Raw genomic sequence first — 115343 nt, forward strand, 5'->3', positions numbered from 1 at the left:
GGCAGCTGGACGCCGAGCCCGGCCGACGAGCTGATCGACCGGATGGTCGACGACTTCGGCCGCCCGGGACGCTCCGGCGGGGCGGGCTTCTACGAGTACACGGACGGCAAGCGCACCGGGTTGTGGCCCGGACTCAAAGAGCATTTCGGCAAAAATGGAGAAACAAATTTCGCCGACATGCAGGAGCGGATGCTGTTCGCCGAGGCGCTCGAGTCGGTCAAGTGCCTCGACGAGGACGTGCTGACCTCGGTCGCCGACGCCAACGTCGGGTCGATCCTCGGCATCGGGTTCCCGGCCTGGACGGGCGGGGTGCTGCAGTACGTCAACCAGTACGACGGCGGCCTGCCCGGCTTCATCGCGCGGGCGAACGAGCTGGCCGAGCGGTACGGCGAGCGCTTCACCCCGCCGCCGCTCCTGCTGCGCAAGGCCGAGGAAGGCTCAACCTTCAACTAGCGAGCGGATCGCGGCTTCCAGGCCGGCGGCGTCGAGGGGATCCCCGGTGACGACGGCCTGGAGCATCGCCCCGTCGATGAGCGCGCTGACGGCCCGCGCGGCACGGTCCCCGGCCCGCGGGGCCAGGACCTGGTGCAGGCCGTCGAGCCACGCCCGGGCGAGGGGCCGCAGCTCGGGGACGCGGGCGGCGGCGAGGTACAGCTCGTACTCGAGCAGCGCCTTCGGCTTGTCCGCCAGATAGTCCGCGACGAGCCGGCTCAGCACCGCCGGGAAGTCGTCGGCCGCGTCGATCGCCGCCCGCCACTCGTCCAGGTCGCCGGCGGTCGAGTCGCTGACCAGCGCCAGGCCCGCCGCGATCAGGTCGGCCAGGGTGGGGAAGTAGTAGGTCGTGGCGCCGAGCGGCACGCCGGCCCGGGCCGCGACCATCCGGTGCGTGACCCGCCCGACGCCCACCTCGGCGACGACGGCGACCACGGCCTCGGCCAGCGCGCGCTTGCGGCCTTCAGGGTCTTTGCTGGTACCCACGTCAGTGCGCGCCGCCGAGATTCAGCACCACGACACCGGCGATGACCAGGCTCACCCCCACCACTTTAAGGACACTGAGCGGCTCGCCGAGGAACACCGCGCCGATCGCGACGATGGCGGCGGTGCCGAGGCCGGACCACATCGCGTACGCGACACCGACCGGCACCTCCTTCACCGACTGGGCCATGAACACGAACGCCAGGGTGTAGGCGGCCAGCACGCCGACCGTCGGCCACAGCTTCGTGAACCCGTCGGTGGCCTTGAGCAGGCTGGTGCCGACCACCTCCACGGCGATCGCGAGTCCGAGCATGATGTACGCCACGACGACCTCCTCAGACGCGGCAACTAGTACGATCGTACAAGTTGCTGGTCGTGATCGGCATACTGGTGCGTGTGACGTTGCACATCGACACCGCCCAGCGGCGGGCCCGGCTGGCGGTGCGGCACGGCCTGGCTGGTCCAGTACACCCGCGGAAAACGGCGGAAGAGGTCGCCTCGGATCTCGTCGCCCTGCACGCCACCGACCCGGCGACCGTCCACCTGTCCGTCGCCGCGCGGCTGCACCGGCCCCTCGTCGCGGATCTCGAGGAGGCGCTGTACGAGCGGCGCTCGCTGCTGCGGATGCTCGGCATGCGCCGCACGATGTTCGTGGTCCCGTCCGGCTTCGCCGCCGTCGTGCAGGCCGGCGCGACCCGGGCCGTCGCCGCCGAGCAGCGCCGCCTGCTGCTCAAACACCTGGCCGAGTGCGGGGTCGGCGACGCCGCGTGGCTGGAGGACGTCTCCGAGTCGGCGTACGAGGCGCTGCGCCGGCGGGGGAGCGCCACCGCCGCGCAACTGGCCGCCGACGAGCCGCGGCTGCGCAGCCAGCTGGTGTTTCCGCAGGGTACGCAGTACGTCACCAGCCGGATCCTGTTCCTGCTCGCGGCCGACGGGCGGATCGTGCGCGGCCGGCCCGTGGGGACGTGGATCAGCAGCCAGTACGCGTGGTCGTGCCTGCCCGACTGGCTTCCCGAGCCGATGCCCGAGCTCGACCCCGCCGCGGCCCGCACCGAGCTGGCGCGGGCGTGGCTGGCGCGCTTTGGCCCCGGTACAACCGCGGACCTGAAATGGTGGACGGGCTGGACCATGACGCACACCAAGGCGGCGCTGCGGGACCTGGCCGCCGTGGAAGTGTCCCTGGACGGCGGCGAGACCGGCTGGGTGCTGCCCGACGACACCGCCCCGGTCGACGACCCCGGGCCGTGGGTGGCCCTGCTGCCGGGCCTCGACCCGACGGTCATGGGGTTTCAGAGCCGGCTCTGGTACCTCGGGCAGCACGCACCCGCGCTGTTCGACCGCACCGGAAACGCCGGGCCGACCATCTGGTCCGGCGGGCGCATCGTCGGCGGCTGGGGCCAGCAGGCCTCGGGCCGGGTCGCGACCGAGTTCACCGAGGACGTCACGCCGGCCGTGCGCAAGGCCGTCGCCCGCGCCGCGGATGAACTGCAGGGCTGGCTGGGCGGCGCACGGGTGACTCCCAGGTTCCGGGCCCCGCTTGAGCGAAAACTGTCAGACCTCGCCGGTACGGTCGTGCCATGACGGTGGTTGCACGCGTCGGCTCGGTCACCCTCGACTGTGCCGATCCACGGGGGTTGGCGGACTTCTACCAGGCGGTGACCGGGGCGACCCGGGAGTACGACGGCGACGACTACGCCACCCTGGGCCCGGTGTCGCCGGGCGGGATCAACCTGTCGTTCCAGCGGGTGCCCGGCCATCGCCCGCCGACCTGGCCCGATTCGGGCGTGCCGCAGCAGTTCCACCTCGACCTCTACGCCGCCGACCCGGTCAAGGCGGAGGAACGCCTCCTCGAGCTCGGCGCGACGCGGGCCGGCCACCAGCCGGGCGAGGGCCGCTGGACCGTCTTCCTCGACCCGGCCGGCCATCCGTTCTGCCTCGCGCGGGATCCGGAGCCGGCGGCGTGACCGCGGTGTGCTGGGCGGCGGCCGTGCTCGCCGCCGTCTTCACGGTCGTGCGTGTGCTCGGGGCCGAGCGCGGGACGCCGCTGGTGCAGCTCGTCTCGTACACCCCGTACGCGGCGCCGGCCGCGCTCGTCGCCGGTGCGGCGGTCACGTTCCTCGCGGTGCTGCCGGGACTGGTCCTGCTCGCCTGCGGCGTGGTCCTCGCGGCGCTGGTCGTGCCGCGGCTGGTCCCGTCGCCGGTGCCGCGCGACGGGGTGCGGCTGCGGGTGATGTGCGCGAACCTGCTCTTCGGGCGCAACGCCACCCTCGCGTTCGTCGACCAGCTGAAGATCGACGACGTGGACGTGCTGGCGGTGCAGGAGCTCACCGACGAGGGGCTGGCCGCGCTCGACGACGCCGGCATCGACGCGCTCCTGCCGCACCGGGTCGTGTCGACCGCGCCCGGCGGGGGCGGGTCCGGGCTGTTCAGCCGGCACCCGATCGAGGACCCGGCCGCGCGCAGCCTCGGCGGGATCCCGATGCAGCAGACGTCGGCGACGGTGCACGTACCCGGCGCCGGGCCGGTGCTCATCGAGTCCGCGCACCCCTATCCGCCGCGGCAGGGGCGGGTGCGGATCTGGCAGCAGCAGATCGCGACGCAGGCGGTGCCGTCCGCGCTCGGGCCGCCGCGGATCCTGCTCGGGGACTTCAATGCCACCCTCGATCATGCGGTACTGCGGAAGCTCCTGCGGGCCGGCTACCGCGACGCGGCGGCGGAGCGCGGGCGGGGGTTGGCGGCGACGTGGCCGTACAAGACGGAGACCTTGCCCTTCTGGACGCCGCCGATCACGCTCGACCACGTGCTGATCGACGCCCGGATCGGGGTGCGCGAATACGGGACGCGGCCGGCGGGTGAGAGTGACCACCGGCCCGTCGTGGCCGAGCTGGTGCTGCCCGCGGGCTTCTATGCTGGGTGACATGGCCGCCCCGCTGACGCCGGACCTGTCGTTCCTGCTCGACCACACCAGCCACGTGCTGCGTACGCGGATGACGGCGGCGCTCGCGGAGATCGGCCTGACGCCGCGGATGCACTGCGTGCTCGTGCATGCGCTCGGCGAGGAGCGGACGCAGATCCAGCTCGCGGAGATCGGCGGGATGGACAAGACCACGATGGTGGTGACCGTCGACGCCCTGGAGAAGGCCGGCTACGCGCAGCGGCGGGCGTCGAGCACCGACCGCCGCGCGCGGATCATCGCCGTGACGCCCTCGGGGGCGGAGATGGCGGCGCGGAGTCAGGAGATCGCCGATTCCGTGCACGCGGCGGTACTGGATGCGCTGCCCGACGATGAGCGCTCGGTGCTGGTGCGGGCGTTGACGCGGCTGGCGCAGGGGCATCTGGCCGCGCCGGTCGAGGCGCAGGGGGTTCGGCGGGCCCGGCAGTAGGGCTTCTCCGTTCTTGGGTTTGCCGCTTTTGGGCTATTCGCCGCGCTTCCCGCCGGCCAGTTCCGCGGCGATGTCGATGTGGCCCACGTGACGGGCGTACTCCTGCACCAGGTGGAACAGCACGCGCTCGAGGGTCGGCGGTTCCGCTCCTTCCCAGCGCTCGCCCGGCGCACCCTTCGTGTCGAGGTCGTGACGCAGGATGACGGCCCGGGTGGCCTCGCCCTGCTGCCGGAGTTCGTCGCTGAGCGTCTCGCGGGTGTCGCTTTCGGTGACGAGCCAGGTGCCGTTGGGGCCGTCGTCGCCCCACGGGTTGGCGATCTCGCGGCCCTCGAAGCCCCACTCGAGCCAGCGCAGCTCGACGTACCGCAGGTGCTTGAGCAGCCCGAGCGGGGTCCAGCCGGACGGCAGCGCGCTGGTGTTCAGGGCCGGTTCGGGCATCGAGGCGACCCGCTCGATGAGGGTCTCGCGGAAGAAGTCGAGGTAGCGCAGGAACACCTCGGCGCGGTCGGCGGCCGGCTCGGTGGGTTCGGGGAAGTTCGTCACAGTCAGTTCATCCCGTCAGAGATAGTTCTGTAGCAGACGATCTGCTACGGTCGGGCTTATGGGACAGAATCGTTGGCTCGCCCTCGCCGTGCTCGCGACCGGCATGCTCATGGTGATCCTCGACGGCAGCATCGTCACCGTCGCCATGCCGGTCATGCAGCGTGACCTGCACTTCACACCCGAGGCCTTGACGTGGGTGATCAATGCCTATCTGATCGCGTTCGGGAGCCTGCTGCTGCTCGCGGGGCGCCTCGGCGATCTGCTCGGGCGCAAGCGGGTGCTGATCGCGGGTACCGCGGTGTTCGTCGCCGCCTCCGTGCTCGCCGGGCTCGCGACCGGGCCGTCGATGCTGCTGGCGGCCCGGTTCCTGCAGGGGGTCGGCGGGGCGATGTTCAGCGCGGTCAGCCTCGGGATCCTGGTCACGCTGTTCCCGGCGCAGCGCGAGCGGGCCCGGGCGATCGGCGTGTTCTCGTTCACCGGTGCGGCCGGCGCGTCGCTGGGCCAGGTGCTCGGCGGGGTGCTGACGGACGCGCTGAGCTGGCACTGGATCTTCCTGATCAACGTGCCGATCGGTCTGGCGACGCTGGCTTTGGCCGTGCCGTACCTGCCGGCCGACCGCGGGCTGGGGCTGCGCGCCGGAGCGGATGTGCTCGGTGCACTCCTGGTGACGGCCGGGCTGATGACCGGGATCTATGCCGTGGTGCAGACGAGGGGTAACCGGCTCGTCACTGCTGGTGTGGCGGCGGTGCTGCTCGGGCTGTTCGTGCTGCGGCAGGCCCGGGCGCGCAACCCGCTGATGCCGTTGCGGGTGCTGCGGTCGCGGCAGGTCGCGGGGGCCAACGTGCTGCAGGTGCTGATGATCGGGGCGATGTTCTCGTTCCAGATCCTCATCGCGTTGTACATGCAGCGGGTCCTGCACTACACGGCGCTGCAGACCGGGCTGGCGATGCTGCCAGCGGCGCTGAGCATCGCGGCCGTGTCTCTCGGGGTGTCGGCGCGGCTGATCCAGCGGTTCGGGGAGCGGGCCGTGCTGATCGCGGGGCTGGTGCTGCTGACGGCGGCGCTCGGGTGGCTGACGCGGCTGCCGTCCGACGCGCGGTACGTCACCGATCTGCTGCCGGTCATGGTGCTCATCGCGGGTGGTGGACTGGTATTGCCGGCTATCACGGGGCTCGGGATGTCGGGGGCGCGTGCGGACGATGCGGGGCTGGCGTCGGGGCTGTTCAACACGACGCAGCAGCTGGGCATGGCGATCGGGGTGGCCGCGCTGTCCACTGTGGCCGCCGCTCGCACGGCCGCGCATGTGCGGTCGGGCGTCTCGGAGGCGGTGGCGCTCACGGACGGCTACCGGCTGGCGTTCACGATCGGCGCGGTCCTGCTGGCGGTGTCGATCGTCGGGGCGGCGGTGCTGCTGCGGTCGCCTTCGCGTGCTGGATCTGTCACCGTTTCGTCACGCTCTGATGGTTCGGCGGTGGCGCCGGTGGGGCGGGTCGAGGCGCACTGCGAGTGATGGTGCGGCTACCCTCGATTCGCTGCAACGTATGGTCGCCCGGATCCGTCTTTGTCACGGATTGATGCCGTCGCCCGGGGGGTGGCGGCCCGGGTGGTGCATGATCGGATTCGGGGCGGGCTGTGGCCGGTTTCTCAGCGGTGTCTGCAACACTGTCGCGCATGCGGCAGCGGGTCGGGGGCGCGTTCGGGGCGTCGGTGGTGTTGGTGGCGGTACTGGCAATTCCATCAATGGCGTCCGGAGCACCCAGCCCGACGCCGAGCGCGTCGGGTGCCGTGAACCCGAACCTCGGCCCGGCCGTCAGCGGTAGCGCCGTGTGCACGATGAGTGACCCGCAGCTGACCGAGATCTCCGGGCTCGTCGCGACCGCGGACGGGTACGCCGTCATCAACGACAGCAACGTCGAGCGCAACCGCGAGAAGATCTTCCTGCTGGACAGCGAGTGCCGGGTGACCCGCAGCGTGAGCTACCCGAGCAGCGCCTTCGACCCGGAGGACCTCGCGGTCACCAAGGACGGCACGCTGTGGGTCGCCGACATCGGGGACAACACCACGCTGACCGGCGGCTCGGGCAACCGCCGCCCGTCGATCGCCCTGTGGAGTCTCGCCCCGGGCGCGAACGCTCCGGTGCTGCACCGCCTGGCGTACCCGGACGGCAAGGCGCGCGACGCCGAGGCACTGCTCATCGACGCCCAGGGCCACCCGGTGATCGTCACCAAGGACCCGGTCGGCGAGGTGTACACCACGAAGGAGCCGCTGCCGTCCAACAACGCGAACCCGGCCTCCCTGACCCGCGCCGGCACCTTCAAACCGCTGGCGACGGGGACTGCCAACCCGTACGGCATCCTCGGCACCGGCGTCGTGACCGGCGCCGCGATGAGCCCGGACGGCAAGCGCGCCGTGGTCCGCACCATGTCCGACGCCTACGAGTTCGACGTCCCCGACGGCGACCTGGTCGAGGCCATCACGGGCGGCGCGACGCCCCGGATCACCCCGCTGCCGAGCGAGCCGCAGGGCGAGGCGATCGCCTACAGCCGGGACGGCACCGAGTTCCTGACCACCTCGGACCAGCCGAAGCCGACCACGATTCTGCGGTACACCCCGTACGCGCCCCCGGCCCCCGCCGCCCCCTCCCCGGCGGCGCAGGCCCAGGCGCCGAAGACCGTCGACCGCTCGTTCCTGGACAGCCTCTCCCTGCAGGACATCACCCGCATCGTGACCGGCATCGGCGTGGTGGGCCTGCTGATGATCGCGGTCGGGGTGTTCGCGGTGATCCGCTCCCGCCGCAAGCGCCGCGCCCTGCTCCTGGCCGGCGCCCCCGCGGCGGCCGTCACCGATGCTCAGAACCCCGGCGACACCTCACCGGCGGACGACGACACCGACAGGTCGATCGACGGCAGCGACGGCGACTCGGAACGGCGCGGATCTGCGGAGACCGCCGACCCGGGCCTGAAATCCACAAGCGGCAGCACGGCATCGGTGAAGCCGGCGAGTGACAGCGATACGGCGTCGACCGGGTCCGCGAACGGCGGCGTGGCGGACCTCGACGGCACGCTGGAACCCGGTGGCGCCGACTCTGGTCGTGTGAGGTCGGCAGCTGAGCCGGAGCCGGCTTCGAGTGCGTCGGCGGTTGCTGACTCGGTGGCGCCGGCTCAGGCGAAGCCCGCGGATGACAGCGCGTCACCGGCCACCGAAGCCTCGTCGGCGTCCGCGGCACCCGCGTCGCAAACGGCGGCTTCCGCTTCCCAGGGGTCGGCTTCCGCTTCGCAGGCGTCGGCCGGAGCTCCGCCGCAGTCCAGGGGGCCGCAGGGTTCCGGGCGGCCGGCCAAGGCAACGAAGGCGACCAAGTCCACGAAGCGGCCTCGGTCGGGTGGCACAGGACCTTCAGGGTCCTGAGGTCGACGCTCTGTGACCGACCCCGAATTACCGGTATTGCGATTACCGGTAATTCAATAATCGGTAATTCGGCTCGGTGCGAGGCGCGGGCTTACTAGTCGGTAACCTGGCTGGCATGACGCGATTCGTGCAGGCCGGGCCGTCGTTGCGTGACCCGTACACCGCTGACCCTCAGCTGCGCGGCTGGCTTGATCGGCTGCTGGGCGAGGACGGGCATGCCGCGGCCAAGGAGCGGTTGTCGGACCTGTCCGCCGAGGTGCTGGGGCCGCTGCGGGTTGCGCATCACGACGCCGAGACGCATCCGCCGGTGTTGACGCGGTTCGACGCCTGGGGGGAGCGGGTCGAGCGGGTTGACACGTCCGCCGGGTGGCAGGCTCAGCGGGCGGCGGCGGCTCGGCATGCCGTCGTGGCGTTGCCGTATCTTCCCGAGGCTCGGGGTACCTGGGGGGCCGGGGCTCGGGTTGTGCAGCAGGCGCTGCTCCACCTGTGGGGGCCTGAGTCGGCTACCTTCTCGTGTCCCGTCGCCATGGCTGACGGGGCCGCCGCGCTGTTGACGCAGACCGGGGCGCAGGGCGAGTGGCTCGCCCGGCTCGTGTCGACCGATCCGGCGGTCGCGGTCACCTCGGGGCAGTGGATGACCGAGTCGCAGGGTGGGTCCGACATTGCGCGGTCGACCACCACGGCGCGTGCGGACGGGGCCGGGGGGTGGGTGCTGACCGGGGACAAGTGGTTCTGCTCGGCTGTCGACTCCGCGATGGCCGTCGCGCTGGCCCGGCCTGAAGGTGCTGGGGCCGGCAGCCGGAACCTGGTGCCGTTCCTCGTGCCCCGGTACGCGGGCGGCGGGGTGTTGCCGGCTCAAGGGGTACAAGTGCTGCGGTTGAAGGACAAGCTCGGAACACGGGCGGTGCCGACGGGTGAGGTGCGGCTCGACGGGGCTCGGGCGTTTCCGCTGACCGATCCCGGCCGGCCGGGGCTCGGCGCGATGATGACGCTCGTGGTCGTGACCCGGCTGCACAACGCGGCCGCGGCGGCCGGGGGGATGCGGCGCGGGCTGGAGTATGCGCTCGCGTACGCGGCGGAGCGGACCATCGCCGGTGGGGTGCTGGCCGACAATCCCCTGCACCGGGCCACGCTCGGCGGGCTCGCTGTGGATGCGGCCGGGGCGTTCGCGCTTGCGGCGCACTCGTTTGCGCTGCTGGGCCGGGCCGAGCACGGGGACGCCGACGCGGCGGCCGAACTGCGGCTGGCGGCGCCGTTGGCGAAGCTCACGACCGGGCGGCTGGCGGTGGCCTCGGCGAGCGAGTACCTGGAGTGCTTCGGCGGCGCGGGCTATGTCGAGGACACCGGCATTCCGCGGCTGCTGCGGGACGCGCAGGTGCTGCCGATCTGGGAGGGCACCACGAACGTGCTCTCGATCGACGTACTGCGGGCCCTGTCCGCGGACGGCGGGCGGCCGCTGCTGCACCGGCTGACCGCGGCCGCCGATGCCGCCACCCACCGCTTGCCGGGCGTGGCCGAGGCGCTGGCCGCGGCGACGACCCGCCTGGCCGGGGACGTGGCCACCGCGGCCGGCGACCCGCGCGACGCTCGAGTCGTGGCGGGGGCGCGGGAGCTGGCGCTGCGGCTCGGGCACGCGTACACGGCCGGGCTACTGCTCGAGCACGCCGCTTGGGCCGCCGAGCGGGGGGACGAGCGGCCGGCGCTGCTGGCGTCGCTGTGGATCCTTCGGCGGCTTGGGCATGCCGACATTTCGGCTGACCTGCACGCCGGGTTCGATCAGCTGGTGACCGCGCCGTAAACGCACGCGGGTTGGCCGGGGCCGTTCAGTGCGGCGAAGACACGCGGTCCGGGCAGGCCGATGTCCTGACCGCGCGCGTCTGGGCAGGTCGGCGTCGTCACCGCACCGGCTCGGGCCTGCGGGCGTCCTGACCGCGCGCGTATGGGCAGATCGGCGTCGTCACCGCACCGGCTCGGGCCTGCGGGCGTCCTGACCGCGCGCGTCTGGGCAGATCGGCGTCGTCACCGCACCGGCTCGGGCCTGCGGGCGTCCTGACCGCGCGCGTCTGGGCAGGTCGGCGTCGTCACCGCACCGGCTCGGCCCGGCGGGGTGAGCTCACCGGACGAGGCCTGGGCTTGCTTGAGCGTCCTCACCGCACGGGTTCGGCCCGGCGGGACGTCGTCACCGCACGGGCCGGTATGCAACGTGGCAAGGCACGTGGCTCCAGCCACCCGGTGTCGTCAGCGAACCAGGCCGGGCGGATTGGCATTACCAGTCGGCCGGCCAGGGCAACCAGCGTCACCCAGCCTGTCGCCGGGGAAATGCAACGTGGCAAATGTCTGCGGCGCCGGGCGGATCGGCGTCCAGTGCTCCAACGCGGTCCGTTGGCGTTGGCAACGCAGGTGCCCAGGAACGCGTTGCCGCGGTGAGGCGGCGGCAGCACGGCCCCGGCCGCCAGGAAGGAGGTGGCGAGGAGCAGCGCCGCCGAGGTAGCGAGGAGCAGCGCCGCCGAGGTGGCGAGGAGCGAGAAGTCGCCGCTGCCGACTTGTGCCAAGGGTGCACGGTGCCGGCGTGACTGGCGTGGCCGAGAAAGGGCGTGACTGGCGTGGTCTGAATGCGGCACAGGCGGTACAAGAGCGGCGTTTTCAGGCTCTTCCCCGCCGTGCCCGGGCGGCGGCCAGCGTGTAGGCCGGGTCGCGGTCCAGGTTGTGCCGGTCCCGGTCATAGCGCCTGGTCGTGCGCGGGTCCGCATGCCCCATCGCGTCCTGGACGTCCTCCAGCGGCACGCCCTCGTCTCGGGCCGCCGTCGCGAACGCGTGGCGCAGTGAGTGCGGGCTCAACCGGTCCCACGCCGGCACCGCCGCGTCGCGGGCCAGGCGGCGCACGAGCCGGAACACCGCGTGCCTGTCCACTCGACCGCCCGTAGCCGTCGCGAACAGCGGGCCCGGCGCATTCCCCCGTAACGGTAGGTAGTCGTCCAGCGCCCGCAACACGCCAGGGGTCAGGGCGCGGCGGCGGGCCTTGCCGCCCTTGCCGGTGAAACGCACCGTGCGGTGGCCGCGCTCCGAGCCCAGGTCGTCCACGTCCAGGGCGACCACCTCGCCCACCCGCAGCCCCAGGTCCGCCAGCAGCGCCAGGATCGCGCGGTCCCGGGCCGCGGTCGGGCCGTCCAGGCGGGCGGCCGCGGCCAGCATCGCGTCGACCTCCGCCGCGGCCAGGCCCACCGTGCCCGAGACGTCGCGGTCGACGCGGGGGCGGTCCGCGCCGCCGACCGGGTTGGCCGGCACCGCCTCCAGGCGCAGGAGGAACTGGTACCAGCTCGACAGCGCCGAGAGCTTCCGGGCCACGCTCGCCGGGGCGAGGGGTTTGCCGGTTCGGGAATCGACCGTGGACTCCAGGTCCCGGGCGTAGGCGTTGACGTGCAGGAACGACGTGCGCAGCGGGTCCAGGTCGCGGGCGGCGCACCAGGCCAGGAACTGCTGGACGTCCCGCCGGTACGCGGCGCGGGTGTGGGCCGAGAGCCTGCGGTTGGCCAGCCACGCCTCGGTGAAGTCCGCGGCACCCTCCGTGATGGCGGGCAGAGCGGGCGGGGGGAGGCGCTCGGGGCTGCTCATGGTTACGGGTTGACCGCCCACACGGTGGTGCGCTTGATCGGGGTGTCTTCCAGCGTCTGCGGTACCGGCACGTCGTACTCCGCCAGCAGCGTCAGATGCTCCCGGGGCAGGTACGCCCGGCCCGGGTCGCCCACGAGCACCGTCGCGCCGTTGCGGGCGGCGCGGCGCAGGTAGTCGAGCATGCGGCGGGTCATCTCGCGGCTGTAGAAGACGTCTCCCGCCAGTACAACCGCTGCGTCTGGCTCTTGCTCGAGGACGTCGGCCAGCAGCGGGGTGACGGCCACGCCGTTCGCCTCGGCGTTGATGGCGATCGCGGCCACCGCGAGCTCGTCGATCTCGACGGCGGTCACGTGCGCGGCGCCGGCCTTCATCGCCGCGATCGCGACCAGGCCCGAACCGGCGGCGAGGTCCAGGACGGTGCGGCCGGCGAGCAGGCCGGGGTGGTCGAGGACGTACCGCGCGAGGGCCTGTCCACCGGCCCAGGCGAACGCCCAGAACGGCGGCGGCATCTGCCCGCCCTGGTCGGACTCGGTGCGTTCCCACAGCTCAATCGCCTCGTCGGCGAGCCGGAGCCGGACCTCAGGTGCGAGCGGCACGGGCGCCAGGCTGGTGTTGTCGAGGACGAACTGTGCGGTCATCGGAGCGGACCGTACCAGGCGGGCTGTCACTCCTGCGTGCGACGCCCCGTGCACGTGCACTTCGGTACCGTCGCAAACATGGGCGGAGATGCCGTATTCGTCTGGATCATCCTCGGTATCGCGGTGGTCGCGCTGCTGCTGATATTGCTGTACGTCGATTCGTGGCGGCGCAAGGACGACGCCTGAGAAGCTTGGGTCATGAGCAGCAGCACCACGGTCTACCTCGTGCGCCACGCCGAGCAGGCGACCGGCGGCGACGGGCTCTCCGCGCTCGGCGCCACCCAGGCCGCGCTCGTCGGCCGGCGGCTGGCCGGCACGCCGTTCACCGGCTTCCACCACAGTCCCGCGCCGCGGGCGGCCGAGACCGCCGCGATCATCGCCGGGACGCTGACCAGCGGCGTGCAGCCGCACCCGTGTGACCTCGCGGCGGACCGTACGCCGGTGCCCTCACCCGGCCGCCGCTCGCGCTATCCCGCGCACTACCTGCCGTGGCTGGACGCGGTCCCGGCCGAGGAGCGCGACGAGGACGCCGCCGCGCTCACCGACGCCGTGGACCGGCTCAGCCGGGTCGGCGACGGCGAACGGCACGAGCTCGTCGTCACGCACCGTTTCGTCGCCGCGTGGTTCGTGCGGCACGTCCTCGGCGCGCCGGAGTGGCGCTGGCTCGCCGTGGACGTGGCCAACACGGGGCTGAGCGTGGTGCGCTACCAGCCGGAACGCCCGCCCGTGCTGGTCTGCAGCAATGACACGGGACACCTCTGACAAGTCCCCGAACGGGGGTTGCTAGAGTCACCCTCGGTTCGGTGAGCGTGCTGGAGTCCGACCCATCACGCTCCCGCCTTACCCTTCCCGGGTCACATGCCGATGACCGCGTGCAGCGAGTCCGGCAGTGAGCCCGGATGCAGAATGCCGAGCCGCTGCGTGGCCCGGGTCAGCGCGACATACAGATCGTTGGCGCCGCGCGGCGACTCCTCGACGATCAGCTCCGGGTCCACGACCACGACCCCGTCGAACTCGAGGCCCTTGGCCTGCTTCACGGTCAGCACGACGACCCGGGTGGTCAGGTCCGGTTCCTCGCCGAGCGCGCAGTCGGGGGCGACCTTGCGCACGTGCGGCACCAGATCCTCGAAGATCCCCGCCGGCAGGATCACGCCGAGGCGACCCTCGCCGGCCGCCTCCGCCTCCTGCTCGACCGCCTCCGCGAGGGCGTCGCCGAGCCGGGACGGGGCCACGCCGCGCACCCACGGCTCCACGCCCGCCTGGCGCACCGAGCGCGGCGGCTGGATGTCCGGGTCGATGCCGGCCAGGACCAGCGCCGCGACCGACATGATCTCGGCCGGCGTGCGGTAGTTGACGGACAGCTCGCGCAGCCGCCAGCGCGCGCCGACGTACGGGGTCAGCGCCTCGCCCCACGACGACGCCCCGCCGAGGTCACCCGTCTGGGCGACATCGCCGACGACGGTCATCGACCGGCTCGGGCAGCGGCGCATCAGCAGCCGCCACGCCATCGCCGAGAGCTCCTGCGCCTCGTCGACGATCACGTGCCCGAACGCCCACTTGCGGTCGGCGGCGGCCCGCTCGGCCGGGGTCAGCGCCTCGCCCTCGTCCTGCCGCTCGGCGAGCCGGTCGGCTTCGAGCAGGTCGGTGACCGACAGCAGTTCCGGGTCGTCCTCGTCCTCGACGTCGATCGACCGGGAGCCGAACGCGATCTCCAGAGCCCCTTCGGCGTACGCGACCTGCTGCCTGCGCCGCCGCTCGGCCAGGATCTCCAGGACGGTCTCGTCCTCCCCGAGCAGTTCCGCGGCCTCGTCCAGCAGTGGCACGTCCGCCGGCGTCCACCCCTCGCGCGGGGCCCGCTTCAGCCGCGGGTCGGCCCCGGCCGCGGCGAGCCGCTTGTCGGAGGCGAACAGCGCGGCCAGCAGCTGCTGCGGGGTGAGGATCGGCCACAGCCAGTCCAGGGCGCCGAGCACCTCCGCCTCGCCGCGCAGCTCCCGCCGGATCTCGGCCAGGTCGGCCTCCTCCAGCAGCTGCGCGTCGCCGGGCGCGTCGTCGCCGCCGAGCGGGTCGTCGGCGTACGGGTCGATCCCGATCGAGTCCGCCACCACCAGCGACAACGCGTGGATGATCTCGGTGTCGAAGGTCGGGCGGGCCAGGTTGTGCAGTTTGCCACCGCGGCGGGCGCGTTCCCGGGCGTCCTCGATGACGGCCGGCTCGAGCACGACCTCGGCGCCGTCGAGCAGGTCCAGGCGCAGGCGCAGCGGCTCGGACGGTACCCGCTGCCGGTCCCGCACCGCCTCGGCGAGGACGTCGGCCATCTCGGCCCGGCCCTTGATCGCCGCGATCTCGGCCGGCTCCTCGCGGTCGGCGACGACGCCGGGGAACAGGTCGCCCATGGTGCCCAGCAGCACGCCGGTCTCCGCCAGGGACGGCAGGACCTGCGAGATGTAGCGCAGGAAGGTGGCGTTGGGCCCGACGATCAGCACGACGCGCGAGGACAGCATCTGCCGGTGGGTGTACAGCAGGTACGCCGCCCGGTGCAGCGCCACCGCCGTCTTGCCGGTGCCCGGCCCGCCCTGCACGACGAGGACGCCGTTGAGGTCGGCGCGGATGACGTGGTCCTGCTCGGCCTGGATCGTCTCGACGATGTCGCGCATCCGGCCGGTACGGGAGGCGGTCAACGCCGACAGCAGCGCCGCCTCGCCGGTCACCCCGTCGTGCGCGCCGCGGCCGGTGGCGTGCGCCTCGCTCAGGTCGAGGACCTCGTCGTCCAGGCCGGTGACCGTGCGCCGCTCGGTGCGGATGTGCCGGCGGCGCCGTACCCCGTCGGGGGCAGCGGCGGTGGCCAGGTAGAACGGACGGCTCGCCGGGGCCCGCCAGTCGATCAGCAGCGGCTCGTAGTCGTTCTCCTCGTCGAAGATCCCGATCCGGCCGATGTAACGCACCTCGTCCCCGGATTTCGCCGTGAGGTCGAGCCGGCCGAAGCACAGCCCGTTCTCGACCGCGCTGTACTGCGCGATGCGGTCGGAGTACAACGCCGTCTGCGAGTCGCGGTGCGACCGGTCCGCGGGTGTCCCGCCGCCCTGCAACAGGGTCGAGGTGAGTTGCTGCGACGCCTCCTCCCGCAGGCGATCGAGGTGCTCATAGAGCTCGTCGAGGTGCGCCTGCTCCTCGACGATGTCGGCTGTGTCGGATGGGTTTGACAATCCGCTCTCCAGTCGGCTAACATTCAGCATGTCGACGCCCTGGTGGCGTCTTTTTTGTTGCCCGAACGCTCTACTCTAGCTGTTGGGCGGCCCGCCGTGCGAATCGATGTCGCGAACCACGCCGCCCGTCTCGGCCTAATCTACGAGGGCCCGTGCACCGGCGGCGAGATCGGCGCCGGTTTCGTCCGCTGGCCCGACGGCCGCGAGGGCGTTCTCGGTTCCGGCAATCCCGCATCGGTACCGCTCCTGCGCCTCGCCCGCGCCGCCGGCATCCCCGCCCCGAGCTACGACCTCGTCGACGGCCCGGTCATCGTGCAGTCCCGCCTCCCGGGCTCACCCCCGGCCGCCTTCGACACCCGCCTGACCGACGAGATGCTGGCGGCGAGCGCGCGCTGCGAGGGCCTGCTGCGGGGCACAAGCTTCCAACCGCTGCGTCTGTACCTCCACGAGCCCGGCCCCGGCTTCTGCCACCACGACGCGCTGGCTGCGGCATCACCTCGCACCGCCGCACTGCTGGCGTCGATCCGGGCCGTGCCGCTGACCGAGCTGCCCGGCGACGACCTGGTCCACTTCGACTTCCACCCCGGCAACGTCCTCGTCTCGCCGACCGGGGCCCTGACCGGCGTCGTCGACTGGGACGGCGCGGGCCGCGGCACCCGCGCGTTGGACGTGGTGACGATGCTGTTCTACGCCACCCGCCGGGCTCCGGCTCTGGTACCGCGGCTGCGGGCCCTCGCGTTCGATCTGGCGCCCCGGCCGGTGGTGGAGGCGTGCTGGGCGCACATCAGCCTGCGGCAGGTCGACTGGTCGCTGCGCTTCCACGCGCCGGAGGAGGCGTCAGCCTGGGTCGCGGTCGCGGAGCAGGGCCTGTAGCAGCGTCAGTTCTCCCACTTCGCGACAATCTCGGCCGCCCGGGCGATCGCGGCCGGCGTCGGCAGGGCGGCGGGGAGCTCGCCGCCGTAGGGCCGCACCATGAACCCGCCCACCGCCGGGTGGAACGCCAGCCCCCGGCTGACCTGGCTGGGCCGGTCGCGGCGGTCGTACAGGTTGAGGGTGCCGTGACTGATCCACGGCCACGCCCGGCGGAGCACCGGGTGCGCCGCGGCAGCGCGGGCGGGCGGCACGTCGGTGTCGTCGTCGTTGTGTTCGGCGAGGATGTGCCAGAGCGCTTCGATCCCGGCCGCCGGGCCGATGACGGCGAGGTACGGGTGGCGCTCGGCGAGCTCCTCGGCGGTACGCCCGTCGTGCAGGTCGAGCACGGTGCCGGTGATCTCGTCCAGGTCGCCCGTCCGGCCCGCCGCGGCCGGGTCGCCGAGGTAGCTCCACACCATCACCTCGTAGCCACCGCCGCAGCCGGCGCGGACGCTGATGTGGTGCGCGCTGGACGTGAACAGCTGGGCCGCGACCGGGCCGAAGCGGTCGGAGCCGCCGCGCAGCCGCTCGAGACCGGTCCGCCGATGCAGTTCGCCGGCCAGGCCACCCCGTTCGAGCGCGCCCTTGGGCGCGGCCTCGGGCGTGGCGTCGAGCCCGACGTTGGGCGCGGCGTCGGGCGCGCCGTCGAGCGCGGCGCCGGGCGTGGCGTCGAGCGTGGTCAGGAAGCGGAAGAGGTGCGGGTCGAAGCGGCCTGGATCGGCCGCCGCCAGCTCGTCGCGGGTCCACCACCGCACGGCGCGGAACTCGCCGGCGTCCGGGCGGAGTTCCTCGTCGCCGGCGCAGTCCAGGACGTACCAGAGGCTCACGTCGGTGTGGCCGTGGTCGTGCCCGACCGTACGCGTGATGGTCAGGAAGATCGGCGACCGCGACAGACCCGCGTCGCCCAGACCGAGCTCCTCGCGGATCTCCCGCCGCGCGGTCAGCGAAGGGTCCTCGTCGACCTCGACATGCCCACCCGGCGGAAGCCACAGCCCGGCGTTGAGGTGATCGACGAGCAGGATCCGCCCGTCCGCGGCGACCGGCACCACGTAGGCCACCAGATGCTGCGGCGGGGAGGCCGGCTTGACCCGGCGGAACACGTCGTCCGTACGCGCCAGCCAGCCCAGCGCCGCCGCGCGATGCTCGGCACCGAGCCTGTCGACCGGTGAGAGCCGGGACACCAGGCCATGAACGACCGCGACGGACACACGCACCCGGAGATGCTGTCACGCGCGCCGCACCACCGCAGTCCCGGCGCGCCCGGGCGGATCGACCTGCATCACCGCAGGAGCTGCACCACAGTGCCGATGCCGCCGGCGGCGAGCAGCACGGCGGCCGTCCTGGGCAGCCAGCGCACGGCCCCGGGCTCCCGGCCGGCCACGTACCGGCCGAGGGCGGCGGCCGCCCCGACGAACGCGACCACAGCGGGCAACCCGGCCAGCGCGAGCCCGAGCGTGACCCGGACGGTGAAGTCCGACCCGTGCGCGGCACCGAACCCGGCCAGCGCGAGGCTGAGCCCGCCGAGATCGGCCACGCCGAAGGCGGTGCGGATTCGGTGACGCTCCGTACGTCTCGCGAACGCCATCGCCGCGCCGGTCAGCACCGTCACGCCGAGTACCGACAGCACCGCCACGGATCCCCACCGCGACGAGATCTCGCCGACGCCGAGGTACCCGACGAGACATCCGGCCAGCAGCGCCCCGACATGACAGGCCAGCCGCCGGAGCACCCGGGGTCCGGCCGCGGCGAACAGGTAGGCCAGCCACATCGCGTACCCCGGGTACAGCAGCGCGTCGCCGAGCCAGAACTCCCACTCCGGCACCCGGTCGCGCGCCGGCCCTGTCATCACCACCAGCCCGGCGAGCAACGACACGGCCACGAACAGTGACCGCCCACCCCGGCTCGCGCCCAGATCATCCCGCTCACGGAAAGCCACGACCCCATCACCCGCCGCGACGCCGTTCCCGACGACACGTCCGGCCGCGCCCGCTGCACGCCCGTCCGCAGCCAATGGGGCATCGCGGGGCGGGACGCCGGCGGCAACGGCGCCGGCCTCCGTCGAATCAGCACCGGCTGCGGCAACTCCGTTCGCGGCCGACCCGGCGTCGTCCGGCAGGCCGTCTGCCGTGGCAGCTCCGGGCGCGGCCAATGCTGCGTCCCGGGGCTGAGCGTCGGCGATGCCCGCGGCGGCCGAAGCGGCACGGGCGGCAGTAGCTCCGTGTAGAGCCGATGCAGCGCCAAGAGCAGCTCCGCCCGCGACCGGCGCGACATCGCGAGGCGCGGCGGCGGTGCCGGCCTCGGCCGAAGTGGCGCGGCCGGCGGCAGCTCCGTGGAAGGCCGGCGCGACATTCCGTGGCGAGGCGGCGGCGTCGGGAGTAGTTCCGCCCGCGGCCGGGGCGTCGGTGGGGCTGGCCGCGGCCGCAGCTCCGGCCCGTGCCGGCGCGGCAGCGGGTGAGCTCGCCTCGATGGCGGGCGACTCCAGAGCGGCAGGCCACGCCTCGGGTTCGGCCGCGACCGGCCCTGCCAAGGGCGTGGGTGCGGCAGACCTGACCGGGGGCGCGGGAGCGGCAGACCACGCCTCGGGTTCGGCCGCGACCGGCCCGGCCAAGCGTGCAGGTGCGGCAGGCCCGTTCGATGCAGGTGCGGCAGGCCCGTTCTCCGCCTCCGGTGCCGATGGCGTTCCCGATGGCGCTTCCGGCTGTCGAGGCGGCGGTGGACCCGGCAGGGGGCGGGCCACGATCGCGGCCGTTTCCTCCGAGACCGCGGGCGCGCCGAGGACCGCCGCCCATGAACGGATCTCGGCGCGCGGGCGGACGATCCGTGACGGTGCCGTCACCGCGGCGACACTGCCCTGGGCCACCGCCAGTTCCGGCTGTTCCATGACGGTGGGTGCGGTTCCGGTCACGCGGTGCAGCAAGGTGGCGACCAGTGGCATCCGGCTCGAGCCGCCCACCAGGAACAGGCCGGCCAGGCGGCCCGGCGGTACGGCGGCGGCGATCACCGAGCGGGTCAGCGCCACGGTCCGGCCGACGACCGGTGCGGCCAGGCGTTCGATCTGCTCGCGGCCCAGCGGCGCGTCGACCTCCAGGATGGGCAGGTGCACGTACGTCGAGGCCGAGCGGGACAGGATCTCCTTCGCGGTCCGCACGTCCTCCCACAGGTTGCGCCGGGCGCGGCGGTCCGCGGCGGAGGCGGGCTGGTCGAGACGGCGGATCTCGGCGGGGTGACCCTCCGCATACACCGCGCCCAGATACGCGACGATCGCCGCGTCCACATCCAGGCCGCCGGCATCGGGCAGACCGTCGCTGGCGGTGACGTCCCAGCCACTTTCGGTACGCCGGACGATGGACGCGTCGAAGGTGCCCGCACCGAAGTCGTACACCGCGACGCACGATCCGACCGGCACGTCGGCCCCGGTGCTCTGGGTGAAGCAGGTGGCGGCCGCGATCGGTTCCGGCACCAGGTCCGGAGGGCCGGCCAAAAACGCCGCAGCGCCGCCCGAAGACCCAAAAGCGCCGCCCGCGGGCCCAAAAGCGCCCGCCGGGGACCCAAAAGCGCCGCCCGAGGGCGCGGTCGGGCCGGAGAGGGAGGCCCGCGCGGCCGCCTCCAGCAGCACCGCCCGGCGCGGCGCGGCCCACGCCGCCGGGTACGTCAGCGCCACACCCGCCGGCGGCCCGCCCATGGTCCGGATCGCCTCCGCACGGACCTGGGCCAGCACCGCGGCGATCAACTGCGACACCGGGTACTCGCGGTCGCCCAGCAGCACCGTCCCGTCGTCGATGCGCCGCTTCGGGTGCGGTTCGAAGCACTCCGGGCGCACCCTCGCCGCGTGCACCGCCTCGCGGCCGACGAGCAGGCCATCGAGTGGGCCATCGAGCGGGCCATCGAGCGGGCCATCGCCGCCGGCGCACACGGAGGAGCCGGCGCACACGGAGGACGGCAGCTGCGGGAAGCCGTCGAACAGCAGGGGCCGGGTCCGGCCGCCGGGCTCCTGGATCACGGCCGCCGTGTTGGAGGTGCCGTAGTCGATCCCGAGGCGGTACCCGACAGTGATCACGAGCGCACCCTACGACGCGGTACCCGCCGTGGTCATTGACCGGAACGAGGGAGTCACCACCCGCGGGTGACACCGCGGACCTCGCGGTCGACGGCCCAGGCGTCCGCGACCGGGCCGACGTGGCCGAGCTTGTCGGGGTTGAGCACGATGCGGATGGTCTGCACCTGCCCGTCGAGGATGTCCAGGGCCAGGCTGTGCAGCACCCGCCCGGTCCGGTCGTACGCGATCGCCCCCGGCTGCCCGTTGACGTCCCGGCGCCGCAGCGTCACCGACGCCTGGGCCATCCGCGGGAAGACCGTGCCGATCAGCCGGGCCACGTGCGCGGCGCCGAAGACCGGGTGGGCCAGCTGCGGCGTCTTGCCGCCCCCGTCGCCGGCGACCGTGACGTCCGCCGCGAGGAGGTCCTGCAGCGCGGCCACGTCGCCGTCGCGCAGGGCGTCGAAGAAGCGGTCGGCCAGGGCGTCGCGGGCGTGACGGTCGGCCTCGAAGCGCGGGCGGCCCTCCGCCATGTGCCGGCGGGCCCGCACGACGAGCTGCCGGCACGCCGCCTCGGACCGGCCGACGGCCGCGGCGACGTCGGGGAAGTCGAAGCCGAACACCTCCCGCAGCACGAACACCGCCCGTTCCAGGGGGCTGAGCCGTTCCAGGAGCAGCAGCGCCGCCATCGACACCGAGTCGGCGAGCTCGGCCGACCGCGCCGGGTCCTCGTACGGGTCGGTGAGCAGCGGCTCGGGGAACCACGGGCCGACGTACGTCTCGCGGCGGATCCGGGCCGAGCGCAGCACGTCGATCGCGATCCGGGTCACCGTGGTGGACAGGAACGACCGTACGGCGTGCGGTTCGACGCTCGAGCGGGCGAAGCGCAGCCACGCCTCCTGGACCGCGTCCTCGGCCTCGGTGACGCTGCCCAGGATGCGGTACGCGATGGAGAACAGCAGCGGCCGCAGCGCCTCGAACTCGGTGGCCGGGTCCACGTCAGGCCACCCGGCCGGCGAGGACGAACGCGGCCAGCAGCAGGTACGCGACGTTGAGCGCCACCAGTCCAGTCTCGCCCCGCCGGCCGTGGGTGACCATCGCGCCCACCATGAGCAGCACCCAGCAGGCGGCGGTGACCGGCACGAGCACCGGCGCGATCCCGGTCAGGCGCGGCAGGATCAGCCCGGCCGCGGCCAGCAGTTCGAGCACGCCGAGCGTCTTGACGAACCCGGCGCTCACCCCGGCGGTCCACCCGCCACCGTGCACGGCGGCGAGCTTCTCCCGCGGTACGAACGTCTTCGTGATGCCGCCGACGAGGGCGACGAGGGCCAGGGCGCCGGTGGCGATCCACAGTGCGATGTCCATGCCGCTACGACGAGACAGCGCCGAACCCGGTGACATCAGACGAGGCGCAGCTGTCCCTCGGCGCGCGCGGCCGGGCCGAGGTTGCCGGCGCGGTGGTGGCGGCGGCACAGCACCTGGTAGTGCACGTCGGCCGGGGACGGGGAGGTGATGTCGTCCGCGGCGGTGTCGCCGATCACGACCTGGTCGCCCTCGCGGGCGATGAGGCCGTCGACGATCCGGGCGTTCAGCGTGCCGGTCCGGCCGCACCAGCACAGGACCTCGACCTGGACGCGGGTCACCTCGTCGGCGAGTTCGAACAGGCGCTGCGCGGCCGGGAACAGGCAGGTGCGGAAGTCGGTGGCGAGGCCGAACGCGTACACGTCGACGTCGGAGTTGTCGACGAGGTCGGCGAGCTGCTCGATCTGCTCGACGGTGTAGAAGCTGGCCTCGTCGCAGATGAGGTAGTCCACGCGGATGCCGCGGGCCCAGCGGTCGCGGACCAGGGAACGCAGATCGAGACCGGCGACGTCGACGGCGTCCTTGCCCAGGCCGATGCGGGTCGACAGGCGGCCGGGGCCGGCCCGGTCGATCGTCGTGAGGACCAGGCCGTGGCGGCCCTGCCGCGCGTGGTTGTAGTCCATCTGCAGGGCCAGGGTGGATTTGCCGCAGTCCATCGGGCCGTAGAAGAACTTCAGCCGGCCGCCGCGGCGGGTGCGGGAGTCCCCGGCGGCCACGCAGGCGGATGGGTCGTCGTCGGTTGGCGTCACGGCGAGGAAGCCTACTGGTCGGCGGCGCGCAGAAGCGCTTCGACCTCGGCGAGTTCGGTGACGCCCATGGCCCGGTACAGGTCCGCCGCCGCCTGCAGCCGCTGCCGCGACAGCCGCGGGTCGTCGGTGGACAGGCCGAGGCCGTGGTAGGCGCGGGCCTGCTCGTAGCGGTACCCGGCCCGCATCGCCCGCTCCAGGGCCCGCGCGTACTCGGCCTTGGCCTCATCCAGCCGCCCGGCCGCCCGCAGGCCCGCGCCGTGGTTGCTGGCGGCCAGGCAGGCGATGTGCGGTTCGAGGTGCTCGGAGTCGCGGGCGGCCGCCTCGACCAGCGCCAGGCCCTCGTCGAGGCGGTCCAGGGCGATCAGGCTCACCCCGAGGTAGCTGCGGGCCTCGCAGATCGTCGCGGTGCCGGCCTCGGGCGGGATCCGCTCGACGGTCCAGCGCAGCAGCAGCTCGGCGAGGGTGTGCTGGCCGAGGAGCTGGCGGATGACGGCGAGCTCGATCGCCCCGTTGATGGCCAGCTGGGTGCCGGCGGCCCGGCTGACCCGGCCCGCGGCGAGGGTGCGGCGGGCGGCGACGGTGGCCTCGTCGATGCGGCCCCGCAGCCGCAGGATCATCGTGAGGGTCGGCCACTGCCCGGCGTACACCGTGTCCTCGGCGGGATAGATCGGCAGCAGCGACTGCTCGAGGAGGTCGAGGGCCTCGCTGAAGCGGCCGGAGAAGTGGTAGACGGCGGCGAGGTTGGACCGGGCCCGGGCGCCCCATTTCGGGTGCTCGCCGATGAGGTTCAGGTGGTGCGCGGCGTTCTCCTGGTCGCCCTCGCGGGCGTAGGCGGAGGCGAGGTAGTTGCGGGTCATCGCCACGAGGTCGTCGTCGGCGAGGGCCTCGGCGGCGGCCAGGGCGCGGTGGTGCAGGTCGATGGAGACGTCGTTCATCGACTGCCGGAACAGGTACCCCCACACCGCCCGCGGCAGCAGCACGGTGTGCCGGTGCCGGCCGAGCCGGTCGGCGAGCTGGGTGACGGCGATCAGGTTGCCGATCTCGGCGTCGAGCCAGCGGCGGGTGTCGGCGAGGTCGGCGAAGCGCGGCACCCACGCCTGCACGTCGCCGACGTCGATGGCGCCGCGGGCCCGGCCGTGCTCCCAGGGGCGGGTCGCGGCCGCCGCGGCCTGCAGGTAGAAGTCGAGCATCCGGTCGGTCGCGGCGTCGTGTTCGGGGTCGTCGGCGGCGAGCTGCGCGGCGTACTCGCGCAGCAGGTCGTGCAGCCGGAACCGGCCGGCGACGGGCTCCATGAGCAGGTGGGCGTCGACGAGCCGGCCGAGCAGCTCGTCGGCGTCACGAAACGGCAGGTCCGCCAGGGCGGCGGCGACCGGTACCGCGAACTCGCCGGAGGGGTGCAGGCCGGTGAGCCGGAACAGCCGGCGGGCGTTGTCGTCGAGGGCACGGTACGACAGGGCGAATGCGGCGTGCGGGGACCGTCCGTCGACGGTGAGGTCGATCGGGGCCGGGTTGGCCTGCCGGAGCCGGTCGGCGAGGTCGGCGACGCTCCACGAGGGGCGGTGGGCGAGGCGGGCCGCGGCCAGGCGCAGCGCGAGGGGGAGCCCGCCGCAGAGGCGGACGACGTCGGCGACGGCCCGCGGGTCGGCCTCGGCGCGTTCGCCGATGACGGTGGTGACGAACCGGACCGCCTCGGCGTCGTCGAGGACGTCGAGGGACACGGAGTGGGCGCCGTCGAGCCCGCCGAGGCGGCGGCGGCTGGTGATGAGCACGAGGCTCGCCGACGCCCCCGGTAACAGCGGGGTGACCTGGGCCGGGTCGGCGGCGTTGTCGAGCACGACGAGCATCCGGCGCTGGGCGAGCTCGCTGCGCCAGCGGGCGACGCGCTCGTCGGGGTCGGCGGGGATGCGTTCGGGGTCGAGGCCGAGGTGGCGCAGCAGCAGCCCGACGGCGTCGTGGGCGGCGAGGGGCGGGCGTTCGCCGTGGGCGCGCAGGTCGACGAAGAGCCGCCCGTCGGGGTAGCCGTCGGCGACGAGGTGCGCCACGTGTACCGCCAGGCTGGTCTTCCCCACGCCCGCCATGCCGTCGACGGTGAGCACGACGGGGACGTCGCCGCGGCCGGGCCGGGCGGCGGCGACGAGCCGGGCGACGAGGTCGTCGCGGCCGGAGAAGTCGGCGATGTCGCGGGGGAGCGTCCACGGGGTCGGGACCGGCATGGCCCGGGTGGCGGGGGCGGCGCCGAGCAGGGCCGGCGGGCCGGGCCGGCTGTCCTGGGCGGGCGGGGCCGGTTGCAGGAGCCCGCGGTACAACTCCTGGAGGGCGGCACTCGGGGCGAGGCCGAGCTGCTCGTCGAGGACCTCGGCGAGGCGCAGGTAGACGGCGATGGCGTCGGCGGTCCGCCCGACCCGGGCCAGGGCGGTCATCAGCTGGCCGTGCAGGCGTTCCCGCAGCGGGTGCTGCTCGGCGAGGCCGGTCAGCTGGCTGATCAGCTCGGCCTGCAGCCCGAGCTGCAGCTCGACGTCGAGGCAGTCCTCCAGGGCGCTGCTGTGCCGCTCCTCGAGGGCGACGGCGGCGGCCTGGACACTGGGGGAGTCGACACCGGCGAGGGCCGGGCCGCGCCACAGGTCGAGGGCGTCGCGCAGGTGCTTGCGGGCGGTGTGCAGCTCCCCGGCGGCCATCGCGGCCCGCCCGTCGGCGACGAGCTGGCCGAAGACGAGGGTGTCGAGCTCGTCGGGGGCGACGACGGCGCGGTACCCGGCGGTGTCCGTCTGGATCGCGCCCGGCAGCTGCCGGCGCAGCCGCGACACGCACGTGTGCAGCTGGGCGCGGGCGGTGACCGGGGCGGCGTCGCCCCAGACGGCATCGACGAGCCTGGGCAGCGTCACCACCCGGTTCGGCTGCAGCAGCAGCATGACCAGCAGGACCCGGTCGCGGGTCGCGGAGATCTCCAGCCGCCGGCCGGCGACATCGACCTCCAGCGGACCGAGCAGCCGGTAATGCACGAACCGAACAGTAACGCAGGGTGTCACGTACACGACACCCACCAGTCAGCGAGACGTCAGAGCTTGGCGGGGGGCGTATTGCCGGCCTGCTCGATGGCCCGGCGCATCGGCACGAACAGCAGCAGCACGAACCCGGCGACGAAGAACGCGACGAGGGCGATGATCGCGACCCGGTAGCTGTCGGTCAGGTCGAGGGCGAGGCCGAACGCGAGCGGCCCGAGCCAGCTGGTGCCCTTGTCGGAGATCTCGTACAGCCCGAAGTACTCGCCCTCCTTGCCCTTGGGGATCAGCTGCGAGAACAGCGAGCGGGACAGGGCCTGGCTGCCGCCGAGGACGAGGCCGATGCCGCCGCCGAGGATCACGAACAGCACCGCCTGCTTGGCCGGCATGAAGAACGCCACGATGATGACGACCGTCCACAGCACCAGGCTGACCAGGACGGTCTTCCAGGCGCCGATGGCCTTGGCGAGCCGGCCCAGCAGCAGCGCCCCGGCGAAGGCCAGGAACTGCACCATGAGGATGGTCGGCACCAGCACGTCGTCGGACAGTTGCAGTTCCTCGGTGCCGTAGACGCTGGCGAGGCTGATGACGGTCTGGATGCCGTCGTTGTAGATGAGGTACGCGACGAGGAAGAACAGCGTCAGCGGCAGCGCCCGCAGGCCCTTGAGGGTGCCCCACAGCTGCCGGAAGCCGTCGCTGAGCACGTTGCCGCGGGCGGCGCCGAGGTGCTCGTCGGCGATGGGCCGGTTGCGCAGCGTCAGCAGCGGGATGGTGGTGAACCCGGCCCACCACACGCCGGCGGAGACGATGCTGTACCGCGCGACCTCCCCGGTGCTCATCCCGAGGCTGTCCTTCATGAGCACCGCGGCCACGTTGAGCAGCAGCAGCGTGCCGCCGCCGAGGTAGCCCCAGGCCCAGCCGAAACTCGAGACCTTGTCGCGGTCCTGCTCGTCGGCGATCTGCGGCAGGAACGAGTTGTAGACGACGACGGACGCGCCGTAGCTGATGTTCGCGAGCAGGAACAGCCCGGCGCCGAGCAGGTACCGCTCGCCGGTCAGGAACAGCATCGCGATCGTGGCGGCGGCGCCGAGGAAGGCGAAGAACGCCATCAGTTCCTTCTTGCGCGGCGACCGGTCGGCGATCGCGCCCACCACCGGCAGCACGAACACCGTCAGGAACACCGACAGCGACACCGAGTACGGGAACAGGGCGGCGGGCGCGATCGCGATGCCGAGCGGGTGGATGGCGGCGCCGTCGGGGCAGCCCGAGTCGGGGCAGTGCGCGGCCGCCTTGGCGATCGAGGTCAGGTAGGGGCCGAGGAAGACCGTCACGACCGTGGTCGGGAACGCCGAGTTCGCCCAGTCGTAGAAGTACCAGCCGACCCGCTCACGGCGGGAGCTGTACTCCACTGTGGAGACTTCCTGAACGCCCGTCACGGCCAGATGCCCCTCTTGATGTAGACGTCGCGCAGCACCTCGATGTGATCGGTCATGATGCCATCAACACCGAGGTCGAGGAATAGGCCGATCTGGTCCGGGTCGTCGATCGTCCACAGGTGCACCTGCAGCCCGCACCGGTGGGCGTAGTCGACGAACTTGGCGGTGGCCAGCGCGATCCGGCCGTACCGGGGCGGGATCTGCACCGCCACCACGGTTTCGGCGGGCGTGTAGCGGCGTCCGACCTGGTAGGCGGCGAACAGCCCGGCGACCTCGCGCATGCCCATGGAGGTCGCCACGGTGGGCCCCGCCAGGGTGCGCAGGCGCCGCAGCCGGGCGGAGGAGAACGACGCGAGCAGCACCCGGTCGTGGGCGTTGAGCCGCTGCACGACCTCGACGGTGGGCGCCACTGCGTGCTCGGTCTTGGCGTCGATGTTGAACCGGATGTCCGGATGCGCGGCGAGGACCTCGTCGAGGCGGGGGACCGCGGCGGCCCCGCCGATCCGCTCCGTCGCGAGATCGGACCACCGTAAGTCGATCATCCGACCCGGGCGCCCCAGGAGGCGTTCCAGCGTGTCATCGTGGAACACGACCGCGACCCCGTCGGCGGTGGCGTGCGTGTCGGTCTCGATGTAGCGGTAACCGAGGCCGGCGGCACGGGCGAACGCCGCTGTCGTGTTCTCGTCACCGGCGGCCGCCCCGCCACGGTGGGCGAAGCCCAGCGGTCCTGGGGCGTCGAGGTAGGGCACCTGCTTCACGCGGCCAGTATGCAGCGATCATGGGTCAACTTCGCGCAACGGCGGGTTACGGCAGGCTTGACGGCCGACGCAGAGCGCGGAACGGCAAAGGTATGGTGACGCACATGCGCGTGCTCGGCATTGACTTCGGCACGTCGAACACGGTCGCGATGGTCCGCACCCAGGACACGCGGATGCGACCGCTGCTGTTCGACGGTTCCCCCTTGCTGCCCTCTGCCCTGTACTTCAACACCGACGGGAAGGTCCTCGTCGGCCGGGACGCCGAGCGCAACGCGCGGCTCGACCCGGCCCGCTTCGAGCCCAACCCGAAGCGGCGCATCGACGACGGCGAGGTGTTCATCGGCGACCACTCGATGCCGGTCCCGCGCCTGTTCGCGCACGTGTTGTCACAGGTCAACGCCGAGGCCCGGCGCCAGCTCGGCGGGGCCCCGGAGGAGGTCCGGCTGACCCACCCGGCCCGGTGGGGCGAGCGGCGCCGGTCGCTGCTCATGGAGGCCTGCCGCATCTCCGGCCTGGGCACGCCCCGCCTCATCGCCGAGCCGGTCGGCGCCGCGTCGTACTTCACCGCCGTGCTCGGCTCCGCGGTCCCCGTCGGGCGCAGCCTCGCCATCTACGACCTCGGCGGCGGCACGTTCGACGCGACCGTGGTCCGCCGCACCCAGTCCGGCTTCGAGGTCCTCGCCGAGGACGGCCTCGCCGACGTCGGCGGCCTCGACTTCGACCACGCGATCGTCGAGCACCTGGGCAAGACGTACCAGGAGTCCCACGCCGAGAAGTGGGCCGCCCTCGCCAACCCGACCGACGCCTCCGACCGCCGGCTGCGCCGGATGCTGTACGAGGACGTCCGCGGCGCGAAGGAGATGCTGTCGCGCACCGCGTCGACGGACATCCACCTGCCGTCCATGGAGATCGACGCGCACCTGACCCGCGAGGAGCTGGAGACGCTCGTCCGGCCGTACCTGGAGCGCACCGTCGCCTGCCTGCGCCGGGCCATCGAGTCGGCGCGGCTGCAGCCCAAGGACCTCGTCGGCATCTTCCTCGTCGGCGGCTCCTCCCGCATCCCCCTCGCGGCGCACCTCATCCACACCGAGCTCGGCGTGGCCCCGACGACCCTGGAACAGCCGGAGACGGTCGTGGTCGAGGGCGCGCTGTGCATCGGCGCCGCGGTGGCCCCGGTCGGCACGTCGGGCACCCCGCGCACGGTCCCGCCGCAGCAGCGCCCGATGCCGCAGCAGGCCCCGGCGAGGGTGACGAACGCCCCGATGTCGGGCGTCCCGGTCTCCCCGGCCGTGCAGCGCCCGCCGGTGATGCCGCAGGTGCAGCAGCGTCCCCCGGTGGTCGCCCCGCAGCCGGTCGTCCAGCGCCCGCCCGTGGTGCAGCAGCCGGTGGTGCAGCAGCAGCCGGTGTTCCGCGCCCAGCCGGCCCCGCAGCCGGTCGTGCAGCAGCCGGTGGTCCCCGCCCGCCCGGGCCCGTTCCCCCCGCAGGCCGCCCGCCAGGCCCCCGCCGCTCAGGGCGAGGCGGCCGAGCGCAACTGGATCGCCGTGATCGTCGTCGTCCTGGTCCTGGTCGCGATCCTCTTCGTGATCCTGCTGTGGACGGCGCTCAACTAAAGAGCAACAAACACAAACGCGGCTCTGGTACCTCCACAGGTACCAGAGCCGCGCTTGTCGTCTCGGGGTTCTTTATTGCGGCGCCCAGAACGCGGCGAGGCTGCTCGTGCCGGGGTCGTCGGAGCCCAGCAGCAGGCTCCACGGGTCGGTGCCGGGCGGCAGGTCGAGGTGCTCGTACTGGGCCAGCCCCGCGGGTTCGGCCGGCTCGTGCACGGCCGGGTCGAAGGCGGCGGACAGGTTGTGGTCGGGGCCGCCGAGGACGTCGGCGTCGATCCACGGGAAGCCGTCGACGGGGGCGGGCGGGTCCTGCAGGTGCAGCTCCTCGGGGAACTGCACCTCGTGCCAGCCCGGGTCGTCGGCGGACGCGTCGACGTCGGGGTCGGTGCCGAACGCCGCCTCGTGGCCGTCCTGGGTTTCGTGGCTTTCCTCGGCGCCGTCGATGTGCCCGTCGCTGAGGTGCAGCTGCCCGTCGTCGCCGTTGTCGCCGCCCGCGTCGTGGCCGGCCGGGTCGGCGTCGCCGTCGTGGCCGCCGTCGATGTGGCCGTCGCTCAGGTGCTGGCCGTCGTCGCCGTGTTCCCCGCCGCCGTGGTCCGCGCCGCCGTCGTGGACGGACTCGTCGTACTCGGCGGTGGCGTGCTCGGTGCCGAGCGGCTCCTCGAGGTCGCCGCTGCCGCCGTCGAGGTGGCCGTCGCTGAGGTGCTGGCCCGGCTCGCCGAGGTCGTGCTCGTCGTAGCCTGCGCCGCCGTGGGCGTCGTCGTAGCCGCCGGAGGCGCCCGCGTCGTCGTAGCCGGCGCCGTACTCCTCGCCGAAGCCGCCGTGCAGGTCGTGGCCGCCGTCGTCGCCGCCGAGATCAGCGGTGTCGGCGTCGTCGCCCTCGGACCATTGCCAGTGCCCGTCCATCGGTCAACCCCCTACGCCTCGGCGGCCGCTTCGCCCGCATCGGCCGGGCCGGACGGGGTCAGGGCGCGGATGCGCACCAGGACCTCGTCGACCTGCTTGATGCGGGATCGCAGACCTTCCCGTTCGGTGTTCAGCGCGGCCTTGCGCTTGGCCCGTTCGGCCTTGTCCTCGCCCAGGGACTTGTCGATCTGCGCGATGTGCGCGTCGAGCTGCTTGACCCGCCGTTCGATGGCCTCGTCGAGGGCGAGGGTCAGCGCGTACTGCAGGTCCGTGAACCGGTGCATGATCTCGTCGGACAGGGCGGCCCGGGCCTCGCCGAGGACCTCCCGCAGCCACTGGCGGGCCTGCTGCTTGTCCGCCATGCTCTTCCGCTTGAAGATCATGTAGGCGCCGGCGGCGAGGCCGAGGCCGACGCCGACGACGGGCAGGACGAGCCCGGCGCCGGCCAGGCCGATCGCGCCGAGGGCCGCGCCGCCGCCGACCATGCCGGGGATGCGGGCGGCCATCATCGCCATACCGGCCGAGGACATGACGACCATCGCGCCGTCGCCGGACTGCTCGCGGCGGGGCTTGGTGCCCAGCGCGTGGCGCAGCCGGGCGTTGAGGCCGCGCAGCACGTGCTGCAGCTCGTTGGGGTGGAACACCTGGGCCAGGACCCGCTCGCCGACCTTGCGGAAGCGGAACTCGAGGTCGTGGGAGAGCCGCACGGACAGGGCGTACAGGGCCTTGTCCAGCTCGGCGGGCAGCTCGGAGATGTCGCCGCGGCCGCCCTTGTCGATCTTCTCCATGAACTGTTCCTGCAGCTGCGTGATGTAGTTGCGCAGCCGCGTGGTGGCCTCGACCCGGGCCCGCTGGGTCTCCGTGGACAGCGCCAGGGACCACTGCCGGGACTCGGTGCGCTTGCGGGTGGCGACCTGCTGGCGCTCCTCCTTGGCCCGTTCGGCGTCGGCCGGGTCGGGGTCGGTGGCCTTCATCCGGTCACCGATCTCCTGGTCGATGCGGATGTACTCCGACCGCACGCTGCGCAGCACGTTCGCCTGCGCCAGCAGGTGGCCCTTGGAAGCCAGGTCGATGAGCGCGTGCTGCAGCTCGGCGATGCGCGACTCGCGGATCAGCTCGCCGGCGGCGTCCTTCGGCATCTGCATCGCCAGCTCCGCCAGCCGCGCCGACACCGGGTACCACGGTGCGGAGGCGAACCGCGGCGCGTGGGTCTGCAGCTGCCCCTTGTTGTCGTCGAGGATCTTGCGCCAGCCGGGGTAGGCGTCGACCTTCGTCAGCGCGAACAGCACGAAGTTGACCTTCTTGCTGGCCTCGATGAGGAAGTTCATCTCCGGCTTGGAGAACGGGCTGGAGGAGTCCACGACGAACAGCAGCGCGGTGGCCTTCTCCACGGCGTCCATGGCGACCTCGGCGTGCATCGAGTCCAGGCCGCCGGTGCCGGGGGTGTCGATGAGCGTCAGGTACTGCAGCAGCGGCGCCGAGTGGTGGATCTCGATCCGCCGCGGCGGGCGCATCCCGTCGGGCATCCGGCCCAGCACCGTGCCCCAGTCGCGCAGGTCGCCCAGGCCGATCGGCACCGGGTCCTCGCGGCCGGGGATGTAGGCGCGGGCGCCGTGCTGCGGGTTGTGCATGAACTCCAGGTAGGAGGCGGTGGCCACGGCCGCGTCGACCGGGGACAGGTTCGGCACGCCGATGAGCATGTTCGTCAGCGAGCTCTTGCCGCGCTTGGTCTCGCCGACGACGACGACCTTCGGGCGCACCACGTCGCGGCGGCGCTCGGTGTCGATGTCGGCGGCCGCGTCCGGGTCGATCTTGCGCAGGTACGCGAGGCTGCCGTCGACGCCGGCCTTGAGCAGCTTGCCCAGCGCCGCGGTGGCGTCGGCGGGCTTCTTCGGCGCCGCTCCGGCGGGTGCGTTCGGGGTCTGGGTCATCGTGGCTGCTCTCTGCGCGGCTGCTGCGTGGTGTGCTGGCTGGGCTGGACGACCGGGTGCTGGCCGGTCTGGCCGCCGGCCTGCGCGGGGCGGCCGACGGTCGGGTGGGCGCCGGTCGGGCCGCCGGCGGTGCGCGCCGACTGGTACACGGTGACGATGGGCGCCCGCAGCACCCGTCCGTCGCGGTCGACGTAGCCGGGGACCTCGACGCCGGAGATCTGCCCGTTGAGGTTCGGGTCGTTGGTCGGGGTGGTGCCGCCGGCCTCGTGGTGCGCGGGGTCGAAGCGGACCCCGGCCGGTTCCAGGATGGTGACCCCGGCCTCGTGCAGGGCGGCGCCGAGCCGGTCGCCGAGGGCCTTGCTGGTGACCCGGTCCCGCACGTAGATCGACGCCTGGACGAGGGCCCGCCGGTCGGCGTCGGACTGCCCCGCGCGCCCGCCCGGGGGCGCCGACACGGGGGCGGTGGCGCCGCGGCCGCTGCCCCGGGAGGCCAGCAGCAGCAACAGCAGCAGGGCGGCGCCGACGAACAGGGTGCCGACGAACGCGACCAGGGCCGGCTTGACGCCGAAGCCCTCCTGCTCGGTGCAGGCCTTCGTCTGCAGGGTCTGCGCCTGGGTGGTACCGGCGCCGGTGTTGTCCGGCTGCTCCGGGGTGTTGCCGCCGGCCTTGACCGCGCCGCCGGCCGCGCCGGCCCCCTCGACCTGGGTCGGTGTCGGGTTGGCACCGGCGGTCGCGGTCTGGGCGGGGCAGTTCGGGGCACCGCCGAGCAGGCCGGTCGCCACGCCGGTGAGCACCGCGATGACGAGCGCGACGCCGACGGCGAGCAGACGCAGGCTGTTGGAGGACATCTTCGGCTCCTGGGGGTGGGGGCCTCGGTTATTGGCTGAGCTGGCAGGTGGATTGGTCACACGGGACGTACCGCTGCGATTATCGGACATTTGCTCCACCCCCGCGGATGCGCTGGGAGAGCAGGTAGAAGCCACGGTGGGCAACGAGCGCGACGCGGGACTGCGACGGGCTGGCGCCGGCCACGGCGTAGGCGCGCCAGCGGGTGGCGGCGTCCAGGGCGGCGCGGACCATCGAGTCGCGGTCGGCGCTGGGCAGGTTGAGGATCCAGCCGGGGTCGTTGGACAGCGCCAGGCGGGTCAGCTCGCCCTCCATCTGGTCGGGCAGGTCGACGGCGCCGGTGGTGACCAGCTGCGCCACCTCCAGCAGCCGCAGCCGGTGCGACTCGGGCTGCTGCAGGACCCGTTCGATCGCGTCGCGGAGCAGCTCCCGGTCGTGCGGCCGCTCGGCGTGGCTGGCGATCTTCTCCAGGCTCGACAGCGCCCAGCCGGCCTTGATGGCGTCGGTGCGCCACCGGAACGCGTGGTCGAGGGTCTGGCGCAGCCGCGGGAACCCGGACGCCTGGAACAGCATCCGGACGAGTTCGCCGGTGGCCAGGGTCGGCTTGGCGACGAGCTGCGCGATGGCGAAGCTGATGCCGTACAGGTCGAGGAGCCTGAGCAGTCGTTCCCGGGCCTCGCGGCTGACGGGGCAGTCGCGGGTGGTGAACAGGTCGACGGAGGCCAGCAGCACGGTCCGCTCGCCCTGGGCGAGGGCGGCGAGCTGGCGCAGGGCCTCGCAGTCGGCGGCGGTGAGCCGGCCCGCCTCGGTGGTCTCGGCGAGCAGGCCGACGACCGGGACGACGTCGGAGACGACCCGGCGCAGCACCTTGGACTGGTCGTTGGCGAGCGGGGCGACGATCGGCCACGGGTCCTGCCCGCCGCCGGCGAGCTTGTCCACCTTGTTGAACAGCCCGAGGGAGTTGATCGGGTTGGACGACAGCCGGGCGGAGATGGACCGGAAGGCCTCCAGGGCCTGCACGTCGTCGTCGCGGACCGACTGCGTGAACACGTAGATGATGGCCTCGGCGCCGGACAGCGCGCCGGCGGAGTCGGAGTCGAGGTCGTCGTCGATCGGGGCCTCGGAGAACAGGAACCGGCGGGCCTGGTCGGACACGGACGTGTTGGCGCTGGACAGGCCGGGGGTGTCCACGACGGTCAGGTCGCGCAGGTGGTCGCTGGTGAGCGTGACGTCGACGTAGGCGACCTCGTGGCGGGCGACGCCGAGGCGCTGCGGGATCATGCCGGCCTCGTCGAGGGGGAGGCTGACCCGGTTGCCGTTGCGCTTGACGACGTCGACGCGGTCGGAGGTGCCGTAGCGGAACTGCGTGACGATCCGGGTGCACTCGCCGACCTCGGTCGGCGCGACCCGCCGGCCGATCAGGGCGTTGACGAGCGTGGACTTGCCGGACTTGAGCCGGCCGGCGATCGCGACCCGCAGCGGCTCACCGAGGCGCCGGCGCACGTCGACGACCTGGGCCTGGGCGGCGCCGCCGAGCCGGTTGCCGACTTCGGCGCACAGTTCACCCACACGGGAGCTGAGTGGTCCTGTCGGCACGGGTTCAGCCCCGCTTCGACGTCGGCCACAGACTGATCACCGACTGCGCGAGGCCGGTGGGTTCAGCCACAATGCCGACGTACCCTCGGGTGTCCAAGGGGTGGACCTCGCTCATTATTCGCTCCTGGGTGCAGATCAGTACCGTCATGTCACGCACGTACGGCACACACATTACGAATATCCTGCGCGCGCAGGATCCCATGTTCGTGCCAGGAATGGAGGCTTCCCGTGCCTGAGGCACCGACTGATGAGCCCGTCGCCGGCCCGGCGGCCGGGCCGGCGGTGGTGTCGGCGGTCGTGGGCCGGGCGAGTGTTCCTGCCGTGTGGCCGCCCGCCGACCTGATCGCCTCGGCCGTCGAGGCCCTGCATAACCCCGGTCTGGTCGTCATCTCCGGCGCTCCGGGCACGGGCCGCACCGGGGTGCTGAAGCGCCTGGGGGAGTCCTTCCGCGGCCCCGTGTTCAGCGGCGGCGCCCTCGCGATGCTGCGCGGGGTACCGGCGCTGGCGCTGTCCCGGGCGGTGCGGGTGCGACTCCCGTCACATGAGGCGCCGCTGCTCGCCGAGGCCGTCCGCTCCCGGGTCCGTCACGGCCTGCTACTGCTCGACGACCTCCAGTGGGCGGATCCGCTGACGATGGCGGCCCTGCCGGCGATCGCCGAGCACTGTCGGATAGTTGTCACCCTGCGTACCCCGCACCGCCTGCCCGGCGACGCCGAGCGGGCCCTGCGCGAGGCCGCGGCGAAGTCCGGGGCGTGGCTGTCGATGCCGCCGATGCCCGCCGACGCCGCCGCCGCGCTCGTGCGCCAGCTCGCCCCGTCCGCGTCGGCCGCCGTCGTCACCGACCTGGTCCGCCGGGCCGGCGGCGTCCCGCTGGCCGTCGTCGCCCTGGCCAAACACGTCGCGCAGGGCGGCACCCCCCGCGACGACGGCCTCGACAAGGGCCTCGCCTACACCGTCGCCGGGGCGCTGGCCGACCTGACCCGGCCCGCCCGTACCGCGATGGCGGCGCTGGGCCTGCTCGGCCGCCCCGTCACCGCGACCGTCCTCGGCGAGGGCCTCACCGAGCTGGTCGAGACCGGCCTCGTCGAGCTCGCCGACGGCGTGGCGGCACCGGTCTCCCCGTACACCGCGGAGGTCGCCGCCGGCCTGCTGGACGCGTCGGAGCGCGCCGCCCTGCACCGCCGCCTGGCCACCCTGGTCCCGCCCCGCGAGGCCGCCCGCCATCTGGCCGCCGCGGGGGCCGCCGCCGAGGCGTACCAGGTCGCGGTGACCGCCGCCGCGGCCGCCGAGTCCTCCGGCGACCGCGCCGAACTCCTCCTGCTCGCCTGCGACCTGCCGGGTGTGGACGCGGAGCCGCAGGTGCGCATCGCCGCCGCCCGCGCCGCCCTGGCCGCCGGGCGTCCCGGCTCCTGCCTGCGGGTCCTCGACGCGAACGGCACCGACCCGGTCGCGGCGGTGCTGCGCGGCGAGGCGCTGCTGCAGCAGGGCAGTCCCGTCCCCGCCGCGGCCGCGGTCGCTGGCGTCGGCGACGACGTGCCAGCCGAGGTCCTCGGCGGCCGGGACCGCATCCGGCTGCTGTCGATGCTCACCACCGACCCCGGCGGCGCCCTCGCGCGGGCCGAGGAGCTGCTGGGCGTGCACGGTGACGCGCCCGCGCATCCGGGGCTGCGGGCCGCGATCGCCGCGGTGCGGGCCGGGACCCGCCAGCCCGGCTGGGAGTACGGCCTCGCGTCGGCCGCCTCCGCCGCCGGGCAGGCCGGCGACGCCCTCGCCGCCCGCTGGTCGGCGTGGCTGCTCGTGGAGACCCTGACCGCCGACGCCCGCCTCGCCGAGGCCTCGCAGGCCGCCGCCGCGGCCGCCGCCGCCTGCGCCGGGGACCTCGCCTACTCGTGGCAGACCCGGTTCCTGGCCGCGCAGCTGTGGTGCGACGCGCTGCGCGGCGACCAGATCGACGAGGTCGTCCGCCGGGCCGGGGACCTCGCCGACCGGACCCTGCCCGCCCTGGCCCGCGGCTACGCCGTCGCCGCCGCGTCCCTCGCCGAGGCCGACGGCGGGCTGCTCGCCCCGGCCCGGGCCCGCCTGGAGGCGCTGCAGAACCGCCCCGCCTCGGCCGGGCCGGTGCTGGACTGGGTGACCCGCGAGGCGGCGTGGCTCGACGGCCGCCCCGACCAGGCGTTCGACCCGACCGACGCGGCGGTGTCGACGCCGCTCGTCGACGGGCTGCGGCGCATCACCGCCCGCTGGGCCGCCTACGACGCCGGGACCGCGGTCACCGCCGGCGACGACACCGTGCCGCTCGCCCCGGTCCAGGCGACCCTGGAGGCGTGGAAGGCCCCGGACCGCTTCGCCGAGGCGGCCGCCGCCTGGCATGCCCTGGCCCGCCGGGAGGAGGTGCGCTGCCTGCTCGCCCAGGGCCTGCTCGAGGACGAGGCACAGCAGGCGGTACCGCCACTGCTGGAAGCCGAACGCCTCGCCGAGGAGGCCGGTCTCGTCGTGCTGCTCGGCCGCGCCCGCCGAGCGCTGCGCCGGCACTCGATCCGGCGCGACACCCGCGGCCGGCGCGCCGGGGACGAGCTCACCGACCGCGAGCGCGACGTGCTGCGCCTCGTCGCCAACGGGGAGCCGACCCGCCGCATCGCCGGGCAGCTCGGCATCTCCCGCGAGACGGTGGAGACCCACATCCGGTCCGGAATGCGCAAACTCGGTGCCAGAACGCGAACCGAGGCGGCCGCGCTGGCCATCGAGGAGCTCGGCCAGTGAGAGATTTTTGTTTGACGACGCCGGGTCGCCGGGTAATGGGCCCGGATTCGCGGACATAGAGGAACGTGGATGAGTAGCGCTGTGGTCTTGTGCGGGAAGGCCCCTTCATCGCATGGTGGGCGCATGTTCTCACCCAGGGGCCGCTGAATGACGGGCGATCCGGCACTCGCACCGCGGTACGTCGTGGCGAACGGCGCCGACGCCACCGCCGTGCTGCGCAGGCTCGCCCGCGCGGGCTGGACCACCCGCGAGGGCTTCGCCCTCACCGACCAGGCCTGGGACGTCTCCGACGCCCGGCTCGCCCTGTTCGGCCGCGTCGCCGACGGCGACACCGCCGAACTCGCCCTGCTCGCCGCCGCCCGCGGCGCCGGGATCGTCGCCATCAGCGACACCGCCGCCGACATCGGCCGCGCCCTGCTCGCCGACCTCGGCCGGATCGGCCCCGTCACCACCGACCCCGACGCCGAACTCGGCACCGACCCGTCCGACGACGGCGGCGGCCCCGTCCTCGCCCCCGAGCAACGCGCCCTCCTGGAACGCCTCGCCGGCGGCGAGACCATCGCCGCCGCCGCGGCCGCCGAGTTCCTGTCGCTGCGCACCGCGAACCGGCGCATCGCCGAGGCCCGTGAGGTCCTCGGCGTGCGCACGACCCGCGAGGCCGTCCTCGCCTACTTACGGATGCGCCGCGAGGGCGGCTGACCGTTCTGCGCCTGCCACAGTTCGGCGTACAGCCCGCGTCTCCCGATGAGCTCGCCGTGGCTGCCCTCCTCGGCGATCCGCCCGCCGTCGAGGACCACGATCCGGTCCATCCGCGCGATCGTCGCCAGCCGGTGCGAGATCGCGATGCACGTCCGCCCGGCCAGGACCGCGCCGAGGGTGTCGTAGACCGCCGCCTCCGCCTCGGCGTCCAGCGCCGACGTGGCCTCGTCCAGCACCAGGATCGGCGCGTCCCGGTAGAACGCCCGCGCCAGCGCGATCCGCTGCCGCTGCCCGCCGGACAGCCGCACCCCGCGCTCCCCGACGACCGTCTCCGCCCCCTGCGGCAACGCGTCCACGAACCCGTCCGCGGCCGCCCGCCGCAACGCCTCCCGGACTCTGCCCGGATCGGCGTCCCCGGGCCCGGCGATGTTCTCCCGGATCGACCGGTGCAGCAGCGTCGCGTCCTGGCCGACCATCCCGATCCGCGCCCGCAGGCTGTCCTGCGTCACGGCCCGGATGTCGACACCGTCCACCGTGATCGTCCCCGCGTCCGTGTCGTGGAACCGCATCAGCAGCCCGACGAGCGTGGACTTGCCGGCCCCGGACCGCCCGACGATCCCGACCCGTTCCCCGGCGGCGATGTCGAGGCTGATGCCGTGCAGCCCGTGCCGGTGCCCGACGCCGTCGAACCGGACCGCGCCCTTCGCCGTCTCGTCCAGCACCAGTTCGCCGTCCTCGACCGCGAGGGGCTGCGCCACGGTCTGCAACGCCTTGCGCAGCGCCCCGGCCGACGAGAACAGCGCCGACACCGCATCGAGCAGCCACTCCGCCATCGACGTGATCCGGAAACTCAGCGCCAGCGCGGCCGCGACGAGCCCGATCGGCGCCGCCCCGCCCTGCCACAGCACGATGCCGTACCCCACCAGCCCGACGAGCAGCCCGCTGCCCAGCGCCATCATCGACGCGTTGATCGTCACCTCGACCCGCTGCAGGTCCAGATGCGCGCGGCGGGCCCTGGCGAACACGGCCCGGTCGTGCCCGGTCTGCTCGGCGCCGAGCAACGCCATCGTCTCCACGTTCGCGTACGCGTCCACCAGCAGCCCCGTCAGCTCCGACTCGGCCTCCTGCAACTGCTCGGACCGCCGCCGGTACCGGGGGACCGCCCACCACATCAGCCCCGCATACGCCGCGATCCATGCCCCGAGCGGGACCAGCAGCCGCACGTCGATCGCCGACATCACCCACACCGACCCGGCGATGTACGACACCACGAACAGCAGCGTGTGCAGCACGCAGTACGCGGCGGTCGAGGCCGCGTCCCCGCCGTCGCGGACCCAGGTCGCGACCCGCCCGGCGAGCTCGGCCCGGAACCACCCGACCGACTGCCGGGCCACGTGCCGATGCGCCCGCCACCGCGCCAGGGGCCGCGCGTTGCCCCGGAACGCGATGTCGTCGAGCGCCTCCCCGACGGCATTGATCCCAGGCCGGACGATCAGGACGAGGCCGGCCACGGCGAGCAGCTCCGATCCGTGCCGGGCCCAGATGGCGCCGGGAGTCTCCCGGGCAAGGGTGTCGACAAGCCTGCCGGTGTACCCGATGAGCCACACCTCAACGCCCGCACACACCAGCGTGGTGAACGCCGCGGCCAGCACCACCCACCGCAACGGCCGGAACGTCTCGAGGACGAATTTCAGCGGGGTGGCAGCGGGAGCCCGGCGCTGCCCGGCCGGGAACGGGTCAATCGGATGTTCGAAGAGTCCTGGCAACACGAAGCGCCTTTCCGGCGGCGGAGACAACGGACAGGGGACCGGGAATACCGCCGGAAGTCCTCATGCTCGTGCTCCTTCATCCGCTCGCTCGGCGCTGCGCTTCGCGTCTCCGCGTCTGTCGCGTCTTCTGGTCTTCGCGTCGAGGTTAGGTGACACCTGGCTGACACCGCGCCCGATTTATGCTCGGTGGGCTCGGTCGGTGCTCGGGTCGCCGTGGTTCTCGGCGTGCGGCGCGCATGTTGCGGCGCTGGGCCGGCGTCGCGGTGCTGGGCCAGTCGCTCCCCGGTCGCAGCTCTGGCGGCGGCGGGACGGTGGCGGCGCTGGACCGTCAGCGGCCGGACGGGTCGACGTCCCGCGGCAGCCGCGGCTCGTCGCTAACCCGGTCGGTCGCCGGTCGCAGCTCTGGCGGCGGCGGGACGGTGGCGGCGCTGCAGGCTCAGCGGCCGCACCGGGTCGACGTACCGCGGCAGCCGGGGCTCACCGACCCGCAACGGCCGCAACTCCTCGGTGATCGCATCGATGATCCGATCGGTGGCCCGCTGCGCCGCCCCCGGCACCGCCGGGTCGACCCCGGACAGGTCGACCACGGCCCCGAAATGCACCCGCACCACGGGCCGCCGCACCAGCGCCCGTGCCAGGGTCCGCACGGTGGGCGCGAACCCGCCCCACGCCGCGACCTCATGCGCCCCCCACTGCGCGACGGCGACCACGGGCGCCCCGGTGGCGAGCGCGATCCGCGCCAGACCGGTCTTGCCCCGCTCCGGCCACATCCCCGGGTCGAGCGTGATCCGCCCCTCCGGGTACCCGAGCACATGCGACCGCGCGGCGAGGGCCCGCGTCACGTCGTCGACGGCGGCGGCGACGTTCGCCTGCCGCCGGTTGATCCGGATATGCCCGGCAGCGCGCATGACGGACCCGACGACCGGCGCCCGGAACAGCCCACCGGTCGCCATGAGCCGCGGCGCAAGCCCGGCCGCCTGACACGCCGCCGTGACCGCGATCGGGTCGAACGGCCCGATGTGGTTGACGGCGAGAATGACCGGCCCGTCCCGCAACTGCGGCGGCAGCCCGCCGGTGACCCGCAGCCGCGCGACGGGCGCCACGATGACCCGGGCGAGGACGAGCAGGAACCGCCACGTACGCGGAACCCGCCACGGCTCAACCCCCACCCCGGCCATCTCGCCCGGCCGCCGCCGGCTGCCCGCCGCCACGCCGTCTGCCACGATGGGAGCGTCCGCCGTCGGCGCGGACACGGCGGCGGCACCGTCGACCGCGGCCCCGGCATCCTCAGCACCTGGGCCGTCGTCAGCAGCTGGGCCCACGCCGGACGGAGGCGACGCGGGAGCGGGCAGTTGCGGGGGAGCCGCGGACCGGGCAGCCGTCATGGTGGTGTCGTCGGCCGGACGTCCGGCTGGCTCCCCGTCGCTCACGTGCGCGTGTCCTCTGGCTGCTGGTGGATGGCTCCGATCCGGACACGGTAGCGCCGTATCCGGGACGCGCAACCATACCGTCAGCCGGTGTTCCGCTCATCCGACCTGGCAGTGCACCGCCGGCCACGACCTCAGACCCGGCGCGATCGCGACCCGGCACAGCGCCGTCGAACCGCTACGGGTTGCCCGGCGAACCCGGCGACGAGGATGAACGAAGGCAGCCCGAGCCGGCGCGATGCACGCCTGGCAACAGCGGGCCACACCGGTTGCCAGGCGAACCCGGCGAACGCAGGCAGCCCGAGCCAGGCCGGCGCCCGCCTGGCGACCGCGAGCCACACAACGCCATCGAACCGCTCCGGGCCCCACCGGCCAGCTCCCTGGCGAACCCTCCGACGAACGTCAACGCAGGTCAGAGCCCGAATCGGCGCGGCGCCCCACCTGGTGGCAGCGGGCCACACCGGCCGGGCTGTGCCGCGCTCCGGTGCCAGCGGGCCACAGCCGTGGTGGCGGCGGCCCGCTGTCCGGCGTGCTTCGCTCTTACTCGGCCCTGTTACTCGGCCTCTTACTCGGCCTCGCGGAGTTCGGCCAGGCGGGCCTCGATCTCGGCCAGTTCGGCGCGCAGCCGTTCGGCCTGGCCCTCCGCCTCGGCGCGGGCGGCGGACACGATCTCCTCGACGGCCTCGTGGACGCCGGGGACGTCGAGCATCGCGACCATCTTGAGGGCCTCGCCGGCCTTGATGACGTACGGCTTGGCGAGGGCCTTCGCGCCCTGGTTCGCGGCCACCGTCCACTCGCCCTCGGCGTAGGCGAGGGTCACCGTCAGGCCCGGGGCGGGCTTGGGCTTCGGCGCGGCCTTCTTCGCGGCCGGCTTCCCCGGCGTGTTCTTCGCCGCCGAAGCCGACGAATCGGACGAATCACCGCCCGCGTCGGTGCTGGAGCCGGGCGCAGCCGGGCCACTCGAGGCGGACGTGTCGCCGGCCGGCGCGGCGGTGGCCTTCGCGGGGGAACCCGCGGCCTTCGAGTCGGTGGAGCTGTCGCCTGCGGCGGCGGGGGAGGAGTCCGGGGCCGCGGTGGCGGCGGGGGAGTCGGCTACGGAAGGGGCTGGCACGGGGCTCTCCTCACGAGGTGCGGGAACGGCCGGTGCTCGCTTCGCCGGCGCGGTCTTCGGGGCGATCGCCAGGTCGGCGGGGGAGAAGGGCAGCTCGTCGCGGCCGAAGCGCACCACGACCCACTCGTCGGACAGCTCCGGGTCCGTCAGTGCGACGATCTGGCCCAGCTGCCCGGCGATCTGCCCGGCCTGCTCGGTGAATACGACTTTCGGTTTCCGGCCGGCCGCGAGGGTGTCCCGGATCTGCTCCAGATCCACCGTCGACAAGCCCTTGGCCGCGGTCCGCGCGGCAACCATCGCACCCTCCCCAACCCGTCAATCGAACATGTGTCGGAATAGTCATACCAGCCACCTACGACATTTTCCGAACGCGACACACCGTACGACAGCACGAGCGGGCAACGGGAGCGAGAACAGGCAGTGGGAACAGGGTGCGGAAAATCAGGGGAGCTCGTCGATCTCCGCCTGCGGGTCCAGGAGCCGCAGGACATCGGCGCGGTCCGTGACGATCGCCCAGCCGGGACGGGCCTGCGCCCGGCGGACCACGTGCGCGGCCGCCACCGTCGCCGGGCCGCCGTCACCGGCGAACATCGCCCCGCCGTCCATCGCATCCGCCGCGGTCAGGTCGTCCACGACCACCACCGGCAGGCTCAGCAGCACCTTGAGCACGTCGTAGTCCTTCGGCGACGTCTGCGCCCAGGCCTCCGCCAGCGCCGCCGCCGGCACCGCCAGCACGACCCCCTGGTCGACGGCGTGCCACACGATCGCGGAACTGTACGGCTTGCCCGCCACGAACCCCAGGATCGCCGAACTGTCCAGGATTCGCCCTCCGACCGCGGTCACGACACCGAACCGCTCGCGGGCGCCACCCCCAGCACCTCGCGTGCCCACGCGTGATGCTCCGGGTCCAGCCGTACACCACGCTGTGCGTAAAGTTCGTTGAGCGTCAGCAGCGCCCGGTCCCGGGCCAGCCGCCCGCGCACCGCCTCGGCCACGTACGCCGACACCGACTCCGCGCCGCCCGCGTCCACGAACCGCCGCACGGCCGCGGCATCATCGGCGGGCATCGTCACCGTCACCCGTTCCTTGCGCATCTCACGCATACGCACAGGGTAGCCGCCGCATACGTCGATCACCTAGCGTGCCTCACCCGAACGGGGCCCGGTTCCTGCCCACCTGCACCGTCCATGCCCCGCCGTCCGAAAAACCGCAACCGACGGTGACCATCCGTTGCCACCCGACGTGCGGTAGCCCACACCTGAACGCGCGCTCACCCCAGCCGGGTCGCGCCCGCGCCGACGAGCAGCTCGGCGATGAACCCGGCGCCGGCGCCGAGATCGCGGAGGTTGATGAGGCCGGACGTGCCCGGCAGCAGCGTCGCCCGCACATGGTCCACGATGGTCGCGGCGAACGCCGCGTCGTGGCCGCCCCGGTATGTGGTCAGGTGCGCGGCGGCACGGTCGAGGACGGCGGCGCCGGCGATCAGCAGCAGGTCCGGGTCGGCCGGCAGGACCACGCGGCGCAGGTCGACGGCCCGGAAATCCGTCCCGGACAGGCGGGCGGCGCTGAGGTCGACGTCCTGCATCGGGTTCGGGTCCGGTTTCGCCTCGCCCATCATGCGCCCGTCGAACACCACGTCCCGTACCGCGCCGGCGAACGTGCACCGGATCAGGCTGGACTGCCAGAAGTTGACGTCGCGCAGGTCGGCGCCGGTGAAGTCGCAGTCGGTGTACGTCGCCGCGGCCGTGCTGATCCGGCGCATCTTCGCGTTCGTGAACCGGACGTGGTCGTAGACGTTGCCGCGGTGGTCACCGGCATGCCAGGCGCCCAGCGCCGAGCCGAGCAGGTTCGCGCCGGTGAACGTGCACCGGGACAGGTCGGTGGCCCGCAGCCGCCAGTCGACGCAGAACGCCCGGTCGAAGCGGCAGTCGCGAACCGCGCATCCGGTGAACCGGAACGCGGTGAGGTCGGCGCCGTCGAACGCGATACCGGTCAGCGACCGATCCCGCACTTCGGCGCCGCGGCCGCCGAAGGAGATTCCGCGCAGGTCGAGCAGTCCGTCGACGCGGCCGAGCCCGGCGTCGTCCAGAGGTTCCCCGCCGACGAGCCGGTTCCGGACGGCGCCGGCCAGCTCGTGCCCGGCGGGTGTCGTCCAGCGCCGCTGCAATGCCGTCACCGCCACGGCCAGGCTCCAGACAGTTGGTCGATAATGTACATTATGTCAACTAACGTAAGCTGGGCGCCATGCGGACCGTGCTGTATCCGGAGACCCGGCGGGGGCTTGCCAGGGACGCGCTCGAGGGGCTCGCCACCGGCGACGCGTACGGGGCGCAGCATTTCACCCGACCCGACCTGCGGACGCCGCCGTGGCCGTGGACCGACGACACCCAGATGGCCGCGGTCCTCGTCGCGCACCTGCACATCCGCGACACGATAGATCAGGACGAGCTCGCGGCGGCGTGGGCGGCCGCGTGTGAACCGGGCCGCGGGTACGGCGTCGGCGCCTACCTGACCCTCCAGGCGATCGCCGGCGGCACCCCGTGGCGGGACGCTGCGAAAAGCGGGTTCGGCGGGCAGGGCTCCTACGGCAACGGCGCCGCGATGCGGGTCGCGCCGCTCGGCGCGTACCACGCCGGCGACCCGGCCCGTGCCGCCGCCGAGGCAGGAGTGCAGGCGGTCGTCACCCACGCCCATCCCGAAGGGGTCGCCGGGGCCGTCGCGGTGGCGGTGGCCGCGAGCGCCGCGGCGCACGCGCGCCTGACCGGGGCGAGGCCCGACCTGCTCGCCGCGGCCCTGCAGCACGTCGACGCCACCACCGTCGTTGCCAAACTGCTGCGAAAAGCGCGACATGTCCGAAGCGTCGACGAGGCGGCGCGGCAGCTCGGGACCGGGGAACGGGTGACGGCGCAGGACACCGTGCCGTACACCATCTGGGTCGCGAACCGGTTCCTCGGGGACTTCCGGGGCGGGGTCGAGGCGTGCTGCGCCGCCGGTGGGGACGTCGACACGACCGCGGCGATCGTCGGTGGCGTCCTCGCCGCCCATGACCCGGCGCTGCCGGACGCGTGGGTGCGGGCGCGGGAGCCGCTGCCTCAGATCGCGGGGCGGTAGAAGAAGGTGCGGCGGCGGGCGATGCGGCCGGCGCGGAACTCGTACCAGTCGGCGAAGATCTCGTTGAGGGGCACGCCCGCGTGGGACATGCCGTCGAAGCGGCCCCAGCAGAAGCCCTCGCCGGGGCCGGACAGGCAGCGGTCGACCTGGTGGCGGCCGGCGGAGACGATGCACCGCCGGCGGTAGAAGGTGACGAACGCGTCGGCGCCCTCGATCGGCGGGCAGCCGGGGCGGTGGTAGACGACGTCGTCGGTGACGAGGTCCGACAGCCCGGTCCAGTCGCGCCGGTCGATGACGGTGAGCAGGGTGCCGATGAGTGCCGCCGCGTCGCCCATGTGTCCATGCAACGGCCCGCCCGCGGCCCGGTCAACGGCGCGCGGGACATGTTTCCACCCCGAAACGGGACCGTAACCCGCAGACTGGTGGCCGAGGATGCGCCGGCGGTCGGCGTGTCGGCGCATCCAGCACAAGGGACGGAGCAGACGGTGACGTCGACACCGTGACCCGCAGACTGGTGGCCAAGGATGCGCCGGCGGTCGGCGTGTCGGCGCATCCAGCAGAACGGACGGATCAGACGGTGACGTCGATCTGGTTGCCGCTGTCCGTCGAGGAGGCCGCCTTGGCGACGTCGTCGGCGGGCTGGACGGCGGTGCGGGAGGCCGCGAACGCCATGATGAACGACCAGGGCGGCACGGCCCCGGACGCGTTCGTGACGGCGCCCGTCGGCGACAGGTGGTAGCCCGTGGCGCCGGCGATGGCGGCGCGGTCGCCGGGGGTGAGCTTGCTCAGCACCTGCTGCGAGGCGGGCAGTCCACCCTTGGGCGGCGGGGCGGGTGCCTCCACCGCGGCGTTCGTCGCCGCGCCCGGTACCGCTTTCTGCGGTGCCGGCGGCTGGGCGGCGGCGGCCGGCGTGCTGGCCGTCAGTTGTCTGATCTCCATGTTGGCCTCCCGAAGCGTCCGTGCTCCAAGCTGATCCTCGCGTACATCACAGCATTTCCGCAGGTAACCCGGCAGCCGGGTGGTCGGCGCGGACAAATTGGGCCGAACGGACGACGCCGATCACATCGGTCGCAGCGGCCTCTCTAGACTCGGGCGGTGACCGCACCCGACGTCGCCGAGACCGCCGCGGCGCTGCAGGAGCACCGCCCGCACCTCGTGCCCGCGTTCCACCAGAAGACCCGGGAGGCGCGGGCGGCGGTCCTGACCCGGCTGTGGGGTGCGCTGTGGCGGGAGGGTCTCGTCGACCCGGCGCGCCTCGACGGTCCTCCCCCGCCGCTGTTCGGCCCGCCGACGCGGGAAGTGGTCGTGGACGGCACACCGTTCGACGACCCGGGGACACTCGCGGCCGCGCTGCACCTGAAACCCGCGTTCAAACGGGAACTCGACAACAGTGTCGCGAACCTGGCCCTGGCTATGACGGCACCGCCGCCGCCGTTCGGCGGCCTCGTCGGGGCGGAACAGTCCATCGTGGACGGCCATCCGCTGCATCCGTGCTGCCGCACCAGGATCGGCATGTCGACCCTCGACGTCCTCGCCTACGCACCGGAGCACCACCCGGACGTGGCGCTGCGGATCGTCGAGGCCGACCCGGCTGACTGGCGCACCGCCGGAACCCCGGTCCCGCCCCGCTTCCCGGTCCACCCGTGGCAACTCCCCCGGGCCCTCGCCACCGGCCTCGTCCGCGACACCGGCGTCGATGTCCCGGCGCGGCCGCTGATGTCGCTGCGGACCCTGGAAACGGCCGGCGGGCACGTCAAGACGGCGGTCGAGGTGCAGATGACGTCGGCGGTGCGGACCCTCTCCCCCGCGGCCATCCACAACGGCCCCCTCGCCTCCGACCTCGTCGCGTCGCTGGCCACCGGCGGCCTGCACGTGCTGCGGGAGGTGAGCGCCGGCACCGTCCTGGACAACCGCACGCTGGGCGCGGTGTGGCGGGAGGCGCCCCCGCCCGGCGCGGACGTGCTGCCCCTGGCGCTGCTCCCCCACCGGCCCGACCTGGCCACGCCCGGCTTCCGCAGGGCCCTGGTGGAGCTGGTCCTGCCGCCGATGCTGCGGCTGCTGCACGACGGTGTCGCCCTGGAGGCCCACGGCCAGAACACCCTCGTCGAGCTCGATTCCAGGCAAAACCCGGTCCGGGTGTACTACCGGGATCTCGGCGGTATCCACGTGCACCCGGAGCGCCTGGCCCGGGCCGGCCGCCGCATGCCGCCGCTCATCGGGGCGCTGCCGACCCGCGACGAGGACGCGTTGCGCACGAAGCTGGTCGCGTCGCTGTTCGCGACGGTGCTGTCCAGCATCGCCGGTGACGGACTGTGGGAGGACGTCGCGGCGATCGTGGCGGGCACAGGCGGTACCAGCGACGGCTCCTGGATTTTGAACAAGCCGTGGCCGGTGAAGGCGACGACGGCGATGCGCCTGGCCGCCGACCCCCTCACCGACCGCTGGTGTGCGGTCCCGAACCCGCTGCGGGCCCGTTAGACCTTGCCGAAGATGGCGGTGAGCAGGACCTCGTTGATGTCGAACGCGGTCTTGGACGTGTAGAGGCTGCCGCCGGAGACCCGGGAGATGTCCTGCAGCGACGCGAAGTCGGCGTCGTTGCCGTAGCCGACGGTGACGATCGGGACCTTCTTGTCGCTGCCGGCGTTCGCCTGGAGTTTCTCCCGCAGCTGGTCGAGGTTGAGCCCGCCGGTGGAGTCGTCGTTCTTGCCGTCGGTCATGAGCACGACGAGGTTCGTGGCGCCGGGCTGGTAGGCGTCGACGACGGCCTGCTGGGCGGCGGCCGCGGTGTCGTAGAGGCCGGTGTCGCCGGTCGCGGCGAGCTTGTCGATCGCCGTGGTCATCTGGTCCCGGCGGGGTTTGCCGCTGACGGTGTCGCCGACCCGGCCGATGGGGACGAGCTGCTTGTAGTCGGTGTTCCCGGCCTGTTTCGTGGAGAACACCCACAGGCCGGCGTCGACGTCGCCGTCGAAGAGCTCGACGGCGGAGCGGGCGGCGTCCTTGGCCAGTTGCATGCGGGTCTTGCCGGTGCCGGGGACCTGTTCGTTCATCGACCCGGACACGTCCAGGACCAGCAGCACGTTCGTGGGGCGGGTCAGCGCCGTCCAGGTGTCCATGGACTGTTTCACGGACTCCGGCAGCAGTACCGCCCGTGGCACGGTCTTGATCCGCGCCGCGAACGTCGACCCGGCCAGGGCGGCACCCCCGACGCGGTTCGGGTCGCGGAACCCGGCGTCGAGGAACACCTGGCGTCCTTCGGGGCCGCGCGCGTAGGCGAGGAACGCCTTGGCCGCGTCCTGTTTGTCCTTCGACGCCCACGGCGCCTCGAGGATCAGGTACGGGTTGTCGGCGTCCGCGGACCCGTTGGACGGGTACACGGCCACGAGCGGGGTGTGCGGGTTCGACTTGTTGTAGGTGAGGACGTCCTGCTCGAGGGCGGGGAACGCCGACACGTACTGCAGGCCCTGCTCGGCGCCGGCCTTGTCGGCCTTGGACAGCCCGTCGAGCAGCTGCGCGGTGGTGTCGGTGTAGACGGCCCGTTCCTGCTTGAGCTTCGCAAGGGTCGCCTGCTCGTCGGGGGTGACCTCGCCGTCGTCGTTGCCGTCCAGGATCGCCATCAGCGCGAGGAGGCCGGACGTGGACTGCAGCGGGTCGGACATCCCGAACTTGAACTTGCCCCACTGGGCCTTGTTGTACTTCGCCCAGCCCTGCGGGTCCGCCGCCACCTTGTTGATCATGTCTTGCCAGGAGATCTCCCCGTCGGGCCAGCCCAGCGCCTCGGCCATCGGCTTGGGCATGGCGAGCACGGACGGGCTGCGGGCGAGGCTGGGCTGCAGGTCGGGCATCATCCGCTCGGCGATCGCGGCCGTGGAGGCGCGCCGGACCCAGGCGGACGAGTCGGGGACCCACACGTCGGGCGCGGGGCCGACCTTCGCGTCCCACTGCGTGCCGAGGGCCTGGGCCATGACGGCGGTGTCGCGGGCGGACACGGCGACGTGGGCGCACTGCCCGGCGACGGCCGGGTCGGTCGCCGACCACTTCGTGGCGAGGTCTTCCAGGAGGGTCGCGGTGGCCGGGGAGGCGACGACGGTCGCGGTCACGGACCCGGTGCACGTCGTCTTCGTCAGCTTGCCGTACGCGAAGACGCCGCCGGCGCCGACGAGCACGACGACGAGCCCGCCGATGATCCACGGGGTGAATCGAAAGCGGTCCTGAGCTGGGCTGCGGCGGTGTGACCGCACATCTGCCCGGTCGGCCGGGTGGGCCATGGGTGTGCCTCCGGGGGTGGGAAGTCGGCATAGTGTAGGCCCTCGTCAACCCCGGTCCCCGCCGCCCCGGCCCTGCTCAGGTCACGATTCGGAACGCCGGCGGGTCGAGGCGCAGGAAGCCGTGGTGGGCGACCTCCCACCCGTACGCGCCGGTGGTCGCGAACAGCAGCACGTCCCCGGCCCGCAGCCGTGTCACCGGCTCGTCGCGGGCCAGGACGTCGCGCGGGTTGCACTGTTCGCCGGCCACCGTGACCTGCGCATCGACCACTTCGGGACGCTTCCACGGGTACGGCCACTCGTCGACTTCGAGGACGGTGAACGGGTGGCTGTACCCCCAGGAGGCGGGGAGCCGGAAGTGGTGGGTGCCGCCTTTGACGACCGCGAACCAGGTGCCGTGACTGGCCTTGATGTCGAGGACTTCGACGGCGTACCAGCCGGCCGGGGCGGCGACGTACCGGCCCGGTTCGACGACGAGGGTCTTGCCCGCCGGGAGAGAAAGATCACCAAGGGCGGCCAGGTCGAAGGCCTGCTGCCCGGTCATGTCGACGCCGAACCCGCCGCCGGCGTTGACGACGTGCCCGATGGTGGACCATTCCAGGCAGCCCTGGATGTAGGCGGCGTGCGCCTCGGCGTCGAGGTTGTTCGACACGGCGTGCAGGTGCACCCCGAGCACCTCGTGCCGTTGCGCGGCCTGCAGAGCCTCGTCCAGGTCGTCCTCGGCGAAACCGAACTGGGTCGGGACGCCGGACATCCTGTGCCGGCCGGGCAGCGCCGGGTGGCGGCGGTTGACCCGCAGGCAGATCCTCGCCCGGCCGGGGATGCGCCGCAGCTCGTGGAGGCTTTCGACGTTGATGACCGCGTCGCGTTCGACGGCCCGCTGCAGCAGCGCATCGGGTTTCGCCGGGCCGGACAGAATGAGCGGTTTCCCGGTACCGGCGGCCGCTTCCAACTCGCCGGCGGAGGCGACCTCGATCGCGTCGGCGGCGTGGGCGGCGGCGTCGACGATGCTGGGGTGGCCGTTGGCTTTCATCGCGTACGCGATCCGCGTCCCCGCCGGCAGCGCCTGCCGGAGGGCGTCGATGCGGGCGCCGACGATCGCCGGGTCGTAGACGTATGCGGGCAGCGGCCCGCCGAGGACGGTTTCGCGCACCCTCGGGTCTCCTTTTTGAGCATCGGACACCCTGGACTCCGTTCGCGGTGGCGCCGGGCACGCACAGTAAGCTCACGGCGATGCGCCTCATCGACGTCCGCGACCCGATCGCGTTGTGGCAGTACGCGGAACGGTATCTCGGGGTCGGGACCCGCACCTACAGCCCCTACGCCGGCGACCTGGACATCGCCGACGCGTACCACCCGCAGCGCGGCACGGCGACGTTCCAGCTCCCGACCTTCCGGGTGCCTGCCGCCCTCGGCACGTTCCGGCACGCCGGCACACCGTCGCCGCTGCCCGCGTTGTACACCGACGGTGACGGGCTGCTGCTGCCGGTGCATCCGAACACCCTCGACAGTCCCGACCTCGCGGGCCGTTCGGCGCTGCTGGGCCTGGAGGCGGGGCCGGCTTTGACGGTGGTGCCGTCGGCGAACGCCCGGACCGTGTTCGTCACCGCCGTCGACGGCGCCCCGGTGGAGCCGCATTTCGTGAAGCTGCACTATCCGCGGCGGCTGTCGCGGTTCACCCGCCGCCTGCGCCGGCCGGTGATCGAGCTGCAACTGTGGGTCTCCGACGAGCTGCTGCGGGCCGGGACGCCGGTCCTGCCGGAGGTCGGCGGCGGCTGGTTCGACCCCGGCCTCGGCGACGACGCGTGGGGGTTCCTGATCCGCGCCGCCCGCCCCGTCACGCCCGCCCCGGCGGGTACGGTGCCGCTGTTCGCCCTGTACGGCGGGGACCTGCGCGCCCCCGCCGACCCGACCCTGCTCGAGCAGCTCGTCGACGCCTCCGGCGAGGCGCCCCTGGACTATGTGGCGCAGCGGGTCGTGGCGCCGATGGTGCGGATGTGGTCGTCGGCGGCCCGCGCGACCGGGTGCCCGCTGGAGACCCACGGGCAGAACACCCTCTTCGCGTTCTCCGGATCCGAGACGCAGATTTTGTACCGCGACTGCGCCATCTACGTCGACAGCGCCCTGCGTTCGGCGGCCGGGCTGCCGCCGTCGCTGCCGCCCGCGAACGTCATCCCCCGCGATGTGCCCCTCGCCTCCGATGAGGTGTTCTCGCTGACGTACGACAGCTTCATGGGCCACCACGCCCTGTCCTATGTGGCCGCGCTGGCCGCGTCGCGGTGGGGGGTGCCGCCGGCGGCGCTGCACGAGGCGGCCCGGGACGCGTTCACCGCCCCGGACCTGCTGCCCCGGACCGTCTTCTACTACGACAACGTCCTGTACGACAACGGCGACTGGAAGCTCGTCGACACCGGCCAGCCCCCGCAGTGGCGCTGACCTGTCCCGGGGTGCCGTTCCCCGGTCCCGGCCGCGGCGCGCAGTAGGGTCGGTGCGGTGATCGTCGTGCACGGCCTGGTGCTGCCGGACGGAACCCTCGGCTGCTGGGCCGAGTCCCCCGCCGCGGCCAGGCCGGCACCGTCCACTCCCCCGCCGGCCGAGCCTGATCCTGATCCTGCTGTTTCGGCGACCGGGCCAACGGCTGCCGCGCGGACCGCGCTGTCGCGGGACGCGCTATCGCGGGACGCGCTGTCGCGGGACGCGGTGGACTCGGGCGACGCCACCGGGACGGCCGTGCACCCGTTCGCGGTGCTGCCGCCGCTGCCCGGGACGGTGACGACCGCCGACCTACTGCTGCCGTCGACGCCGTCCCGGCCAGGCGCGTCACCGGAGCTGGCCGCGCATCTGCCGGCCGGTCACCGCGAGCCGGCCGCCCGCCGCCAGACGGTGTGGACGGTCCCGGTCGTGGTCCTGCCGGCCGGTACCGACCCGGAGCAGCTCCTGACCGGCGACCCCGGCACCGCCCCGGGCTCGTCGATCGGGTACCTCGCCGACCTGCTGTCCTTCGCCACCTCCCTCGTCGACCGGGGCCGGTTCCTGCCGGCGCTGACCACCGAATCCACCCCGGCGTCGCTGGCGTCGCTGGCATCGCCCGGCCGCGGCCCGGCCGGCCGCTGGCTGCCGGTCCTGTGGGGCGCGGACGCCGCCGCGTTCGACGTCCTGTGCGGCTCGATGCCGGGTGTCACCGCCGCCGTCGTCCCCGAGCCGGCCGCGGCCCGTCTGAAGACCCGCACGGTGACGTGGTCCACCGCGGACGCCGCCCGCCAGGCCCTCACCGCGGTCGTCGACCACCTGGTCCGCGCCCGGCTGCGGGGCCGGCCGCTGCTGACCGATGCCCAGTCCCGGCACACGAGCGCCGTGCACGCCTGGCTGTCCGCGCTCACCACCGCCGACCCTCGCCTGCGCACCCTGCCTCCCGGCACCGCCACGCCGGCGCCGCCGTCCACCGGCCTGACCGGTCCGGCCGGCCTGACCGGCGTGAGTCCCGCGGCGCTGACCGCCCGAGCCGAGGCCCGCGCGATCGCCGAGGCCGCCGCCCGCCGCGGCGCCACCTCGGCACCGCCCGCCGATCCGTCCACCGATCCGTCCGCGGGTCGGTCCGCCTCCGCCTCCGCCTCCGCCTCCGCCTCGTCCGCCGACCGCGTCGCCCCAGCGCCGGCCGCCGGCCCCGCAGTCTCGGCAGTCTCGGCATCAGCGCCGTTGACGGCACACGTCGCCGGCCGTGACGACGAGCAGCCGTCAGCGATCGATGCCACGACGGACGGCGGCACTGCGCCGCTGCCCGCCGCAGCACTCCCACCGCCGGCCGGCGGACAGCCGCAGGTACCCGGCGACGGCCCGCCGCCCGGCGGCCAACCGACCGCCGCGCGTCCGGGGCCCGGCGCGACTCCGGACGGCACCACCGCGGCCCTCGGAACCATCGCCGCCCCCGGCACCGCGTCGGCGTCCGCGCCACCGGAGCACCTCACAGCCCGCGCCAACCAGCCGGCGGCGGCGTCGGCACGATCCGCAGCCGCCGCCGACGACCACGCGCCTGCGAGTGGCCCCGCAGTGCCGGACGCGGAGCGACCGAAGCTGTCCGGCGCCGCGGCCGGCGGGACGCCGGCTCCGCTCGAGGCACCGGAGTCCGGGGCCTCGGCCGAGGGGCGTGGGGCGTTCATGGCTGACGGGCCTGAGGTGGCGCGGCTGCGGGAGGTGCTCGAGCGGTGGGCGGACAGCGGGCGGCCCGCGCCCGTGCGGCTCTGTTTCCGGCTCTCCTACGTCGAGGGCGGCGACGAGGACGACGACGACCTCGCCCCGCCCCCCGAAGGCGACCTGATCCCGAAGACCCCGAAACCCGCCGGCCGCGCCGCCGCCCGGCGGCGCACGGAGCTGCCCGCCACGCCCAGGCCGGCGTCGATGGACGAGGACGGCGGGTCGTGGCTCGTCGAGTTCCTGCTGCAGCCCGCCGAGGAGCCGGGCCTGCTCGTGCCCGCCGCCGACGTGTGGCACGACGCGGCGTCGCCGCTGTTCAAGTGGGTCGACTACCCGCAGGATGTGCTCCTCGCCGACCTGGGGCGGGCGGCGCGGCTGTGGGCGGACCTCGACGAGGCGCTGTGGGCGGCCCGGCCGGAGTCGCTGCGCCTCGACACGATCGGCGCCTACCGGTTCCTGACCCACGCGACGCTGCTGCACGACGCCGGGTTCGGGGTGCTGCTGCCCGCGCAGTGGCAGCGGCGGCAGGAGCTCGGGCTGACCCTGACGGTCCGCACGAAACAGCCGGCGGCGCCGGTGCTGCGGGACACGACGACGAACCGGGCCGCGATCGTCGCCTACCGGTGGGGGCTCGCGATCGGCGACGAGTTCCTGTCCGAGGCCGACCTCGCCGAACTCGCCCGGGCGAAGGTGCCCCTGGTGCGGCTGCGCGGGCGGTGGGTGCACCTGGACCGGGAACGGCTCCGGGCCGGGCTCGCGTTTCTGCGCCGCGGCGGCCGCGGGGAGATGACCGCCGGGGAGGCGATGCGCCTGACCCGGCTCGTCCCCGACGGGGACCTGCCGCTGCCGGTGACCGGCGTCGACGGGGAGGGCTGGCTCGCCGACCTGCTCACCGGCCGCGCCGCCGAACACCTGGAACTCCTCGACCCGCCGGCGGGGCTGACCGCGACGCTGCGCCCGTACCAGCGGCGCGGCCTGTCGTGGCTGGCGTTCCTCGACGCGGTCGGGGTCGGGGCGCTGCTCGCCGACGACATGGGCCTCGGCAAGACCGTCCAGGTCCTCGCCCTGGAGGCGCACCTGCGCTCGCGGGGGCCGCGGCCGCCGACGCTGATCGTGTGCCCGCTGTCGGTGCTGGGCAACTGGCGGCGGGAGATCGAACGGTTCACCCCCGGCCTGACGGTCCGCGTCCACCACGGCGCCGCCCGCCTCACCGGCACCGGCACCGCCGCGGATCTGGTGCTCACCACGTACCAGGTGGCGACCCGCGACATCGACACCCTCGCCGCGACCGCCTGGGACCGGGTCGTGCTCGACGAGGCCCAGCACGTCAAGAACGCCACCGGGGTCACCGCGCGCGCCGTGCGCCGCCTGCCGGCCCGGCACCGGGTCGCGCTCACCGGCACCCCCGTCGAGAACCGGCTCACCGAGCTGTGGTCGATCGCCGACTTCCTCAACCCGGGCCTGCTCGGCGAGGCGTCGATCTTCCGGGCCCGCTATTCGGTGCCGGTCGAACGCTGGGGCGACGACGACGCCGCCCGCCGGCTGCGGCGGGTGACCCGGCCGTTCCTGCTGCGCCGGGTCAAGACCGACCGGGCGGTGATCGCGGACCTGCCGGAGAAGGTCGAACGCCGCCAGTGGTGCAACCTGACCCTGGAACAGGCGACCCTGTACAAGGCGGTCGTCGACGAGCTGTTCGTGAAGCTCCGCGAGGGCCGCGCCGGGCCCGCGCGCAAAGGCCTGGTGCTGTCGGCGATGACGAAACTCAAGCAGGTGTGCAACCACCCGGCGCACCTCATGGGCGACGGCACACCGCTGCCGGGCCGGTCGGGGAAACTCGCCCGGCTCGAGGAGATCCTGTCCGCGGCCCTGGCCGCCGGCGACCGGGCCCTGGTGTTCACGCAGTTCGCGCGGTTCGGGCACCTGCTCGTGCCGCACCTGGCGCAGCAGCTCGGGGCGGGGGTCGAGTTCCTGCATGGCGGTACACCCAAAGGCGCCCGGGACCGCATGGTCGACCGGTTCCAGTCCGGGTCCGGCCCGGGGGTGCTGCTCGTGTCGCTGAAGGCGGGCGGGACCGGCCTGAACCTGACCGCCGCGAACCATGTCGTGCACGTCGACCGGTGGTGGAACCCGGCCGCGGAGGCGCAGGCGACCGACCGGGCGTTCCGCATCGGGCAGCGCCGCGACGTGCAGGTCCACACGTTCGTCTGCATCGGCACCATCGAGGAACGCGTCGAGGAGATCATGGCGAGCAAACGGGACCTGGCCGGGGTCGCGGTCGGCTCCGGCGAGGGCTGGCTCACCGGGCTGTCCACGAACGACCTGCTGGACCTGATGTCGCTTGGACCCGAGGCGGTCGGTGATGCCTGAGACGAGATGGTCCCACCAGTTTCTGGCCATGCTCGAATCCTTGCGGATGGGTACGACATTTTCGGCGGGCCGCCGCTACGCCCGCGCCGGACAGGTACGCTCCGTGACGATCTCGACCAGTATCGTGACCGCGCTGGTGGTCGACGAGGACGGCGAGACGTACCGTGCGAGGATCGGCGTCGCCGCGTTCACCGCCGCCGACTGGGCCCGCATCGAACGTGCCCTGGCCGGCGAGGCGATCCACGCCGCCCGGCTGCTCGCCGGGCACCTGCCCGAGAACCTCGAGACGATCCTCGCCGGGTTCGGCCTGGCCCTGTTCCCGCAGTCCCTGGCCGAGATCGTCCTGGACTGCTCGTGCCCCGGCTGGCAGAAACCGTGCCGGCACCTGACCGCCGCCTGCTACGTCCTCGCCGAGGAGTTCGACGCCGACCCGTTCGCGATCCTCGCCTGGCGGGGCCGCGGCCGCGACGAGCTCCTCGAGGCCCTGCGCGCCCACCGCGTCTCCGCCCTGTCCCACATCGCCCGCCACCAGCACCCCGAGCCTGTTTCCTCAACCCCCGCCGCCGGTACCTTCTGGCAGGCCGGCCCCCGCCGCCGGCCCCCGGACCCGGACGTCCCCGGCTCCCTGCACCGCGGCGACGCGATCCTCGAACAACTCGACCCGCTGCCGCTCACCGCCGGCCGGTACGACGTCACCGACCTGTTGCGTAACGCCTATCACACCGTCACACAGCGCGACCCGGGGTTGCCGGAGCGCCGCCACAGCCGGTAACGTCGAATTCCAGCGGCGCTCCGACGCCGCGGTCAGGGCCGAGAGGCGCTGCGACGGACCTCCGGGGTCCGCCACGCTCGGCCAGCATCTGACCTCCCTTGACCCCAAGGGCGCCTCCTGTCACCGGGAGGTGACCTCAGGTATGTCCGAAGCACGCACCGAACACACCCTGCAGCAGCTCGTCGAGCACGGCCACCCGTACCTGCAGCGACACGACGGCCTCGACTTCGCCGTCGCCGACCTGTCCCTCGCCGACGCCGGCCGCACCCAGATCCGCCTCGCCGAACACGAGATGCCGGGCCTGATGGCGACCCGCCGCGAGTACGCCGCCGCCCAGCCGCTGCGCGGCGCCCGCATCGCCGGCAGCCTCCACATGACCGTCCAGACCGCGGTCCTCATCGAAACCCTGGTCGCGCTCGGCGCCCAGGTCCGCTGGGTGTCGTGCAACATCTTCTCCACCCAGGACGAGGCCGCCGCCGCCGTCGTCGCCGGCCCCCACGGCAGCGCCGAGCGTCCCGCCGGCACCCCGGTCTTCGCCTGGAAGGGCGAAACCCTCGCCGAGTACTGGTGGTGCACCGACCAGCTGTTCCAGTTCACCGCCGACAACGGCGACATCCTCGGCCCGAACATGATCGTCGACGACGGCGGCGACGCCACCCTCCTGCTCCACCAGGGCGTCACCGCCGAAACCCGCGGCGCCGTGCCGCAGGCAGCCGACGGCGACGACCCCGAGTACCGGATCATCCTCGCCGCGCTGGCCGCAAGCCTGGCCCGCGACCCGCAGCGGTTCACCCGGATCGCCGCCGGTGTCCGCGGCGTCACCGAGGAGACCACGAACGGCGTCAAACGCCTCTACAAGCTCGCCGAATCCGGCGAGCTGCTCTTCCCGGCGATCAACGTCAACGACTCCGTCACCAAGTCGAAGTTCGACAACACCTACGGCATCCGCCACTCCCTCCTCGACGGCATCAACCGCGCCACCGATGTGATGCTCGCCGGGAAACTCGCCGTCGTCTGCGGCTACGGCGACGTCGGCAAGGGCGCCGCCGAGGCCCTGCGCGGCATGGGCGCCCGCGTCGCCGTCACCGAGATCGACCCGATCTGCGCCCTGCAGGCCGCCATGCACGGCCTGCCCGTCGTCCACCTCGACGACGTCATCGACACCGCCGACCTGGTCATCACCGCCACCGGCAACAAGGGCATCGTCACCGCCGCCCAGCTCGACCGCCTCAAGCACAACGCGATCGTCGGCAACGTCGGGCACTTCGACAACGAGATCGACATGGCCGGCCTCGCCCAGCTGCCCGGCATCACCAAACGCGAAATCAAACCCCAGGTCCACGAATGGGTACGCGCCGACGGCCGCTCCCTCATCGTCCTGTCCGAGGGCCGCCTGCTCAACCTCGGCAACGCCACCGGCCACCCGAGCTTCGTCATGTCCAACTCGTTCACCAACCAGACGATCGCCCAGATCGAGCTGTTCACGAAGCCCGACAGCTACGACCGCCAGGTGTACCGCCTGCCCAAACACCTCGACGAGAAGGTCGCCGCGCTGCACCTCGACGCCCTCGGCGTGCGGCTGACCGAACTCACCAAGGACCAGGCCGAGTACATCGGCGTCGACGTCGCCGGCCCCTACAAGCCGGAGCACTACCGCTACTGACAATCCACCGACCGCCGCGCCGCGAGCCATGTCACCATCCGGCTCGCGGCGCGGGGCGGTGCCGGGGGCATGCCACACCGGCCGGCGGCACACCGCCGGCCGGGAGACCCTCGGGGCCGGAGTTCGGCTGGAGGTTCGTCGCGCCGGATCGGCGGCAGCGATGATTCGGCGGCCCGCAGCTCGTCACATGGGGCGACGACCCACCCGACGGCGAACGGCGGTACCCCGATGGCGACCATGCTCTACTCCGCGACGATGTCCCTCGACGGCTACATCGCCGGGCCCGGCGGCGACATGAGCTGGCTGACCCCGCACATCGCCCCGAACCCGCTCGTCGACGACCTGATCCCGCAAATCGGCGCGATCATCGTCGGGAACCGTACGTTCGGCGGCGACGACCCGCACCGCGGCACCGACGGCGCCGGGAAACCGTTCGGCGGCGGCTGGGACGGCCCGCAGTACGTCGTCACCCACCATCCCCGCCCGTCCGGTGACGGCATCACGTTCGTCGGCGACGTCGAAACGGCGGTCCGCGAGGCGAAAGCCGCCGCCGGCGACCGCTACGTCAACATCATCGGCGCCGACATCGCCCGGCAGTGCCTGGCCCTCGGCGAGCTCGACGAGATCCTCGCGATCACCGCCCCGGTCCTGCTCGGCGGCGGCACCCGCCTGTTCGCGTTCGCCCGGCCCCCGGTGCGGCTCGAACAGGTGCACGTCTCCCACACCGCGCAGGCGATCAACACCTGGATGCGGATTATCGATTAACGGATTACCGGATCCAGGAATCCGATAATCCGCTCAGCGGCGCTGCCACACCTCGGCGTCCGCCGTCCACCGCAGCGTCGTCACCGCCTGCAACACCAACCCGCCAGTCAGTGACGGCGTCAGGTACAACTCGTCCGCCAGAGAGCGGATGATGTGCAACCCCCGCCCGTGCTCGTCCAGCACGGGATCGGCGTGCCCGTCCCCGGAGCCGGCAGCCGCCGCCGGCGAGGACAACGGCGAAGGCGAGGACGAAGAAGCCGACGACACCGCACCGCCGTCGCCGCCGCTGAAACCGCCGAACCTGCCGAACCCGCCAGCCGCGCCGAACCCGTCACCCGACGGCCGCGCCGCCGGCACGACCGGCCCAGCGCCCGAGCCCGCCGCCGAGCCCGCCGCGATTCCAGCCCCCATCGCGTCCGGAGAAGCCGCCGTCACGTCCGAAGCAGCCGCCGTCACCTCAGCCGCCGAAGCCGCCGGCACCGCTCCAGCCTGAGCCGGCAGGTCAGGCCGCACGGACACTCCGGGCTCCGCCGAGCCGGCCGAGACACCAGACCCACCCGAACCACCGGCCCCGGACCCGGCAAGACCAGACGCCGTGAGACCAGACGTCGTGAGACCAGGCAGCACAGCCGGAGAAGGCGCCAGCCGAGCCGGATCCACCACCGCCCCAGCGTTGATCACATGGATCACGCACCGCTCCCCCGACACGTCGATCGTGATCTCATAGTCATGGATCTGCAAAGCATGCTCGATCACATTCGCGCACGCCTCGGTCAGGATCAGCCCCACATCGTCGCGGCACGACGGCTCCACGCCCAGCGTCCGCAGAGCCTGATCCAGCAGCCGCCGCACCACCGGTACCGTCGCCGCATCCCGCGGCAGGTGCAACGCCAGCCGTAACGCGATCGACACCCGACCCCCTCCCGCGCGAACCAAGCGGCCCCGAGCAAGCGACCCGGGCAAGCGACGAAGAACCAGCGGCCCCGGACCAACCGCCAACGTACCCGTACCCAGGATGAACCCCACAGTCACCCGGGGTGGGTGAGGGACGGACCCCGCCGGCAGGGAAGCGGCACAAGGTGCGCCGAACCGTGTGGATCCTCGCCCTCGCCGCAGGCTACGTCGACGGCCTCGCCCTGCTGTACCTCGGCGGCGTCTTCGCCGGCGTCGTCCCCGCCAACCTGCTCCTCGTCGGCATCACCGCCGCCACCGACCCCCACCACCTCACCGGCACCGCCGCCCGGGCCGCGCTCGCCGCCGCCGTCTACACGATCACCGTCGCACTCGCCCGCAACCTGCCCCCGGCTCGCTGCCTCGTCGCCGGGCTCGCCGCCCTGTGCACCCTCACCGGCGCCTGGGCCGCCGTCCACCACGACCCGCACGGCGTCGCCCAGCTGCCGCTGCTCGTCCTCGCCGCCATCGCCGCCGCCCTGCAGGCCGCCGCCCAGCGCGACAGCGACCAGCCCACCGGGTACCTCACCGGACCCCTCATCCGCGTCGACGACGGCCGCATCCACCTCGCCGGCGACGGCGCACCCCTCATCGCCGTACCCCTCGGCGCCGCCGGGGCCGCGCTCCTGCTCGACAAGGTCCCGTGGCTCGGACCCCTCCCCGCCGTCGCGCTCGTCGCCGCCGCCGTCGTCCTGCGCGCCCTCCCGCCCCGCAAGACCCGCACCCGCGCCGACACCACCCCCAGACCCGAACCGGCCCGCACCCCGTAAAGTTGTCCCAATGGGGATGGTGCACACCGTCGGACTCGTCCTGCATCCACGCCGCGACTCCAAACCGGCCATCGACGCCGTCATCGACTGGGCCCGCAGCCGCGAGACCACCGTCCTCGGCCTGCCCGACGAGGTCGACCGCATCGACTGCAGCGCCGTGGCCGTATCCGCCGACGAACTCGTCGGCCGCGCCTCCCTCGTCGTCAGCCTCGGCGGCGACGGCACCATGCTGCGCAGCATGCGCCTGCTGTCCGGCAAACCCACCCCGGTCCTCGGCGTCAACCTCGGCCGGCTCGGCTTCCTCGCCGAAGTCTCCGTCGACGAACTCCCCGACGCCCTCTCGGCCATCGACGCCCACCGCTTCACCGTCGAACCCCGCATGGCCATCCGCACCACCCTGCCCGACGGCACCGACGTCACCGCGTTCAACGACATCGCCCTCGTCCGCACCCCCGGCCACGGCCTCGCCGCCATCGCCATCTCCATGCAGGGATACCCGTTCGTCCGCTACGCCGCCGACGCCCTCATCGTCGCCACCTCCACCGGCTCCACCGCCTACAGCTTCTCCGCCGGCGGACCCATCGTCTCCCCCACCGTCGAAGGCATCCTCGTCGTCCCCGCCGCCGCCCACTCCGCCTTCAACCGCGCCCTCGTCCTGTCCCCCAACGAAGACCTCGACCTGGAACTGCTCCCCTCCAGCGGCCGCCTCGTCATCGAAGTCGACGGCGAAGTCCTCGGCGAGCTCAACCCCGGCGACACCCTCACCGTCTCCGCCGCCCCCGCCGCCGCCAAAGTCGTCCGCCTCGGCTACACCACCTTCTACGAGCGCGCCCGACGCAAACTCCAGGTCAACGGCAGCCTCGAAGTCGAACTACCATAAACGCCGCGTTTGTACCGCCTGAGCCTCCACCACCAGCGCCCCGGCCAACAGCAACCCGGCCACGAGACGCCCGCCACCGCCTCGCGCCGCCCCAGCCACCGCTCAGCCACGACCCGCTGAGCACCGACCCGCTGAGCACCGACCCGCTGAGCACCGAACGCCGGCCTGCGGACCAGAACACCGCACCCCAGAAGCGCACCTCAGAACCGCGCACCTCAGAACCGCGCAGGCCGGCGTCGAGGGCCACACCCGCACGACGCAGGACACCGCACGTCACGACGGCGCCCAGCAGCACCGCGACCCGGAAACGGCGCCCCCCAGCACGGCCAGTGCCGGCAACGCGGGCAGCAAAAAGCCGGCCGCGACAAACGGCGCCCCCCAGCACGGGCTGCGCCGGCAACGCGGGCAGCAAAAAGCCGGCCGCGACCGCGACACACCCCCACCAGCAGGGCACAACGCGACGGGCCGGCCACAGCAACCTCAGCGCGGCGACCTCAGCTGTGCGCCCGCGACGGCAACCCCGGCACCGACACGATCGCCTCGTCCGCGTAACACCACACCCACTCCTCACCCGGCTCGAACGACTGCACCAGCGGATGCCCCGACGACCGGAAATGCGCCGTCGCATGCTTCGCCGGCGACGAATCGCAACACCCCACATGCCCGCACGTCAGGCACAACCGCAAATGCACCCAACGCCCGCCCACCGCCAGGCAGTCCTCACACCCGTCCGCCGACGGCTCGACCTCGGCCACCATGTCCACATGCGTGCAACCACTCTGCATCGCACCACCGTAAACCCCGTCACATTCGTCGCGCGGCCCATCGCGTGGTTGGATTGACCGCATGGCCAAGCCAGCGATCTTGACCGTCGACGACGACCCCGCCGTCTCCCGCGCCGTCGCCCGCGACCTGCGCCGGCAGTACGGCGAGGAGTACCGCATCGTCCGCGCCGACTCCGGCCGCGAAGCCCTCGACACCCTCAAGGAACTCAAACTCCGCGGCGAACAGGTCGCCGTCCTGCTGGCCGACTACCGCATGCCCGAAATGAACGGCCTGCAGTTCCTCGAGGCCGCCATGGACCTCTTCCCCCGCGCCCGCCGCGTCCTGCTCACCGCCTACGCCGACACCGACGCCGCCATCCAGGCCATCAACATCGTCGACCTCGACCACTACCTGCTCAAACCCTGGCACCCGCCGGAAGAAAAACTGTACCCGGTCATCGACGCCATGCTCGACGCCTGGAAAGCCGCCCCCGACCGGCCCTCCGTCGACGTCAAAATCATCGGCCACCGGTGGAGCGCACCCTCATTCAAGGTCCGCGACTTCCTCGCCCGCAACATGATCTCCTACCGGTGGTACACCACCGACGACGCCGAAGGCCAACGCCTCCTCACCGCCGCCGGCGTCAGCCCCGACGACGTCCCCCTCGTCATCACCACCGAAGGCAAAACCCTCCTCAACCCCACCGAAGCCGAACTCGCCATCCACGTCGGCCTCACCACCACCCCCACCACCGATTTCTACGACCTCGTCGTCGTCGGCGGCGGCCCCGCCGGCCTCGGCGCCGCCGTCTACGGCGCCAGCGAAGGACTCCGCACCGTCCTGCTCGAAGAACGCGCCACCGGCGGACAAGCCGGCCAATCCAGCCGCATCGAGAACTACCTCGGCTTCCCCGACGGCGTCTCCGGCGCCCAACTCACCGACCGCGCCCGCCGCCAAGCCGTCAAATTCGGCGCCGAACTGCTCACCGCCTGCCGCGTCACCCGCCTCGAACCCGCCGGCAACACCCGCGTCCTGCACTTCGAAGACGGCACCACCATCGCCGCCCACGCCGTCATCCTCGCCACCGGCGTCTCCTACCGCCGCCTCACCGCACCCGGCCTCGCCGACCTCCACGGCCGCGGCGTCTACTACGGCTCCGCCGCCACCGAAGCCCCCTCCTGCACCGACCAGGACGTCTACATCGTCGGCGGCGCCAACAGCGCCGGGCAGGCCGCCATGTTCTTCTCCCGCTACGCCAAACGCGTCCACCTCATCATCCGCGCCCCCAACCTCAACGCCTCCATGTCCCAATACCTCATCGACCAGATCGACAACGTCGAACACATCCAGGTCCACCCCTGCACCGAAATCGCCGCCGCCCACGGCGACGAACACCTCGAACGCCTCGAACTACGCCCCCTCGACGGCGGCGACGGCCGCACCGTCGACGCCTCCTGGCTGTTCATCTTCATCGGCGCCGAACCCCGCACCGACTGGCTTGACGGCACCGTCCAACGCGACCCCCGCGGCTTCGTCCTCACCGGCCCCGACCTGCTCACCGGCGACGGCCCACCCCCCGGCTGGCGCCTCACCCGCGACCCCTACCACCTCGAAGCGTCCATCCCCGGCGTCTTCGCCGCCGGCGACGTGCGCGCCGACTCCGTCAAACGCGTCGCCTCCGCCGTCGGCGAGGGCGCCATGGCCGTCTCGCTCGTCCACCGGTACCTCCTGGAGTCCCAATGACCAACGGCCGCCGCCTGAGCACCGACGAACTGCGCGGACTGTTCCTCTTCGAAGCCCTCGACACCGACAAACTCGACTGGATCGCCACCCGCGGCTGGGCCGTCACCCACCCCGCCGGCGACGCCATCTACACCGAAGGCGAACCCGCCACCTGCTTCGTCGTCCTGCTCTCCGGCACCGTCTCCCTGAGCCGCAACATCCGCGGCGACGACGTCGAACTCTCCCGCACCGACCAGGCCGGCGTCTACGGCGGCGCCACCCAGGCCTACCTCGGCGAACAGGTCGCCCAGGTCTACAACAACACCATGCACGCCATCACCGACGCCGAAGTCCTCGAAGTCCCCGCCGCCGAATTCGGGCCCGTCATCCGCCAATGGTTCCCGATGGCCATGCACCTGCTCGAAGGCCTCTTCTTCGGCATGCGCAACAGCAACAACGCCGTCGCCGAACGCGAACGCCTCCTCGCCCTCGGCAGCCTCTCCGCCGGCCTCACCCACGAACTCAACAACCCCGCCGCCGCCGCCGTCCGCGCCACCGCCGTCCTGCGCGACAAAGTCGCCGGCATGCGCCACAAACTCGCCATGATCGCCGACGGCCGCCTCGACGGCGAACGCCTCCACACCCTCGTCGAACTCCAGGAAGCCGCCGTCAAGAAAGCCCAGAACGTCACCAAACGCAGCGCCCTGGACATCTCCGACGCCGAGGACGCCATCGGCGACTGGCTCGACGAACACCAGGTCAACGGCGCCTGGGACCTCGCACCCACCCTCGTCGCCGGCGGCATCGAACTGCCCTGGCTCGAAGGCGTCGCCGACGGCATCGGCGACCTCGACCTCGAACCCGCCGTCCGCTGGCTCTGCTACACCATCGAAACCGAACTGCTCATGGGCGAGATCGACGACGCCGTCGGCCGCATCTCCGGCCTCGTCTCCGCCGCCAAGCAGTACTCCCAGCTCGACCGCGGCCCCTTCCAGGTCGTCGACGTCCACGAACTGCTCGACGCCACCCTCATCATGCTCAACGCCAAAATCCCCCAGGGCGTCCGCGTCGTCACCGAATTCGACCGCGACCTGCCCCGCATCCCCGCCTACGCCGCCGAACTCAACCAGGTCTGGACCAACCTCATCGACAACGGCGTCTCCGCCATGCACGGCACCGGCACCCTCACCATCACCACCGCCCTCGACCCCACCGGCGACTGCCTCACCGTCGACATCGCCGACACCGGCACCGGCATCCCACCCGACGTCCGCCCCCGCATCTTCGAACCGTTCTTCACCACCAAACCCGTCGGCGAAGGCACCGGCCTCGGCCTCGACATCAGCTACCGCATCGTCGTCAAAAAACACCACGGCGACATCCGCGTCACCTCCGAACCCGGCAACACCCACTTCACCGTCGTCCTCCCACTGCGGGAAACCGCCTGAGCGAAGCACCGCCCCTGACCCGGTGGACGCGCACCAAGGCGCTCCTCGGCCACTGGCCCGTCCACACCCCGCTCGGCCGCCGGCCACTCCCACCGCAGGCGCGCGTCCTCAAACAGGTCGACACCGCCACCATCTGCGCCATCCACGCCGGAACCCGCGCCGGATGGCTCCGCTCCCACCTGCGCGCCGACGGTCTGCACTCCCTCGTCCCCGACCCGCCTGACTGGTCCTGGCCCGGCGCCGCGGACCTCGGCGGGGCGGCACCACCCGCGCCTGGCAGTGCACCATCCTGCTGCGCATGATGACCGGCGAGGACACGTACCTGTGGGGCCTCGACCACGAGGGCGACTGTGGTCCCGGCTTCCCCTGCGGCTTCATCCCCGTCCCGGACGCCTGAGGCGCAGCCCCGCAACCACGAAGGCGCGCCCGTCCGGGCTCCCCTGTTTGTATTGGTGCAGGTCGGCGCGTAGCGCCGAACGTTAATAGTTTTGGCGTGCCGCAAGGCACGCTGCCTAAGGCGTCCTAGGACGCTAGGAACGAGGCTTGGATACCGGCAAGAAATGTTGTGGGAACCCTACAAGCGGGAGGGCCTAGGATGCGTCGACAGCCGCATTGGTGTACTCGGCAGTAATCAAGCAGGGTGTAGGCCGGGCGCCTCCGCAACACGGGGCGTACGGCACATGTGCGGGCAAGTCGCGGTTCAACCAGGAGGCTCAACCGGTGTTCAGTCGTATCGCCATCGTCAACCGCGGAGAAGCCGCGATGCGGCTCATCCACGCCGTGCGCGACCTGTCCGCGGAAACCGGCACGCGGATCGAGACGGTCGCCCTCTACACCGACGTCGACCGCACCGCGACCTTCGTCCGCGAGGCCGACCTCACCTACTCCCTGGGGCCCGCCGCCGCCCGCCCGTACCTCAACCACGCCCTCCTCGAGCAGGCCCTGCGCGCCGTCGAGGCCGACGCCGTCTGGGTCGGCTGGGGCTTCGTCGCCGAGGACCCCGCCTTCGCCGAACTCTGCGACCGGCTCGGGATCACGTTCATCGGGCCCTCCGCCGACGCCATGCGCAAGCTCGGCGACAAGATCGGCGCCAAGCTCATCGCCGAGGAGGTCGGCGTCCCCGTCGCCCCGTGGAGCCGCGGCGAGGTCGCCACCCTCGACGACGCCCTGGCCGCCGGGGAGCGCATCGGGTACCCGCTCATGCTCAAGGCCACCGCCGGCGGCGGCGGGCGCGGCATCCGCAAGGTCGAGAACGGCGCCGAACTCGCCGACGCCTACGAGCGCACCAGCGCCGAGGCCCTGCGCGCGTTCGGCTCCGGCATCGTCTTCCTCGAACGGCTCGTCACCGGCGCCCGCCACGTCGAGGTCCAGGTCATCGCCGACGGCCAGGGCACCGCCTGGGCCCTCGGCGTGCGCGACTGCTCCGTCCAGCGGCGCAACCAGAAGATCATCGAGGAGTCGGCGTCGCCGGTCCTCGGGCCCGAACAGGTCGCCGAGCTCAAGGGCGCCGCCGAACGGCTCGCGCTCGCCGTGGGCTACCGCGGTGCCGGTACCGTCGAGTTCCTCTACCACCCCACCGAGAAGCTCTTCGCCTTCCTCGAGGTCAACACCCGCCTGCAGGTCGAGCACCCGATCACCGAGATCACCACCGGCACCGACCTGGTCAAGCTGCAGATCCACGTCGCCTCCGGCGGCAAGCTCGACGGCGAGCGCCCCGCCGAGCTCGGCCACGCCGTCGAGGCCCGGCTCAACGCCGAGGACCCCGACCGCGACTTCGCCCCCGCCCCCGGCAAGATCTCCCGGCTCGTGCTGCCCGCCGGGCCCGGCATCCGCGTCGACTCCGGCGTCAGCGAGGGCGACAGCATCCCGTCCGACTTCGACTCCATGATCGCCAAGATCATCGCGTACGGGCGGGACCGCGACGAGGCCCTCGCCCGCCTGCGCCGCGCCATGGCCGAGACCACCGTCATCATCGACGGCGGCGCCACCAACAAGAGCTTCGTCATCGACCTGCTCGACCAGCCCGAGGTCATCGACGCCACCGCCGACACCGGCTGGATCGACCGCGTCCGCGCCGAAGGCCGCCTCGTCAACCACCGCCACTCCGCGATCGCCCTGGCCGCCGCCGCCATCGAGGCCTACCAGGACGAGGAGGAGATCGCCCGCGGCCGGCTGCTCACCACTGCCCACGGCGGCCGCCCCCAGGTCCAGCACGAGTCCGGGCGCCCCCTCGACCTCAAACTCCGCGGCGTCGGCTACCGCGTCGCCGTCGCCCGCGTCGGCCCCACCCGCTACCGCGTCGGCATCACCGCCGGCGCCGACACCCACCCCGCCGACGTCGAACTCGAACGCTTCGACGAGCACCGCGGCCAGATCACCGTCAACGGCCGCCGGTTCCGGCTCGTCTCCGCCACCCACGGCCCCATCCACCTCGTCGAGGTCGACGGCGTCACCCACCGCATCAGCCGCGACGAGGGCGGCGTCGTCCGCTCGCCCGCACCCGCCCTCGTCGTCGCCACCCCCGTCGCCGTCGGCGACGAGGTCGAAGCCGGCGCCCCCATCCTCGTGCTGGAGAGCATGAAGATGGAGACCGCGCTGCGCGCCCCGTTCCGGGCCCGGGTCCGCGAACTGCCCGTCGCCGTCGGCAGCCAGGTCGAGACCGGCGCCCCCCTGATGCGCCTCGAACCCCTCGGCGACGACGACGAACAGGCCGCCGAGGGCCCCGCCGGCACCGCCGTCGACATCGACCTGCCGCCCGAGGACACCGCCGCGACCGTCACCGAACGCCTCGCCGCCGGCCTCGCCGACCTGCGCGCCCTGCTGCTCGGCTTCGACACCGACCCGCACGACCGCGGCCGCACCCTCGCCCGCTACCTGCAGGCCCGCGGCGAGAACGGCGCCCGGCCCGCCCCCGGCGAGGTCGAACTGCTCACCGTCTTCGCCGACCTCGCCGAACTGACCCGCAACACCCCCGGCGGCGAGATCGGCGGCGAACCCAACACCGCCGTGCACTCCCCCCGCGAGTACTTCCACCGCTACCTCGGCAGCCTCGACGTCGAACGCGCCGGCGTCCCCGCCACCTTCCAGGCCCGCCTCACCAAGGTCCTCGCCCACTACGGCGTCGACAGCCTCGACCGGACCCCCGAACTCGAAGCCGCCGTCTTCCGGATCTTCCTCGCCCAGCAGCGCACCGCCACCGACGTCGCCATCGTCTCCGAACTGCTGCGCCAATGGCTCGCCGGCCCGCTGCCCGTCGAAGCGCTCGCCGAACCCGCCGGCCTGACCCTCGAACACCTCATCGAGGCCACCCAGGTCCGCTTCCCGGCCGTGTCCGACCTGGCCCGCGGCATCGTCTTCCGCTGGTTCGCCCAGCCGCTGCTGCGCCGCACCCGCGCCGAGGTGTACGTCACCGTCCGCACCCACCTGCGCCACCTCGACCGCAACCCCGGCGCCGCCGACCGCGCCGAACGCATCCAGTCCATGGTCGCCAGCGCCGAACCCCTCGTCCGGCTCATCGGCCAGCGCATCGGCCGCCCCGGCCGCGACCACGCCCCCCTCCTCGAGGTCCTCACCCGCCGCTACTACGGCAACCGCGGACTGTCCAACGTCGCCGCGCAGGACACCACCGGCGGCCGGTTCGTCACCGCCGACCACGCCGGGCGGACCGGGCGCACCCGCGTCGTCACCACCGCCGTCGACATCGCCACCCTGCCCGCCGCCCTGGACACCATCGCCGCCTTCGCGACCGAGCACGCCGAACACGGTTTCCCCACCGCACCGGCGACCAGCGGCGACAGCAGGACAGCACACGGTACAGACGCGGCGTTTGATCGTGGTGTAGTGGCCGACATCTATGTGGCGTGGGAGGACCAGCCCGACGCCGCCACCATCGGCGACCGGCTCGGCGAACTCCTCGCCGCCCACCCGCAGCCCGCCGGCGTGCGGCGCATCACGATCACCGTCGCCGGCACCACCGGCGCCGTCATGCACCACCACTTCACGTTCCGCCCCGACGGCGGCACGTTCGCCGAGGACCGCCTCATCCGCGGCCTGCACCCGCAGATCGCCAACCGCCTGCAGCTGTACCGGCTCCGCGAGTTCGACCTCACCCGCCTGCCGTCCGCGGACGAGGAGATCTACCTGTTCAAGGCCGTCGCCAAGACCAACCCCGCCGACGAGCGCCTCATCGCCATGGGCCAGGTCCGCGACCTCACCGCGCTGCGCGAGGCCGACGGCCGCCTCGTCGCCCTCCCCGCCCTCGAGGACACCACCACCGGCTGCCTCGACGCGATCCGCAACATCCAGGCCCAGCGGCCCCAGAACAAGCGCTTCGACACCAACCGGATCATGATGTACGTCTGGCCGGCCACCGAGCTCACGCAGGAGGAGATCGAGACCCTCGTCCAGCGGCTCCTGCCCACCACCGCCGGCGCCGGCCTCGAAGAGGTCCAGTTCCTCGCCCGCCAGCGCAACGCCGCCGGCGAACTGTCCGAGGTCGCCGTCCGCATCGCCCTCGACCCCGGCCACGGCGCCACCCTCACCGTCGACAAGCCCACCACCGAACCCGTCCAGCCCCTCGACGACTACCGGCAGAAGGTCCTGCGGGCGGCGCGGCGCGGCAACGTGTACCCGTACGAGCTCACCGGCCTGCTCGCCGGCCAGGGCGGCAGCTTCACCGAACACGACCTCGACGCGCACGGCGTCCTCGCGCCCGTGCAGCGCCCCAAGGGCCGCAACAGCGCCGCCATCATCGCCGGCGTCGTGTCCACCCCGACCCCCCGCCACCCCGAAGGCGTCACCCGCGTCGTGCTCCTCGGCGACCCCACCAAGGCCCTCGGCGCCCTGTCCGAACCCGAGTGCAGCCGCGTCATCGCCGCCCTCGACCTCGCCGAACAGCTCCAGGTGCCCCTCGAATGGTTCGCGCTGTCGGCCGGCGCCCGCATCTCCATGTCATCCGGTACCGAGAACATGGACTGGGTCGCCGCCGCCCTCAAACGCATCGTCACGTTCACCCAGGCCGGCGGTGAGATCAACATCGTGGTGACGGGCATCAACGTCGGCGCCCAGCCGTACTGGAACGCCGAGGCCACGATGCTCATGCACACCAAGGGCATCCTCGTCATGACCCCCGACTCCGCCATGGTCCTCACCGGCAAGCAGGCCCTGGACTTCTCCGGCGGCGTCTCCGCCGAGGACAACTACGGCATCGGCGGCTACGACCGGGTCATGGGCCCCAACGGCCAGGCCCAGTACTGGGCCCCCAACCTCGCCGGCGCCCGCGACGTGCTCATGGCCCACTACGACCACACCTACATCGTCCCCGGCGAACCCGGCCCCCGCCGCGCCCCCACCAGCGACCCCGCCGACCGCGACGTGTCGCCGTTCCCGCACACCGTCGCCGGCAGCGACTTCACCACCGTCGGCCAGATCTTCTCCGCGGCCCACAACCCCGACCGCAAGAAGGCCTTCGACATCCGCACCGTCATGCGCGCCCTCGCCGACCAGGACCACCCGGTCCTCGAACGCTGGGCCGGCATGGCCGACGCCGACACCGCCGTCGTCACCGACGCCCGCCTCGGCGGCTGGCCCGTCTGCCTCGTCGGCATCGAGTCCCGCTCCGTGCCCCGCACCGGCTTCCCGCCCACCGACGGCCCCGACACCTACACCGCCGGCACCCTCTTCCCCCGCTCCTCGAAGAAGGTCGCCCGCGCCATCAACGCCGCGTCGGGCAACCGGCCCCTCGTCGTGCTGGCCAACCTGTCCGGCTTCGACGGCTCCCCGGAGTCGATGCGCAAACTCCAGCTCGAGTACGGCGCCGAGATCGGCCGCGCCATCGTCAACTTCGACGGCCCGATCGTCTTCTGCGTCATCTCCCGCTACCACGGCGGCGCGTTCGTCGTGTTCTCCAAGGCCCTCAACCCCAACATGACCGTCCTGGCCCTCGAAGGCTCGTTCGCGTCGGTGCTCGGCGGCGCCCCCGCCGCCGCGGTCGTCTTCGCCGGCGAGGTCAACAACCGCACCAGCACCGACCCGCGCGTCACCGACCTCCAGGCCCAGGTGTCGGCCGCATCCGGCGCCGCCCGGGCAGCACTGAATGCCCGCCTGGCAGAAGTGCAGTCGTCGGTACGGGCTGAGATGCTCGGCGCCGTCGCCAGCGAATTCGACCGCGTGCACAGCATCCAGCGCGCCGTCGACGTCGGCTCGGTGGACGCCATCATCAGCGCCGCCCAGCTGCGCCCGGCCATCATCGAGGCGGTCTCGCGCGGCCTGAAGCAGTAGCGCTCTGGCGGTAAAGGGGTCGGCCGGTACGCGGCCGACCCCTTACTGTTTCGCGGGTGGCACCCACCTTCGTCCCCGGACTGCAGCTCTGCCGCGACTTCTACGAGCAGGGGGTGCGGCCGCTGCTCGGGTCCATTCCCCATGCCGCCGCCCGGCTCGGGCCCGGCTCCGAGGTGCTCGGCTTCGACACCGCGCGCTCGGCCGACCACGACTGGGGCCCGCGGCTCGAACTGTTCGTGGACACGGCCGCCGTCGACGCGCCGGCGCTCTCGGCGCTGCTGCGTTCGCGGCTGCCGCGGGAGGTACACGGGTGGCCGACCAGCTTCGAACCGCCCGACGAGCGGGTCCGCGTCATGACCGCGACCACGACCGGCCCCGTCCACCATCGGGTCGTCATCGCCGACGTCGCCACCTGGTCGCGGGAACACCTCGGCTTCGACGCCCGTTTTTCGATTGCCGATACCGACTGGCTCGCCACCCCGACGCAGAAACTGGCCGAGGCGACCGGTGGGGCCGTCTACCACGACGACCTCGGCGAGCTCACCGCGCTGCGGGCGCACCTCGCGTGGTACCCGGAGCAGCTGTGGAAGCGGATCCTCGCCGCGCAGTGGATTCGGATCGCCCAGGAGGAGGCGTTCGTCGGGCGCGCCGCGGAGATGGACGACGACCTCGGCAGCCGGATCACCGCCGCGCGCCTGAGCCGGGACGTGATGCGGCTGTGCCTGCTGCTGGCCCGCCGGTACCCGCCGTACACCAAGTGGCTCGGCTCCGCGTTCGCCGCGCTGCCGGACATCTCCCCGATCGCCGACGCCCTGGCCGAGGCGCTGGCGGCGGACGACGCGGAGGACCGGCAGTCGGCGCTGTGCGACGCCTACGAGGCCGCCGGGGCCTGGCAGAACCGGCTGCGGCTGACGTACCCGGTGAACGCGAGCCGCCGGCCGTACTTCGACCGCCCCTTCCCCGTCATCGACGCGGGCCGGTTCGCGGAGGCCCTGGCGCCGGGCGGCTCCCGGGTCGGGGCGATCGACCAGTTCGTGGACAGCACCGACGTGCTCATGCAGCCCGGGCTCGCCCGGGGCCTGGCGGCCGCGGTGGAGCCGGTCCCCGGACGGGGCCCTGCCGCGTAGCGGCTGGTTCTTTCTGGCGTGGCTCCGCCACGCTCCCTATGGCGTCCTAGGAAGCTAGGCGTCAGCCTGAAACCGGCAATCCGGTGTACGGCGGGCCGGCGACGCTCTGGTGCTGCCGGGATCGGGCCGGAAGTACCTCGAGATCGCCAGCGTGGAGGGCCACCAGCGGGGACCGGGCCTGTCCTGGCCGGAGCTGGCCGGTGTCGCCGCCCGGCAGCCCGATCCGGTACGCCGGGCCCAGACGCTCCTGCTGCTCGCCCCGGCCTTCGGCGACGCGGCGGCTCTCGGCGACGCGGCGGCCGATACGCCGGCCCACGACGATCGCGGCGCCCTCGAACGCGATGCCCCACAGCGGCTCGGTGCGTCGGAGGCCGTCGAATCGGAGGCTGTCGCGCTGCTCTCGGCGGCGATGCGGACGCTCGGCGCTCCCGACGAATCGGCAACCGCGGTGGTGGCCTCGCGGGCGGTCTCCGACGACGCGCTGTTCTGGGGGCCGGTGCACTGGGTCGCCGGCGCGCCGGAGTCGGATTACGCATCACGCAATCCGGCGAGCGCGTACGCGCTGCCGGACGCCGACCGGAAACTCCTCGGCTCGCTGCTGGCGCCCTGAGGAGTTCGCCGGATTGCCGGGCGCACTCATCCGCCGAACACGAACAGCGCGCACGAACGGGCCGGCCGAACAGGTCGGTTGGGGCGGCGCCGCCGAGCATCGAGCCGCGCCCAATCGCGCCGGGCAGCCCGGCGCGATTGCTGGATTACTGGATTATTGGATTACCGGTAATCGTAATGCGGGTAATTCCGGGGCGGTCACACACCGTGGTCGCCGGCACCCGTAACAACTCGGCGCCAGGAGCAACGCTGCGCCAGGAACAGTTCGGCGCCGAACGCCGAGCCGCGACGAGCCACGTCGGGTCAGTAGCGGCCCAGCCACGCCGTCGGCGCCATCACGATACGCGGGTTCGCGGCCGGGTCCAGCCAGCGCAGCACCGCCGTCAGGTCGGACTGGGCCAGGCTCACGCAGCCCAGCGTGCTGTTCCCGTTCGACTGGTGCAGGAAGATCCCGCTCCCCCGCCCGGGCGTCGCCGGCATGTTGTAGCGGATCACCGCGAAGTGCGTGTACTGCGGGCTGATCTCCCACAGCGCCTCGCTCGGCCCGCCCGGGTTCGGGCCGTGACTGAACGTGTTGTACCCCGGCGAGTCGCTGTTCTCGTTCCACCAGTCGTCCGGCCCCACCTGGTGGTAGCGGTAGCGCACGCCAGGGTTGGCGGCAATCCCGTACATGGTGCCGTCGAAGGCGAACACCCCCGCCGGCGTCGTGCGGTCGCCCTCCCGCTTCGCGTCGCTGAAGCCCTTCGAGCCCAGCCGCGCCGGCATCTGCCCGAGGACCGGCTGCCACGCGCCGCCCGACTTCGCGTACGCCTGCAGGGTCGCGGTCGTCGCCGACTGGCTCGGCGACTGCACGATCACGACCTGCGTCGTGTTCGCCGGCAGCGACTTGAGCCGCGCCGCGTCGTTGGCCGGGGTCTGCTCCTTGCCCGGCGTCCCGCCACCGCCGCCGTTGCCCGGGGGCTTCGGCGGCGCACCCGCGGTCGGGTGGGTCGTCGCCGCCGTCGTCGGAGCCGCGGCCACCGCGGGCGGCGAGGACGCCGCCCCGACCGGATCAGCAAAAGCGACATCAGAGGCCGACGGCGTGACCGGCTGCGGCGTCGGCACCCCCGAGGCCGGAGCCGCCGCATCACCAGGGTCCGCGCCACACCCGGTCAACGCGGCGATCAGCAGCGCGGGTAGCGCCAGAAGGCGGACAAACCGCCGCGGACGGGGGAAGGGGAACACGTGTTCGGGCTGCTCGTCCGGCACACCACATAGTATCGAGCCCATGCGCGCAACGTTCCCGACAAATCCGGCAACACGCCGATTTGCCGCGCTCATCGTTGCCGCCGGGCTGCTCGCCGGCGCGTGTGGCGGGGACCCTGTCACCACGCCGGCCTCGGCCACGACGTCAAGCCCGGCGAGCGCGAGCGGGCGGGCGGATGCGAGCACAGGCAGTACACCGGAGACGGAACAGATCCCGGAGGACTTCATCGAGGTCCTTCCGGCCGGGCTGCGCACCAACATGACCGGGGTCTCGTGGCGGCCCGGGTGCCCCGTCGGCCTCGACGACCTGCGGCTCGTGCACGTGTCCTATGTGGACTTCGACGGGAACCTGAAGGCCGGCCTGCTGGTCGTGCACAAGGCCATCGCCGAATCCGCACTGCGCGTGTTCCAGGCGTTACGCAAGGCGAGGTTTCCGATCCGCAGCATGCAGCTCATCGACCAGTACGGCGGCAGTGACGACGCGTCGATGGCCTCGGACAACACGTCGGCGTTCAACTGCCGCAACGTGCCGAACACGAGCCACTGGTCGAACCACGCGTACGGGCGGGCGATCGACGTCAACACCGTCGAGAACCCGTACCTGCCGAAGGGGCAGGTCATGCCGCCGGCCGGGAAGGCGTTCCTGGACCGCGGGAACGTGCGGCCGGGGATGATCGTCGCCGGGGACGCGACCGTGAAGGCGTTCCAGGCCGAGGGGTTCGTGTGGGGCGGGGCCTGGAAGAGCGGCACCGACTACCAGCACTTCGAGAAAGCATAATCCGCTTCGCGTCACAATGCGGCGCGCCGAGATCACCGTCGCCATACTGTCCCGCATGGAATCGCGGATGGGCGTGTTCCGGCTGCTGATCGCCGGGATGCTCGTGCTGATCGTCGGCGGCGTCGCCACCACGGCGTGGGCGCTGCGACGGGCCGAGACCCTGGCCGAGCCGGGCGCCGAGAGCCAGGCCGCGAGCCCCGGCCCGGCCGCGCCGCCGTCCGCGTCCACCTCGCCCGCGCCGCCGCCGTTCCTCGGCTGGTCCGACCCGGCGCTGGTCGGCAAGCCGTACGGCACGAAGGTGAACGGCCTGCTCACGTTCCGTGGCAATCCGACCCGCACGTACTACGGCGAGGGCCCGGTGCCCCGCACGACCCCGGTCCAGCGCTGGCAGTTCCCGAAGAGCGGCGGGCTGTGCGCGATGTCGTCGGACAAGGGCGAGACCCGCGAGTGGTGCGGCACCGGCTGGACCGGGCAGCCCGCCGTGTTCGAGCGGGACGGGCGGACGTGGGTCGTCTTCGGCGCGTACGACCGCAACATCCACTTCCTGGACGCGACCACCGGCGAGCGGATCCTGCCCGACTTCAAGACCGGCGACATCATCAAGGGCAGCGTCACCGTCGACCCCGACGGGTTCCCGCTGCTCTACTCCGGGTCACGCGACGGCTACTACCGGGTCATCGCCATGGACCGGGCCACCCCGACCGAGCTGTGGAAGCTCTCCGCCGACGCGGTGAAGCCGACGCTGTGGAACGACGACTGGGACGGCTCCGGGCTGATCATCGACGACTACCTGTTCGAGGGTGGCGAGAACAGCCAGTTCCACGTCGTGAAGCTCAACCGCGGGTACGGGCCGGACGGCAAGGTCACCGTCGCCCCGCAGCTGGTGTGGCACACCCCCGGCTGGGACGACCAGCTGCTCAAGGACGCCGGCGACAACAACGTGTCGATCGAGAACTCGGTCGCCGTGTTCCGCGACACCGTGTACTTCGCCAACTCCGGCGGCCTCGTGCAGGGCTGGGACCTGTCGGGGCTGAAGGCGGGCAAGGAGCCGACGCGCACGTTCCGGTTCTGGACCGGCGACGACACCGACGCGTCGATCGTGGTGGACGCGGACGGCTTCCTGTACGTCGGCTCCGAGTACGAGAAGGGCAACGCGCGCTCCAAGGAGGTCGGGCAGATGCTCAAGCTCGACCCGTCCAAGCCCGACAACCCCGTGGTGTGGGCGGTCAAGGACACCCCGGCGCAGCGGCCGGGCGGGATCTGGGGCACGCCGGCGCTGTACCGCGACATCGCCGTCTACGACACGGCCGGCGGCGACGTGCTCGGCGTCGACCGGGCCACCGGCGCGGTCCGCTGGCGGTTCCACCTGGCCGGCGGGGAGACCTGGCAGTCGCCCGTGATCGTGGACGATACGCTGTTCATGGGCGACTGCACCGGCGTCATGCACGCCTACGACGTCTCCGACACGCGGGCGGAGCCGCGGGCGCTCTGGGAGTACAAGATCGGCGGTTGTATCGAAGCGACCCCGGCGGTATGGAAGGGTTCGCTGTATTTCGGCACGAGAGCGGGCGCCGTGCACGCCCTGTCGGCGCCGTAGCGCACAAGTGCCAAAGCCGTAGCGCACGAAGGTATTGCGCAATTGTTACGGGCCGCGACTGGTCACGGTGAACGGCACGCCATACGTTGCCCGACACAACAATCAGCCGAAAGGACCCGAGCAATGCGCAGAGGGATCCTGTCCCTGCTGGCCACCGGCGCCCTCGTCGCGAGCGGGACCGCCGCCTGCACCGCGAACGTGTCCGGGACCGGCGGGCACGGGGGCAAGCCGCGCATCGGGGTCATCCTGCCCGACAGCAAGTCCTCGGCGCGGTGGGAGACGGCCGACCGAAAGTACCTGGCCGCGGCGTTCAAGGCGGCCGGCGTCGACTACGAGATCCAGAACGCGCAGAACGACAAGAGCGCCTTCACGACCCTCGCCGAGCAGATGATCACGCAGGGCGTCGACGTGCTGATGATCGTGAACCTGGACTCCGGGACCGGCAAGGCGGTGCTGGACAAGGCCCGCAACGCCGGCGTCGCCACGATCGACTACGACCGGCTGACGCTGGGCGGCTCCGCGCGGTACTACGTCTCGTTCGACAACACGGCCGTCGGCACGCTGCAGGGCCAGGGCCTGGTCCGCTGCCTCGCCGACGCGAAGATCAACCGGCCGGTGGTCGCCGAGCTCAACGGCTCCCAGACCGACAACAACTCGACGCTGTTCAAGGAGGGCTACGACAACGTGCTGCAGCCGAAGTTCGACTCCGGCGAGTACGTGAAGGGCCCCGACCAGTGGATCGAGGAGTGGGACAATACCCGTGCCGGTACCGCCTTCGAGCAGATGATGACCGCCCAGCCCAACATCGGCGGGGTGATCGCGGCCAACGACGGCCTCGCGAACGCCGCCATCAACGTGCTCAAGAAGCAGGGCCTCAACGGCCACATCCCGGTCACCGGCCAGGACGCCACCGCGCAGGGCCTGCAGAACATCCTCAACGGCGACCAGTGCATGACCGTCTACAAGGACGTGCGGCGGGAGGCCGCGGCGGCCGCGAAACTCGCGATCGCCCTGGCCAAGGGTGAGACGGGCGTCACCACGACCAAGGTGTACGACCGGGTCGGCAAGCGCGACGTCGACGCCATCCTGCTCGATCCCAAGGCGATCACCAGGGACAACGTGCGGGCCGTCATCGACGACGGCTACGTGTCGGCCGACGAGGTCTGTACGGCGGACTTCGCCGCGAAGTGCGCCGCGGCAGGTATCAAGTAAGGTACCGGTCTCGCCTGGGGAGCCGGCGGCCTGAAGGAGCAACGTGACCGAACGACCCTTGCTGGAGATCCGGGGGCTCAGCAAGAGCTTCGGACCGGTCCAGGTGCTGCGCGACGTGGACTTCCAGGTCCACGCCGGGCAGGTCACCGCCCTCGTCGGCGACAACGGGGCCGGCAAGTCCACGCTGGTCAAGTGCGTCGGCGGGATCTACTCGATCGACGCCGGGGAGTACCTGTTCGACGGCCGGCCGGTCTCCGTGCACGGGCCCCGCGACGCCGCCGCCCTCGGCGTGGAGATCGTCTACCAGGACCTGGCCCTGTGCGACAACCTCGACATCGTCCAGAACATGTTCCTCGGCCGGGAGATCCGCCGCGGCCTGGTCCTCGACGACATCACCATGGAGCAGAAGGCCGCCGAGACCCTGGCCAGCCTGTCGGTGCGCACCGTGGCGTCGGTCCGCCAGCCGGTCTCCAGCCTGTCCGGCGGGCAGCGGCAGACGGTCGCGATCGCCAAGGCCGTCCTGTGGAACAACCGGATCGTGATCCTCGACGAGCCCAACGCCGCGCTCGGCGTCGCCCAGACCGCCCAGGTCCTCGAACTCGTGCGCCGGCTGGCCGACAACGGCCTCGCGGTCGTGCTCATCTCGCACAACATGAACGACGTGTTCGCCGTCGCCGACCGCATCGCCGCGCTGTACCTCGGGCAGATGGCCGCCCAGGTGCGCGCGACCGACGTGACCCACTCCCAGGTCGTCGAGCTCATCACCACCGGCCGCAGCGGCATGCTCGGCCTAGGAGCGAACGTATGAGCCTCTCGTTGCTGGAGGAGCGGACGAACGGGCATCCGTCGTCGGGGCTCGGGGCGTACACCCGGGACTATCTGGCGAAAGTGCGCGGGGGCAACATGGGTGCCCTGCCCGCCGTGCTGGGCCTGCTGACCCTCGTGGTGGCGTTCTCCGTGGCCCGGCCCGAGTTCGTCACCGCCGGGAACCTCGCCAACCTGCTGCACCAGGGCGCGGCCGTCACCGTGATCGCCATGGGGCTGGTCTTCGTGCTCCTGCTGGGCGAGATCGACCTGTCGGCCGGGTTCGCCAGCGGCGTCTGCGCCTCCGTCCTGGCCGTGTTACTGACGAACTTCGGGCTTCCCTGGTACGTCGCTGTGCTCGGCGCCATCGCCACCGGAGCCGCCATCGGGCTCGTGATCGGCCTGCTCGTCGCCAAGCTGGGGATCCCGTCCTTCGTGGTGACCCTCGCCGCCTTCCTGGCCTTCCAGGGCGCCGTGCTGCTGCTCATGAAGGGCGGCACGATCGTCGCCGTCGACGACCCGACGATCAAGAAGATCAATTTCGACGGGCGTTTCACGCCGCTGCAGGGCTGGATCCTGTACGGCGTGACGATCGCCGCCATGCTCGCCCTGCACCTGTGGAAGCGCTCCAGCCGGGTCCGCCACGGCCTGACCGCCGATCCGATCGCGGTGATCGCGCTGCGGGTGCTCACGGTCGCGGTCCTGCTCGGCGCGGCCGTGTGGACGCTGAACCTGGAGCGGTCCAAGAACGACGCCATCTCCCAGCGGGGCGTGCCGATGGTGGTGGCGATCCTGGGGCTGCTGCTGTGGCTGTGCACCTTCGTGCTCAACCGCACCGCGTTCGGCCGGCACGTCTACGCCGTCGGCGGCAACCGCGAGGCGTCGCGCCGGGCCGGCATCCACGTGGACGCGATCCGCATCGCCGTGTTCGTCATCTGCTCCACCATGGCCGCGGTCGGCGGGATCGTGGCCGCGTCCCGGGACGCCTCCGTCAACCCGAACACCGGCGGCAGCAACGTGCTGCTGTACGCCGTCGGCGCCGCGGTCATCGGCGGCACCAGCCTCTTCGGCGGCAAGGGCCGCGTCCTCAACGCGGTGCTGGGCGGCGCGGTCGTGGCCGTCATCGAGAACGGGATGGGCCTGATGGAGTACAGCTCCGGCACGAAGTACGTCGTCACCGGCGTGGTCCTGCTCCTCGCCGCCGGCATCGACGCGCTGACCCGAAGGCGCGCGGCCGCGGCGGGCCTGCGCTGACTAGTCTGCTAACCGCGACCACCATCGAAGAAAGCCGAGCATGCGCGTTGGCCCCAGCCAGGAGGAGATCCGGCGGAGCAACCTCGGAGCACTCCTGCGCTCCGTGCACCTCCACGGCGCGATGTCCCGTGCGGATCTCACGACGAGCCTGGGCCTCAACCGCAGCACGATCGGCGCGCTGACCGCGGACCTCGCCGCCGCCGGCCTGGTCAGCGAGGGCGTCCCCCGCGAGCAGCGGGGCCGCGCCGGCCGCCCGTCGCTGGTCGTGCGGCCCGAGTCGGAGAAGGTCTACGTCTTCGCCTTCGCCGTCGAGGTCGACCGCATCGTCGCCGCGCGCGTCGGCCTCGGCGGCGTCCTGCTCGACCGCTTCGAGGCCGCCCGCCCCCGCGGCGAGCACGACGCCGCCACCGTCATCGCCCCGATCGCCGACTTCGTGCGCAAGATGCAGCTCACCGCCCCCGCCGGCGCCCGCCTCATCGGCTCCGGCGCCGCGGTCTCGGCCATGGTCCGCCGCGACGACGGCTTCGTCCGCCTCGGCCCGCAGCTCGGCTGGGCCGACCAGCCGCTCGGCGAGGCCCTGCGCGCCCTGGTCGGCGACGGCCGCGCGGTGGCGGTCCGCAACAACGCCGACCTCGCGGCACTCGCGGAGCACACGAGGGGCGCGGCGGCGGGCTGCGACAACCTCGTCTACCTGTACGGCGATGCGGGCGTCGGCGGCGGCATCATCGCGGCCGGGCGGCCGGTGACCGGCCACGGCGGGTACGGCGGCGAGGTCGGCCACATGGTCGTCAACCCCAACGGCAAACCGTGCAGCTGCGGCTCCCACGGCTGCTGGGAGACCGAGATCGGCGAGCACGCCCTGCTCACGGCGGCGGGCCGCAATGCGACGGCGGGCCGGGACGGGATTCTCGCGGTGGTGGACGCGGCCTCCCGCGGCGACAACACGGCGCAGGCGGCGATGCGGCAGGTCGGCGACTGGCTCGGCTTCGGCGTGGCGAACCTGGTGAACATCTTCAACCCGGAGATGGTCATCTTCGGGGGGACGCTGCGGGAGGTGTACCTCGCGTCGGCGGCGCAGGTCCGGTCCCGTCTCAACCGCAACGGGCTGCCGGCCTGCCGGGAGCATGTGCGGCTGCGTACTCCTCAGCTCGGGCAGGACGCGGCTCTGCTGGGGGCCGCGGAGCTGGCTTTCGAGCCGCTGTTTGCCGATCCGCTCGATTCTGCTTGAGGTGTTTCACGAAATGTCGGGCTTCGTGCCTCAGCCGCGACATTTCGGACTTATACCCCGGCAGGGGATGCGCCCCTTTTTGCTCGGACCAGCACGGTGAGTGAAATCAACGCCAGAACCGCGGCGGCGGTACCGGCGACAGACCCGACGGCCGGCGCGGCGACCAGCAGCGGCAGCGTACGGACGGCGATCGCGCTGCCCAGGGCCCTCGTCGAGGCGCTCCAGGCCAGGACCGTCGTCACCGTGCCGGGCCTCGCCGCCTGGGCCAGCCGCGCGTCCATGCCGCCCTCGAACGCGGTCATGCTCAGCCCGGACAGGAACTGGGCCAGGAACAGCCCGAACAGGTGCGCCGGGGCGAGCAGCCAGCCGATCAGCATGCCGACGCCCCACAGCGGCCAGGTCACCGCGGCCGGCAGCCGCAGCCGCCCGACCCGGTCGACGGCCCACGAGGACAGCAGGCACCCGGCACTGAACGCGGCCGCGGCCCCGGCGACGGCGTGCTGCCCGTGCAGCTCGGTCGCGAGGGCGACGGACAGCAGCGTCGGCCCGGCCGCGAGCAGCGTGATCCCGCCCCCGGCCGCGAGCACGGGCAGCGGCACCCGCACGCCCCTGGCCTCGTGCTCGGCGCGCCTGCGTTCAACCCTCGTCTGGTACGCCCCTGTCGGCCGCGGCGGCGGCACGTTCCGCGCGGTCCGGGCCCGGCGGGCGGTGAGCATGGTCGGCAGCAGGCTGAGCCCGTACACGGCGAAGACCACGGCGAGCGACGCGGTGTGCAGCGGCAGCAGGGCGGCGACCCCGGCCCCGGCCGCCTCGACCGCCGCGATCGACAGCGCGTAGCGGGTCATCGCCCTCGGTCGCGCGTCGACGGCGGCGACCTCGGCCCGCATCGCGGCGAACCCGGTGTACGCGGCGATGTGCATGACGGTGACGCCCGCCGCGATGACGGTGGCGTTGACGCCGTGCAGCAGCGCCGCGAGGGTGGCGACCCGCAGGACGGCCTCGGTACAGCCGGCGAGCAGCAGCAACGTACGCCCGTGCAACCGCCGCGCCAGCCGCCCGACGACCGGCGCGGACAGTACGACGCCGAGCAGCATTGCCGAGTTGAACAATGCGGCCATGGCGAGGCCGCCACGCTGGGTGGCGATCAGGTTGAACAGCGTCCAGCCGAGGGACAGGCCGAACGAGTCGACGACGCCGGAGACGAGCAGCTCGCGGAGCCGCCCGGCGCGCCTCCGCCCGCCTGGGTGCTGGGCACGACGGCGGCCCGCTGGATGCCCGGAACCGCGGCCGCTCGCGTGCTCGGGACGCCCGGTCGCGTGTTCGGCGCGGCTCCCCTCGTGCCCGAGGCCCTCACGCCCGGCGTGCTTGCCGGTCGCGTGCTGCACGACCTCGGGCTGAACCACCGCATGCTGCGCGGTCGCATGCTCGGCGGTCGCGTGCCTGTGGCCGACGTTCTCGGCCGCGACGGCGGTCGCGTGCCTGTGGCCGACGTTCTCGGCCGCGACGGCGGTCGCGTGCCTGTGGCCGACGTTCTCGGCCGCGACGGCGGTCGCGTGCCTGTGGCCGACGTTCTCGGCCGCGACGGCGGTTGCGGGTGTGTCGCCGGCGTTCCCCGCGGAGCGGACGGTTGTGTGGTTGTCGCTGACGTGCTCGGGGCGGCCGGTTGGGTGCCCGGTGGGGCGCCGGCCGCCCGGATCGTCGGTGCGGTGGCGCGACCGGTGCGGGGCCGCCGCATCGGTCGCGGTCATCAGGCCTGGTCCGCCGCGGTCTCCGCCTGGACGGGGAGGTGCGCTTCCGGCGTGCGCTGGACGGTGGCGTTGCTCCCCGTCGCGCCGCCCACGAACACGGGCTCGGGCGGGGCGAAGCCGTTGAAGTGGCTGGCGTAGCTCAGCGTGTACGCCCCGGCGGACCCGATGTACAGCCGGTCCCCCACCTCGACCGTCGCCGGCAGATTGACGCCGTAGAACATCGTGTCGGAGCTGTCGCACGACGGACCGGTCACCGTGAACGGCAGATGCGGCACCAGCGCGTGGTCGGTGCGCGACGTCCACAGCGGGAACCGCCACTGCTGCACCGTCTGCTGCGTCTCCATCATGCCGTTGTAGGCGCCCACGTCGACGTACAGCCAGTTCTCCCCCGCCCGCACCTCGCGCCCGAGCACGGTGGTGACCATGACGGCACTCTCGGCGACCAGGTGCCGGCCCGGCTCGGCGGCCAGCAGCGCCGGACGGTACGGCAACAGCTCCTCGAGCGCCGCATTGATGGTCCCGGCAATCTGGTCCAGCGGCGGGACCCGCTCGACGTAGCGGGACGGAAAGCCGCCGCCCATGTCGAGCATCTCCAGGTGTACCCCGTCCTCCTCCAGGGCGGCCATGAGCCGTCCGACGGCGGCGATCGCCTGGCGCCACGCGTTCGTCGTCGCGCACTGCGAGCCGACGTGGAAGGTCACACCGTACGGCCGCAGCCCCAGCTCCCGCGCCAGCAGCATCAGCGCCCGGGCCTCGTGCGCCTCCGCCCCGAACTTGCGCGACAGCGGGAACAGGCTCGTCGAGTCGTCGACCCGCAGCCGGATGTACACCGCGGCGCCGGGCGCGTACTGCGCCAGCTTGTGCAGCTCCCCCTCCGAGTCGAAGCTGAACCGCCACAGCCCGGCCTTGCGCGCCTCGACGATCGCCTGCGGCGGCTTGATCGGGTTGCTGTACAGCACCTCGGCCGGGTCCACCCCGATCTCCTGCAGCATCCGCAGCTCCCCGATCGAGGCGACCTCGAAGCTGGACCCGAGCGCGGCCAGCGTGCCCAGGATGTCCTCGGCGGAGTTGCACTTCATCGCGTAGAACGTGTTGACGCCCGGGATCGCCGCGGTGAACGCGGTGTACCGCGCGGCGACGGTCGACAGATCCACGGCCAGGAACGGCGTGGCGGCGTCCAGCTTGGCGAGGGCGCGGGGCCCGAGCGCCGCGGGCCAGTGCCCGGGCAGGTCGAGGCGGGCCTGGTCGGCGAGGGCGGCCGTCATCGAAGCGGGCTCCTAACGCGGGCTGGTCGTCTTTGCTGGTCAGCCACCAGATTCGAGGTCGCGGGGAGCCGCACGGGTGCGCCGCCGGGTGCTGCCCGGTAACGCCGATCAGGTCACACCGGCAAACAGCGCCGCACAGGTTCAGCCCGCGCGGATCGAGCGTCCACGCGGGCCGAATTACCGAATTATTGGATTACCGATTACCGGAATTCGCCAATCCGGCGACCGTCACACAGCGTGTCGATCAACGGCCGAGCCACACCACACCACCGGCCGAGCCACGCCGCACCACCGCCCCGAACCCGCCGCCTCCGGCGAGGACGCGGGCGAAGCCACCGGCGAGGGCCCGCCGGTGCGGCCCATTATGCCGCCAGCGCCGCCTTGTCCTTGAGCAGCAGCTCAGCATCCGCCGCCGGCAGCGGCCGCGAGAAGTAGAAGCCCTGCGCGAGGTCGCAGCCCATCCGCCGCAGCGCCAGGAACTGCGCGTACTGCTCGATACCCTCAGCAACCGTCGACATCCCCAGGCTCTGCCCGAGCTGCACGATCGTGCGGGCCAGCGCGGCGTCCGGCGTCGCCCCGCTCAGCCGCTCCACGAACGAGCGGTCGATCTTCAGCGTGTCGACCGGGAAGCGGCGCAGGTAGGCCAGCGACGAGTACCCGGTGCCGAAGTCGTCGATGGCGAGCCGCACCCCGATGTCCTTGAGGCTGAGCAGCACCGCGAGATTCTCCTCGGTGTCGGTCATCAGCACGCTCTCGGTCATCTCCAGGCACAGCCGCTCGGCCGGCAGCCCGGTCGTGGCGAGCACCCCGGCGACGATCGCCGGCAGGTCCGGCTGGTCGAACTGCACGCCGGAGACGTTGACGGCCATCGTCAGCTCGCGTTCGGGGTCCGCGGCGCCCCACGCGACCGCCTGCCGGCAGGCCTCGGCGAGCACCCACTGCCCCAGCGGCCGGATGAGCCCCGTGGCCTCGGCCAGCGGGATGAAGTCGGCCGGGCTGATCATGCCGCGGACCGGGTGCTTCCAGCGGACCAGCGCCTCGAATCCGACGATGGTGCCGGTCCGCAGCTCGATCGTCGGCTGGTAATGCAACTCCAGCTCCCCGCCGGCGTCCAGGGCGCGGCGCAGGTCGGCCGCGAGCTGCAGGCGCTCGACGAGCCCGGAGTGCATCGCCGGGTCGTAGCGCGCGAACTGTCCGGAGCCGGCCGACTTCGCACGGTACATGGCGAGGTCGGCGTTGCGCATCAGCTGGTCCGCGTCGCGGGCGTCCGGCCCGGTCAGCGCGATGCCGATGCTGCCCTGCACGTGGATTTCCTGGTTCTCGAGCACGAACTGCTCGTCGAGGGACGCGATGATCCGCCGCGCGAGCTCGTCGCCGTCCTCGGGGGTGGCGACGCTGTCGAGCAGTACCGCGAACTCGTCACCGCCGAAGCGGGCCACGGTGTCGCCGTCGCGCACCGCCTCGCCGAGCCGCATCGCGACCTGCATGAGCAGCACGTCGCCGGCGGCGTGGCCGAGGCTGTCGTTGACCTCCTTGAATCCGTCGAGGTCGAGGAAGAGGATCGCGACGTGCTCGTGCCTGCGCAGCGCGACCTCGAGGCGGTCCTTGAACAGGGCGCGGTTGGCGAGCTTGGTGAGCCCGTCGTGGAACGCCTCGTGGACGAGCTGGTCCTCGAGCTCCTTGCGCTCGCTGATGTCCCGCGAGTTCAGCACGATGCCGCGCACGCTCGGGTCCTCGAGCAGGTTCGTGACGGTCACCTCGGCCAGGCAGCGGTGCCCGTCGGCGTGCAGCATCGGCAGCTCGATGGTCCGCGTCGCGTACGCGGTCCCGGACACGGCCTCGACGGCGGCGACCAGCAACTCGGCGGAGTCGGCCAGCATACGCTCGGTGAGGTTGATGCCGGCGAACTGCTCCGGCAGATAGCCGAACACCCGCGTGATGGATTCGCTCTGGTACGTCACGATCCCCGCCGCGTCGATCACCGTCACCACGTCGGAGCTGTGCTGCACGAGCGCCTGGAACCGCTGCTCGCTCGCCCGCAGCTCGGCCGTGCGCTCCTCCACCCGCGCCTCCAGCCCGCGGGTCAGCGAGCGGTTCTCCAGCAGCGTGAGCAGCTGCCGGCCGACGATGAGCAGGATGATCGCGGAGCGGCTCCACGAGATGAACATGTCGTGGCTGCCGTGCCGCAGCACCTCGAACGTGCTGGTCAGCAGCGCCCCGAGCACGGCGAGGTACGGCAGCATCACGCCGAGTGGCTGGGTCAGCGCGTGCTCGTCCTGCTCGGCGAAGGCCGGCTCGGGGCGGCGCGCGGCCAGGAAGATGAGCGCGAACCCGGTGAACCAGCCCAGGTCGAGCACGTTGCCGGAGCCGTACGTGTCCAGCAGCGTCAGGTACGCGTACCCGGAGTCGGACACGGTGAACGCGGCCAGCCCGGCCCCGACCATCGGCAGCGACAGCGGACGCCGGCCGCCCCGGCGCAGCCGCGCGACCATGAACAGCACGATCGTCAGCACCACGACGTCACCGCCGGGGTACCACAGCGTGACGAGCAGCCCGAGCTTGCTGTCGGCGCCCTGGCGCACCAGCGGCCCGAGGATCAGCACCCACGTGATGAGCAGCAGCGAGACGGCGATCATGAGCCCGTCGAGGATGCTGCGGACCTGCTGCGCGAGTGACTGCCGGCTCACCGGGAGCAGCAGCAGACCGGCCGCGGTGAACGGCATCATCCAGAAGTACCCACCGTCGGCGAGCGACGGGAACGGGACCTCCTGGCGCAGGATCGTCTCGTACCAGATGCAGAACGCCTGCCCGATGCCCCACGACACGGCGCCCGCCCCGGCCAGCGCCCAGGCCCAGCGCACCCGGCGGCTGCCCTCGACGGTTCCGCTCTGCCGCTCGCTCCAGGCCCGGACCAGGCAGGCGGTGCCCGCGGTCAGCGCGGCCAGGAACAGCACGATGTTGGAGACGTTCTGCCCTACGAGGTCGCCGCCGAACCCGGTGACGAACACCGTGAACAGCGCCGCGGTGACCGTCGCGGCACCGGCGCAGAGCAGCGCATATCCGCGGGTGGGCGCGGCGGCCCGGAGCAGGCTGTGCGGCCAGCTCGCCATCGTGCCCCCCGATCAGTGGTTCGCGTCGCGTGCCGCACTGATCGGGTCGCGGCCGGACGAACTGAGCGGCTTACCCGGCAGGCAACCGTCCCGCACCCATAACTCACGTTTCCGCTGGTGAGTTGCGGTTTTCCAGGGGTACCGCCGGTGCGCCCGACGGACACCGCGTTCGCTCCCCGCTCCGTTGCGCCCCGCGCCGCCCCTTTGCCCCCGATCGGGAAGTTCGGGCGGCGCCGCGCCCTCGCGCGCCCTCCCGGCACTCCTGGTTGCTCGGGCGCGGAATCGCCATTCCGCGCGCCATCACTGTCGGTGATGACTAGATTGCGAGACGTGTTCGCGTTCGTTGGTCGCGCTCGATTTCGGGCGCGACCGCTCTGAGACGGGGGACGGGATGGCTGCGCAGTCCAGGTTGAAGCCGAGGCCCAAGCGCCGGCCACGGGTCACACGCCGCTCGCTGAAAACCGGCCTGGCCGCGTTGACGGCGGGCGTGGTGGCACTCGGCAGCGCGGCGGGCCCAGCCTTCGCGGCCACGACCGAAGGTAGCGGCCTCAACACTCCGGGTACGACCGGCGCCCAGGGCACCGAGCGATCCCAGAACACCACGCAGCGCACCGCCGCCACGACGCAGGGCTCCCCCACGTCGTCCCGCACCGCCACCGGCAATCCCGCCGCGGCGGCACACAAGGCAGCCACGGGCAACCAGTCCTCGGGCAGCCGGTCCTCGGGCGACCAGTCCTCGACCGCCACGAACCGCCACTCCACCTCCGGCGCATCGGGCGCCAACACCAAGGCCGCCCCGGTCGAACGCCCCGACTACGTCGCGGACACCGCCCGTTCCACGACCTCGAGTCAAACAACCCAGTGCAACGACGGCGCAGCGCAGCGTAACCAGCACAACGCCGAGGCAACCACCGCAAAGACTGCCACCGAGTGCGCCGAGACGAACGCGAAGCGTGACGGCGGCGGGTGGGGTCACCAGGGCGCCCCCGACTCGAACGGCGGCTGGGGCTCCAAGCACGCCCAGCCAACCGGCAACGCGGCACCCCCCGCCTCCGCCTCGTCGGCCGGCGCCACCGCTCCCGCCACCACATCGAGCGGCGCCGGCTCAACAGCCCCGGCCGGAAGCGGCACCCAGGCAGGGCACGCCACCACCGGCCGCACGGGGTCCACCGCACAGACCATCCCCGGCACCACCACGGGCACCAGCACCGGCAGCAACACCGGCAACACTGGCAGCAACACTGACGACGCCGCACCGATGGACTACGTGCCGAACGACGCGACGACCGGCACCCACGCCACCAGCAACGGCTCCACCGCCGACCAAACCGCCGCCGACCAAACCACCGCCGACCAGGCCGCCGCAGCACAGGCCGCCGCCACCGCGCGTACCCGGGCCTGGGCCCAGGCGCAGGGCCGGGCGGCAGCGAACGGCCGCCCGTACGCCGACACCGGCAGTGACGCCATGGGCACCGACAAGCGCGGCGCGGGCCGCGACAACGACGCCCTCCGGGCGGTACCCAGCGTGATGGCCGCCCTCCTCGCCCAGGCCGCCGGCGCCCCGGCGAACGCCGGCAGCGCGACCACCCGAGGCAACGGCGCCGGCAAGGACGCCGACCACCCCGCCACGGATCCCAGCGCGGACACGAGCACCGGCACCGGCGTCTACGTCCCCGGCGTCTCCGCACCCGGGTTCGGCGCCCGCATCGAGGCCACCCCCGAGGCCCCGACCGGCATCAGCGTCGAGCCCATGGCCTCCGGCATCCACGTCTCCTGGAGCCACTCCGGCGCCGACGTCGACCACTACACCGCGACCGCCTACGACCACGACGGCACCGTCGCCGGCAGCTGCCTCGGCGGCGACGCCGCCACCCTGAGCTGCGACATCGTCAACGGCGTCAACCCCGGCACCTCGTACTGGGTCAAGGTCGTCGCCTTCGGCACCGCGGACGAGAGCGAGCCCTCCACGGTCGTGACCTCCGGCGCCGTCGTCCCCGGCCCGCCGTCGGCGCCGACCGGTGTGCACGCCGTCGGCCAGACCCCGACCGGGCTCACCGTCTCCTGGACGGCGTCGAGCACCCCGGGCAGCGGCATCGACCACTACGAGGTGACCGCCGACCAGGACGCCTCCAAGGGCTGCAGCACGAACAACGCCACCACGCTGCACTGTCTCGTCGACACGCTCAGTGACAGCCTGGCGTACACGTTCACCGTCAAGGCGATGGGTGCCGGCCAGAACGGCGACTCGGACCCGAGTGCCCCGTCGGACCCGGTGACGCCGGGTGCGCCGGACGTGCCGACGGGCGTGATGGCGGTACCGGCGGGCCCGAACACGCTGCGGATCAGCTGGACGGCCCCGGCGACCATGCGGGCCGGCGTCGCGAAGTACGTCGCGGTGGCCGTCGAGGACCAGACGAAGACCTGCGACACGTCGGACGGCGGCAGCACGTACTGCGAGATCGACCACCTGCAGGCGGGCGGCTCCGGGTACACGTTCCGGGTACAGGCGAAGGGCGTCAATGCCAGCGGCGACTCCGGCTGGTCGACGGCCTCGTCACCCGTCGTGGTCGCCAGCCCGCCCGACGCGCCGACCGGCGTGACGGTCACGCCGGGTGACGGCACGCTGCTCGTGCACTGGACGGCCCCGGTCAACAAGGGCTCCGGCATCGACGGCTACACCGTGCGCACCGCGGCCGACCATTCGCTGAGCTGCGGGATGGTCGCCGACACCGACGACCACTGCACGATCACCGGGCTGACCAACGGCACCGCGTACACGGTGCAGGTGGCGGCCGACGGCACCGGCGACACCGGCGACTCGCCGTGGGTGAGCGCGCCGCCCGCCATCCCGAGCAAGGCCCCCGCGGTCCCGGCGCACGTGACGGCGACGGCCCGGGTCGAGTCGATCTGGGTGAGCTGGACCGCCGGCGACCCGGGCACGGGCATCGCCAAGTTCCGCGCCACGGCGAGTGGTCACGGCACCACGATGAGTTGCGAGGCGGTGGCGTCGGCGACCGGTTGCGCGATCACCGGCCTGACCGCGGGCACCGAGTACGACGTGCGGGTGCAGGCGCTCGGGCAGTACGGCCGCGACTCGGAGTGGTCGGCGGTGAGCATGGCGACGCCCACGGACCTGACGCTGCCGGCCGAGGTGCCGCCGAGCGCGGGGCACGTGGACAGCTCCAGCGGTACCGACGTCGCGCCGGGCGAGGCGATCACGCTCAGCGGCACCGGGTACGCGCCGCACACCACGATCACGGTGGTGATCTACTCGGCGCCGCAGACCCTGGCCACGACCACGACCGACGGCAGCGGGGCGTTCAGCGTCTCGGTGACGGTGCCGGCCGGCTACACGGGCCAGCACACGCTGGTCGCCTCGGGCGTGGACAGCAACGGCACGGCCCGCTACCTCACGCTCGGTGTCGACGTCCTGGAGCAGCACGCGGTCGTCCCGGCCGCTCCGGTCAGTCACGGCGACACCACGGGCAGTGAGACGGACAGCGACACCACCACGTCGCTGCCGGTGACCGGCGACCCGATCGAGAGCATCGCGCTGTTCGGCCTGTGCATGCTCCTGGCCGGCTTCGCCATCACGGTCCTGTCGCGGCAGCGCTTCACGCCCACCGAGGCGAAGTAGGAGCACGGCCGCTTCACGCCCACCGAGGCGAAATAGAGTCAGAAGGGGCGCCCGGCGATCGGGCGCCCCCGGTTCAGCTTCCCGCTTCGGCGTGGAACCGTTCGACGATGTCGGCGCGGATGCGGCCGCGGTCGGAGACCTCGAGCCCCTTGCCCTGCGCCCACTCGCGGATCGCCCGGTTCTGCTCCCGCTCGGCCCGCGCCGACAGCACCGGCCGGATCCGGCCACCGCGCGTCGGCACGGGCGCCGCCGCCGGAGTGCGGCCCAGTTTCGTGGCCGCCGCAACGAAGGGTGCGAGGACGTCGCGCAGCTCGGCGGCGTTCTTCGCGGACAGGTCGATGGTGAACTGCACGCCGTCGAGGCCGAAGCTGAGGCTCTCGTCGGCGAGGCCGCCGTCGAGGTCGTCGATCAGCTCATGGATCACGCGTCTGGCCATGGCGATGCTGCCTTCCGATACGGGGAGTGAAATTCCGCAGCCTGTACGCCGCCGAAAGACCCGGTGAAATCGGTCAGACGGGCAGTCGAAGGCACGGAACGGTCGTCGCAGCCTACTGCAACGCTCACGGAAGGCAACCGGGGCCCTCGACCGGCGCAGCGCCCCTGACGAGCACGGACAGCACGCGGAGCACTACAACCGTCGACGCAACGTGACGGTCCCCACAAAGAAAGACCGGACCCGCCGCGGGCAACGCAGCGAGTCCGGCCGATCACACAACGTCAGACCGCCGCCGAGGCCGCCGCCCGGGCCCGCTGGGCGTCGCGGCGCTCCACGAACCGCGACGCCTGCGCGTCGAGGTCGGTCATGAACGCCGAAAGCTCCTCCCGCGCCGCGTCCCCGTCGCCGGAGAGCGTGCGGTCGAACGCGCGCACCTGGCGCAGGACCGGCGTGAGCACGTCGTCGTGGTGCAGCCGCAGGTCGTAGATGCCGGCCTTGGCGATCTGCACCGACTTGCGGCCGAAGTTCTCGATCGTGTGCCCCGGCATCTGGAACGAGGTCGCCACCCGCGTCACGGCCCGCATCGCCAGGTTCGGCGCCAGGTCGAATGCCGCGTTGAGCAGGTTCCGGTAGAAGATCATGTGCAGGTTCTCGTCGTTGGCGACCCGCGTCAGCAGCTGCTCGCACACCGGGTCGCCGGAGATCGAGCCGGTGTTGCGGTGCGACACGCGGGTCGCGAGCTCCTGGAACGACACGTACGCGACGGACTCGAAGAGCCCCTCGTACGCGTTGGCGAAGCCGCCCTCCATGTGCGCCATCCGGGCCCGCTCCAGCGCCACCGGGTCGACCGCCCGCGTCGCCAGCAGATAGTCACGGATCGCGATCCCGTGCCGGCCCTCCTCGGCCGTCCACCGGTGCACCCACGTCCCCCACGCCCCGTCCCGGCCGAACACCGTGGCGATCTCGTGGTGGTAGCTGGGCAGGTTGTCCTCGGTGAGCAGGTTGACCACGAGGGAGATGCGGGCGACCTCGGACAGCTTCGACTGCCCCGGCTCCCACGCCTCGCCGCCCATGATGCCGTCGAAGTCACGGCCCTCGCTCCACGGCACGTACTCGTGCGGGAACCACTCCTTGGCCGTGCTCAGGTGCCGGTTGAGGTTCTCCTCCACGACCGGCTCCAGCTCACGCAGCTGGACGAGCAGATCGGTGGGTTCGGACGAGGTCACTGGGCCTCCGCTTCGAGAACGGCCGGCTCGGGTGCGGTACCGCCGAGGTGGGCCGGGAGCCACCAAGCGTCCTCCGGTCCGGCGGGCTGCTGCGGGTACGACCGCTGCACCCGATCCAACAGGACCGTCATGCGCGATCGTAGTTCCGCCATCACCGAGTCCTGCGGGTCCCGCCGTTCCGGGTGCAGTGGCTCACCCATCGCGATCGTGACGGCGACGCCACGCTTCGTGAGATCCCGAGGCCGACCCTTGGTCCAGAACCGCTGCGTCCCCCACAGCACCATCGGCACCAGCGGCGTGCCGGTCGCCGCGGCGAGCCGGGCCGCCCCGCTCTTCATGTCCTTGATCATGAACGACGGGCTGATCGTCGCCTCCGGGAACACGCCGACGACCTCACCGCCCTTCAGCGCGGTGAGCGCGGCCTTGTAGGAGCCCATCCCGGCGTCGCGGTCGACCGGGATGTGGTGCATGCCGCGCATCAGCGGCCCGCCGATCGAGTGGCGGAAGATCTCCTCCTTGGCCATGAACCGCACGAGCCGCTTCGAGCGCCGCGCACCCAGGCCGCAGAAGATGAAGTCGAGATACGAGATGTGGTTGCAGGCGATCACGGCACCCCCGCTCGCCGGCACGTGCTCCTCGCCCTCGATCGTGATCTTCATGTTGAGCGCGCGGAACATGGTCTTCGCGAACGCGATGACCGGGGGGTACACGAGATCTGCCATGTACTAACGCTAGCGGTGTTCTCGGGCGCGCACCCGGTACCCTGCCTCAAGACCATCTGACTTCCCAGGGAGTTCACAGTGCAGGACGAGGTGCTGGAGCCCGCCCCGGCCGCGGAACGACCCAAACCCGACGCGCCCGACGTCGAGGTGGACGTCGTGATCGTCGAGGAAACGCCGCGGTTCGGCACGCCCGGGCCGCCCATGCGGCGCTCGCCGCTCATCATCGGATTCACCGCCGGCCTCGGCCTGCTCCTCGCCTGGAGCGCCTATCTGGCCGTGCAGAACGTGCGGTCGATCCTCATTCTCATCTTCATCGCGATGTTCCTCGCGATCGGTTTGAACCCCGCGGTTGTACGGCTTGTGAAGTGGGGCATGCCCCGCGGCCTCGCCGTCGCCACCGTGGGCATCGGGGCCATGCTGGTGCTCTGCGGCGGCATCGTCGCGCTCATTCCGCCGCTGGTCCAGCAGAGCAACGCGCTCATCGAGAACCTGCCCGGCTACATCGACAACCTGCAGCGCAACGACCAGCTGAACAAGCTCAACGAGGACTACCAGCTGCTCGATCAGCTCAAGAACGTGGCGACCGCCGGCAATGTCACCAAGGCCCTCGGCGGGGTGTGGGGCGGCGTGCAGGTCGCGTTCTCGGCGCTGTTCAACATCTTCACCGTCATCATTCTCACCTTGTACTTCATGGCGGCCTTCGACCGGCTCAAGGACGGCGGCTACCGGCTCATCCCCGCCACCCGCCGCGAGCGCGTCCGGTTGCTCGGCGACGAGATCCTCACCAAGGTGGGCGCCTACCTGGGCGGCGCACTGGCGATCGCGGTCGTCGCGGGCCTGTCCTCGTTCGTGTTCCTGCTCATCATCGGCGTCGCCTATCCGTACGCGCTCGCCGTCCTCGTCGCCATCACCGACCTCATCCCGCAGATCGGCGCGACCCTCGGCGCTGTCGTGGTGTCCATTGTCGGGTTCGCGACGTCGCTGCACGCCGGCATCGCCTGCGTCATCTTCTTCGTCATCTACCAGCAGGTCGAGAATTACCTCATCTACCCCAACGTGATGCGCCGCGCGGTGAAGGTCTCCGACCTCGCCGCCATCATTTCGGTCCTCATCGGCGTCGCGCTCATGGGCGTCGTCGGCGCGCTCATCGCCATTCCGGTAGTCGCCGCGATTCAGCTCATCTTCCGCGAGGTCGTCATTCCGAGGCAGAACGCGCGGTGATGTTCCCGGAAGCGCCGAGGTTCTCAGAATGGGGATGACAGGTACACTTCGGCTCATGCACGACGAGCCGGCGCACGGACGCGTGGCCTATCTGGCCCGCCCGCACCGCCCTGCGCTCGTCGCCCGCACCCTCGAAGAACTCCGCGGCCCGGTCCGCGGCGTCGTCGAACTGCCGCAGCGGCTGATGTGGAACCCCCAGCGCGCCTTCGACCTCGACAACCACGACCTGCTGCTGTGGATGTACGAGAACGTCCTGCGCGAGGCCATCCGCCACGACGAGCTGCGCCGCTTCCTCAACAAGAAGATCCTGGTGCGGGTCTGGCCGGAGCTGAACCTCCCGCACGGCGTGCGCCGCGCGTGGGAGGCCCGGCACCCGGCGCTGCGCCCGCGGTGATCCCCTTCTACACCGACGTGGCCCGGGTCGCCCTGGCCGTGGCGGAGGAGCACGGCTTCGTCCTCGGCGGCGGCTTCGCCTGGCTCATGAACGGCCTCGTCGAACGCCCCACCGAGGACGTCGACCTCTTCACCGACACCGACGGAGCCGCCGGAGCCGCGGCCGACGCGGTCTGCGCCGCCCTGCGCGCGGCCGGCTACACCGTCCACGAGGAGGAGGCCGACGACCTCCTGGAACTGTTCGCCGGCTTCGACCAGCGCGAGTTCACGGTCGGCGACGGCACGCAGACGGTACGCCTCACGCTCTCCCGCCTCGATCGCCAGCACAGCCCGGTGATGATGGACGTCGGCCCCGTCATGCACCTGGACGACCTCATCGCCACGAAGGTCGCCGCCCTGATCAACCGGCGCGAGGTCCGCGACTACATCGACGTCGCCGCCGCCATGGAGCGCTACTCCCTCGGCGAGCTGCTCGAACTGGCCCGCCGCCAGGACCCGGCCCTCGAGTTCGCCGACGTCCTGGCCGCCGGGCGCTACCTGGACCGCCTCGACGACGGCCGGTTCGCCTTCTACGGCCTGGACCAGGACCGCATCGCCGCCCTGCGCCTGCGCCTGCGCGACTGGCCCCGCTGAGCTCCCTGCTGTTTCAGCGGCTGGCTTTCAGCGGTTGGCTTTTTCAGCGGCCGGCTTTTTCAGCGGCTGGCCGCACTCGCCATCACGTGCGCGAAGCCGCGCAGGGTGCGGTCGACCTGACGGTTCGCCGCCTGCCCCGTCGCGCTGAGGTACGCCGACCCGGTGACCTCCATCCGCTCCCGCCCGTTGCGGCCGAGCACGCGGGTGATCAGCACCTTCCCGACCCCGTCGATCTCCATGACCGCCGGGTGCGCCCGGTGCTCACCGAGATTGCAACGGTGCCCCCGAGCGCACCATGCGGGGTGGTCGTACGGACCCATGCAGTACCGCCTTCAAAACGATCGCCAACGATTGACACCATCGACGGTACGCACGCCTACCAGCCCGAACTACAGATTGTGACGTGGGCTACCACCGCGTCACCAGTTCGGGCGAACGATTCTCGTGAACCGCGTCACCACCCTCGCCGCTCACGCAACGTGTCGCTACAGTGCGCCCTTCCGACCCGATTTGTCACGACGCGTTCTCGTGCCGCCACTGCCCGACCAGCCCGCGGAAGTGCGCGACGAACCGTTCGTGCTCGTGCGCCGGATAGGTGGCGCGGACCGTGCTCACGATGAGGTCGTCGAACTCCGCCGACGCGACCCACTCCGCGACGAGCTCCGGCACGTGACGCAGGGTCGTGTCGCAGAACTCGCGGTACCGGTCGGTGTCGAAGTACTCGTCGGCCAGCGCTCGGTAGCCGCGCAGCTTCGCACGGTAGTCGGCGTCGGAGTCGCCGATCTCGAAGTACCGGGCCGTGTCCATGTCCAGCTTCGCCCGCCGGTCGGTCACCACGCAGAACGCCGACCACCGCAGCAGCGCCGTCATCGCCCACGGGAAGTAGTAGTGCAGGCTCGTCAGCGCGACATCCGGGCACGCGTTCGCATAGTCGATCGGGTACACCACACCGTCACGAACCAGGCACTCGCAGGAGTTGAACTCCCACCGGAAGAACGCGTTGACGAGCCGCGAGATGGTCACGACCTCGTCGCCCACCTCGTCGCTGAGGAACCCGTGCGCCACCTCGTACCGCTCGTGCATCGGCAGCGAGGGCCGGAACTTCATCACCATCGTCTCCGGCCCCACCGACAGCGACCGGGTGAACACCTCGTAGTTCTCGACGGACTGCTGCAGGTGCATCAACCGCTCGCCCGACGCGTCGTACGCGGCATGCAACTGCCCGCTGTCGGCGACCCGCGACACCCCGACCCACGCCCCGCCGTCATAGGGCTTCATGAACAGCGGATACCCGAGCCGCTCGGCCACCGCGTCGAGGTCGAACGGCTGGTTGTACCGGTCCGACGTGTACGCCCACTTCGCATGATCGACCGGATTCTTGTACGGCACCAGCACCGTCTCCGGCACGTGCAGCCCGAGGCGCATCATCGCGCAGTACGCCGCGTGCTTCTCCATGGACTGGAACGTGAACGGGCTGTTGAGCAGGTACACGTCGTCCATCAACGCGATCTTCTTGAGCCACTCCCGCGGGTGGTAGTACCAGTACGCGAGCCGATCGATGACCAGCTGATGCGCCGGCCGGTCCCGCAGACTGAACGGCTCGATGGTCACCCGCTCGGTCCGCAGCCGATGCCGGCTCCCGTCACCGGCCGTGACCGTCCCGACCCGCCCGACCAGCGTCTCGAACGCGCGCGGCCAGTCCTCCTCGGTCCCGAGCAGCAGCCCGACCAGGTGCTCCCGCACGCCCGGCTCCCCCGCCGCGGACTCCTCACCGACCGGCGAGCGCTCGCCGGTCGCGGCGTTCCAGCCGACCCCGGAGCTCCTGCCGGCCGCGTCGCTTGCGCCGGCCGCGTCGCTTGCGCCGGCCGCGTTGGTTGAGCCGGCCGCGTCGCTTGCGCCGGCCGCGGAACTCTCGTCGTCGGCGGTGCGCTGTCGCGGGATCTCATCCGCACCGCGCTGCCGCGGGATCTCGCCGGCGCCGTCGGCCGCGAACGGGCGGTCGGCGGGGACGCCCGGAAATGGTCGGACGGCGGGGTCAGCCGGCTGGAGTGCTGCCGGGAATCGGCTCTCCGGCAGCGAGGTGGTCACGTTGGGTTCCGGCGTGGTCATCGTTGACCTCCTGCAAGAGGCGGTGCAGGTGTGGATCGAGCGCGTCACGCCAGGTGGTCATCGAGTGACCGCCCGGCACCTCGAGCAGCGGCACGCCGAGGCGCGTGGCCATCGCCCGGTTGTTGAGCAGGTTCTCCTCGTCCCGCCCGCACGTCAAGACCACCCGCGAGGCGACGGGACGGGCGCGGCGGACGAAGGCGAGGATTCGGCGGTACCACGGGAAACCGGACTCCTGCGGGTCCAGCTCGGCGGTGAAGAAGCTCCCGGACTGCAGGAACAGCCCGGCGAAGCTGCCCGGATGGCGGCTCTCGGCGTGCAGCAGCGCCAGCGCACCCAGACTTGCCCCCAGCCCGACCACCGGCCCGGGCGGCAACGCCGGCAACACATCGCGCACAAGCGCGGCGGCATAGGCGGGATTGGCCGAGTACCACTCGCTGCGACTGCCCGGCGACAGCAACGCCACATGCTCGTACGGGAACCGCGCAACAACCCCGGCCACCCGCTCGAACTCCGGCCCGTCATGCACCAGCAGCACCAGCCCACTCACCGGCCGTGCCGAGGGCGCCACAACCCGCGACTCAATCCTCACGCGGGAGTCACGGGCCACTCACGCACCATAGGTCAACTGATCGCCACGCGCAGGGTTCGGAGCCAACCGCTGCACAGGGAACCCAGTCGCCCGCTTCACGCGGGGTACGGAGCCGACGGCTTCGCGCGGGGTGCGGTGCCGAAGGCTTCGCGCGGGGTGCGGTGCCGACGGCTTCACGCCGGGTACGGAGCCAACGGCGTCGCACGGGGTGCGGTACCGACGGCTTCACGCGGGGTTCGGAACCGGCCGCTGCACGCCATGGCACGCCGGTGATCGATCCAGGCGCGGCTCCGGAACGCGGCACCCTGGTGGCCGATCCAGGGCCTTGGTGCGCATCCACCGGGTCAGGGGCCGGCCGGTGGATGCGGCGCGAGCTCGGAACGTGCCGACCGCATGGCCGATCCAGGCGGCAGCGCCGAGGTGCCGGGGTTCAGGCGCCGAAGGTGAGGTGATCGTTCGGGGCGGGGCTGACGGGCGCCGGCGGGGCTTCCGGCATGACGATCCAGAGCATCGGGTACGCGAGGACGGCCACCCCACCGGTCAGCAGGATGGACAACAGGAAGACGGCGCGAACCATGGTGGGGTCGGTCCCGAGGTACTCGGCGAGGCCGCCCAGTACGCCCGCCACCGTCCGGTCGGTCCGCGATCGGCGGAGACGCTTGATGTCGGTCATGTCTGCAAGGTTGCCCGCCGGAGCGCCCCGACGACCTCGGGTGACGCCCGGAAGTACCCCTGAGTCGCGCACCCCGACGTGCCCGCGAGCACCCTCCGCAGCCACGCCACCACAACGAGCCGCGGCCCGCCGAACGGATGCCCTGCCGCCGCCACCGCACCACACCCACGACGCCACCTCCGCCCGCACCCACGTCGCGACGTCGCCGTTGCACCTGGCCATGCCACGCGGGATCACCGTCGAGCCTGACCACACGGCGCCGCGTCACCGTCCGGCGCGGCGGCCCACGTAGGCGTCACCGTTCGTGTTGGCCTTCACCCGTCGTCCCGGCCGACAGTTTCGGAGCGCTGGGTAGCCGGTCACTCACGTCCTGCTGGCAGGTCGACATGCCGGCGGGGGTCACCCGTAAATTCGCCGTTGCGTTGCGGGCGGGACGTCCCTGACAGCCCTACCCTGACCCGCATGACGACCCCTCCCCCCGTGGACGAACCGCCCGCGCCCTCTCCTGAGCCCGACCCGAACGTCGGTGAGCTCGTCGAACTCGAGCGCAGCACCGTGACCGTCGCCCGCTTCGCCGACTATGCCGGTGCGCAGCAGGCCGTCGACTACCTGTCCGACAACGGGTTCCCCGTCGAACGGACCGCCATCATCGGTACCGACCTGCGCCTGGTCGAAAACGTGCTCGGCCGCCTCACCGTCGCCCGCGCGGCGCTCGCCGGCGTCGCCAGCGGGGCCTGGTTCGGCCTGTTCATCGGCATCCTCTTCACGCTGTTCAGCAACTCGAACTGGCTCGGCGTCCTGCTGGCGACGATCCTCATCGGCGCCCTGTGGGGCGGCGTGTTCGGCGCCATCGCCCACGCGCTCACGGGCGGTCGCCGCGACTTCACGTCCCGTAGCTCCCTGCAGGCCGGCGAGTACGCCGTGACGGTCGAGCGCGAGGTCGCCGACGAGGCCCGCGTCCTCATCACCCGCCAGAACTGGCGCGCCGCGAACTGACCTCGAAGGCTGCGCGCCACCCCCGGCGCGCCGCGAACTGACCTCGAAGGCTGCGCGCTACTCCCGGCGCGCAGCCTTCGACTCCAGCGGCTCGCATCGCGCCCATCGCCGACCAGCCGGCGCACGGCCCGGTCACGGGGTCTCGGGTGACGGCCCTCAGGACCCGCGCGGGGGCGGCCAATGTCCGAGGCCATGCAGTTGCCACGGCGGGGATGCAGGCATGCGGAGGCCCGAAGCGGGGGCAGACGTGGCGTCCGTGACCAAGGTGTACGCCACGGTCCTCGCCGCGCAGCAGGGCTGTTCGGCTCGACGTACATGGCGGCGCAGGCGAACGAGGCCAGCGGTGAGGCGCAGCGTGCGGAGGACACCGGAGCGGCGCAGGCGTAGGAGGCCACGACGCGAGCAGGGCTTGGAAGGCCACGACCCGTCCAGCTTGGAAGCCCGCGACCGGTGCAGGCCTGCGACGAGCGCGGTGGTGAGCGGACCGTTACGGCAGGGACGGGGTCTGCATGCGGTCGATGATCTTTCCTAGGGCGACCTCCAGGACCCTGAGTTCCTCGGGGTCGAGGGTTGCCAGGGCGTGATCGGCCAGGCGGCGGCGGGCGTCCTCGATCGGGGCCTGGGCGGCGCGGGCCTTCTCGGTGAGGTACAGGCGGACCAGGCGGCGGTCGGCCGGGTCCGGGCGGCGCTCGATCAGGCCGTCGTTCACCATGCGTGTCGCCGTGTTCACGATGGTGGGGGTCGTCACGCCCAGGCGGGCGGCCAGTTCGCCCGGTGACAGGCCGTCACCGTCCCAGAGCACCTCGAGCACGAGGTTCTGCCCGATGCGCACGCCGTGTGCGCTCATCGCCTCGTCGGCCGCCGTCCGCAGGAGTTTCTGCGCGCGGGTCAGCAGGCGGATCACGTCAGCCACGTTTGCATGCTAACGACTTTTCCGGCTACATTTCGCTAGCATGCTATCGATCGCTGCTAGCTGGGGAGATCGCGCCATGATTCTGGTGACCGGCGGGTTCGGCTTCATCGGTGCCCACACGACTCGCGCGCTGGTCGAGCTCGGAGCGCCCGCGCTGCCCGCGTCGCGCCATCCGCGGGTGACGCCGCTGGTACCGTCCGCGGTCGGGGCGGCGACGCTCGACTGCACCGATCCGCAGTCACTGTCCGCGCTTGGGCGGCGACACGAGATCACGACGATCGTGCATCTCGCGGCCGCACCGCTCGGCGGCGGCACCGCCCTCGAGGAGCTGGAGCACAACACGGCGGCCACCTTCGCGGTGCTGCGGGCGGCGGCCGCCTGGAAGGTGCGGCGGGTGGTGCTGGCGAGCACGATCGGGGTGTACGCCGGGGTCGAAGCACTGCCGTGGCGGGAGGACGCTCCGCTCCCCCTCGCCTCGCCGCATCCGATTCCGGCTTCCAAGAAGATCGCGGAGATTCTGGCGCTCGCCTCCGGGCTCGATGTCGTGGTCGCGCGGATCGGCGGCATCTGGGGACCTGGAGGGCGCCCGTCCAGCCCGTTCGTGGCCGCCCCGGGGCTGATGCATGCCGCCGCCGCACAGATCCGAGCGACCGCGACACGCGACCATGGCGCTCCGGGGCCGGCCCATGCCACCGCCTCGCAGCTCCGCGGCGCGGCTTCGGACGGGCGTGCCACGTCACGCGGCCACGCCGCCACGTCACAGGACCACGCTGATATTGACCAGGTTGACGCCACCGCCGCACGCCGCGGGGCCACCGCGTCGCATGGCAATGCCAGCACGTCGCCGGACCACGTCGGGGGCGAGCAGGTTGACGCCGCCGCCTCGCATGGCAATGCCGGCACGTCGCCGGACCACGCCGGCAGCGAGCAGGTTGACGCCGCCGCGTGGCGGGAGCGCGGAGGTACGGGGCATGTCGGCGTTGCCGGCGCTTCGCACGGCCCGCACGAGCGCGCCGCCACCGGGCGTCCCGAGGCCGCTGGACGTCCCGAGGCCGCTGGACGTCCCGAGGCCGCCGCATCGCGCGTCGGCGGTGGCGTCGAGTCGGCTGGCGGGCGTCACGAAGGCGGTCCGGCGGCGGATGGGCCGGGCATCCACGCCGCGGCGGTGCTGAGCGGTGACGGGGCGGACATCCTGTACGCGCGGGACTGTGGTGCGGCGCTCGCGATGCTGGCGACCGCGACGGGGTTGCGGCATCGCGTGTACAACGTCGGGGGCGGGCGGGCGACCACCAACGGCGAGCTCGCCGCCGCGATCGTGAAGGTGCGGCCCGGGGTCCGGCTCCCGATCGGCGAAGGCGACAGCGGGCGGCCCATCCCCTGCCTCGACACGGCCCGGCTCGCCGCGGAGGGCTGGGCGCCCCGGTGGCCGCTCGACCGGGCCGTCGAGGACTATCTCGACTGGCTGGCGGCCGGCCACGAGCGCTGACCGACACGTCCCGTAGCGCGTCCTAGGATGCTAGGTCAAGGCCGCGGCAGGGCAGAGCCAGGAGACTCCACCGGGCTCGCGGCCAACGCCACGACGATCAGCACGACAGCGACATAGCGACATGTGACCGCGGCAGCGGCGTCCTCTGCCAGGCCGGCATCACCCTGCGCGGTCTCAGGAAGGCGGGAAAGCAACCGCGGCGGCTCCCCATATAAAGGGAGCCGCCGCGGTTGTAGTACGCGAGATCAGCGAGCGTGCCGCGGAGGCGCGTCCGTCGGGCTGGCCTCCTCGTCGGCCTCGTGGGCGCCCGCCTCCACGGCGTGCGCCGGCGTGTGGTCGACAGGAGCCGCCGTAGCGTCCGCCTCGTGAGCCCCGCCCGCCGTCTCCAAGGACGACGACGCCTGGCTCCCGCCGTTCGAGGAAGCGTCGACCACCGAGGAGGACGACGCCGACACAGAAGACGTCACCGCAGACGCCACAGACGACGACGCGGCAGCAGCACTGGAGCCGTTCGGCGAAGCCGGCGCCGCGGAAGCGTCCACCGACGACGTCGCCGGCGGAGTCGTCGCCGCCGGGGAGCCGGAAGCGGCCGCGTCCTCCGCCGCGCGGGCCTGGGCGCCCGACATCGAGCGCAGCGGGATCTCCGGCAGGAACAGGATGATGATGAAGCCGACGACCATGATGCCGGCCGCCACCATGAAGACCACGCTCATCGCGTCGGAGAAGCCGACCTTCAGCGGGTGGGCCAGGGTCGCGTTCACCGAGTCCAGGAAGGACGTGTCGTTCAGGCTGCTGGCCGAGCCGGACGTCGCGGCGCCCTGGATCTTCTGCAGGTCCTGGGGGTGGGCCTGGACCGCGGCGCGGAACTCCGGCGTGGTCGAGGCCGATGTGAAGGCGGACTTGATTTTGTCCGGCAGGAGGCTGAACAGCACCGACAGGAAGACCGCGGCGCCGAGCGTGCCGCCCATCGAGCGGAAGAACGTCACCGTCGAGGTGGCGACGCCGATCTCGCGCGGGTTGGCGGCGTTCTGCACCGCGGTGATCACCGGCTGCATGTTGCCGCCCAGGCCGAGGCCCATCACCACCATGATCAGCATGGTGCGCCACAGCGGGGTGTCGGCGCCGATGCGCGAGAACAGGAACAGCGCGACGAGCATGAGGACCGAGCCGACGATCGGGAAGATGCGGTACCGGCCCGTCCGCGCGATGGTCTGGCCCGAGACGATCGAGCCGGTCATGATGCCCAGCACCAGCGGCAGCAGCATCAGGCCGGCCTCGGTCGGGGTGGCGCCCTTGACGATCTGCAGGTACAGCGGGAGGGTCAGCAGCCCGCCGAACATCGCCATGCCCAGCACGAAGCTCGCGATCGACGCGACCGAGAAGGTGCGGCCGCGGAACAGGCGCATCGGCAGCAGCGCCTCCTCCTTGTACAGCGTCTCGGCGACCAGGAACAGCACCAGCCCGACGACGCCGATGCCGTAGCACAGCAGCGCGCGGCCAGAGTCCCAGCCCCACTCGCGGCCCTGCTCGGCGACGATCAGCAGCGGCACCAGGCAGACGATCAGCGCCAGCGCGCCCGGCCAGTCGATGCGGTGGTCCTGGCGGCGGTGCGGGATGTGCAGCACGCGCATGACGACCAGGAACGCGGCCAGGGCGATCGGCACGTTGATGTAGAAGATCCAGCGCCAGCCGGTCACGCCCAGGATCTCGCCGGTACCGGCGAAGAAGCCGCCCAGCACCGGCCCGAGCACGCTCGACGTGCCGAAGACGGCGAGGAAATAGCCCTGGTACTTGGCCCGCTCGCGGGGCGGCACCACGTCGCCGATGATCGCGAAGGCCAGGGAGAACAGGCCGCCGGCGCCGATGCCCTGCACCGCGCGGTACGCGGCCAGCTGGTAGATCGTGCCGGCCGTGCCGCACAGCACCGAGCCGACGATGAAGATGCCGATCGAGAAGAGGATGAAGGGCTTGCGGCCGTAGATGTCCGACAGCTTGCCGTACAGCGGCGTCGAGATCGTCGAGGTGATGAGGAACGCCGTCGTCGCCCATGCCTGCAACGAGAAGCCGCCGAGGTCGTCGGCGATCGTCCGCATCGCCGTCGAGACGATGGTCTGGTCCAGCGCGGCCAGGAACATCGCCATCATCAGACCCACCAGGATCGTGACGATCTGGCGGTGGGTCAGCGCGGTGTCGTCCCCCGTGGCCGCTGGTGCTGTTGTGCTCAAGGCGTCTCTCCTGTTAGAGCAAGCCGTTTCGATCCGGTCGCGTTTCAGAATTCACGCTACTCCTCGATCCCTGGCGGGGCGCGGCGACCACCCCGATCACGCACCAGGCAGACTAACGACCGGGTACGACAATTTCCGGAGGATCGAAACAACGTGGCAGCAACCCTGGTGGTCAAGGAACTCGCGGCCGGGCACGGCGACAAGGCCCTGTTCAGCGGCCTGGATCTGGTCGTGGCCCCCGGCGACGTGATCGGCCTGGTCGGCGTCAACGGGGCCGGCAAGTCCACGCTGCTGCGCACGGTCGCCGGGCTGGTGCCCCTCGAACACGGCACCGTCCAGCTCAGCCCGCCGACGGCCACCATCGGGTACCTCCCGCAGGAACCCGACCGCCGCCCCGGCGAGACCCTGCGCGCGTTCCTCGCGAGGCGGACGGGCGTCGCCGAGGCGCAGGCCCGGATGGACGCCGCGGCCGAGGCACTGGGCGGCGACGAGCAGGCGGCCGAGGAGTACAGCATCGCCCTGGAACGCTGGCTGGCGCTCGGCGGCGCGGACCTCGACGAGCGGGCCGAGGCGACCGCGGCCGACCTGGGCCTGGCCGTCGACCTCGACCTGGAGATGACCGCGCTGTCCGGCGGCCAGGCGGCGCGCGCGGGCCTGGCCAGCCTCCTGCTGTCGCGCTACGACCTGTTCCTGCTCGACGAGCCCACCAACGACCTGGACCTCGACGGCCTGGACCGGCTGGAGCGCTTCACGCAGGACCTGCGGGCCGGGGCGATCATCGTCAGCCACGACCGGGAGTTCCTGACCCGCACCGCCACCGCCGTCCTCGAGCTCGACCTGCACCAGCAACAGACGCACCTGTACGGCGGCGGGTACGCGGCCTACCTCGAGGAACGCGACATCGCGCGGCGCCAGGCGCGGGAGCGCTACGAGGACTACGCCGACACGAAGTCCGACCTCGAGGCGCGCGCCCGCATGCAGCGCGCCTGGATGGAGAAGGGCGTCAAGAACGCGCGCCGCAAGCAGCCCGACAACGACAAGATCGGCAAGTCGAAGCGGATCGAGTCGACGGAGAAGCAGGCGGCGAAGGCCCGGCAGACCGAGAAGCTCATCGAGCGCCTCGACGTGGTCGAGGAGCCGCGCAAGGAGTGGCAGCTCAAGATGGAGATCGCCGCCGCGCCGCGGGCCGGGGCGGTCGTCGCGACGCTGAGCTCCGCGGTGGTACGCCGCGGCACGTTCACCCTCGGGCCCGTCGACCTGCAGATCGACTGGGCCGACCGGGTCGCGATCACGGGCGCGAACGGCTCGGGCAAGACCACCCTCCTCGCGGCGCTGCTCGGGCGGCTGCCGCTGGACGAGGGCCGGGCCCACCTCGGCCCCGGAGTGGTCGTCGGCGAGGTGGATCAGGCGCGGCGGATGTTCGAGGGCGAGGACTCGCTGCTGGATGCGTTCCGGCAGGCGGTACCGGAGCAGAATCCGGCGGACGTGCGGACCCTGCTGGCCAAGTTCGGCCTGCGGTCCGGGCATGTGCTGCGCCCCGCCGCCAGCCTCTCCCCCGGCGAGCGGACCCGCGCCGCGCTCGCGCTGCTGCAGGGCCGGGGCGTGAACCTGCTCGTGCTCGACGAGCCGTCCAACCACCTGGACCTGCCGGCGATCGAGCAGCTGGAGTCGGCGCTGGACTCCTATCCGGGCACGTTGCTGCTGGTCACCCACGACCGGCAGATGCTCGAGGCGGTGCACACGAACCGGCACATCCGGGTCGAGGACGGCAAGGTCACGGCGTCGTGAGCGAGCTCGAGGAGTTCTGGACCGAACGGCACCTGTGCACCGTCACCACGATCCGCCGCGACGGTACTCCGCACAGCGTCCCGGTCGGCGCCACCTACGACCCCGCGGCGGGCATCGCGCGCATCATCACGTCGGGCACCTCCCAGAAGGTGCGCAACCTCGCCCACAATCCGCGCATCGCGATCTGCCAGATCGACGGCCGGCGCTGGAGCACCGTCGAGGGCACGGCGACGGTCGAGTCAGACCCCGCACTGGTACGGGAAGCCGAGGCGATCTACGCCCGCCGGTACAAGGTTCCGCGGCCGAACCCGGCGCGGGTCGTGATCGTCGTCACGGTACAACGGGTGCTCGGCACGTATCGGTAAGGTCGCGGCTCATGGCGATGTCTGAATATCTGCGGAACCTGCGCAAGCACGTCGGCCACGACACCGTCCTGCTGCCGGGCGTGTCGGCGGTGATCTTCAACGCCGCCGGGGAGCTGCTGCTCGGCCGGCGCAGCGACACCGGGCGCTGGTCGCTGCTGGCCGGCATGGTCGACCCCGGCGAGCAGCCGGCCGACGCGATCGTGCGCGAGGTGCGCGAGGAGGCCGGGATCGAGATCGCGGTCGAGCGGATCGCCGGGGTCGCGATGCACGCCGTCACGTACCCCAACGGCGACCGGTGCGACTACATGAACGTGTGGTTCCGGTGCCGGCACGTCTCCGGGGAGGCCCGGGTCGCCGACGACGAGTCGCTCGACATGCGCTGGTTCGCCCTCGCCGAGCTGCCGGACATGGAGGCGTTCGCGCGGCTGCGGATCGATCGGACGCTGCGCGACGAGCCGGAGGCGTGGTTCACCGCCCCCGGCTCCACGCATCCGGTCCTCGTTCCGCGCAACTCCGTCTGAGGCCAGCCTTATTTGCGGCTTTTGACGGCTTTGCGGCTGACGGCTTTCCGCTTACTACGGCGCCGGCGGCCAGCTCGGTCCGGGCTGCTGTTGCTGCGGCGGCGTGGCCGGCCAGCTCGGGCTCTGCTGCGGCGGCGGCGAACCCGGCAACGGCGGGAACGCCGGCGGTGCGGACGACGGCGGCCCGTAGGTCGGCGGCGCGGAAACAGGCGGCGCGGACGAGGGCGGCGCGGACGACGGTGACACATACATCGGCGGCGCGGAAACGGGCGGCGCGGACGTGGGAGGAGCCGAGACGGGCGGTGCCGCCGCCGGGCTGATGGGCGTCGGCGGGCCCCATGGACCCGGCGCCTGCAGGGTGGGCGGCGCCTGGCCCGGAGCCGGCGGGTACAGCTGCTGCGGTGGCGGCGGGAACCCTGGCGCCGCCGCGAACTGCGCAGCCGGCCGCGCCACGACGAACGGCGAGGCCCGCCGCCCGATCAGCTCGATGATCCACACCACGAGCACGCCGAGCAGCCCCAGCAGGCCCTGCAGCGTGAAGACGACCCAGGCCCCGCCGCCCTCCAGCGCCACGAACCGGCGGGCCGCGTCGAGGATGACCACGGCCAGTACGACGCCGAGAATGCCGGCCCGCCGGCCGAACGGGCTCACGCCCGCGAGCATCGCCGCCACCAGCGCGGCCAGGGTGAAGCCGTTGTCGGCGGGGGTGGAGGCGCCGACCTGCATCGCGAGCACGACGCCCGCGAGGCCGGCCAGGAAGCTCGACCCGACCACGCCGACCAGCGCGCCGACGAACTTCGAACCGCTGAACGCGCCCGCCTCGCCGCCGCCCGGGCGGTTGGCGGTGAGGAAGCGGCGTACCGGCGGGATCGCGAACACCACCCCACCCGCGATCGACACGACGATGAACCCGGCGCCCCAGGTCCAGAACGTCTCGGGCCGGTCGCGCAGCGGATGCGTCTGCGCGTCGCTGAGCCCGAGGGTGAGACCCTGCACCAGCAGCCCGCCGACGAGCGTGACGGCCCACGCCGGCACCCCGGTCAGCCCGGCGAGCAGCGCCAGCACCACGCCCGCCCCGAGCACGGCGATGAGCGCGACGCCGATGTTCTGGTCGACGTACAGGTACATGGCCAGCCCCGCGAGCGGCCCGACGGCCAGGTTCGGGGTGCCGGTGCGCAGCGACAGCGCCAGCCCGCTGGTCGCGAAGCCGAGCGACGCGATCCCCAGCCAGATCCCGCCGGACGAGTAGAGCACCTCCGCCCGGTTGTACAGCGCGATGGTCAACCCGATCGCGGCCAGCAGGAGGACGACCTCCCAGACGAGGTTCGGCAGGAGTTCGCGTAACGGCCGGACCGGCGGCGGCGCGCTGACATCGCTCATGCCGGGCAACATACCGTGCATCAGGCCATGTGGCGCGGCAGCAAGATACTCAACCCCGCCAGCGCGACCCCGATCCCCGCCGCCGCGGCGAACACCGCCCCGAACCCGTCCAACGTGGCGAGCACCGCGAGCCCGAGCATCGCCCCGGCCTGGTTCGCGGTGCTGGCCACCCCGCCCGCGGTCCCGGCCTCCCCGGCGGGCACCCCGGCCGTCGCCGCCGCCATGAGCGCCGGAAACAGCACCCCGATCCCGGCCGCGACGAGCACCGTCGGCCCGAGCACCCCGCTGAGATAGTCGTGCGGGGCAGCCGCCAGCCACCCGAACCCGCCAGTGAGGAGCGCGGACCCGCACAGAACAAGAGCCTTCAACCGCCGCACTTGTACCGTCGCCACGCGCGCCACCACCACGAACACCACCGCCGCCGGCGTCTGCCCGAGTCCCGCCTGCAGCGCTGTGAACCCGAGCGAGTTCTGCAGCAGCTGCGCCGAGAAGTACCACAGCCCGATGGCCGCCGCCCCGAACAGCACCAGCATCCCGTTCGCGACGGCAATCCCCGGCCGGGCAAGGACCCCCAGCACGTCGAGCCGCCGCACCCGAGTCCCCCGCCCGCCGGGCAGTTCCGCCACCTCGAGCCGCCGCCGACGGGCACCCCCTGCCGCCGGTCAGCCACCCCGGACGAGCGCTCCGGCCACCGGGCAGCGCGACGACCGGCTCCGGCGCGGCCGCGGTGACTGCGGACGAGCCTCCCGCGCGATCGCTCGGCAGGGCGGGCGGCGCGGGCACGGACGAGCGCCGCGCCCCGGTCGGCGGGCAGGGCGGCAAGCTCGGCCACGGTGACCGCGGGCGAGTGCCGCGCCCGGTCGGCGGGCAGCGCGGCAAGGTCGGCCACAGTGACCGCGGGCGAGCGCCGCGCCGCGTCGGCGGGCAAGGCGGCGAGCTCGGCCACGGTGACCGCGGGCGAGCGCCGCGCCGCGTCGGCGGGCAAGGCGGCGAGCTCGGCCACGGTGACCGCCGACGAGCGCCGCGCCCGGTCGGCGGGCAGGGCGGCGAGCGCGGCCGCGGCGAGCAGTGCGCCGATCGGGACGTTGATGAGGAACACCCAGCGCCACGACAGCCCGGTCGTGATCGCGCCGCCGGCGAGCGCCCCGGAGATCCCGCCGACCCCGCCGGCCGCCGACCAGGCCCCGAACGCCCGGGCCCGGGCCGCCCCCGCCGCGAACGCGGTGTTGATGACGGCCAGGGTCGCCGGCGCGAGCAGCGCGGCCCCGACCCCCTGCGCGGCCCGGGCCCCCACCAGCACCGCGGCCGTGGGAGCCAGGCCCGCGGCGAGGCTGGCCGCGGTGAACAGCAGCACCCCGGCGACCAGCGCCCGCCGGTGCCCGAACCGGTCGGCCGCGCGGCCACCGAGGAGCAGGAGGGCGGCGAAGCTCAGCAGGTACGCGTCGACGACCCACGCCAGCCCCGCCGCCGTGAACCCGAGCTCGCGGCGCACGGACGGCAGGGCGACGTTGACGATCGAGGCGTCCAGGATCACCACGAACTGCGCCGCGCAGACGAGCGGCAGGACCAGCCAGGCGGTTCTCGGCACGATGGCGCTCCCCGTGTAGGATTTGGTTATGCGCATAACGTTATGCGCATAACCTTTTCTGTCAAGGGAGGCCCTCGTGGACTTCGCCGCCGCCGACGCGCTCAACCAGGCGATCCGGCTGCTGAGCCTGCGCCACCGCGCCCGGGCGGCCGCGCTGCTCGCCCCGCTCGGCCTGCACCCGGGCCAGGAGGCGCTGCTGCTCGAGCTGGACCGGACCGGCCCGAGCATCCAGGCCCAGCTCAGCGACGCCCTCGGCTGCGAACCACCGAGCGTCACGCTGATGACGAAGAAGCTGGAGGCGTCGGGACACATCCGCCGTACCCCGGCGCCGGCGGACAGGCGCGCCACCGTCGTCGAGCTCACCGGCTCCGGCCGCGCCCTCGCCGCTCAGGTCAAGGCCCTGTGGTGCGACCTCGCCGACGAGACGGTCGCGGGCCTGGACGCCGCCACGGTCTCGGCACTGCCGGACGTGCTCAACGCGATGACCGCCAACGTCGACGCGCAGACCCGCCGCGGCAACCGCTCCGCCGGCTCCGGGCCGGCAACCGCACGCTGACGACGCTCGCCCACCGCGGCAACCGCCCCACCGGCTCCGGGCCGGCAACCGCACACCGACGACGCTCGCCCACCGCAGCAACCGCCCCACCGGCTCCGGGCCGGCAACCGCACACCGACGACGCTCGCCCACCGCAGCAACCGCCCCACCGGCTCCGGGCCGGCAACCGCACACCGACGACGCTCGCCCACCGCAGCAACCGCCCCACCGGCTCCGGGCCGGCAACCGCACACCGACGACGCTCGCCCACCGCAGCAACCGCCCCACCGGCTCCGGGCCGGCAACCGCACACCGACGACGCTCGCCCACCGCGGCAACCGCTCCACGACCGCGCCGGGCGATCGGCGCCACGGTCATCGCAGCGGCCGGGCAACCGCCACGCCCATCGCAACGGCCGGGCAATCGCCACGGTCATCGCAACGGCGGGGCAGTCGCGGCGGGCCGGCGATCGGCGGCGCGTGGGCCAGCGGCGGCGGGCGCGGCGAGGGTCGAGGCGGCGGCAATCCGGCAAGGGTCGAGGCGCCGACGGCGAGGGTGGGTACGCAAAATCGGGCGGACGGGGCGGGTCACCGAAAGCGGGCGGAACGCAATACGCTCACGCAGTGACCGACGAGCAGCGCGACGACCCGATCGCGCAGGCCCACGGGGAACTCTCCCTGGCCCGCATCGCGCTCGCCGACGGCGACCTCGAACACGCGGCCGGCCACGTCGCCGGGGCCGTGGCCTGGGCGCCGCGCCTGCCCGAGGTGCACGAACTGCTCGCCGCCCTGGTCGCCCGGGCCGGGGACGAGGGGGCCATCGCGCTGTTCCCGATCGAGCAGCCCGCGTTCATCGGCGCCGTCGTCGCCCGGGCACACCTACAAGGGCGGCACGACCCGCTCGGCGGGCTGCGGATGCTCGCCCAGGCGACCCGGTTCGACCCCGCGCAGCCGTGGGCCGACGTGAGCTGGGTACGCGCCCTCGAACCGCGCCGGCTCGACCCCGACGACCTGGCCCGGCTGTTCGTCGCCGTCATGCCCGGGCTCGGCGACCCGGCCGAACCGGCGGTCGCGCAGGCGAACGAGGTCTACCTCGACCTGGCCCGCCGGGCCTGCGCCGCCCACCCCGCGAGTGCGCTGCTGCACGGGGCCGCGGCCGGGCTCGGGCGCCGGTTCACCGCCCTCGCCCCCGGCGTCCTCGCCGAGGCCGTGCGATGGGGCGCCCACGGCCACCGGCTGCACCCCGACAAGCTCACCGCGGTCTGGTACGCGTACGCGCTCAAGGCCGACGGCCGGTTCGAGCAGGCCATCCAGGTCATGCGGCAGGCCTGGCAGCAGCAGCCCGACGAGGTCGACCTCTGCGCCGACGTGGCCAACTGGCTGGCCGAGGCCGGGCGGCTCGACGAGGCCCTGGAGCTGCTGGACACCGCGATCAGGCGGGTGCCGGACTACGACTGTGCCGTACACACCGCCGCCCGCCTGCGGTTCCAGCGCGACGGCGACGTGCGCCACCTGGTCGCGCTCGTCGACTTCATGCGCGAGCACCCGGTCACCAGCCACGAGCACACCGACCTCGACGGCGCCTGCCGCGGCCGGCCCTGGCTCGGGCTCGTCGCCGGCCCGACCGAGTCCGTCGTGAACCTGCTCCGCCAGATCCCCCGCGACCAGCGCGACATGCGCGGCGTGGCGACGCTGACCGCGCTGGAGGTACCCAGCGCGCTGCGCCTCGTGCGCCGCGACGTCCCCGGCCTGTCGCTCACCATCGAGGGCGACCCGCCGCTGGACATGGTCGCGCCGCAGCGGCCCTTCGGACGCGCACTGTGGACGTATGCGGGGGTGTGGGCGGCACCGGCGGTACCGTCGCCGACAGCTCGCGCCGTGGAGATCCTGCGCGGGGTCGTCCGGCCCGAATGGCCCAACCCGGTCGCGGCGTACGACCATGCGCTGCCCCTCGGCCAGCTGCCCGCCGACGACCTCGTCGCGCTGCTCGTGCATCCCCCGTCCGGCACCGACCCCGGGCTGCCGGACGGGGTGTGGGAGCGGGCCTGCCAGGCGTACACCTGCTTAGGCTTGTTGCATTGTGAGGAGCTGCGGGCGGGGACCGAACCGGGCGACACGGCCCGCTCCCGGCGGCTGCTCACCGAGATCGCCTTCGGCGTCGAGGACTGGACCACCGAGGCGGCCGTGTTCGCGCTGGTCGTGGCCGCTTGGCTGGACCCCGCCTGCCGCGCCGAGGTGCGCGCGACGGTCGCCGAGCGGTTCCTCGACGCCGTGCAGCAGGCCCGCACGCGGGGCGTGACGATCGCCGAGTCGCTGGCCGTCCTGGCGCTGCGCACGCCGGGGATGGCGCCGGCCGTGACTTCCGTGGCGCGGGACCTGCTCAGCGCGCCGGAGACACCGCCGGTACCCCCGGTCAAGAAACGCCGCTGGTTCCGGCGCTGAACAGCAAGAAGGGCCGGCACCGGGCCGGCCCTTCTTTGCGCTCGCGGGTTACCAATAGTGACGGCGGCCGGCGATCGGACGGCCCACCGCGCCGAGAATCCACAGCACCGCGCCCACGATGAGCAGCACGATCCCGATCGTCTCGATGATGCCGACATGCAGGAACAGGCCGACGAGGAAGAGGATCAGACCAAGGACGATCATTTGTCAGCTCCCGGGAGGAGTGGGTACCGAAACCGATCTACGTAGATCTGATTACCCCTGCAACCCCGAATTCCAAACACGGTCCGCGCCCGTCTCACCCTCTTCTTCAAACGGATGAGGCGCGGTCCCGCCTTGCGGGGGAACCGCGCCGATCCGGCCTGCCGCTGGATAGCCACATGGCCATTGTCGGATCTCAGCCGCGGCGGCCCCGTCGGGCTCGCATGTAGTCCGAGACGACGTATCGGCCCAGGTCGTCGGCGTCGGGGGTGAAGACCCGGCCGCCGCTGCGGCGGGCCACCGCGTCGACGAAGCGGCGCAGGCCCGGGTCCTCGCCGAGCATGAAGACGTTCAGGACCGCGCCGTAGCGGGTGAGCTGGTCGACCTCGTGCACGGTGGCGCGGACCGTCTCGCGGGTCGAGGGCCACATGAAGAACGAGCTGCCGTCGTCCAGCAGGTGGGCGGTCGGCTCGCCGTCGGTCACGACCAGGACCACGGGGTCCGAGGCCGGGTGGCGGCGCAGGTGGCGGGCGGCCAGCTTGAGCGCGTGCTGCAGGTTGGTGCCCTGCACCATGTCCGGCTCGACGGCGGCGAGCTCTTCCTGCGAGAGCGTGCTGGCGTACCGGCCGAAGCCGATGATCTGCAGCGCGTCCTGCGGGAAGCGGGTCGCCACCAGGTGCGACAG

Annotated in this window: 91 protein-coding genes, 1 pseudogene and 1 riboswitch (2 of these 93 running past the window's edge); of the genes and pseudogenes, 44 read left to right on the top strand and 48 right to left on the bottom strand. The window is 72.7% G+C overall.

Annotated elements, in window-relative coordinates; translation table 11 throughout:
* Nucleotides 1-453, top strand: the 3' portion of a protein-coding gene (locus ACQPZ4_RS24865) for a 3-hydroxyacyl-CoA dehydrogenase NAD-binding domain-containing protein (protein ID WP_433066640.1). It extends 1596 nt beyond the left edge of the window; the window shows 453 of its 2049 coding nt (coding positions 1597-2049); its start codon lies beyond the left edge, outside the window; the stop codon is at nt 451-453.
* On the opposite strand, the gene ACQPZ4_RS24870 is transcribed toward ACQPZ4_RS24865, so the two are convergent.
* The gene (locus ACQPZ4_RS24870) at nt 439-978 is read right to left on the bottom strand and encodes a TetR/AcrR family transcriptional regulator (RefSeq protein WP_433065734.1); all 540 of its coding nucleotides are present in this window, start codon (nt 976-978) and stop codon (nt 439-441) included. The two genes, ACQPZ4_RS24865 and ACQPZ4_RS24870, sit on opposite strands and share 15 nt — an antisense overlap.
* Before the next feature lies 1 nt (nt 979).
* Nucleotides 980-1300, bottom strand: a complete 321-nt coding sequence (locus ACQPZ4_RS24875; RefSeq protein ID WP_433065736.1) for a DMT family transporter — start codon at nt 1298-1300, stop codon at nt 980-982.
* 71 nt (nt 1301-1371) lie between these two features.
* Here ACQPZ4_RS24875 and ACQPZ4_RS24880 point away from each other — a divergent pair, with 71 nt between their 5' ends.
* From ACQPZ4_RS24880 to ACQPZ4_RS24895, 4 genes are read left to right on the top strand one after another with little or no spacing between them, the layout of a single operon-like run.
* Nucleotides 1372-2556 carry a winged helix DNA-binding domain-containing protein gene (locus ACQPZ4_RS24880; protein WP_433065739.1) on the top strand — a complete coding sequence of 395 codons (1185 nt, stop codon included), beginning with the start codon at nt 1372-1374 and terminating at the stop codon, nt 2554-2556.
* Nucleotides 2553-2939, top strand: coding sequence for a VOC family protein (locus ACQPZ4_RS24885; RefSeq protein WP_433065742.1), 387 nt, complete (start codon nt 2553-2555; stop codon nt 2937-2939). The genes ACQPZ4_RS24880 and ACQPZ4_RS24885 overlap by 4 nt, the downstream gene beginning before the upstream one ends.
* Entirely contained in the window at nt 2936-3892 is a 957-nt protein-coding gene (locus tag ACQPZ4_RS24890; RefSeq protein ID WP_433065745.1) for an endonuclease/exonuclease/phosphatase family protein, read from the top strand. Before ACQPZ4_RS24885 ends, ACQPZ4_RS24890 begins: the two co-directional genes overlap by 4 nt.
* Before the next feature lies 1 nt (nt 3893).
* Nucleotides 3894-4358, top strand: a complete 465-nt coding sequence (locus ACQPZ4_RS24895; protein ID WP_433065748.1) for a MarR family winged helix-turn-helix transcriptional regulator — start codon at nt 3894-3896, stop codon at nt 4356-4358.
* Nucleotides 4359-4391: 33 nt separating this feature from the next.
* Here ACQPZ4_RS24895 and ACQPZ4_RS24900 read toward each other — a convergent pair whose 3' ends face one another.
* On the bottom strand, nt 4392-4901 hold the full coding sequence (locus ACQPZ4_RS24900; protein ID WP_433065751.1) for a DUF664 domain-containing protein: 510 nt from the start codon (nt 4899-4901) through the stop codon (nt 4392-4394).
* A 58-nt stretch (nt 4902-4959) separates the two neighbouring features.
* Here ACQPZ4_RS24900 and ACQPZ4_RS24905 point away from each other — a divergent pair, with 58 nt between their 5' ends.
* The 3 genes from ACQPZ4_RS24905 (at nt 4960) to ACQPZ4_RS24915 (ending at nt 10104) form a co-directional block, all read left to right on the top strand.
* Nucleotides 4960-6411 carry an MFS transporter gene (locus ACQPZ4_RS24905; protein ID WP_433065753.1) on the top strand — a complete coding sequence of 484 codons (1452 nt, stop codon included), beginning with the start codon at nt 4960-4962 and terminating at the stop codon, nt 6409-6411.
* A 323-nt stretch (nt 6412-6734) separates the two neighbouring features.
* On the top strand, nt 6735-8306 hold the full coding sequence (locus tag ACQPZ4_RS24910; RefSeq protein WP_433065756.1) for a hypothetical protein: 1572 nt from the start codon (nt 6735-6737) through the stop codon (nt 8304-8306).
* Nucleotides 8307-8421: 115 nt separating this feature from the next.
* A complete protein-coding gene (locus tag ACQPZ4_RS24915) occupies nt 8422-10104 on the top strand; it encodes an acyl-CoA dehydrogenase family protein (RefSeq protein WP_433065759.1) in 1683 nt (560 codons plus the stop codon).
* Between the two features lie 845 nt (nt 10105-10949).
* Here the strand turns inward: ACQPZ4_RS24915 and ACQPZ4_RS24920 are convergent.
* Together ACQPZ4_RS24920 and ACQPZ4_RS24925 are read right to left on the bottom strand one after the other, a co-directional pair.
* Nucleotides 10950-11918 (bottom strand): tyrosine-type recombinase/integrase, encoded by a 969-nt coding sequence (locus ACQPZ4_RS24920; protein WP_433065762.1) that lies wholly within the window; start codon nt 11916-11918, stop codon nt 10950-10952.
* 2 nt (nt 11919-11920) lie between these two features.
* The gene (locus ACQPZ4_RS24925; RefSeq protein ID WP_433065765.1) at nt 11921-12556 is read right to left on the bottom strand and encodes a class I SAM-dependent methyltransferase; all 636 of its coding nucleotides are present in this window, start codon (nt 12554-12556) and stop codon (nt 11921-11923) included.
* 198 nt (nt 12557-12754) lie between these two features.
* On the opposite strand from ACQPZ4_RS24925, the gene ACQPZ4_RS24930 reads away from it, so the two are divergent.
* The gene (locus tag ACQPZ4_RS24930) at nt 12755-13318 is read left to right on the top strand and encodes a histidine phosphatase family protein (RefSeq protein ID WP_433065768.1); all 564 of its coding nucleotides are present in this window, start codon (nt 12755-12757) and stop codon (nt 13316-13318) included.
* A gap of 92 nt (nt 13319-13410) precedes the next feature.
* Here ACQPZ4_RS24930 and ACQPZ4_RS24935 read toward each other — a convergent pair whose 3' ends face one another.
* Nucleotides 13411-15789, bottom strand: a complete 2379-nt coding sequence (locus ACQPZ4_RS24935; RefSeq protein ID WP_433065771.1) for a HelD family protein — start codon at nt 15787-15789, stop codon at nt 13411-13413.
* 66 nt (nt 15790-15855) lie between these two features.
* Between ACQPZ4_RS24935 and ACQPZ4_RS24940 the strand changes: the two genes are divergently transcribed.
* Nucleotides 15856-16632 (top strand): phosphotransferase, encoded by a 777-nt coding sequence (locus tag ACQPZ4_RS24940; RefSeq protein ID WP_433065774.1) that lies wholly within the window; start codon nt 15856-15858, stop codon nt 16630-16632.
* A gap of 5 nt (nt 16633-16637) precedes the next feature.
* Here ACQPZ4_RS24940 and ACQPZ4_RS24945 read toward each other — a convergent pair whose 3' ends face one another.
* The 8 genes from ACQPZ4_RS24945 to ACQPZ4_RS24980 form a co-directional block, all read right to left on the bottom strand.
* Nucleotides 16638-17885, bottom strand: coding sequence for an NUDIX hydrolase (locus ACQPZ4_RS24945; protein WP_433065777.1), 1248 nt, complete (start codon nt 17883-17885; stop codon nt 16638-16640).
* A 65-nt stretch (nt 17886-17950) separates the two neighbouring features.
* On the bottom strand, nt 17951-20728 hold the full coding sequence (locus ACQPZ4_RS24950; protein ID WP_433065780.1) for an Hsp70 family protein: 2778 nt from the start codon (nt 20726-20728) through the stop codon (nt 17951-17953).
* 53 nt (nt 20729-20781) lie between these two features.
* Nucleotides 20782-21702, bottom strand: coding sequence for an RNA polymerase sigma-70 factor (locus tag ACQPZ4_RS24955; RefSeq protein WP_433065783.1), 921 nt, complete (start codon nt 21700-21702; stop codon nt 20782-20784).
* 1 nt (nt 21703) lies between these two features.
* The gene (locus ACQPZ4_RS24960; protein WP_433065785.1) at nt 21704-22069 is read right to left on the bottom strand and encodes a DoxX family protein; all 366 of its coding nucleotides are present in this window, start codon (nt 22067-22069) and stop codon (nt 21704-21706) included.
* A gap of 35 nt (nt 22070-22104) precedes the next feature.
* Nucleotides 22105-22815 carry a thymidine kinase gene (locus ACQPZ4_RS24965; protein ID WP_433065788.1) on the bottom strand — a complete coding sequence of 237 codons (711 nt, stop codon included), beginning with the start codon at nt 22813-22815 and terminating at the stop codon, nt 22105-22107.
* An 11-nt stretch (nt 22816-22826) separates the two neighbouring features.
* Nucleotides 22827-25814 carry an AfsR/SARP family transcriptional regulator gene (locus ACQPZ4_RS24970; protein ID WP_433065791.1) on the bottom strand — a complete coding sequence of 996 codons (2988 nt, stop codon included), beginning with the start codon at nt 25812-25814 and terminating at the stop codon, nt 22827-22829.
* Between the two features lie 56 nt (nt 25815-25870).
* On the bottom strand, nt 25871-27256 hold the full coding sequence (locus ACQPZ4_RS24975) for an MFS transporter (RefSeq protein ID WP_433066643.1): 1386 nt from the start codon (nt 27254-27256) through the stop codon (nt 25871-25873).
* Nucleotides 27247-28008: a glycerophosphodiester phosphodiesterase family protein gene (locus ACQPZ4_RS24980; protein ID WP_433065794.1), complete on the bottom strand. Its 762-nt coding sequence runs from the start codon at nt 28006-28008 to the stop codon at nt 27247-27249. The genes ACQPZ4_RS24975 and ACQPZ4_RS24980 overlap by 10 nt, the downstream gene beginning before the upstream one ends.
* Before the next feature lie 104 nt (nt 28009-28112).
* Here ACQPZ4_RS24980 and ACQPZ4_RS24985 point away from each other — a divergent pair, with 104 nt between their 5' ends.
* Complete coding sequence (locus tag ACQPZ4_RS24985; RefSeq protein WP_433065796.1) at nt 28113-29618, top strand: Hsp70 family protein; 1506 nt, start codon at nt 28113-28115, stop codon at nt 29616-29618.
* Between the two features lie 72 nt (nt 29619-29690).
* Here ACQPZ4_RS24985 and ACQPZ4_RS24990 read toward each other — a convergent pair whose 3' ends face one another.
* From ACQPZ4_RS24990 to ACQPZ4_RS25005, 4 genes are all read right to left on the bottom strand, one after another.
* Entirely contained in the window at nt 29691-30518 is an 828-nt protein-coding gene (locus ACQPZ4_RS24990) for a hypothetical protein (protein ID WP_433065798.1), read from the bottom strand.
* Between the two features lie 11 nt (nt 30519-30529).
* A complete protein-coding gene (locus ACQPZ4_RS24995) occupies nt 30530-32449 on the bottom strand; it encodes a dynamin family protein (RefSeq protein WP_433065801.1) in 1920 nt (639 codons plus the stop codon).
* On the bottom strand, nt 32446-33297 hold the full coding sequence (gene grpE / locus ACQPZ4_RS25000; protein ID WP_433065804.1) for a nucleotide exchange factor GrpE: 852 nt from the start codon (nt 33295-33297) through the stop codon (nt 32446-32448). The genes ACQPZ4_RS24995 and grpE overlap by 4 nt, the downstream gene beginning before the upstream one ends.
* 79 nt (nt 33298-33376) lie before the next feature.
* On the bottom strand, nt 33377-34864 hold the full coding sequence (locus ACQPZ4_RS25005; RefSeq protein ID WP_433065807.1) for a dynamin family protein: 1488 nt from the start codon (nt 34862-34864) through the stop codon (nt 33377-33379).
* A 798-nt stretch (nt 34865-35662) separates the two neighbouring features.
* On the opposite strand from ACQPZ4_RS25005, the gene ACQPZ4_RS25010 reads away from it, so the two are divergent.
* Complete coding sequence (locus tag ACQPZ4_RS25010) at nt 35663-37651, top strand: helix-turn-helix domain-containing protein (protein ID WP_433065810.1); 1989 nt, start codon at nt 35663-35665, stop codon at nt 37649-37651.
* A 147-nt stretch (nt 37652-37798) separates the two neighbouring features.
* A complete protein-coding gene (locus ACQPZ4_RS25015; RefSeq protein ID WP_433065812.1) occupies nt 37799-38350 on the top strand; it encodes a LuxR family transcriptional regulator in 552 nt (183 codons plus the stop codon).
* Here the strand turns inward: ACQPZ4_RS25015 and ACQPZ4_RS25020 are convergent.
* The 6 genes from ACQPZ4_RS25020 to ACQPZ4_RS25045 form a co-directional block, all read right to left on the bottom strand.
* Nucleotides 38320-40005: an ABC transporter ATP-binding protein gene (locus ACQPZ4_RS25020; protein ID WP_433066646.1), complete on the bottom strand. Its 1686-nt coding sequence runs from the start codon at nt 40003-40005 to the stop codon at nt 38320-38322. The two genes, ACQPZ4_RS25015 and ACQPZ4_RS25020, sit on opposite strands and share 31 nt — an antisense overlap.
* A 488-nt stretch (nt 40006-40493) precedes the next feature.
* On the bottom strand, nt 40494-41297 hold the full coding sequence (locus ACQPZ4_RS25025) for a lysophospholipid acyltransferase family protein (protein WP_433066648.1): 804 nt from the start codon (nt 41295-41297) through the stop codon (nt 40494-40496).
* 814 nt (nt 41298-42111) lie between these two features.
* The gene (locus ACQPZ4_RS25030; protein WP_433065815.1) at nt 42112-42954 is read right to left on the bottom strand and encodes a hypothetical protein; all 843 of its coding nucleotides are present in this window, start codon (nt 42952-42954) and stop codon (nt 42112-42114) included.
* A gap of 144 nt (nt 42955-43098) precedes the next feature.
* On the bottom strand, nt 43099-43500 hold the full coding sequence (locus ACQPZ4_RS25035; protein WP_433065818.1) for a hypothetical protein: 402 nt from the start codon (nt 43498-43500) through the stop codon (nt 43099-43101).
* On the bottom strand, nt 43497-43760 hold the full coding sequence (locus tag ACQPZ4_RS25040) for a ribbon-helix-helix domain-containing protein (RefSeq protein WP_433065821.1): 264 nt from the start codon (nt 43758-43760) through the stop codon (nt 43497-43499). The genes ACQPZ4_RS25035 and ACQPZ4_RS25040 overlap by 4 nt, the downstream gene beginning before the upstream one ends.
* A 167-nt stretch (nt 43761-43927) precedes the next feature.
* Nucleotides 43928-44833, bottom strand: a complete 906-nt coding sequence (locus tag ACQPZ4_RS25045) for a pentapeptide repeat-containing protein (protein ID WP_433065824.1) — start codon at nt 44831-44833, stop codon at nt 43928-43930.
* A 68-nt stretch (nt 44834-44901) separates the two neighbouring features.
* Between ACQPZ4_RS25045 and ACQPZ4_RS25050 the strand changes: the two genes are divergently transcribed.
* Nucleotides 44902-45768 carry an ADP-ribosylglycohydrolase family protein gene (locus ACQPZ4_RS25050; RefSeq protein WP_433065827.1) on the top strand — a complete coding sequence of 289 codons (867 nt, stop codon included), beginning with the start codon at nt 44902-44904 and terminating at the stop codon, nt 45766-45768.
* Here ACQPZ4_RS25050 and ACQPZ4_RS25055 read toward each other — a convergent pair.
* Both ACQPZ4_RS25055 and ACQPZ4_RS25060 read right to left on the bottom strand, forming a co-directional pair.
* Entirely contained in the window at nt 45750-46103 is a 354-nt protein-coding gene (locus ACQPZ4_RS25055; RefSeq protein ID WP_433065830.1) for a nuclear transport factor 2 family protein, read from the bottom strand. The genes ACQPZ4_RS25050 and ACQPZ4_RS25055 overlap by 19 nt on opposite strands.
* A 235-nt stretch (nt 46104-46338) precedes the next feature.
* Nucleotides 46339-46707: a hypothetical protein gene (locus tag ACQPZ4_RS25060; protein WP_433065832.1), complete on the bottom strand. Its 369-nt coding sequence runs from the start codon at nt 46705-46707 to the stop codon at nt 46339-46341.
* Nucleotides 46708-46863: 156 nt separating this feature from the next.
* Between ACQPZ4_RS25060 and ACQPZ4_RS25065 the strand changes: the two genes are divergently transcribed.
* The gene (locus tag ACQPZ4_RS25065; protein WP_433065835.1) at nt 46864-48246 is read left to right on the top strand and encodes an IucA/IucC family protein; all 1383 of its coding nucleotides are present in this window, start codon (nt 46864-46866) and stop codon (nt 48244-48246) included.
* On the opposite strand, the gene ACQPZ4_RS25070 is transcribed toward ACQPZ4_RS25065, so the two are convergent.
* Together ACQPZ4_RS25070 and ACQPZ4_RS25075 are read right to left on the bottom strand one after the other, a co-directional pair.
* Nucleotides 48243-50006 (bottom strand): substrate-binding and VWA domain-containing protein, encoded by a 1764-nt coding sequence (locus tag ACQPZ4_RS25070; protein WP_433065838.1) that lies wholly within the window; start codon nt 50004-50006, stop codon nt 48243-48245. The two genes, ACQPZ4_RS25065 and ACQPZ4_RS25070, sit on opposite strands and share 4 nt — an antisense overlap.
* Before the next feature lie 103 nt (nt 50007-50109).
* A complete protein-coding gene (locus ACQPZ4_RS25075) occupies nt 50110-51183 on the bottom strand; it encodes a type III PLP-dependent enzyme (RefSeq protein ID WP_433065840.1) in 1074 nt (357 codons plus the stop codon).
* Between the two features lie 80 nt (nt 51184-51263).
* Between ACQPZ4_RS25075 and ACQPZ4_RS25080 the strand changes: the two genes are divergently transcribed.
* From ACQPZ4_RS25080 to ACQPZ4_RS25100, 5 genes are all read left to right on the top strand, one after another.
* On the top strand, nt 51264-52466 hold the full coding sequence (locus ACQPZ4_RS25080) for a ferric iron reductase (RefSeq protein WP_433065843.1): 1203 nt from the start codon (nt 51264-51266) through the stop codon (nt 52464-52466).
* A 57-nt stretch (nt 52467-52523) separates the two neighbouring features.
* Nucleotides 52524-56588: a DEAD/DEAH box helicase gene (locus tag ACQPZ4_RS25085; protein ID WP_433065846.1), complete on the top strand. Its 4065-nt coding sequence runs from the start codon at nt 52524-52526 to the stop codon at nt 56586-56588.
* 103 nt (nt 56589-56691) lie between these two features.
* The gene (locus tag ACQPZ4_RS25090; RefSeq protein WP_433065849.1) at nt 56692-57360 is read left to right on the top strand and encodes a hypothetical protein; all 669 of its coding nucleotides are present in this window, start codon (nt 56692-56694) and stop codon (nt 57358-57360) included.
* Between the two features lie 34 nt (nt 57361-57394).
* A riboswitch (S-adenosyl-L-homocysteine riboswitch) is annotated at nt 57395-57483 on the top strand.
* Nucleotides 57484-57502: 19 nt separating this feature from the next.
* Nucleotides 57503-59023 (top strand): adenosylhomocysteinase, encoded by a 1521-nt coding sequence (gene ahcY / locus ACQPZ4_RS25095; RefSeq protein WP_433065852.1) that lies wholly within the window; start codon nt 57503-57505, stop codon nt 59021-59023.
* Between the two features lie 228 nt (nt 59024-59251).
* The gene (locus ACQPZ4_RS25100) at nt 59252-59788 is read left to right on the top strand and encodes a dihydrofolate reductase family protein (protein WP_433065854.1); all 537 of its coding nucleotides are present in this window, start codon (nt 59252-59254) and stop codon (nt 59786-59788) included.
* Between the two features lie 33 nt (nt 59789-59821).
* On the opposite strand, the gene ACQPZ4_RS25105 is transcribed toward ACQPZ4_RS25100, so the two are convergent.
* Nucleotides 59822-60700 (bottom strand): ATP-binding protein, encoded by an 879-nt coding sequence (locus ACQPZ4_RS25105; protein ID WP_433065857.1) that lies wholly within the window; start codon nt 60698-60700, stop codon nt 59822-59824.
* 167 nt (nt 60701-60867) lie between these two features.
* Here ACQPZ4_RS25105 and ACQPZ4_RS25110 point away from each other — a divergent pair, with 167 nt between their 5' ends.
* On the top strand, nt 60868-61509 hold the full coding sequence (locus ACQPZ4_RS25110) for a DUF1275 family protein (protein ID WP_433065860.1): 642 nt from the start codon (nt 60868-60870) through the stop codon (nt 61507-61509).
* Nucleotides 61510-61519: 10 nt separating this feature from the next.
* A complete protein-coding gene (locus tag ACQPZ4_RS25115; RefSeq protein ID WP_433065863.1) occupies nt 61520-62389 on the top strand; it encodes an NAD(+)/NADH kinase in 870 nt (289 codons plus the stop codon).
* Between the two features lie 494 nt (nt 62390-62883).
* On the opposite strand, the gene ACQPZ4_RS25120 is transcribed toward ACQPZ4_RS25115, so the two are convergent.
* Complete coding sequence (locus ACQPZ4_RS25120) at nt 62884-63147, bottom strand: UBP-type zinc finger domain-containing protein (protein ID WP_433065865.1); 264 nt, start codon at nt 63145-63147, stop codon at nt 62884-62886.
* An 88-nt stretch (nt 63148-63235) separates the two neighbouring features.
* Here ACQPZ4_RS25120 and ACQPZ4_RS25125 point away from each other — a divergent pair, with 88 nt between their 5' ends.
* From ACQPZ4_RS25125 to ACQPZ4_RS25145, 5 genes are all read left to right on the top strand, one after another.
* Nucleotides 63236-64897 (top strand): FAD-dependent oxidoreductase, encoded by a 1662-nt coding sequence (locus tag ACQPZ4_RS25125; protein ID WP_433065868.1) that lies wholly within the window; start codon nt 63236-63238, stop codon nt 64895-64897.
* A complete protein-coding gene (locus ACQPZ4_RS25130) occupies nt 64894-66324 on the top strand; it encodes an ATP-binding protein (protein ID WP_433065870.1) in 1431 nt (476 codons plus the stop codon). Before ACQPZ4_RS25125 ends, ACQPZ4_RS25130 begins: the two co-directional genes overlap by 4 nt.
* Before the next feature lie 720 nt (nt 66325-67044).
* Nucleotides 67045-72603 carry a carboxyl transferase domain-containing protein gene (locus tag ACQPZ4_RS25135; protein ID WP_433065873.1) on the top strand — a complete coding sequence of 1853 codons (5559 nt, stop codon included), beginning with the start codon at nt 67045-67047 and terminating at the stop codon, nt 72601-72603.
* A 56-nt stretch (nt 72604-72659) separates the two neighbouring features.
* Entirely contained in the window at nt 72660-73730 is a 1071-nt protein-coding gene (locus ACQPZ4_RS25140) for a DUF4037 domain-containing protein (protein WP_433065876.1), read from the top strand.
* A gap of 109 nt (nt 73731-73839) precedes the next feature.
* The gene (locus ACQPZ4_RS25145; protein ID WP_433065879.1) at nt 73840-74340 is read left to right on the top strand and encodes a hypothetical protein; all 501 of its coding nucleotides are present in this window, start codon (nt 73840-73842) and stop codon (nt 74338-74340) included.
* 302 nt (nt 74341-74642) lie between these two features.
* On the opposite strand, the gene ACQPZ4_RS25150 is transcribed toward ACQPZ4_RS25145, so the two are convergent.
* A complete protein-coding gene (locus ACQPZ4_RS25150) occupies nt 74643-75587 on the bottom strand; it encodes a L,D-transpeptidase family protein (RefSeq protein ID WP_433065882.1) in 945 nt (314 codons plus the stop codon).
* A gap of 19 nt (nt 75588-75606) precedes the next feature.
* Here ACQPZ4_RS25150 and ACQPZ4_RS25155 point away from each other — a divergent pair, with 19 nt between their 5' ends.
* The 6 genes from ACQPZ4_RS25155 to ACQPZ4_RS25180 all read left to right on the top strand — a co-directional run bounded on the left by ACQPZ4_RS25155 (nt 75607) and on the right by ACQPZ4_RS25180 (nt 82457).
* Nucleotides 75607-76362 (top strand): M15 family metallopeptidase, encoded by a 756-nt coding sequence (locus ACQPZ4_RS25155; protein ID WP_433065884.1) that lies wholly within the window; start codon nt 75607-75609, stop codon nt 76360-76362.
* A gap of 55 nt (nt 76363-76417) precedes the next feature.
* The gene (locus ACQPZ4_RS25160) at nt 76418-77959 is read left to right on the top strand and encodes a PQQ-binding-like beta-propeller repeat protein (protein WP_433065887.1); all 1542 of its coding nucleotides are present in this window, start codon (nt 76418-76420) and stop codon (nt 77957-77959) included.
* Between the two features lie 123 nt (nt 77960-78082).
* Nucleotides 78083-79171, top strand: a complete 1089-nt coding sequence (locus tag ACQPZ4_RS25165) for a sugar ABC transporter substrate-binding protein (protein WP_433065890.1) — start codon at nt 78083-78085, stop codon at nt 79169-79171.
* 43 nt (nt 79172-79214) lie between these two features.
* A complete protein-coding gene (locus ACQPZ4_RS25170) occupies nt 79215-79979 on the top strand; it encodes an ATP-binding cassette domain-containing protein (RefSeq protein ID WP_433065893.1) in 765 nt (254 codons plus the stop codon).
* The gene (locus tag ACQPZ4_RS25175) at nt 79976-81229 is read left to right on the top strand and encodes a sugar ABC transporter permease (RefSeq protein WP_433065896.1); all 1254 of its coding nucleotides are present in this window, start codon (nt 79976-79978) and stop codon (nt 81227-81229) included. Before ACQPZ4_RS25170 ends, ACQPZ4_RS25175 begins: the two co-directional genes overlap by 4 nt.
* Nucleotides 81230-81269: 40 nt before the next feature.
* Nucleotides 81270-82457: an ROK family protein gene (locus ACQPZ4_RS25180; protein ID WP_433065899.1), complete on the top strand. Its 1188-nt coding sequence runs from the start codon at nt 81270-81272 to the stop codon at nt 82455-82457.
* A 50-nt stretch (nt 82458-82507) separates the two neighbouring features.
* On the opposite strand, the gene ACQPZ4_RS25185 is transcribed toward ACQPZ4_RS25180, so the two are convergent.
* The 3 genes from ACQPZ4_RS25185 to ACQPZ4_RS25195 all read right to left on the bottom strand — a co-directional run bounded on the left by ACQPZ4_RS25185 (nt 82508) and on the right by ACQPZ4_RS25195 (nt 88580).
* Nucleotides 82508-84205, bottom strand: a complete 1698-nt coding sequence (locus ACQPZ4_RS25185; RefSeq protein WP_433065902.1) for a hypothetical protein — start codon at nt 84203-84205, stop codon at nt 82508-82510.
* Nucleotides 84205-85470, bottom strand: a complete 1266-nt coding sequence (locus tag ACQPZ4_RS25190; protein ID WP_433065905.1) for a type III PLP-dependent enzyme — start codon at nt 85468-85470, stop codon at nt 84205-84207. The genes ACQPZ4_RS25185 and ACQPZ4_RS25190 overlap by 1 nt, the downstream gene beginning before the upstream one ends.
* A gap of 362 nt (nt 85471-85832) precedes the next feature.
* On the bottom strand, nt 85833-88580 hold the full coding sequence (locus tag ACQPZ4_RS25195) for a putative bifunctional diguanylate cyclase/phosphodiesterase (RefSeq protein WP_433065908.1): 2748 nt from the start codon (nt 88578-88580) through the stop codon (nt 85833-85835).
* 490 nt (nt 88581-89070) lie between these two features.
* Here ACQPZ4_RS25195 and ACQPZ4_RS25200 point away from each other — a divergent pair, with 490 nt between their 5' ends.
* Nucleotides 89071-92217, top strand: a complete 3147-nt coding sequence (locus ACQPZ4_RS25200) for a fibronectin type III domain-containing protein (protein ID WP_433065911.1) — start codon at nt 89071-89073, stop codon at nt 92215-92217.
* A 73-nt stretch (nt 92218-92290) separates the two neighbouring features.
* On the opposite strand, the gene ACQPZ4_RS25205 is transcribed toward ACQPZ4_RS25200, so the two are convergent.
* The 3 genes from ACQPZ4_RS25205 to ACQPZ4_RS25215 form a co-directional block, all read right to left on the bottom strand.
* Nucleotides 92291-92653 (bottom strand): histone-like nucleoid-structuring protein Lsr2, encoded by a 363-nt coding sequence (locus ACQPZ4_RS25205; protein WP_433065914.1) that lies wholly within the window; start codon nt 92651-92653, stop codon nt 92291-92293.
* A gap of 281 nt (nt 92654-92934) precedes the next feature.
* Nucleotides 92935-93879: an acyl-ACP desaturase gene (locus ACQPZ4_RS25210; RefSeq protein ID WP_433065917.1), complete on the bottom strand. Its 945-nt coding sequence runs from the start codon at nt 93877-93879 to the stop codon at nt 92935-92937.
* Nucleotides 93876-94601, bottom strand: a complete 726-nt coding sequence (locus ACQPZ4_RS25215) for a lysophospholipid acyltransferase family protein (RefSeq protein WP_433065920.1) — start codon at nt 94599-94601, stop codon at nt 93876-93878. Before ACQPZ4_RS25215 ends, ACQPZ4_RS25210 begins: the two co-directional genes overlap by 4 nt.
* A 78-nt stretch (nt 94602-94679) precedes the next feature.
* On the opposite strand from ACQPZ4_RS25215, the gene ACQPZ4_RS25220 reads away from it, so the two are divergent.
* Genes ACQPZ4_RS25220 through ACQPZ4_RS25230 form a run of 3 tightly spaced genes read left to right on the top strand, consistent with a single transcriptional unit; the run spans nt 94680 to nt 96848 of the window.
* A complete protein-coding gene (locus tag ACQPZ4_RS25220; protein WP_433065923.1) occupies nt 94680-95822 on the top strand; it encodes an AI-2E family transporter in 1143 nt (380 codons plus the stop codon).
* A 55-nt stretch (nt 95823-95877) separates the two neighbouring features.
* Nucleotides 95878-96216, top strand: a complete 339-nt coding sequence (locus ACQPZ4_RS25225) for a hypothetical protein (protein ID WP_433065925.1) — start codon at nt 95878-95880, stop codon at nt 96214-96216.
* Entirely contained in the window at nt 96213-96848 is a 636-nt protein-coding gene (locus ACQPZ4_RS25230) for a nucleotidyl transferase AbiEii/AbiGii toxin family protein (RefSeq protein WP_433065928.1), read from the top strand. Before ACQPZ4_RS25225 ends, ACQPZ4_RS25230 begins: the two co-directional genes overlap by 4 nt.
* A gap of 59 nt (nt 96849-96907) precedes the next feature.
* On the opposite strand, the gene ACQPZ4_RS25235 is transcribed toward ACQPZ4_RS25230, so the two are convergent.
* The 4 genes from ACQPZ4_RS25235 to ACQPZ4_RS25250 form a co-directional block, all read right to left on the bottom strand.
* Complete coding sequence (locus ACQPZ4_RS25235; RefSeq protein ID WP_433065931.1) at nt 96908-97087, bottom strand: hypothetical protein; 180 nt, start codon at nt 97085-97087, stop codon at nt 96908-96910.
* Nucleotides 97088-97361: 274 nt separating this feature from the next.
* Nucleotides 97362-98957, bottom strand: a complete 1596-nt coding sequence (locus ACQPZ4_RS25240; RefSeq protein ID WP_433065934.1) for an ATP-grasp domain-containing protein — start codon at nt 98955-98957, stop codon at nt 97362-97364.
* Nucleotides 98884-99492, bottom strand: coding sequence for an alpha/beta hydrolase (locus ACQPZ4_RS25245; RefSeq protein WP_433065936.1), 609 nt, complete (start codon nt 99490-99492; stop codon nt 98884-98886). The genes ACQPZ4_RS25240 and ACQPZ4_RS25245 overlap by 74 nt, the downstream gene beginning before the upstream one ends.
* A 484-nt stretch (nt 99493-99976) precedes the next feature.
* Entirely contained in the window at nt 99977-100219 is a 243-nt protein-coding gene (locus ACQPZ4_RS25250; protein WP_433065939.1) for a PspC domain-containing protein, read from the bottom strand.
* Nucleotides 100220-100681: 462 nt separating this feature from the next.
* Between ACQPZ4_RS25250 and ACQPZ4_RS25255 the strand changes: the two genes are divergently transcribed.
* Nucleotides 100682-101215 carry a general stress protein gene (locus ACQPZ4_RS25255; protein ID WP_433065942.1) on the top strand — a complete coding sequence of 178 codons (534 nt, stop codon included), beginning with the start codon at nt 100682-100684 and terminating at the stop codon, nt 101213-101215.
* A gap of 487 nt (nt 101216-101702) precedes the next feature.
* On the opposite strand, the gene ACQPZ4_RS25260 is transcribed toward ACQPZ4_RS25255, so the two are convergent.
* The gene (locus ACQPZ4_RS25260; RefSeq protein ID WP_433065945.1) at nt 101703-102128 is read right to left on the bottom strand and encodes a MarR family winged helix-turn-helix transcriptional regulator; all 426 of its coding nucleotides are present in this window, start codon (nt 102126-102128) and stop codon (nt 101703-101705) included.
* A 76-nt stretch (nt 102129-102204) separates the two neighbouring features.
* Between ACQPZ4_RS25260 and ACQPZ4_RS25265 the strand changes: the two genes are divergently transcribed.
* Nucleotides 102205-103614, top strand: coding sequence for an NAD-dependent epimerase/dehydratase family protein (locus ACQPZ4_RS25265; protein ID WP_433065948.1), 1410 nt, complete (start codon nt 102205-102207; stop codon nt 103612-103614).
* A 245-nt stretch (nt 103615-103859) separates the two neighbouring features.
* On the opposite strand, the gene ACQPZ4_RS25270 is transcribed toward ACQPZ4_RS25265, so the two are convergent.
* Nucleotides 103860-105839 (bottom strand): MDR family MFS transporter, encoded by a 1980-nt coding sequence (locus tag ACQPZ4_RS25270; RefSeq protein ID WP_433065951.1) that lies wholly within the window; start codon nt 105837-105839, stop codon nt 103860-103862.
* Between the two features lie 153 nt (nt 105840-105992).
* Between ACQPZ4_RS25270 and ACQPZ4_RS25275 the strand changes: the two genes are divergently transcribed.
* Genes ACQPZ4_RS25275 through ACQPZ4_RS25285 form a run of 3 tightly spaced genes read left to right on the top strand, consistent with a single transcriptional unit; the run spans nt 105993 to nt 108513 of the window.
* Nucleotides 105993-107627, top strand: coding sequence for an ABC-F family ATP-binding cassette domain-containing protein (locus ACQPZ4_RS25275; RefSeq protein WP_433065953.1), 1635 nt, complete (start codon nt 105993-105995; stop codon nt 107625-107627).
* Nucleotides 107624-107992 (top strand): pyridoxamine 5'-phosphate oxidase family protein, encoded by a 369-nt coding sequence (locus tag ACQPZ4_RS25280; RefSeq protein ID WP_433065956.1) that lies wholly within the window; start codon nt 107624-107626, stop codon nt 107990-107992. Before ACQPZ4_RS25275 ends, ACQPZ4_RS25280 begins: the two co-directional genes overlap by 4 nt.
* Nucleotides 107993-108003: 11 nt before the next feature.
* Nucleotides 108004-108513 carry an NUDIX hydrolase gene (locus ACQPZ4_RS25285; RefSeq protein WP_433065958.1) on the top strand — a complete coding sequence of 170 codons (510 nt, stop codon included), beginning with the start codon at nt 108004-108006 and terminating at the stop codon, nt 108511-108513.
* Nucleotides 108514-108567: 54 nt separating this feature from the next.
* Here ACQPZ4_RS25285 and ACQPZ4_RS25290 read toward each other — a convergent pair whose 3' ends face one another.
* From ACQPZ4_RS25290 to ACQPZ4_RS25300, 3 genes and pseudogenes are all read right to left on the bottom strand, one after another.
* Nucleotides 108568-109893, bottom strand: coding sequence for a hypothetical protein (locus tag ACQPZ4_RS25290; RefSeq protein WP_433065960.1), 1326 nt, complete (start codon nt 109891-109893; stop codon nt 108568-108570).
* A 20-nt stretch (nt 109894-109913) separates the two neighbouring features.
* Complete coding sequence (locus tag ACQPZ4_RS25295) at nt 109914-110426, bottom strand: MFS transporter (protein ID WP_433065962.1); 513 nt, start codon at nt 110424-110426, stop codon at nt 109914-109916.
* A 521-nt stretch (nt 110427-110947) separates the two neighbouring features.
* A pseudogene (locus tag ACQPZ4_RS25300) lies at nt 110948-111517 on the bottom strand (MFS transporter); the annotation flags it as partial.
* Nucleotides 111518-111557: 40 nt separating this feature from the next.
* On the opposite strand from ACQPZ4_RS25300, the gene ACQPZ4_RS25305 reads away from it, so the two are divergent.
* A complete protein-coding gene (locus tag ACQPZ4_RS25305) occupies nt 111558-112037 on the top strand; it encodes a MarR family winged helix-turn-helix transcriptional regulator (protein ID WP_433065965.1) in 480 nt (159 codons plus the stop codon).
* A gap of 602 nt (nt 112038-112639) precedes the next feature.
* Complete coding sequence (locus tag ACQPZ4_RS25310) at nt 112640-114457, top strand: tetratricopeptide repeat protein (protein WP_433065968.1); 1818 nt, start codon at nt 112640-112642, stop codon at nt 114455-114457.
* 48 nt (nt 114458-114505) lie between these two features.
* Here ACQPZ4_RS25310 and ACQPZ4_RS25315 read toward each other — a convergent pair whose 3' ends face one another.
* Nucleotides 114506-114661, bottom strand: a complete 156-nt coding sequence (locus tag ACQPZ4_RS25315; protein WP_223092164.1) for a DUF6131 family protein — start codon at nt 114659-114661, stop codon at nt 114506-114508.
* A 193-nt stretch (nt 114662-114854) separates the two neighbouring features.
* Nucleotides 114855-115343, bottom strand: the 3' portion of a protein-coding gene (locus ACQPZ4_RS25320) for a VWA domain-containing protein (protein ID WP_433065971.1). It continues 1464 nt past the right edge of the window; only the last 489 of its 1953 coding nucleotides appear in the window; the start codon falls outside the window, past its right edge; the stop codon is at nt 114855-114857.

Origin of the sequence: Dactylosporangium sp. CS-033363 (assembly GCF_050942475.1) — a bacterium.
GTDB lineage: Bacteria > Actinomycetota > Actinomycetes > Mycobacteriales > Micromonosporaceae > Dactylosporangium.

Coding starts and splice junctions, on each gene's coding strand:
- ACQPZ4_RS24960 (WP_433065785.1), bottom strand. CDS start 22,069: ATGGACATCGCACTGTGGATCGCCACCGGCGCCCTGGCCCTCGTCGCC.
- ACQPZ4_RS25290 (WP_433065960.1), bottom strand. CDS start 109,893: ATGAGCGATGTCAGCGCGCCGCCGCCGGTCCGGCCGTTACGCGAACTC.
- ACQPZ4_RS25255 (WP_433065942.1), top strand. CDS start 100,682: ATGACGACCCCTCCCCCCGTGGACGAACCGCCCGCGCCCTCTCCTGAG.
- ACQPZ4_RS25250 (WP_433065939.1), bottom strand. CDS start 100,219: ATGACCGACATCAAGCGTCTCCGCCGATCGCGGACCGACCGGACGGTG.
- ACQPZ4_RS24905 (WP_433065753.1), top strand. CDS start 4,960: ATGGGACAGAATCGTTGGCTCGCCCTCGCCGTGCTCGCGACCGGCATG.
- ACQPZ4_RS25315 (WP_223092164.1), bottom strand. CDS start 114,661: ATGATCGTCCTTGGTCTGATCCTCTTCCTCGTCGGCCTGTTCCTGCAT.
- ACQPZ4_RS24930 (WP_433065768.1), top strand. CDS start 12,755: ATGAGCAGCAGCACCACGGTCTACCTCGTGCGCCACGCCGAGCAGGCG.
- ACQPZ4_RS25265 (WP_433065948.1), top strand. CDS start 102,205: ATGATTCTGGTGACCGGCGGGTTCGGCTTCATCGGTGCCCACACGACT.
- ACQPZ4_RS25235 (WP_433065931.1), bottom strand. CDS start 97,087: ATGGAGATCGACGGGGTCGGGAAGGTGCTGATCACCCGCGTGCTCGGC.
- ACQPZ4_RS25050 (WP_433065827.1), top strand. CDS start 44,902: ATGCGGACCGTGCTGTATCCGGAGACCCGGCGGGGGCTTGCCAGGGAC.
- ACQPZ4_RS25120 (WP_433065865.1), bottom strand. CDS start 63,147: ATGGTGGCCGAGGTCGAGCCGTCGGCGGACGGGTGTGAGGACTGCCTG.
- ACQPZ4_RS24915 (WP_433065759.1), top strand. CDS start 8,422: ATGACGCGATTCGTGCAGGCCGGGCCGTCGTTGCGTGACCCGTACACC.
- ahcY (WP_433065852.1), top strand. CDS start 57,503: ATGTCCGAAGCACGCACCGAACACACCCTGCAGCAGCTCGTCGAGCAC.
- ACQPZ4_RS25010 (WP_433065810.1), top strand. CDS start 35,663: ATGCCCGCCGACGCCGCCGCCGCGCTCGTGCGCCAGCTCGCCCCGTCC.
- ACQPZ4_RS25015 (WP_433065812.1), top strand. CDS start 37,799: ATGACGGGCGATCCGGCACTCGCACCGCGGTACGTCGTGGCGAACGGC.
- ACQPZ4_RS25175 (WP_433065896.1), top strand. CDS start 79,976: ATGAGCCTCTCGTTGCTGGAGGAGCGGACGAACGGGCATCCGTCGTCG.
- ACQPZ4_RS24990 (WP_433065798.1), bottom strand. CDS start 30,518: ATGGACGGGCACTGGCAATGGTCCGAGGGCGACGACGCCGACACCGCT.
- ACQPZ4_RS24995 (WP_433065801.1), bottom strand. CDS start 32,449: ATGACCCAGACCCCGAACGCACCCGCCGGAGCGGCGCCGAAGAAGCCC.
- ACQPZ4_RS24985 (WP_433065796.1), top strand. CDS start 28,113: ATGCGCGTGCTCGGCATTGACTTCGGCACGTCGAACACGGTCGCGATG.
- grpE (WP_433065804.1), bottom strand. CDS start 33,297: ATGTCCTCCAACAGCCTGCGTCTGCTCGCCGTCGGCGTCGCGCTCGTC.
- ACQPZ4_RS25100 (WP_433065854.1), top strand. CDS start 59,252: ATGGCGACCATGCTCTACTCCGCGACGATGTCCCTCGACGGCTACATC.
- ACQPZ4_RS25115 (WP_433065863.1), top strand. CDS start 61,520: ATGGGGATGGTGCACACCGTCGGACTCGTCCTGCATCCACGCCGCGAC.
- ACQPZ4_RS25205 (WP_433065914.1), bottom strand. CDS start 92,653: ATGGCCAGACGCGTGATCCATGAGCTGATCGACGACCTCGACGGCGGC.
- ACQPZ4_RS25030 (WP_433065815.1), bottom strand. CDS start 42,954: ATGGTTGCCGCGCGGACCGCGGCCAAGGGCTTGTCGACGGTGGATCTG.
- ACQPZ4_RS25215 (WP_433065920.1), bottom strand. CDS start 94,601: ATGGCAGATCTCGTGTACCCCCCGGTCATCGCGTTCGCGAAGACCATG.
- ACQPZ4_RS25125 (WP_433065868.1), top strand. CDS start 63,236: ATGGCCAAGCCAGCGATCTTGACCGTCGACGACGACCCCGCCGTCTCC.
- ACQPZ4_RS25130 (WP_433065870.1), top strand. CDS start 64,894: ATGACCAACGGCCGCCGCCTGAGCACCGACGAACTGCGCGGACTGTTC.
- ACQPZ4_RS24920 (WP_433065762.1), bottom strand. CDS start 11,918: ATGAGCAGCCCCGAGCGCCTCCCCCCGCCCGCTCTGCCCGCCATCACG.
- ACQPZ4_RS24910 (WP_433065756.1), top strand. CDS start 6,735: ATGAGTGACCCGCAGCTGACCGAGATCTCCGGGCTCGTCGCGACCGCG.
- ACQPZ4_RS25060 (WP_433065832.1), bottom strand. CDS start 46,707: ATGGAGATCAGACAACTGACGGCCAGCACGCCGGCCGCCGCCGCCCAG.
- ACQPZ4_RS25080 (WP_433065843.1), top strand. CDS start 51,264: ATGCGCCTCATCGACGTCCGCGACCCGATCGCGTTGTGGCAGTACGCG.
- ACQPZ4_RS25240 (WP_433065934.1), bottom strand. CDS start 98,957: ATGACCACGCCGGAACCCAACGTGACCACCTCGCTGCCGGAGAGCCGA.
- ACQPZ4_RS24895 (WP_433065748.1), top strand. CDS start 3,894: ATGGCCGCCCCGCTGACGCCGGACCTGTCGTTCCTGCTCGACCACACC.
- ACQPZ4_RS25055 (WP_433065830.1), bottom strand. CDS start 46,103: ATGGGCGACGCGGCGGCACTCATCGGCACCCTGCTCACCGTCATCGAC.
- ACQPZ4_RS25185 (WP_433065902.1), bottom strand. CDS start 84,205: ATGACCGCGACCGATGCGGCGGCCCCGCACCGGTCGCGCCACCGCACC.
- ACQPZ4_RS24885 (WP_433065742.1), top strand. CDS start 2,553: ATGACGGTGGTTGCACGCGTCGGCTCGGTCACCCTCGACTGTGCCGAT.
- ACQPZ4_RS25285 (WP_433065958.1), top strand. CDS start 108,004: ATGGCGATGTCTGAATATCTGCGGAACCTGCGCAAGCACGTCGGCCAC.
- ACQPZ4_RS25190 (WP_433065905.1), bottom strand. CDS start 85,470: ATGACGGCCGCCCTCGCCGACCAGGCCCGCCTCGACCTGCCCGGGCAC.
- ACQPZ4_RS25195 (WP_433065908.1), bottom strand. CDS start 88,580: ATGGCGAGCTGGCCGCACAGCCTGCTCCGGGCCGCCGCGCCCACCCGC.
- ACQPZ4_RS24925 (WP_433065765.1), bottom strand. CDS start 12,556: ATGACCGCACAGTTCGTCCTCGACAACACCAGCCTGGCGCCCGTGCCG.
- ACQPZ4_RS25165 (WP_433065890.1), top strand. CDS start 78,083: ATGCGCAGAGGGATCCTGTCCCTGCTGGCCACCGGCGCCCTCGTCGCG.
- ACQPZ4_RS25040 (WP_433065821.1), bottom strand. CDS start 43,760: ATGCGTGAGATGCGCAAGGAACGGGTGACGGTGACGATGCCCGCCGAT.
- ACQPZ4_RS25295 (WP_433065962.1), bottom strand. CDS start 110,426: ATGCTGGTGCTGTTCGGGGCGGCGGCCATCGGGCTGTGGTACTTCTCG.
- ACQPZ4_RS25225 (WP_433065925.1), top strand. CDS start 95,878: ATGCACGACGAGCCGGCGCACGGACGCGTGGCCTATCTGGCCCGCCCG.
- ACQPZ4_RS25160 (WP_433065887.1), top strand. CDS start 76,418: ATGGAATCGCGGATGGGCGTGTTCCGGCTGCTGATCGCCGGGATGCTC.
- ACQPZ4_RS25025 (WP_433066648.1), bottom strand. CDS start 41,297: ATGGCCGGGGTGGGGGTTGAGCCGTGGCGGGTTCCGCGTACGTGGCGG.
- ACQPZ4_RS24935 (WP_433065771.1), bottom strand. CDS start 15,789: ATGCTGAATGTTAGCCGACTGGAGAGCGGATTGTCAAACCCATCCGAC.
- ACQPZ4_RS25155 (WP_433065884.1), top strand. CDS start 75,607: ATGCGCGCAACGTTCCCGACAAATCCGGCAACACGCCGATTTGCCGCG.
- ACQPZ4_RS25180 (WP_433065899.1), top strand. CDS start 81,270: ATGCGCGTTGGCCCCAGCCAGGAGGAGATCCGGCGGAGCAACCTCGGA.